The organism is Nonomuraea sp. B1E8, from assembly GCF_039871515.1.
Classification (GTDB): Bacteria; Actinomycetota; Actinomycetes; order Streptosporangiales; family Streptosporangiaceae; genus Nonomuraea.
Window position 1 is genome coordinate 168,877 of the sequence record NZ_JBDPLS010000008.1, and the last position, 111,040, is coordinate 279,916.

Here is a 111,040-nt window from a genome sequence, read left to right on the forward strand (position 1 = left end):
AGCTCAAGCGCAAGGGCGGCCGGGTCATCGGCATCGTCAACGCCGTCGGCAGCGCCATCGCGCGCGAGGTCGACGGCGGCATCTACCTGCACGCGGGCCCCGAGGTCTCGGTGGCCTCGACCAAGGCGTTCACCTCGACCACGGTGGCGTTCGCGCTGCTCGCGCTGCACCTGGGCCGGGTACGCGACCTGTCGCCTGCCGACGGCCGGCGCATCGTGGAGGGCCTGCGCCGGCTGCCCGGCCACGTCGAGGAGATCCTGGCGCAGGGCGACAAGATCGCCGAGCTGGCGCAGAAGTACGCCGACCACGCCGGCATGATGTTCGTCGGCCGGGTGCGCGGCTACCCGGTGGCCCGCGAGGGGGCGCAGAAGCTCAAGGAGATCTCCTACGTCCACGCGGAGGCCTATCCGGCCAGCGAGCTCAAGCACGGCCCGCTCGCCCTGATCGGCCCCGAGATGCCGACGGTCGCGATCGTCCCCGACGACGAGCTGCTCGACAAGAACCTCACCACGCTCGGCGAGATCCGCGCCCGCGGCGGGCGGGTGCTCATGGTCGGCCACCGCGAGCCCGGCCCGAAGCTGGCCGATGACGTCATCGTGATCCCGAAGAACGAGATCGAGCTCGATCCGATCCTGCTCACGATCCCGTTGCAGCTGCTCGCGTACCATGCCGCCGTGGCGCTCGGCCGCGACGTGGACAAGCCGCGCAATCTCGCCAAGAGCGTTACCGTCGAATAATTGAGCCGCAAATCAGCGACATTCCCCTCAGGGTAGTGTTATCCGGCTCCAAACGACATAAATTCGATACTGTGCGGCAGTTCGACCAGCAGCGGCCCCATCCCGCACGCATGTACGACTACATGCTCGGCGGGAAGGACAACTTCGCGGTCGACCGCCTGGCCCTCGACCAGCTCGCCGAGCTGGTCCCGGAGGCGGTCCCGCTGGCCCGCGCGAACCGGGCCTTCCTTCAGCGTGCCGTGCGCTACGTGGCCGCCGCGGGGGTCCGCCAGTTCCTCGACCTGGGCAGCGGGCTGCCGACCCAGGGCAGCGCGCACGAGGTCGCGCCCGAGGCCCGGGTCGTCTACGTCGATCATGATCCGGTCGTCGCCGCGCACTCCAGGGCCCTGCTCGATGACTCGGGCAGGGCCGTCTTCGTGGAGGCCGACCTGCTCGACGCCGGCGAGGTGCTGGCGCGGGCGGGCGCCCTGCTCGACCTGGCCGAGCCGGTCGGGGTGCTGCTGGTGTCGATCCTGCACTTCATCCCCGACACGGCCGGCCCGCAGAACGCGGTGGCGGCGCTGCGCGAGCGGGTGGCGCCCGGCAGCCACCTGGTGATCTCCCACGCGACGACGAGGGCCCGGACGGAGGACGGCGATCGCGCCAGGTTCCCCTCCCAGGGCTCGTCCGCCACGGGCGCCGACCGTCCGCCGTCCGAGATCCGCGCGTTCTTCGGCGACTTCCCGCTGGAGCCGCCGGGGCTCGTGCAGGCCACCGACTGGCGTCCCGACCGCCCCAAACTGGTGGGCGACTGGTCGCTGCCGTCGTCGCTGATGGCGGGGGTCGGCAGGAAACCCGGCTGACAGCGGTCCGGGAAGGCCTCCCGGGTCACGGCGGGCTTGGCGCCGCCCCGGCCGTACCTCGTACGAGAGCGCAGCGCGCCGATGCGACCCCGGTGTGTGACGCTTCGCGACAGGTCAATAACCTGGAGTGACGGGGGAGTTCGGGGAGGGGCGCATGCGGCGACGGCGGTTCTTGGCCCTGGGGCTGGGCGTGGCCGCGTGCGCGGCCGGCTGCGGCGCGCAGCGGTTCACCGGAGGCGCGTCCGTGCTGCGCACCCGGTTCTCGATCAATCCGGGCGGGCGCCGGTGGGCCCGCGCGGGGCACGTGTTCGCCGGCGTGGCCCGCGCCGCCGGGTACGAGACGGGCGAGGGCCCGCAGGTCACGGTGACCGGCCTGCCGGCGCTGGCCGCCGCCGAGCTCAACCAGGGGCAGAGCCTGCTCGACGCCGCCACCCCGCTGGCCAGGCTGGCCGGCGAGGTCGAGGTCGTCGTCGTGCCCGAGAACTCCCGGTTCAAGGACTTCGGCGACTTCGGCGCCGCCCTGCGCACCAGGCCCGGGCAGACGCTGCTGGCCGGCGGTCCGCAGGGCGATCCCGACCACCTGCTGTTCGGCCTGATCGCCAAGGGGCTCGGCGCCGACACCCGGCAGGTCGACTACACCGGCTACCCCACCCGCCACGAGGTCGTCGCCGCGTTGTCGTCCGGCAAGGCGGTCGCCGCCGCGGGCCGGGTCGCGGAGTGGCGCACGATCATCGGGCGCGGCCGGATCAGGGCGCTCGCGGTGTCCTCGGCCGAGCGGGTGCCGGAGCTTGACGTGCCGACGCTGCTGGAATCCGGCGTACGGGTGGATTTCGTGGACTGGATCGCGGCCTTCGGCGCTCACGACATGCCGGAGGAGAGCCGCGAGTCGGCCGTCGGCATGTGCGACGAGGTGACCCGCTCGCCCGGCTGGGAGGCGGCCTGCCGGGCAGCCGGGTGGGTCTCGATGCCGCTCACCGGCGACGACTTCGAGTTGTGGCTCGCATCCGAGGCCCGGCGCACGCGCGAGGTGCTGCGGGACCTCGGGATGGTCGACACGACCAAATCCACAATATGCAGGGGTGGTTGCGGGATCCGCCACTAGATGTAGGATCCTGGTCGTCGCTGGTTCGCCTCTCAGGAGGCGGAGCAAAAGGGAACCCGGTGCGATTCCGGGGCTGCCCCGCAGCGGTGAGCGGGAACGACCGCCGTCACATGCACTGGAGCGATCCGGGAAGCGACGGCCAGTAGGCGCCATGAGCACGCCCGCGAGCCCGAAGACCTGCCTGCGACGTGCCGGGCCATGCGCCCGGCGAGCAGTGTCCATGGCCTCGAGGGAGGGCCGGGGGCTGGTGCGGCCGTGGGTCCATGCCGCCGTGCTCTCGCGTGCCCTCACGGGGATGAGCTCGCGAGGAGAGAGCACGTGACGCAGATCGTCGATGTCGACCGCCGCCTGGCCATCGAGGAGGCCGCCGCCCGGGTGATCACCGATCCGGCCGGCTCCCGGATCGCCGCCGGCCTGCTGGCCGAGGAGATCGCCGACGAGGCGGCCGGGCACGGGGTACGCTCGTTCTCCGAGTCGGTCGCGGCCACCCACGCGGCGGGGCTGGTCCAGGACGGGCTGGCGGAGTTCGTCGCCGCGCACGCCGCCGAGCTGGACGCGCTGATCTGCGCGGAGGCGGACGACCGGTTCGAGTATTTCGGGTTGCGCACGGTCTATGACCGCTACCTGCTACGCCACCCCGAGAGCCGTAAGGTGCTGGAGCGGCCGCAACACTTCTTCCTCCGCGTGGCCTGCGGGCTGGCGGAGTCGGTCGCCGAGGCGGCCGAGCTCTACGCGCTGATGTCCAGCCTGTCCTACCTGCCGAGCTCGCCCACCCTGTTCAACGCGGGCGCGCGCCGGCCGCAGCTGTCGTCGTGCTTCCTGCTCGACTCGCCGCGCGACGAACTCGAGGGCATCTACGACCGGTACGGGCAGGTCGCCCGGCTCTCCAAGTACGCCGGGGGCATCGGCATCTCCTGGACCCGCGTGCGCTCGCGCGGCTCCCTCATCAGGGGCACGAACGGCCACTCCAACGGCATCGTGCCCTGGCTGCGCACGCTCGACGCGTCGGTGGCGGCGGTCAACCAGGGCGGCCGGCGCAAGGGCGCGGCCTGCGTCTACCTGGAGACCTGGCATGCCGACATCGAGGAGTTCCTGGAGCTGCGCGACAACACCGGCGAGGACGCCCGCCGCACCCACAACCTCAACCTGGCCAACTGGGTGCCCGACGAGTTCATGCGCCGTGTGGAGGCCGACGAGCCCTGGTCGTTGTTCGACCCCAAGGACACGCCCGACCTCACGGACCTGTACGGGGAGGAGTTCACCGCCGCCTACCGCGCGTACGAGGCGGCCGGGCGCCACGTCCGTCAGGTCCCCGCCAGGACCCTGTACGGCCGGATGATGCGCACCCTCGCCCAGACCGGCAACGGCTGGATGACCTTCAAGGACGCCGCCAACCGCACCTCCAACCAGACCGGACGCCCCGGCAACGTCATCCACCTGTCCAACCTCTGCACCGAGATCCTCGAGGTCACCAGCGACGGGGAGACGGCCGTGTGCAACCTCGGCTCGGTCAACCTGGCCGCCTGCCTCGCGGGCGGCGACGTCGACTGGGAGCGGCTGCGCCGGACCGTACGCACGGCCGTGCGTTTCCTCGACCGCACCATCGACCTCGGCTTCTACCCGACGCCCGAGGCCGAGGCGGCCAACAGGCGGTGGCGGCCGATCGGGCTCGGCGTCATGGGCCTGGCCGACGTGTTCTTCGCGCTGCGGCTGCCGTTCGACTCGCCGGCGGCGCTGGAGTTGTCCACGCGGATCGCCGAGGAGATCGCGCTGGCCGCCTACGACACCTCGGCCGACCTGGCCGCCGAGCGCGGAAGGCACCCGTCGTACGCCGACACCCGGGCCGCCGGGGGAGTGCTGCATCCCGATCACTACGTGGCGAGCACGCCGCGCTGGGACGCCCTGCGCGACAAGATCGCGACGACCGGCCTGCGCAACTCCCTCATGATCGCCATCGCGCCGACCGCCACGATCGCCTCCATCGCCGGCTGCTACGAGTGCATCGAGCCGCAGGTGTCCAACGTGTTCAAGCGCGAGACGCTCTCGGGCGAGTTCCTGCAGGTCAACCGCTATCTGGTGGCCGACCTGCAGGCGCGCGGACTGTGGACGCAGCGGATGCGCGACGACATCAAGCGGGCCGACGGCTCGATCCAGTCGATCCCCGGCATCCCCGACGATCTCAAGGCCCTCTACCGCACGGCCTGGGAACTGCCGCAGAAGGCGCTGATCGACCTGGCCGCCGCGCGCCAGCCGTACATCGACCAGTCGCAGTCGCTCAACCTTTTCATGGCCGGTCCGACGATCGGCAAGTTGTCCTCGATGTACGCCTACGCCTGGAAACGGGGCCTGAAGACGACGTACTACCTGCGTTCGCGCCCCGCCACCCGCATCGCCCAGACGACGGTCCCCGCGGGGGGCGAGCCCTCCGCGACCCCCCAGGAATCGCGGAGCGACTTTGCCGCGCTGTCCGCCTCCGCGACGGCTGACGCCGCCGCGTGCTCGCTCGAGAACCCGGAAACCTGCGAAGCCTGCCAGTAAGGAGCCCGTCGTGCTGCTCGACCCCGGAATGGACCTGACCCTGCGCCCGATGCGCTACCCCGACTTCTACGAGCGTTACCGCGCGGCCATCCGCAACACGTGGACGGTCGAGGAGGTGGACCTGCACACCGACCTGGCCGACCTGGCGAAGATGACGCCGCAGGAACGGCACCTGATCAACCGCCTGGTCGCCTTCTTCGCGACCGGCGACTCCATCGTGGCCAACAATCTCGTGCTCAACCTCTACCAGCACGTCAACGCCCCCGAGGCGCGCCTGTACCTCAGCAGGCAACTGTTCGAGGAGGCCGTGCACGTGCAGTTCTACCTGACCCTGCTGGACACCTACCTGCCCGACCCCGACGAGCGGGTGAAGGCCTTCGCCGCGATCGAGCACATCCCGTCGATCCGGGACAAGGCGGAGTTCTGCTTCAAGTGGATCGACTCGATCAACGGCCTCCAACGGCTGGAGACGGCGGCCGAGCGCCGCCAGTTCCTGCTCAACCTCATCTGCTTCGCCGCCTGCATCGAGGGCCTGTTCTTCTACGGGGCCTTCGCGTACGTGTACTGGTTCCGCTCCCGCGGCCTGCTCAACGGCCTGGCCACCGGGACGAACTGGGTGTTCAGGGATGAGTCCATGCACATGGAGTTCGCGTTCAGCGTGGTCGACACGGTCAGGGCCGAGGAGCCCTCGTTGTTCGACGACGAGCTGGGCGAGCAGGTCACCGCCATGCTGGAGGAGGCGGTGGCCGCCGAGCTGGCCTTCGCGGAGGACTTGTGCGGGGACGGCATGATGGGCATGGGGGTGACGCAGATGCGCCACTACCTGGAATATGTCGCCGACCGGCGGCTGGTCCGGCTGGGACTGCCGAGAAGGTACGGTTCGGCCAACCCGTTCGGGTTCATGGAGTTGCAGGACGTGCAGGAGCTGGCCAACTTCTTCGAGCGGCGGGTCTCCGCTTACCAAGTGGCGGTTGAGGGCAATGTGAGTTTTGACGAGTCTTTCTAGTACATAGGGGGTAGTGAGTGCAGTCTCCGGCGGGCTGGCCCATCCTCGCCATCGCGGTGATCGGCTCGGTTCTCCTGGTGGAAGTGGTCCGGCGGGTGCTGAACCGGGTGGGGCGCAAGTGGGCGCTCGCCCGGCACCTCGTGGAGCACTGCACCTGGCCCGCGTTCGCGGTGGCCGTCGTGGTGGCGTGCAACCTGGTGTTCGGGCCGGGCATGCTCGGCCCGGCGCCTGGCGAGCGCGCCCTGGCCGCATCGGTCGAGCACGCGCTCGGCCTGGTCACGATCGCCGCGGTCACCTGGCTGATCGTGCAGGCCACGTACGCGCTGACGGACGTCGCGCTCGACCGGCTGGTCCAGGTCGAGGGGGAGCGCAACCGCCGGGCGCGGCGGATCATGACGCAGATCGCGCTGGTCCGCCGCATCGCCTCGGCCGCCTTCATCGTGATCGCGCTCGGCGCCATGCTCTTCTCCTTTCCCCAGATGCGGGCGCTCGGCGCGGGGCTGCTCGCCTCGGCGGGCATCGCCGGCGCCGTCGTCGGCATCGCCGCACAGCCGACCATCGGCAACGCGCTGGCCGGGCTCCAGCTCGCCTTCAGCGACGCGCTCCGCCTGGAGGACGTGGTCGTGGTCGAGAAGGAGTGGGGCAGGATCGAGGAGCTCACGCTCACGTACGTCGTGGTGCGGCTGTGGGACGAGCGGCGGCTGGTCCTGCCGGTGTCGTACTTCACCCAGAACCCGTTCGAGAACTGGACCAGGCATGGCAGCCGGGTGCTCGCCGTGGTCTTCCTGCGGGTGGACTGGTCGGTGCCGGTGCCCAAACTGCGGGAGGCACTGTACGCGTTCCTGCAGGACAACCCGCTGTGGGACCAGAAGGACTGGACCCTCCAGGTCACCGACGTGCTGCCGAACGGGCTGGTCGAGGTGCGCGCCCTGATGAGCGCCGCCGACTCGGCGTCGGCCTGGGACCTCAAGTGCGACGTGCGCGAATTCCTCGTCGAGCACGTACGCGAGAACTACCCGGACGCGCTGCCCCGTTTCCGCGTCGACACTCCGGAGACGCGCGCCGGAATGAGCTGGACCGACGACCGCGACCGGCGATAAACAGGTGGCATTCGCGCCGATCACGGGTTTACCGTAAGGATGTCAACGACGGCCGACGACCGGCAGAAAGGGCGGCGACATGCGCGAACTGGGCACCATCCGACCGTCGGCGGCCCGTCCTGAGCTGCGGCGGAGGCTTTCCGGATAATCTTTTCCCGGGATTTCCAGAAAGCCGTCTCGAGGATGTCGAGGCGGCTTTTTCATGCGCGACCGAGTGTGGGGCAGTTTGGCCGTCCGCCTGCTTTGGGAGCAGGAGTGACGCAGGTTCGAATCCTGCCACTCGGACGGCGGCCCTGAAAGAACAGGGCCGCGGGCCACGGCCTGACCGGAGGGATTGGCGACCCCCGGCCGGACCACGCCCTCACCCCGGGCCGGCCCACGCCAGCCGGGCCCGGGGTCCAAGCCGTTACGCATCGTCCGGTCGCTGCCGCACCTTGGCGTAGTGCCGGGCGGCTCGCGCACGGTTGCCGCAGCCAGGTGAGCACCACTCGCGTCGTGGCGTGTCGTGGACGAAGTGCAGCACACAGCCCGGGCCGCGGCAGGCACGTAGCTGGTGACGCAGTGGCCCGGCGAACAGGTCGGCAGCGTCTTCGGCCAGTGCGGCGAGCGCGGCGGCGACACGGCGACCCGAGCTGCGCACCGTCGTGTGCGGCTCGGGGGCGGTGCGCAACTCCCGCCAGCGCGGGGTCTGACGCGTGTGGCGGTTGAGGGTGGCGACCGCGTCCGGATCGAGCGCACGGTCGTTCACGGTCGCGGTGACGAGGGTCAGGATGGCGTCCCGGAGTTCCCTGGCGAGGTGCAGGTCGTGGTCGGTCACGCCGTGAATGTCGGCGTCGTCGAGCTGGACCGTGAGGCGCGGACGCATGTCGCGCAGCCATGCGCTCAGGTGCTCGACGCTCTGCAGACCGTCCTTGGGCCGACCTCTCACCGCGTATGCGGTGTTGCCGAGTTCGATGGGCGGCGGTTCGCCGAGGAGGGGAGCACCGCCACCCGCAAGGTGTGCCATAGCCATGCTTCTAACGCTATCTCCAGGTTGACACCGTTAAAAACGTCTGCCATCTTCTAATGGCACAGCGCGCAGGAAACCGTTAGAAACACGCCTTCCGTTGTCGGCACCCGATCGCGTTCACACTGGAGATCCCACATGAGTACACCGGCCCTGAAGACCGGGCATATCGGCCTGAACGTCACCGATCTGGCACGTTCCACCGCCTTCTACCGCCAGGTCTTCGATTTCGAGATCCTGGGCGAGCAGGCCGACGGCGACCGCAGCTTCGCCTTCCTCGGCCGCGACGGTGCCCTCCTGGTCACGTTGTGGCAGCAGAGCGGCGGCACGTTCGCCACCGACCGGCCCGGACTGCACCACCTGTCGTTCCAGGTGCCCGACATCGAGGCGGTCCGCCACGCCGAGGCGACCCTGCGCGAACTCGGTGTCCGGCCGCTCCACGACGGGATCGTCCCGCACGGCGAGGGCGTGTCCTCCGGAGGCGTCTTCTTCACCGACCCGGACGGCATCCGCCTGGAGATCTACGCGCCGACCGGCGCCGACACCGCACCGGCGCCCACGCAGGGCGCCCCGACCTGCGGATTCTTCTGACAGACCCGCCCATGCCCGGGCCGCAAACCGCGGTCCGGGCCGAGCGCCGAAGGGAATCGTTCATGCTTCACCCAGGCGAACATGAAGTACAGCGCCGTGCCGGTCTGACCGTCGACGGCTGGGGGTCGGCCGGAGTAGGGGCGGCCATCCCGCCCGTGGCGGCAGAGTTCGTCGGCCGGCAGCGTCTGGGGGTGATCGCAGCCGCCGATGACACCGGCGCGGCGTGGGTCAGCGTGCTCACCGGCCCGCCTGGCTTCATCACCGCCCCCGACGACCGCACCATCGTCGCGGACCGGCTGCCCGGCGCCGGCGATCCGCTCGCGGGCCGTTTCGAGAACGAGCGGCAGGTGGGCATGCTGTTGATCGAGCCGGCCAGCCGGAAACGGATGCGGGTCAACGGCCGGGCCCGCAGGCATGAGAGCCGGCTCCTGGTACGCACCGAACAGGTGTATTCCAACTGTCCGAAATACATCCAGACCCGCGCCTACGTTGACGACTCGCCTTCAGCGCCGCGGACGACACGCATGGGCACCGAGCTGACCGCCGAACAACAGCAGTGGATCCGCGCCGCCGACACCTTCTTCATCGGCACGTACGCGGCGGGTATGGGTGCTGATGTGTCACACCGAGGTGGCAACCCCGGCTTCGTCGCAGTGACCGGCGGCCGCCGGCTCGCCTGGCCTGACTACGACGGCAACTCGATGTACATGACGTTGGGCAACCTCGAGCTCGAACCGCGCTGCGGGCTGCTCTTCCTGGACTGGGAGAACGGCCACACCCTGCACCTGACCGGACGCGCCCGGGTCGACTGGGACCGGGCCCGGTCGGCCGCGGTTCCCGGCGCGCACCGCCTCATCGACTTCGACGTCGAAAGAGTCGTCCAGATCACCGGTGGCGGCCTCCCGCGGTGGTCCTTCGGCAGGTACTCGCGTTTCAATCCGACCTGAACACCCGACAGATGAAAGAGAACCATGCGCGTCCGTGTCGACATGACCCTGTGCCAGACCCACGCCCAGTGCGTGTTCGCCGCCCCGGCGGTGTTCGCCCTCAACGACGATGACGAGCTGGTGTACGACGCCACGCCTGCCGACGCGCTGTGGCCTGCCATCGAGGAGGCCGCTCGTGCCTGCCCCGTGCAGGCCATCTTCCTGGACGGGGACTGACCGATGCGCCGCATCGCGATCCGGCCACCTCGCCGAACACCCTGGCTTGAACCCGCTCCGCGGTCATTTGCGCCCCTTCGCCCTCTTTCTAGCAGAGCGGGCTACGCCATCATCGGGGCGCGCGGTCGGCCGCCGTGATGGCCCGCAGCATGTACGGGTGCAGCAGCTTCGCCCGCTGCCGCGGGATGCCGCCGGCCAGGGCCGCCTCGGCCAGCGCGTCTCTCAGCCATTCCACGTCCACGGGCCGGCCGTCGTCCCGCCTGAGCAGCGGCTCCCCGGCGGTCCGGCCCGACGAGAGCGCCTCCAGCAGCGGCCGCGCCGGCGGCGGCACGGGGAAGGCCACGATGTCGCCGCGGCTGTCGTGCACGGTGACGATGGCGAGCTCGCCGCCGGCCACTAGGTGCAGGTCCTGGGGGGTCAGCTCGGCCAGGGCGCCGGCGGCGGCGCCGGTGGCGTCCAGCAGCGCGACGGCCGCGGCCTCGGCCTGCCGGCCGTCGGCGGCCAGCCGGGCGACGCCCCGGCGCAGCAGCCGGCGGTCCTCCCGGGTGAGCACACCGGTGCCGGAGCCGGCGACGCGGTCGTGGCGTACCGCGCCGGAACGCCAGGCGAAGGCGTAGAAGGAGGACAGCACGCCGCGTCTCCTGCTCACCGTCGCGTTCGCCAGGGGCTTGCCGGGCACGCGTACACCGATGGTGAGGGCGCCGGCGCGCGCCGCGTCACAGTAGGTTTCGAGGTGGGCTCCGGTGACCGCGAGCAGCTCGACGGACGGCTCGGCCTCGCGCAGCCAGCGCAGGAACGCGGCCAGGACCCGCAGGCGGACCTGCCTGGTGGCCGCGGACGGCCTTTCCCGCAGCCAGGCCGCGGCCGTGCGCCAGGTCAGCGGGTCGAGGGAGTCGAGCAGGTCGACGTCGTCGCCGGGCACCTCGCCCGCGTCCTGGGGGCCGCGGCGCGGGCGCAGCCCGGCGATCTGCCCGATGCTGGCCGCGGCCGCGCTCGCGCCCGGGCCTCCGTCGCCGGAACCTAAGGCCCTGCCGGCCGGTGGGGTGCTCTGTGCTCGACCGGCGGTCCCTGAGCCAGGCAGATCAGTCATGATCTTGATCATCTCACGGAGCTCGCCTCGCTCGCGTCCTCCTTCAGGACCTGTTTGCGAAGAACGCCGCCATCGTACGGGAGTCACCCCGGGCGAGACACGAGGATTGAACAAGCTGTTCGTCGCTGCTCAAGCGCGACGGGCCAGAGGCCGCGGGCGCCGGGCGGGCGGAGTTGTCCCGGATGTTGCGCGCCGTCCGCGATGCCCTCGCCTGACCGTTCGCTCAGGGGGCGTAGCCGAGCACGTGGTCGCGCAGCAGGCGGCCGATGTCCGGATCGCCGCGGTCGAAGGCCTCGACGAGGGGCTCGTGGTCGGCGGCGTTCTCGTGCGGCCGCATCCTGAACAGCCGGATCGACACGTGCGTCCACACCTCGATGCCCAGCGACTCCCACACCGAGACCAGCACCGCGTTGCCGGACGCGGCCACGATCTCGCGGTGGAAGCCGACGAGGTGGCGCACCTGGCCGTCGAGCGAGCCGGCGGCGGCCGCCTCGTGCATGCGGGCGACGTGCGCCCGCAGCGCGGGGACGGACGGGCTGCCCAGGCGGGTGGCGGTCTCCTCGAGGGCCGCCCGCACCTGGTAGACCTCGCGCAGGTCGGCCGGGGTGAAGCCGCGGACCCGCGCGCCCTTGTTGGGGGAGGACTCGACCAGCCTGAGGGCTTCGAGCTCGCGCAGCGCCTCGCGTACGGGCGCCTGGCTGACCTGGAGCTCGGCGGCCAGCCGGCGCTCCACGATGCGGTCACCGGGCCCCCAGCGGCCGCTGATCATGCCCTCGACCAGCACGTCGCGGATCTCGTCACGCAGCGGCGGCCGCGCCACAGGCTCCACGGAGAAGTCCTTTCGTCATATGATCGATCATAGGGTGTTTAATGGAAGCATGCAGAGAGATCTGGATCCTCAGGAGACCGCCGAATGGCTCGAGTCGCTCGAGGCGGTCCGGCGGGAGGCCGGTCCCGATCGGGCCGACTACCTGCTGCGCAGGCTGGCCACGAGCACGCGCTACCTCAACACGGTGCCCACGGCGGAGGAACCCGCCTACCCGGGCGACCTCGCGCTGGAGGAACGCGTCGCGGCCTACGACCGGTGGAACGCCGCGGCCATGGTCACCCGGGGCGCCAAGCTGGGGCTCGGCGGTCACCTGGCCACCTACGCCTCGGCCGCCTGGCTCTATGAGGTGGGGTTCAACCACTTCTTCCACGCCGGCCACGACCAGGTCTATTTCCAGGGGCACGCCTCTCCGGGCGTCTACGCCCGCGCCTTCCTGGAGGGACGGCTGAGCGAGGAGCAGCTCGACCTGTTCCGCCGCGAGCCCGAGGGAGGCCTGCCGTCCTACCCGCACCCGAGGGCCATGCCCGGCTTCTGGCAGTTTCCCACCGTGTCGATGGGGCTCGGCCCGCTCAACGCGATCTACCAGGCCAGGTTCAACCGCTACCTGCACAACCGCGGCATCAAGGACACCTCGCGCAGCCATGTCTGGGCCTTCCTCGGCGACGGGGAGATGGACGAGCCCGAGTCCACCGCCGCCCTCACGCTGGCGGCACGCGAGGGCCTCGGCAACCTCACCTTCGTGATCAACTGTAACCTCCAGCGGCTCGACGGCCCCGTCCGCGGCAACACCCGTGTCGTTCAGGAGCTGGAGAGCGTCTTCAGAGGCGCCGGCTGGCACGTCGTCAAGGCGCTGTGGGGCCACGAGTGGGACGACCTGCTCGGCTCCGACGAGCTGGTGGCCAGGCTCGGCGAGGTGCCCGACGGCCAGTTCCAGACGTACGCCGCCTCGTCCGGCGCCTACATCAGGGAGCACCTGTTCCACGGCCTGGACGTGCCCCACTCCGATGAGGACCTGCGGCGCGTCGTCGGCGGGTCGCGGGCCGGCCACGAGCCGCGCAAGGTGTACGCGGCCTACCGCAGGGCGCTGGAGCACACCGACGCGCCCACCGTCGTCCTCGTCCAGACGGTCAAGGGCTGGACGCTCGGCGCCGGGATCGAGGCGCGCAACGCCAACCACCAGATGAAGAAGCTCACGCAGGACGAGTTCCGCGTCATGGGCGAGCGGCTCGGCCTGCCCGTCCCCGCCGGGGCGCTCGACGGCGAGCTGCCGCCCTACCTGCACCCCGGCCCCGACTCGCCCGAGGCACGCTACGTCGCCGAGCGGCGATCCGCCCTGGGCGGGCCGGTACCCCGGCGCGCGGTCTCCCACCGCCTCCTGCCGCAGCCCAGCGCGCGGCCCTTCCGCGCCCTGGCCAAGGGCTCGGCGCAGCCGGTGGCCACCACGATGGCGTTCGTCCGGCTGGTCAAGGACCTGATGAAGGAGCCGGAGACCGGCCGGCGCTGGGTGCCGATCGTGCCCGACGAGGCCAGGACGTTCGGCATGGAGTCGCTCTTCCCCACCGCCAAGATCTACTCGCCCCACGGCCAGCGTTACGACGCCGTCGACAGGGAGCTGCTGCTGTCGTACAAGGAGGCGGCCGACGGGCAGATCCTCATCGAGGGCATCACCGAGGCGGGGTCGATGGCGTCGTTCACCGCCGCGGCCTCCAGCTACGCCACCCACGGCGAGCCGATGATCCCCTTCTACATCTTCTACTCGATGTTCGGCTGGCAGCGGACCGGCGACCAGATGTGGGCCCTGGCCGACCAGCTCGGCCGCGGATTCCTCATCGGCGCGACCGCCGGGCGCACCACGATGACGGGGGAGGGGCTGCAGCACGCCGACGGGCACTCGCAGCTGCTCGCCTCGACCAACCCCGCGTGCCTGGCCTACGACCCCGCCTTCGCGTACGAGGTGGGGGTGATCGTTCGTGACGGCCTGAAACGCATGTACGGCCCCGCGGCCGAGGACGTGTTCTACTACCTGACCCTCTACAACGAGCCGAAGCCGCAGCCCGCGATGCCCGAGGGGGTCGAGGAGGGCATCGTCAGGGGCATCTACCGCTACTCCGCCGGAGGCGGGGCCGCCCACCTGCTGGCCAGCGGCACCGCGATCCACTGGGCGCTGGAGGCGCAGCGGCTGCTGCGGGAGGAGTACGGCGTCGGCGTCGACGTGTGGTCGGTGACCTCGTGGAGCGAGCTGCGCAGGGAGGCCATGACCGCGACGGGCGTGCCCTACCTGCGCCAGGCCATGGCGGAGACGAGCGGGCCGGTGATCGCGGTCAGCGACTGGATGCGGGCGGTGCCCGACCAGATCCGGCCCTGGATCGACCGGCCGTGGACGTCGCTCGGCACCGACGGGTTCGGGCTTTCCGGCCCGCGCGAGGACGTACGCCGCCACTTCGGGGTGGACCCGCGCTCGATCGCGGACGCGGTGCTCAAGGCGGTCGAGGAGTAGGGCTGCCCGCCTGGTCCGGCCGGGCCGTCCGATATATTGCGAAATGCCGTGATCACCAGGGTCGAGGAGGAGACATCCATGGACGCCGATCAGTTCTTCGACCGGCACCTCGACCGCGTCCCGATCCTCGGCATCTTCCGCAACCTCGACCCTGACGCGACCGTGGCGATGTGCGAGCGAGCCTGGGAGTTCGGGGTCGAGCTCATCGAGGTGCCCGTGCAGACGTCCAGCGCGCTGCCGTCACTCCGGGCGGCCGTCGAGGCCGCGAAGGAGCGCGGGAAGAGCGTCGGTGCGGGAACGGTGACCACGGCCGCCCAGCTGCTCACGGTGCACGACCTGGGGGCGGCGTTCACGGTCGCGCCCGGGCTGCACCCAGAGGTCGTCGCAGAATCGCGCCGCCTCGGGCTGCCGCACCTGCCGGGCGTGGCCACCGCCACGGAGATCGCCGCCGCCCTCGCGCACGGCTGCACCTGGCTCAAGGCGTTCCCCGCCAAGCAGCTCGGGGCCGGCTGGATCACCGCCCAGCTGGCGCCGTTCCCTTCCGTCCGGTTCGTCGCCACCGGAGGAATCGACGCCACCAACGCGGCCGGCTTCCTGGCGGCGGGGTGCCGCGCCGTGGCCGTGGGGTCGGCGCTCAACGATGACGAGGCGCTGGCCGAGCTGCGCGCGAGCATTCCGGCGTGACGCCACTCCTGCACTGAATCCGCAAAGGGCGCGGGCGCGAAGCCGGCGCCCCTTCGATTGGAACGCTCCAAAGCTTGAGCCTCTTGCGCCTGACGAACCGTATGGCGTACGGTACGCCGTACGACAACTCTGGAGGAATCCTTGACCGACATCCGGCCCTTCCGCCTCGAAACCGCCCAGGCCGACCTCGACGACCTGGGCGCGCGGCTCGATCGGGTGCGCTGGCCGGACGAGGTGCCCGGCCACGGCTGGCGCCACGGCGTGCCGCTCGCCCACCTCAAGCGCCTGGTCGAGCACTGGCGCACCGGCTACGACTGGGAGGCGGCGCGGGCCGAGCTCAACCGGCATGACCAGTTCGTCACCGAGATCGACGGGCAGCGCGTGCACTTCCTGCACGTCCGCTCCGCGGACCCCGGCGCGCTGCCGCTGCTGATCACCCACGGCTGGCCCAGCTCCCCGGCCGAATACCTCGACGTGATCGAGCCGCTCAGCCGCGACTTCCACCTGGTCATCCCGTCCCTGCCGGGCTACGGCCTGTCGGGGCCCACGCGCGAGACCGGATGGGGCTCCACCCGCATCGCCCGCGCCTGGCTGGAGCTCATGACCCGGCTCGGCTACGAGCGCTTCGGCGTGCAGGGCGGCGACTGGGGCACGTGGATCTCGCGCGAGGTCGGCGTCCTCGCCCCTGACCGGGTCGCCGGGATGCACGGCAACGGCATCATCTGCTTCCCTATCGGCGCGCCCGGCGAGTTCGACGGGCTGAGCGAGGTCGAGCAGGAGCGTCTGGCCTTCCGCGAGAGCTACATGACCGAGCAGTACGCCTACAAGCTCATCCAGTCGGCCCGCCCGCAGACCTTCGCCTACGGCATGGCCGACTCGCCGGTGGCGCTGCTGGCCTGGTTCGCCGGCGTCTACCACGAGTGGAGCGACACGGACATCGACACCGACCGGCTGCTCACCACGGTCATGCTCTACTGGCTGACCAACACCGCCGGCTCGGCCGCCCGGTCCTTCGTCGAGACGCCCGACACCGAGACGGACACCGGCGTCGAGTGGGAGCTCAAGCCCGCGACCGTGCCCACCTCGATCTCGGTCTTCCCGAAGGACATCCTGCGGCCCATCCGGCGCTTCGCCGAGCGCGACAACAACATCGTCGGCTGGGTGGAGCACGAGCGGGGCGGCACGTTCGCCGCCCTGGAGCAGCCGGAGACGTTCGTCGCCGACGTGCGCGCGTTCTTCGCGGCCCTGCGCTGAGCGGGCGCTCCCGCCCGGCCCGGCCGCCCGTCATGACCGCCGGGCGGGCTGGCTCCTCCTTGGCGTACTGGGCGGCCTGGAGGCGGTACATCGCGGCGTACGTCCCGCCCGCGCGCCAAGCCGCCGGATACCGTGGGCTCGTCCGGCAGCTCGGCTACCTGCCGGACGAGCAGGTCGACGGCCTGGCGGCCCGGCTCGGCGACGGTGTGCCGTCATGTCCCGACACGGTAGGGAACCGGACAAGAGTCAGGATTGGACGTTCTCGCACCCTGGCTGTCAGAAAAGGCTCTCCCGCTGGGGCAGGTCGATCACCCCGGTGAGCGCGAGCAGCCCCAGCAGCACCAGCGCGGCGAGGACGGCCCATGTGACGGGATGGCCGAGGTTGAGCGTCCAGGTCGCGCCGATCCTCGCGGGCACGAGCAGGGCCGCGTCGTGCCGGTTGAGGTAGACGGTGCCGCCGACGAACCAGTGGCGGTCGTCGTCACGCTGCGTCGCCCCGGTGTCCTCGGCGTCCTCTCCCGGCAGGGCCGGCAGCCGGTGCCCGCCGTGGCCGACGCGGATCTCCCGGACGACCCAGGCCACGAGCAGCGCGACGAGCGGGACGTACGCCGCGATCCGCCAGGCGGGTGACGGCGGGACCAGCTGCCACAACTGCAGGGACACGACCAGCAGCCCGAGGTTGAGGCAGGCCGCCCCGGCGAGCGTCAGCCGGGCCACGCCGCGCAGGTAGACGCGGTACCTCCGGGCCGAGCCCGCGGGACGGGCGGCGTCGAGGTCCGGCCGCGCGCGCAGGACGAGCAGCGTCACCACGGGGAGGAGCAGGGTGATCCCGGCCTGGATGAGCACCGGCTCGAACGCGGCCCACGGGGTGACGGCCCGCGCCGGGGCGGCCGGGTCGACGCCGTACCCCTGGAACGGCGGCAGGGCGCCCAGCGAGCCGTACCGCCACCAGCCGGCACCCGCGGTGACCAGCGTGATCACGAGCGCCGGCAGCGCCCACGCCCAGGGCACGCGCACCGGGTCGGTGCGGAACGTGGTGTCCACGGTGACGCGCGGGCGCAGGCCCTCCTGCCAGCCTCCGTCGCGCTTGGCCGCGCGGACCCTGCGGCCGGCTCGCACGTAGAGGGCCAGGTCCGCGACGCCGAGCACGGCGCCGACGCCGCTGATGAAGCCGGCGCCCCGGCCGGCCGCCACGAGCGGCACGCCGACCGCGGCGGCGCACAGGGCGGCGAGGAGCACCAGCCTGGTGTAGGCGCGGCGTTGCCCGATCACCTCGGCGTGGGCGACGTACGCGTGCGGCACCAGCACTCCGAACGGCGTCGTCGGCCTGGTCAGCGCCGGCATGGCCAGCGACACCGCGGTCACCAGGGCGATCGTGGCCAGCACGGCGGCGATGGGCAGCGTCATGAGGTCGTCTTCTCCTCGGCTCGGAATTTCGACAGCAGGGCCTGGCAGCGGCGCACGACCTCGTCGCGGTCGAGACCGTGCACGGTGGCCTCGGCCAGCAGCACGAGGGCCCGCTCTTCCCAGTCCGCCGCGAAGCCGGGCTCCGGCGGGCCTGAGGAGGGATCGCGCCTGACGACCGCGCCGCTCTTGCGGTTGACACGGATGACGCCCTCGCGCTTGAGCAGGTCGTACGCCTTGTTGACGGTGTGGAAGTTGATCCCGAAGTCGGCCGCGAGCTGGCGGGTGGAAGGCAGCGGGTCGCCCTCCACGGCCTCGCCTCTGGCGATCGCCTCCACGATCCGGTCCCGGATCTGCTGGTAGATCGGAACCTCGCTGTCGAGATCTAGGTGCAGGTTCACGTCCCATAGCTTATCTGATATACAACTAATAGAACAGATGGAACTAACCAACGATGGGAGCCCCGGCCATGTTCACCCTCGACATCACCCCGACCACGCTCACCGTGCGCTACGAGCGCTGGACGCGGTTCTTCGTCCGCAGGGCGCGCACCGACATCCCGCTGGCGGCCATCCGCGAGGTCGTGCCCGTGGCCCGCCCCCTGTCCCAGGCCAGGGGCCTGCGCGCCGGCGTCGTCGTCAGCGGCGTGCTCAAGGCCGGCACGTGGACGGACTTCGACGGCGTCAGGCGGCTGGTGTGCGCCCGGGGCGGCGAGCCCGGACTGCGCATCGTGCTCGCCCGGCGCGTCGACGGCGTCGACGAGCTGGTGCTCAGCCTGGCCGGCGCCGAGGACGTCCGGCGCCGGCTGTCCGGAGCCGCCGCGTGACCGCCGTCGAGGTGCGCGGGCTCGGCAAGGCGTACGGCCCCGTGACCGCCGTCACCGACCTGAGCTTCGACGTGCCGCCGGGCAAGGTCACGGCCTTCCTCGGTCCCAACGGGGCGGGCAAGACCACCACCATGCGCATGGTGCTGGGCCTGGTCGCCCCCGACACCGGCAGCGCCACCATCGGCGGGATGCGCTACGCCCGCCTGCGCCGCCCGGCCGCGACCGTCGGCGCCGTGCTGGACACCTCCGGGTTCCACCCCGACCACACCGCCCGCGCCCACCTGCGGGTGTACGCGCGGATGGGCGGCTTCTCCCGCCGCCGCGCGGAGGAGGTCATGGACCTGACCGGCGTGACCCCGTTCGCCGGGCGCCTCACCCGCGCCCTGTCCACCGGGATGCGCCAGCGCCTCCACCTGGCGACCGCGCTGCTCGGAGACCCGTGCGTGCTGCTGCTCGACGAGCCCGCCAACGGCCTCGACCCCGAGGGGAACGCCTGGCTGCGTGGCTTCCTGCGGGAGCTGGCCGCGCAGGGCCGCGCCGTCCTGGTCTCCAGCCACGTGCTGAGCGAGGTGGAGCAGCTCGCCGACCGGGTCGTGGTGATCCGCGAGGGCCGGCTCGCCGTCGCGGGCCCGGTGGCCGACCTGTACGGCGATCCCGGCGTGCTCATCCGCTCGCCCGGCGCCGCCACCCTGCACACGCTCCTGCCCGGCCTGGGGGAGGGGGTAACCGTCGAGCGCCCGGCCGAGGACGCCCTGCTCGTCCACGGGCTGCCCGCCGATCGCATCGCCGCTGAGGCGAGCGCGCACGGCATCCCCCTGCACGAGATCACCCCCGTCCGCCCCACACTCGAACAGACGTTCCTCAACCTCACCGGAGGGCCCGCATGACCGGCTTCGTCCTGGCGGAGTGGCGCCGCCTGACCAGCGCCAGCCTCTGGCGGTGGGGGCTGCTCGCGGCGATCTGCAGCGGCGCGTTCGCCGCGCTGCTCGCCCTCATCGGGCCGGAGAACTTCGACCCGCCGATGCCCGGCCTGCACACGGCGGAGGGCACGCGCGTGGTGCTCGGCCTCCTCGGGCTGCTCGCGTTCGTGCCCGCGCTGCTGGGCACGTCGGCCGTGGCCGCCGAATACCGCCACGGCACCATCACGACCACGGTGCTGTACGCGCCCCGGCGATGGACCGCGCTGGTCGCCAAGATCGTCACGTACACGGCGGCCGGCCTGGCCTACGGGGCGGTCACCGCCGCCGTGGCCGCCGCGGGGCTCTTCACGGCCGCCGCCGCCAAGGGCGTCGCCCTGGGGCTGCCCGCAGGCGAGGTGCTCGGGCTGCTGGCCAGGATCGCGGTGACCATGGGCGCCTACACGCTGCTCGGCGTGGGCTTCGGCGCCCTGCTCCGCAACCAGGTGGCCGCGCTCGTGGTGCTCGGCTCGTACTTCTACGTCGTCGAGACCGCGCTGATGCTCGTCCCCGGGGTCAACACGCTCTACCCCTACCTGCCAGGCGGGGCCACCGCCGCCCTGACCGGCTTCACCTACCTGGCCGACGCCGTCGCCGCCCAGACCGGCGGGGCGGCGGGCGCCCTGCTGCCCGCCTCGCTGGGCGGCGCCGTCCTCGTGGGCTACGCCGCGCTGGCCGCGCTCGCCGCCGTCGCGGCCCCGTTGCGCAGGGACATCACGTGAAAAAGGGGGCGCGGGGCGCAGGGGCGCTCCGGCATAATCCTCCGGATGCATCGACACCTGCTCAGCCACCTCGCCCATCGTGAGCATCCCGTCGCCGCCCCCATCAGCGACGACGCCCTCGAACGCCTGCTCCGGCGGGCGCGGCTGCCCGCCGACGCGCGCGTCCTCGACCTCGGCTGCGGCGAGGCCGAATGGATCATCAGAGCTCTGGAGCTCCACCCGAAGGCGACGGCCGACGGGGTGGACGTCTCCGAGACCGCGCTCGCCGCGGCCGCCCAGCGCGCCGCGGCCCGCGGCGTGTCCGACCGGCTCCGCCTGCACCACACCACCGCCGACGGATTCACCGCCCCCGAGCCGTACGACCTCGTCCTGTGCGTCGGCGCCACCCACGCCTTCGGCGGCCTGACGGAGTCGCTGCAGGCGATGCGCCGCCACCTGCGTCCCGCCGGGCGGGCTCTCATCGGGGAGGGCTTCTGGGAGACGACGCCCTCGCCGGAGACCCTGGCCCTGCTGGACGCGGGCCTCGACGAGTACGCCGACCTCGCGGGCACGGTGGAGCGGGCCGAGCGCGCCGGCTACGCCACCGTCCACGCCCACACCAGCACGCGCGCGGAGTGGGACGAGTACGAATGGTCCTGGACCGGCTCGCTGACCGACTGGGCGCTCGACCACCCCGGCCCCGACGGGGACGCCGCCCTGGCGGCGGCCCGCGACCATCGCGCCACGTGGTTGCGCGGCTACCGCGACGTCCTCGGATTCGTCACCTTCCTGCTCCGGCCGGTGCGAGAGCAGTGAGTGTCACGTGCACAGTCCCGGCGGGGGCACGTGAGTCCCACGTGCGTCGCCATCACCGGGCCGGCTCGCCCGGGAAGGCCATGAGCATCACGAGCCGCTTCGGAAGAGGGTCATGAACATCACGCACGCCGTCGCCTGGCCGAGCAGGCCTCGCCGGCGCTGGAGGGCACGCCGGTCGGGGTGACGCTGCTCTGCCCCGCACTCGTACGGACGGCCATGTCGCCCCAAGGCGAGGACCCGGCGGTCATCGCGGACGCGGCGCTCGCGGCGGTCCGGGACGGCCGTTTCGTCGTGACACCGGACGGGTGGCGCGCGGCCGTCTCCCATCGCGCCCACCGCCTGGCCTCGGGCGCCCGCCCCGGATCCCCTTCGCCCGCGTGGCGGGCCACGGCGCCCGCTTCGTCCGCTCGGCCGGCGGTCGTCCGCCGCCATGCGGGTGGGCCCCGATCGTGCTGTCGGGTGGCTGACCCGTCACATCTTGACGCGATCCCGGAACTCGTAGAGACTAATCCTACTTGTACAGTAGGAATGATAGGGAAAGAGGGGATCGTGCGAGCGCTGATCCTGCTCGGGCTGGTCGGCTTCGCGGCCCAGCTCGTCGACGGCAGCCTGGGCATGGCCTACGGTGTCACCTCGACCACGCTGCTGCTCGCCATCGGCACGAACGCGGCCGCAGCCTCCGCCACCGTGCACCTGGCCGAGATCGGCACCACGCTCGTCTCGGGCCTGTCCCACTGGCGCTTCGGCAACGTCGACTGGAAGGTCGTCGCCAAGATCGGTGTCCCAGGAGCCATCGGCGCCTTCGCCGGGGCGACGTTCCTGTCCAGCCTGTCGACCGAGGTCGCCGCGCCGGTCATGTCGATCATTCTGCTGGTGCTGGGCGCCTACATCCTGGTCCGCTTCACCGCGCTGGGGCTGCCGCGCGGCAACCTGGGCAAGCCGCTGCGCAAGAGGTTCCTGGCGCCGCTCGGGCTGCTGGCCGGCTTCGTCGACTCCACCGGCGGTGGCGGCTGGGGGCCGGTCGGCACCCCGGCGATCCTGGCCAGCGGGCGCCTGGCCCCTCGTAAAGTGATCGGCTCCATCGACACCAGCGAGTTCCTGGTCGCCATCGCCGCCAGCGTCGGCTTCTTCGTCGGCCTCGGCTCGGAGAACATCACCTTCTCCTGGGTGGTGGTGCTGCTGATCGGCGGCGTCATCGCCGCGCCCATCGCCGCCTGGCTGGTCCGCCACATCCCGCCCCGCATCCTCGGCTCCTCCGTCGGCGGGATCATCGTCCTGACGAACGCCCGTACCCTGCTGCGCAGCGACTGGATCGGCGCCTCCGGCTCCGTGCAGACGGTCGCGTACGTGACCATCGCCGTCATCTGGGCGGCGGCGATCGCCTACTCGGTCCGCGAATACCGTCGCGACAAGGCCAACGAGTCGGTCGAGGCGATCGAGAGCGGGCTGCGGCGCAAGGCGGGGGACACGGAGGAGGAGACGGCCTCCGCCTGAGGCCCCATAGCCGGCGCCCACCGCCCCGAGCGGCCCGCCGCCGTCCGCCCCAGGGGACCACGCGTGTCACCTGAGGGCGGTCTCCACATCGCCGGTGGGAGGAGCGCCGGTGAAGGAGACGCGACGGTACCACTCGTTCGCCAGCATCAGGGCGCGGGCCGGCTCGGGCAGCGCGGTCAGCATGGTCATCGACGCGCCGCGCCCGACCTCCGACTCGTGCGCGTGCATCGCGGCCCACTTGCGCTCGCTCCACCGCGAGACGTCGAGGTGGGCGGTGATCTGGTCGTCGGGGACGCCGGGCAGCGCCTGCCCCGGGTCGGGATCCGCGCCGAAGACCGCCCGCCAGTGCGACAACACCACGGCTCGCGGGATGGTCGCCAGGTAGAGCGCGCGCGGCCGCCAGGGCTCGCCCGCGTCGCGGTGGAGCTGGTCGTAGCCGGCCGCCTCGACCGCGGCCATGGTGACGCGGTGGGCGTGCACATGATCGGGATGGCCGTAGACGCCGTAGCCGTCGTAGGTGAGCACGACGTCGGGGCGCAGGCGCCTGATGTGCTCGACCAGCCGCCCCACCGTCTCGTCGAGCGGCACGTCCACGAAGCGCGGCGCCCCGGGTGCGGACTCGGGCTTGCGCGCGTCGGCGTAGCCGAGCAGCAGCGGCTCGCCGGCGCCGAGGATGGCGAGGGAGCGCTCCAGCTCGCCGGCCCGCCGGGTGCCCTTCGCCCAGGTGCACGTCACGACCGCGGTGACGGCGCCCTCGTCGGCGTACTTGGCCAGGGTGCCGCCCGTCCAGATCGCCTCGTCGTCCGGGTGCGCGTGCACGCACAACACGCGGAACTCCGCCACGTCCCCCTCCTTACGTGATCAAGGACGGCCATGGTAGCTGAAGCGTGTGACGTACCGCCCCAGGGGCTTGAACCCTGCCAATCCGGCTTAAAAGGCCGGTGCCCGACCAGCCGGGCGCGAGCGGCGAGGACAGAATGGGCCCTCGATGAGCTGCCAGAGCACAATTCGAACGTGCACCTACCCGGTTCAGCGTGATCTGGCGTGGAACCCCGGGCGTTTACGTTCACTCACGGCCGAGAAGCTGACAGCCGGGCGTCCTACCCGATCTGGCATGGAAAAGGAGAGGGGTGGACCGACAGGGACTCGAACCCTGAACCTCTGCTTGCAAGGCAGACGTGATGCCTTTTCACCATCAGCCCATGTCGTACGGAAAGAAAAAGCCACCTGAACGTTCAGGCGGCTCGTGAGCGATTCTTTTCGGCAATCACCCAGAAGCACGCCGGACCACGGCCTGACCGGGCCTGGCGGTGCGCCCGTTCAGCGGCGGTTGCGCGACCCATGGCTCCTCCTCCGGCGATGTCGTGGCCCGCTGATCGGCGGTTTTCCGCCTCTCACGTGAAACCACGATAAAGGGCGGAGCCCGGCGCGTGCCACGCATTATCCGCGGCTCCTTGTGCACCCGCGCGAAAGCCGGCAAGGTGGCGGCGCGGACCCCGAGAGCCATCACTGAGGGTCGGTGCCGCGCAGGAGCAGTACGGCGATGTCGTCCGTACGGTGGTCGGCGGCGGCCGTCTCGATGAGGGCCGACGCGAGGTCGCACAGCGGAGTGCCCGGTGAGGGGGCGAAGCGGCGGGCCAGCCCGGTGATGGCGTCGCCCAGGTCGAGCCCGGGCTCCTCGATGAGGCCGTCGGTGTAGAGGGTCAGGACCGAGCCGGGGTCGAGGACCAGGTCGGTGGCGGCGTACTTGGCGTCGGGGTCGACGCCGAGCAGCGGCCCGGGGGAGACGTCGATGACCTGCGTGGCGGCGCCGGCGCGGCTGAGCAGCGGCGGGAAGTGCCCGGCGCTGCTCAGGCACGCGGTGCGCTCCGCCAGGTCGATGCTGAGATAGAGGCAGCTGGTGAACCGGTCGGGGGACAGCTCGGCGAGCAGCCGGTTGGTGTGGGCGAGCACCTCGCCGGGAGGCGCCCCGGCGGTGGCATGGGCGTGGATGGCGGTGCGCACCTGGCCCATGAGGGCGGCGGCGTTCATGTCGTGCCCCTGGACGTCGCCGATGACGGCCGCCGCCATGGTGGGGCTCAGGCGGATGAGGTCGTAGAAGTCGCCGCCGATGTCCATGCCGGGCAGGGCGGGCACGTACCGGGCGGCCACCTCCAGGCCGGGGATCTCGGGCAGCTGGTGCGGCAGCAGGCTCGCCTGCAGGCACTGGGCGAGCTGGTGCTTGTTGTCGTAGAGCCGGGCGCGCTCGAACGCCTGCGCGATCAACCCGCCGAGCGCCGTGAGCGTGGCCCGCTCCTCGCCGCTGAAGTGGTGCGGGCGGGCGTAGGCGAGCACGCACGTGCCGAAGGGCCGGCCCGAGGTGGCGAGCGGCAGGAACGCCCAGGCGTTCATGTCGTCGGCGCGGATGGAGTCGGGACGTTGCCGGCGGAGCTCGTCCCACGTGGCGAAGAACGCGGGTTCGCTGGCTTCGTAGTGGTCCGGCGGGCCGTTCTGGTGGATGACGGGGCGGCTGTCGTACTGCTCGACGGCGCCCTGGCTGTAGCCGCGCGACGCGGCCACGCGCATCCGGTTGTCCTGCCAGGTGAGGATGGCCAGAGCCTGGGCGCCGTAGACGGGGATGACGTGGTCGGCGACGAGGTCGAGCACCTCCTGCGCGGTGACCGCACGGGCCAGCGCGGTCGCCAGGTGCAGCATCTCGTGCAGCGCCATCACGCGCGGCTCCCGGGCGGCGTCCACCCCGGGGCCCGCGGCAGGCTCGACTACCGGGCCGGCTGCGGGGCTCACGGCCGGGCGCGCCACCGGTCCGGCGACGAGGCCCGGCTCGACGCCGCGGGCGGCCCCGGCGGGCGCGACGCGTACGGTGATGCCCGTCAGGCCCGGATAGAGGCGGAAGGTGAGCTGGCGCGCGCCGGGGCCGCGGGCGGTGAAGTGGGTGGCCTGCCGGCTGACGACCGCGGCCCGGTAGCGATCCTCGTACGCGGGGTCGTTCAGCCACGGGAGCGACTTCCACAGCGGCCGCCCGAGCAGTTCCGACGGGCTCCGGGCGAGCAGCTCGGCGGCCGGAGCGCTGACGAGGCTCACCCGTCCCTCCGTGTCGAGGCAGCAGTACCCCTCCGGCAGGCGGTTGAGGCAGTCCAGCGCGAGCCGGTGGGCGCGCAGGCCCGTGCCGGTCTCTGGACGCGGGTCCAGGAGCCGTGGCTGGGGTCGCGGGGTGACGGGGTGGCCCTGTTCGGCGGCCCGCCGGAGCAGGGCCCCGATCTCGTCGCAGGCGTGGTCGATGACGTCGCGCTGGCGCGGGGTGAGCCCGGAGGCGAGTCCCGACGGCCACAGCAGCACAAGACCGCCCCACACGGCGCCGCCCGAGCAGACGGGGGCGGTCACGGCCGCGAAGTGGTACGGCAGGGCCAGCGCCGCGGCCGGGAACGCGCGGGCCAGCTCCTCCCTGCCGGCGACCCAGATGAGCCGCCGATCGCGTATGGACACGGCGATCGGCATGGAACAGTCGGTCTTGACCCTGACCCTCGCCCACGCCCTGGCGATCGAGCCGGGTATGCCCACCGCCGACTCCATCTCGAGGACGTGGCCGCCCTCGTCCAGCACGTACGCCATGCCGATGTGCGCTCCCGCGGCGCTGACGGTCTCGATCAGCAGGTCATCGAGGCGGGACGACGCGCTCGTCCCGCCTGGGCCCGTGAGGTGCTCGCCGTGCATGGCCTCACCACGCCTCGCTCATGAGCGAGTGGAGCAGCAATCGGACAAAGTGCCACATACGGGCAGAATACACTTTTGCATGTGAGGGGATGGTGACGATCCGGCATATGACCGGCGTGCCCCGCTAGGAGGACGGCAACTCCAGCGGAGGCCGGGCCCGCCACTGCACGACCAGGGGCTCCAGCATGGCGGCCAGGTTCGGCATCCGTCCGGCCAGAGCCAGGGCCGCCACCACCTGGAGCAGCCGGGCGCCCTCCATGAACTCCAGCAGCGACCGGTTCACCGGCCCGCCGCCCGCCCGCTCGTACGCCTCGACCGCGCGCGGCCCCGCACCGGCCAGATCCCATTCGACCGGCCCCAGCGTGACGTCCTCGAAATCGCTGAACAGGTGTCCCCCGGCCGTCAGCAGCACGTTGTACGGCGGCGAGTCACCGTGCACGGCCTGCAGGCGGGCACCGGGAAACGAACCGGGCAGGTCACGGGCCAGGGCCTCGACCACGGCGTTCTCCCGATCGGCCCGGTCCAGGTCCGCTGCGGTCAGGATGCCGGGCCTCTCGCGCAGCTCGGCCAGCGACAGGGCCGTCCCCGGCACCAGCGGCGCCAGCACCGGCAGCTCGCCGGGGTAGCCGGCCATGAGCCGGTGCAGCTCGGCCACCCACCCGGTCTGCTCTGCGAACCTGTCCTCCAGCCCGTCCGGGGAAGCGGCGGCGATGGGGTCGCGCTCGTCCACGTACTGCCAGAAGGTCAAGGACATCCCGCCGCACTCCACCGGCTCGCGCGGCACCAGAGGGCTCGGCGGCACCACGGGCGCGCCCTGGTCCGCCAGCCAGCCCACCACGGCCAGCTCCCGCCGCTGGCGGCCGGCCTGCTCGGCGGCGGGCGCCAGGGCCAGGGCCGGCACGCGGACCACCACCGGGTCGGGCGCGAGGTGCACCAGCACGTTGAACACGTCGTGCAGCACGCGCGGCTCCAGCGCGCGCAGCCCCAGCCGCCGCCCGGCCGAGACCGCCACCCGCATCGCCTGCTCGGCCCGCTCGCTCAGGGCCTCTCCGGAATCAGCCATGCGGGTGATCATGTCTACAACCTGGCCGGCCGTCAATCCGGCCGGCGCAGGGCACGGTCGAGCAGCTGGTGCATGTGAGCGCGGAAGCGCCGCAGCAACTCGGGATCGCTCATGGCGATCCGGTGGCCGGTCCCGTCGAGGATCCCGCTCAGCGTGCAACCGTGGATGCACCACACGATCGTGTACGTGAGCATCCACGGGTCGGCCCCGGCCGGCTCCGCGAGCGTGGCGAAGCCGTCGGCGAACTGCTGGGTCAGCGGCTGCAGGTCGTGCGCTTCCAGGTGGTCGATGTCGCTGGCGTCGGACATCCAGCGGTGCGCCCACAGGGCGGGGATCTCGGGATGTTCGGCGCAGAGGTCGATGTACGCGTCGACGAAGCGGTGCAGCGCCTCGAGCCTCCGTTCCGGCGGGCCGGTCTGCGCGTCGCGGGCCGGCGGCTCGACCCCGGCGGCGAGCACCCGCAGGACATGCTCCATGACCTCCAGGTAGAGCCCTCTCTTGGTGGGGAAGTAGCGGGTCGCCGTGGCCACGTCCACCCCGGCGGTCTCTGCCACCAGCCCCATCGACGTCGCGTCGTAGCTGAGGGCGGCGAACAGCCGGATCGCCGCCCTCAGGATCGCCTCCCGTTCGCCGGTCTCTGGAGTGTCCATGGACGCGACCCTAGGCGCGGTGCGCCGACCGGCACATCACTTGATCCGCAAGCCAGGGTAAAAGTCGCTTACCGATCATGCTTTCGCCCGGCGGGCCCGGATCCGATAGAAATGTTCGGTGTCGTTGAGAAACATTTCTCCCGGGCGCTGGGTCAGCACGTGGACGGCCATGCCGCAGCTCACCGAGCCCGCCAACATGCCGCCCCCGCCGTACACGAAGGACGGACTGGTGCTGGCCGGGAGCACCCTGAGGCAGAGCGTACGGGTGTCGGTGGGCGGGTCGCGGCTGCGGGTGCGCTTCTCCAACGCGTTCGGCGGGGCGCCGCTGCCCATCACCGCCGCCTCTGTGGCGCTGCCCGAAGGCGGGCGGGCCGGGGTGAGCACGATCCTGCCGGGGACCGCGCGGCCGGTGACGTTCTCCGGCAGGCCCTTCGCGGTCGTGCCGGTCGGGGCGCAGGTCGTGTCCGACCCGCTGGATCTCGCGCCTGCGCCCGGCTCGGTCCTCACCGTGACCCTCCACCTGGCCGACGGGCAGGCCTCCGAGGACGTCACCTCGCACCCGGGCTCCAGGACCACCTCCTACCTGGCGACGGGCGACCACGTCACCGCCGCCGACCTGCCGGACGCGACCCCCGTCGACCACTGGTACTTCCTCAGCGCCCTGGAGGTGTGGTCCGAGCCGGGCACGGCCGCGCTCGTCCTGCTGGGAGACTCGCTGACCGACGGCAGGGGCTCCACCACCAACCACAACGACCGCTGGCCCGACCGGCTCTTCGACCGGCTGGGCGCCGCCGCGGGCGTCGCCGTCGCCAACCAGGCCGCGGGCGGCAACCGCCTGCTGGACGACGGCCTGGGCCCGGGCGGCCTGGCCCGGCTCGACCGCGACGTGCTCGCCCAGAGCGGCGTCCGGTGGTTGATCGTGCTGGCGGGCGTCAACGACATCGGCACCGCGCCGGCCACCCGCCCGGCGCAGAAGCGGGTCGCCGAGGACCTGATCGCCGCCTACGAGCAGATCATCGTCCGGGCGCACGCGCACGACATCCTCGTGTACGGCGGCACGCTCACGCCCTTCGGCGGCAACCTCCCGTACGACGACGCCCCGGGCCACCGTGAGGCGGCCAGGCAGACGGTCAACGACTGGATCCGGACCGGCGGGAGGTTCGACGCCGTGATCGACTTCGACCGGGCGGCCCGCGACCCGGCCGCGCCCCGCCGGCTCCTGGCCGAGCTCGACCTGGGCGACCACCTGCACCTCAACCCCGCCGGCCACCGGGCGCTGGCCGGCGCGGTGCCCGCCGGCCTGCTCACCGGCTAGATCTGGACGAACTCGAGGTCGAGGAGATGGGCCAGGGATCTGAGCTCGCCGGCGCGGTGGCCGGTGCCGAGGGCCCAGTGGTGTGACATGCCGGTGGCGCTCCACTCGTCGGTCCACTCGCCGGGGTCGCGGCCGAAGTCGACGCGGGAGGTGGTGTTGCCGATCTGCAGGTGGGGCCCGTCGACCGTCTCGCCCTCGGACGCGAGGAAGGCGAAGCGCCCGTCGCGGCGCTGGATGATCCCGAACGCGGTGACCGGTCCGTGCTTGACGTCGAACTCGACCGAGACGCCCCAGCCGCGCTTGCCGTGGTAGACGCCGAGGCCGCGCAGCAGCGGCTTCCTGGCGCTGATGGCGAGGTGGGCGGGCCCGTCGTGACCCATCTCGACGTGACCGCGGTGGAAGTCGAGCGCCTGGAGCTCGGTGAAGGAGCCGCCCGCGCCGAGCCGGTCCATGACGAGCATGGCCAGGCTGGTGCGCAGCTCGTACTCGCCGGCGGCGGGGACGCCGCGGGCGGTGAGCAGGGAGGCGCCGAGGATCATGCCGGCGCCGAGGCGCTCGTGCGTCTCACCGTCCAGGCCGCGGTGGTAGTAGGCCAGGCTGTCCAGCTCGAAGTCGGCCACGAGCCGGTCGAGTCCGACCGAGACGCGGCAGGCCCAGTCGAGGTCGGTCTCGTTGACGGAGTCGGCGAAGTCGAAGATCTTCTCGGTCTCCGCGCGCTTGGCCGCGGCCTCGGCGTCGGTGACCTTCTCCACGCGCACCCGCAGGTCGTCGAACTCGAGCACCTCGACGTGCCCGCCGAAGTTCGCGCTCACCAGGGTCAGGTCGGTGGAAACGTCCAGCATACCGGGATAGAGGTGGCCCATCAGGCCGTGCCGCCCGTGCCGCAGCGCGGCCCTCGCGGCGGCCGCCCGCACCCACCCGCCGATGCGCTTCCAGGCCCGCTCGTCCTCCAGGTAGCCGGACACCGAGCGGAACGGGATGCCGCACCGCTGGAAGGCGTTGGCCATCTCGGGCAGCGGGCAGGCGCCGCAGTAGGCCAGCCACTGGCCGGTGTCGAAGGTCGCGTGGTCCATCGACTCGGTCGGCTGCAGGTTGATCAGCAGCACGGGCGCGCCGCTGCGCTGCGCGATCGGCACCAGCATCGTGGCCGTCATGTACGTGGTCAGGAAGCCGACGATGAGGTCGCAGTCGGCGGCCCGCAACCTCTCGGCCGCGACCGCCCCCTCCTGCGCGTCGGAGATGAACCCGACGTCGACGATCTCCGCGTCCAGCTCCCTCATGCGCTCCGAGACCCGCGCCGCCGACTGCTGGAGCTGGGGGAGGAGGTCGGGGAACTGGGGCCAGTACGCCCCCAGCCCTCCGGCCACGAGCCCTACGCGTACCTGCCTGGTGCTGGCCATGGTGCTGCCCTCCGGCGCGGCTTCACCGCGCAAAACGTTTTACCTGGATCGGCCTCACCGGGACGGTATTGTGGCGGCAGCAGATGGTCAAGGGGCCTGCGGGCGGTCTTGACACGTTTTAATCTCCCCGGCCCCGGTCACCGGCCGCTCCACTTGATCTCGTACGGCTTGAGCGTGAACCGCGTGCCGGCGACGGTCGTCGTCACCTGGCCGTCGGAGGTGTTGACCAGCAGCAGCTGCTCCGGCTGGGCCAGCACCCTGACCTTGGCATCGGAGGAGGCGACCGCCTCCAGCTCGACCCGGGCGTCGGGCCGCGCCGCCTTCACCGCGTCGTACACCTTGTTGTACAGCTCGGTGTACCCCTTGTAGTCGGCGGGCTTGGCGTGGTCCTTCCAGAAACCCTTGAACTCGTTCCACACCATGAAGTACTTGACGTCTTCGTACCGTGTGGCGACGGCTGCCGACAGCTTGGCGAAGTCGTCGAAGTGCTCGGGGTAGGGGGCGTCCTCCAGGTGCTCGGCCCAGCCCTCCTCCGACGTCGGGCCCTCGGGGCCGCCCTTCATCCAGTCGGGGGCGCAGCAGAGCGTGATGACCGGCGTGGCGCCCGACTGCCTCATGAGGTTCATCCGGCTGTCGAGGTCTTCCCAGATGTACTGCCCGGGGCGCGGCTCGGGGTTGAAGGCCCCGAAGCCCATGATGTGCTGGTTCTGCAGCATCGGGGTCTCGGCGAACCGGCCGGCCACCCGCTGCTCGAACTCCCGGGTGACGTTGTTGGCGCTGACGCCGGTGTGCGTGAACCCCCAGCGCGGCCAGCCGTCCTCCACCTGCGGCGGCTTCCCCGCCACGCCGCTCGCGCTCGGCGACGCCTGGGGCGCGGCGGCGGTCTTCTGCACGGTGGGAGGCCGCTGCTGCGGGGACTGGCCCAGCAACGAGCAGCTCGTGACGGCCAGCGTCACGGCCATGGCGCTCGCCGCCGAGGCGGCCGCCCGCCCGAGCCGTCGCCTCATCCCTCGCCGGTCACCCGAAGTCACCCGACCCTCACCGATCCTCCCGTCGACATGCCGCCAGTAGCGTTCCACGGGCTGAGGAGGCGGGCCGCATCGAGCGCCTGGTTCACAGTCAATCGTTATCGTTCGGCGTCCTTCGGCGACGCGGGTCTCACGAGCCGCGGCGGTGCAGCAGCAACATCGCGGCGTCGTCGAGCAGCGGCCCGCCCACGTGCTCCACGAGGTCGGCCCGCAGCGCGTCCAGCGCGGCCTGCGGGTCGGAGAGCGTCAGGATGCCTGCGCGGTCGGTGAGCGGGTAGAACTCGCCCGCCGTGTCCCTGGCCTCGATGACGCCGTCGGTGACGAACAGGATGCGGTCGCCCTCGCCGAACGGGATGCGCTGGGGCTTGACCGCCGCGGCGTCGAGGGCGCCGAGGCCCAGCGGCAGCCCCTGCTCGGGCGGGTCCATCGTGGCGCACGTGCCGTCGGGCCTGATCAGCAGTGGCGGCGGATGGCCGAAGTGCACCAGCGTCATCTCGCCCGCGTGCACCTCGGCGACGGTCGCCGTGACGAACTGCTCGTCGTCGAGGTGCCGGGTCAGGCTGACCTCCAACCGCTCGCCGATGTCGGTCAGCTCGGCCTCGTCATAGGCGGCCTCGCGGAAGGCGCCGAGCACCCAGGCGGCCGTCTCGACCGCGGCCAGGCCCTTGCCCTGGACGTCGCCGATCAGCAGGCGGACGCCGTGCGGCGTCGTGACGACCTCGTACAGGTCGCCGCCGATCTGGGCCTCGGCCGCCGCCGAGGTGTAGGAGAGCGCCACCTGCAGATCTCCCGCCCGCCGCGGCACCGGCCGCAGCAGCACCCGCTGGGCGACCTCGGCGATCTGCTTGACGCTGGCCAGTTCGCGCTCGCGCTCCAGCCGCAGGTGGGCGGCCAGCATGCTGGCCGCGGTCACGCCCGCGATGCTGACGACCGTGAGGTTGTTCTGCCAGTGGAGCACCAGGTCGCTGTAGGACGCCAGGGACAGGCAGATGGCCAGCGCCACCGCGCCCACCGCGGAGGTCCGCCGCACCCCTCCCGACAGCGAGGCGAAGGCAGGACCCAGCGTGAGCAGCGGCAGGAACACCAGTGTCGGCCCCGCCAGCACGTCGAGGACGGCGACGCAGAACATGACGGCGAAGGGCAACCACCGCAGAGCCCGCAGGGATCTCATCTGCCCCCTCGCGTCGCCATGTGCGCGTCTCGCACGGCCCACTGTCAGCCCACCGATCCCGGTCAACGAAAAATGAAACATCAATGATTGGCCATATACAAGCATGGCTCAACGCATGTCGGTTGCGGGCCGCGCGGGACGGCCTCGTACGGGCGAGGCTCCACGAAGAGGCGACGAAACAGACATGAAGGACGCTTCCGGCACCTGCTGGACCAGCGGAACTCCGGCCGGGTACAGATCGTTGGGTCAGCGGCACACAACCGATCTTGCAACAGGGAGAACAGAGTCGTGGTCTTCAAACGGATGCTGGGTGCTTTCGGCGTCGGCGCGCCCTCGGTGGACACCGTCCTGTCCACCGCCCGGACCCGGCCGGGCGGCACGCTGGAAGGGGAGGTACGGCTCAAAGGCGGCGACTTCGACGCCGAGATCGAGCACATCACGCTCGGGCTGGTGGCCCGGGTCGAGATCGAGCACGGCGAGGGCGAGCAGGCAGGGCTCGGCGAGTTCTCCCGCACCGAGGTCTCCGGTCCCTTCACGCTGGCCAAGGGGGAGGAGCGGATCCTCGGTTTCGCGTTCCCCGTGCCGTGGGAGACGCCGATCAGCGAGATCGGCGGGCGGCCGCTGACCGGCATGGCCGTGGGAGTGCGCACCGAGCTGGCCATCGCCAAGGCCGTCGACAAGGGCGACCTCGACATGGTGGCGGTCGAGCCGCTGCCCTCGCAGCTGCGCATCCTGGAGGCGTTCCTGCAGCTCGGATTCGGCTTCAAGTCGGCCGATCTGGAGGCGGGGCAGCTCTACGGGGTGCGGCAGGAGCTGCCGTTCTACCAGGAGATCGAGTTCTACGCGTCCGGCCCCTACTCCGGGGTGGTCCGCGAGGTCGAGGTGACCTTCGTGGCCGACCCGGCCGGGCTGCAGGTCGTGCTCGAGGCCGACAAGCGCGCAGGCCACTACTCCTCCAGCGACGCCATCGGCCGTTTCCACGTCAGCCACGACGACGCCCTCGTCACCGACTGGGCGGGCGAGCTGGGCCGCTGGCTCGACGGCCTGTCGCAGTACGCCGGGCACGGCGGTCACCACGAGCACTACGGCCACCACGAGGGGCACCACGGCGGGCACCACGGCGGGCCCGGCCTGGGCATGGTCGCCGCGGCCGGCGCGGCGGGAGTCGTCGGCGGTCTCGTGGCGGGCGAGGTCGTGGAGGAGGTCGTCGAGGAGTTCTTCGAGGGCGACGAGGAGGAGGGCGGCGAGTGGTGACCCGCCGCTGAACACACGCCGCCGCCTGGCCGGTCAAGGGGTCGACGGGCAGGCGGCGGGCGCGGCGGCAACGTGTGAGCCGAAGTGGCCTCAACACCGCCGCGTACGACCCGGACGCCGTGACCCGCGCGCTCGCCGGCGTGCGTGGAAGGTCGCGCGCCCTCGGCCGAGCCGTGCTCGTGCCCGCCGTGGTCGCGGCGATGGGCTGCTGGAAGGGGTGGTCGCCCGTGGGCCGCCCGCCTCCTGCGCGTGCGCTGACCTGCCGGTTCAACGTGTAACCGGACTGTAAGTCAGGAGAAAGCGACAGGAATAGGTTGATGTGCACCTGATCGAGTTCCCCGACTTCAAGGAGTCCGACGTAACCAGCACCGCTGTGTGGAGCGAACTGCGCATGACCTCCACGCCCCAGCTGTCCATCTCGATCTCACCGCACCTCACCGCCCTGGCGATGATCTCCGACGCGCTCGCCGGACGCCGCCGCGGGCTGCCGGAGCTCTGGCGCAAGACGATCAGCTCGCGCGTCCGGCCGCAGGGGCACCAGGCCGTGCGGCCGCTCGCCGCCCCCGGCTACTCGGTGGTCCCCGACAGCCTCGTGCCCCGTACGCCCACCGGCGGCGACGTCTCGGTGCAGGACCAGATCGACGCCCTGCGCGACCTCCCGCGCGACGCCCTGATCAAGGACCTGGAGCAGGCCTTCGGCGACAGGCCGCTGCCGGCCCACTGGCGTCCCGCGGCCGAGCGGCCGGACCGCTGGCTGCACGGCTACGCCGGCGCCCTCGCCGACGTCTGGGACACCACGGAACCGCTGTGGCGCCGCGCCCGCCCCCTGCTGGACAGGGAGATCCGGCGGGTCGGCGTCGCCTCCGTCCGCGGCGGCCCGGAACTGCTGCTCGGCGCGCTCAACCACCGCATCACGTACGGCGAGCGCGGGCTGCTCATCGCCGACGTCGAGTCCAGCGCGTACGAACTGGGCGACAGGAAGATCGTCCTGGTGCCCATGCTGGCCGGCAAGGACGCGGTCATCGTCAGCCTGGACAACGAGGACGCGGTGTGGATCGCCTACCCGGTGCCCGGAGCGGACCGGCTCTGGCACCGGCCCGCGGGGACGGCGCACGGCGAGTTGTCGGCGCTGATGGGGCCCGTCCGCGCGGACCTGCTCTGCGCGATCGGACAGCCCATGACCATGAGCATGCTGGCCGGCGACATGCAGGTGGCGCCCAGCAGCATCACGTACCACTGCGACCGGCTCATCGCCGCCCGGCTCATCAGCAGGGAGCGGCGCGGCCGCGAGGTGTGGATCGCCCGCACCCCGCGCGCCGAGGAACTGCTGGACATCTTCCGCCGCTGAGGGAAAGGGCGCGCCGGAGCCCGGCGCGCCCTTTCCTCATGCCGAGCGTCGGCCCGCCTGCGGAGCTCCGGAGCGGTTAGAAGGTCACCAGCGGATCCCCGATGAAGTCGGAGATGAAGTTGACGAAGAAGAACCCGAAGAACAGGAAGTTCAGCACGAGGATGACGTAGTGCCACGGCCGTGGGCGGGCCGGGCGCGGGAGCTTGCTGTTCAGATACATCAGCAGGAACGGATAGAGCAGCGCGCCCAGGTTCGACATGTTGGCCGACCACTCCACCAGGGCCACCGGCAGCGACTGGAAGATGATGATCGAGATGACGATCAGGAGCACGATCATGAACGGGTAGTAGAAGCGCCGCGGGTCACCCTGGATGAGGGCGCGCAGGCGCGGGCTCGTGGCGTTGGCCGCGTCCGTCGTGACCCGGACCATCGCCTCGAAGATCCCGAGCTGCGTCGAGAACAGCACCAGCACGCCCAGCAGGAGCCCGATGAAGAAGACCGCCTGCCCGTACTCCGCGCCCAGCACGGAGGCCACGAACGTCGGTACGTTCTCCCGCGTCGGCTTCTCGCCCGACATCGTGACGGCGTGCGACATGAGGATCGTGGGCAGCAGCATGCCGAGGATGGCGCCGACGAAGAACACGCCCCACATGTCGACCATCAGCAGCCGGTACCACCTGCGCCACAGTCCCCGGTTGCGTTCGTCGTCGGGGAACGTGACGCCGCTGGCCAGGATCTCGCGCCGCTCGCCGCGCAGGCCGGCGATGAAGCCGACCCGGTGGCCCATACCGTAGCCCTTGTCGCGGTAGTGGCCCATGACGTACCAGTTGAGGCCCGAGGCCAGCGCGGTGAACCCCGCCAGGCCGCCGAGCTGCGTGGCGGTGATCCCCTCGGGCGGCGCGGCCGGGGTGATGAAACCGAGAATGCCGTCCCACCACTGGCTGAACGGCACCACGAGCAGGTCCACGGCCAGCAGGGCGAGCAGGACGGCGCCGACCATCACCCAGTTCGCCAGCTCCAGCACGCGGCTGATCCGGCGGGCCAGCGCGGTGATGACGAACACCAGCACCAGCAGGGCGACGGCCCACCAGCGCGGCTCCAGCTCCCCGGCGGGCGGCGGCGTACCGTGGATCAGCGCGTACACACCGTCCCCCGCCGACGAGGCCCAGCCTCCCGCGATGAACGCGAAGATCACGATCACGACCGAGAGCGGCACCCAGAGCGGCCACCCCGGCGGCACCCGCCCCCAGCCGACGACCGGCGTCTCACCCGTCGCGAGGATGTACCGGGAACATTCGACGTTGTAGAACGTCTGCAGCAGCGCCGAGACCAGGATCACCCAGCCGACGCCGATGAAGCCGTACTGGCCCACGCTCAGGGGGCCGAGCAGCCACTCGCCGCTGCCGATCGAGATGCCGAGAGCGATCAGGCTCGGGCCGACGGCGTACTTGAAGAGTTCCTTGGGGCCGATCGTGGAGACCTTGAAGACCTCCTCGGGCGTGGGCAGGTCGGTGACTTCGAGATCCGGGCGGCTGACTCCGAGTGGGTGCGACATCTCACTGCCTCCTGCGTTCACAGTGATCCCGAACCACGGCGGCAGCAAGACCCAATCATGCGTACGGAACGCGCTCGCGACGAGCGTCCCGGCGCGCGCTGGACGATCGCGCGGCGGGCCGGGACAGGGCACTCCGGCGAGCAGCGGGGCTGCCGGGTAAGCGTCGATCTTGTCCCGAGACATCCGGCAAAGCGGTGAGACGTTCCTCGCGTGGCGTTACACCACGTTACGAGAGTGGCTACATAGAGTGATTAACGCTTGTCACTTCGTGATAACAGGGGGAGAACGTGAGAAGTAAGCTCATAGCCACAGGTGGCGCTCTGGCCACCGCCGCCGCGCTAGTCGCCATAGCCGCTCCTGCCCACGCCGATGAGGTCACCTGCGGCCTGAGCGTGTCCGACGCCACCCACACACTCCGCATCGACCGCTGGGGTGTCCACGCGTTCCGTCACGACCAGGAGGCCTGCTCCGACCGCCACGAGCACACCGACCGCCACCACAAGCGGAAGGCATTCCGTTACGGCGACATGACGGCTCAGACCGCGGAGAACCAGGAAGTCGCGGACGCTCAGGAGGTCGAGAAGGCGGAGAAGGCCGAAGCCGCCAAGGACGTCCGCGAGTCGGAGAAGTCGTACGAGACCTGGGAGTCGGAGGAGGCGGAGATCTCGGAGGAGGCCGCTGAGGAGGCCTGGGAGTCGGAGGAGGCCGGCGAGTCCGAGGAGGCCTGGGAGTCGGAGGAAGCCGCCGAGACTGAGGAGGCTTGGCACTCTGAGGAGGCCGGGCAGGCCCATGAGGGTTGGCAGTCGGAGGAGGCCGCCGAGTCGGAGGAGGCCTGGCAGGCGGAGAAGGCCTGGGAGTCGGAGGACGCCGCTGAGTCGGAGGAGGGGTGGCACTCGGAGGAGGCCGCCGAGTCCGAGGAAGCCTGGCACTCCGAGGACGCCGCTGAGTCGGAGGAGGGGTGGCACTCCGAGGACGCCGCCGAGTCCGAAGAGGCCTGGCACTCCGAGGACGCCCAGCGCGCAGAGGAGCACGACACCACCGACCTGGAGGCCATGGAGGACGACAGGTACGCCAGGGACTGGAAGCGCGGGCACGACGGTGACCGCCACCACCATGGCTTCCGCCCGCACCACCACTGGGGCTGGCCGCACCACGGCTACCGCCCCTGGGGGAACCCGTACGCCTGGCCTGGCATCTGGCACGGCCAGTACTGAGCGGACGGCTCGGCTGAGCCGGCGCTGACAAGGGTCGGTCCGATCCTGTCCGGGCCGATTCGTGCGGTCCCGGGACACCGCCACGTGGCCCGGGACCCTTCCCCCAGAAGTCCCGGGCTCCCCTGCCTGTTGACGACCTTGTGACACTGCCGCCCCGGCGCTCCGGCGCCGGCCCGGTCCCCCCTCCGGGCGACGCCGCCGGCGACGCGGGACCCCGTGATCCCGGCCGCCTGGATACCGCCCACCGCGACCGCGCCGCGATCCGCCCGCCTACCGGTCGACGATCTCGTTCTTGCCGATGACCACGACCCCGCCCCGCGTCAGCGCGAACCGGGTGCGGTCGTACTCGAGGTCGAAGCCGATCCGCGCGCCATCGGGAATGACGACGTTCTTGTCGATGATCGCCTTGCGCACCACCGCGCCCCTGCCGATCTTGACGTTCTCCATCAGCACGGAGTCCTCCACCCGTGAATGCGAGTGGAGCACCACCTTGGGCGACAGGACCGACCGGATCGCCGTCCCGCCGGAGACGATCACGCCGGGCGACACCAGCGAGTCGATCGCACGCCCCACCCGGTCGCCGTCGTTGTGCACGAACTTGGCGGGCGGCAGCGGGTCGTGCCCGGTGAAGATCGGCCACTTGTCGTTGTACAGGTTGAACACCGGGTGGGCCGAGATGAGGTCCATGTGGGCGTCGTAGTAGGCGTCGAGCGTCCCCACGTCGCGCCAGTAGCCCCGGTCGCGCTCGCTGGAGCCGGGGACGATGTTGTGGGCGAAGTCGTACACGTCGGCCCCGCCCGACTTGACCAGCATGGGGATGATGTTTCCGCCCAGGTCGTGCTTGCTCGTGGGGTCGAGCGCGTCCTCGCGCAAGGCGTCGATCATCGACTGCGTCTTGAACACGTAGTTGCCCATCGACGCGAACACCTCGTCGGGCGAGTCGGCCAGCCCCACCGCGTCCTTCGGCTTCTCCCTGAAGGCGACGATCCGGCGCCCCTCGGGGTCGGTCTCGATCACGCCGAACTGGTCGGCCAGCGACAGCGGCTGCCGGATCGCCGCGACGGTGACGTCGGCGCCGGAGTCTTCGTGCTGCTCGACCATCTGCTGCGGATCCATCCGGTAGATGTGGTCGGCCCCGAACACGATCACGTGCTCGGGCATCTCGTCGTAGATCAGGTTGAGGTTCTGGAAGAGCGCGTCCGCCGACCCGGAGAACCAGCGCGGGCCGAGCCGCTGCTGCGCGGGCACGGGGGTGACGTAGTTGCCCAGCATCGCCGTCAGCCGCCAGGTGCGCGACACGTGCCGGTCGAGGCTGTGGTTCTTGTACTGCGTGAGCACGACGATCTTCAGGAAGCCGCCGTTGGCCAGGTTGGACAGCACGAAGTCGATGAGCCGGTACATCCCCCCGAACGGCACGGCCGGTTTGGCCCGATCCGCCGTGAGCGGCATGAGCCTCTTTCCCTCTCCACCTGCCAGCACGACCGCAAGCACCTTCCGGGACCTCATGTTCTGGACGCTACCCTCAAATGGCCGATCTATCGACGAAAGCCCGCACGGCGGCATTCGCGCGTGTCCGGATTTGCGGATCAATGTGCCCACCGGAGTTTCCCGGGCAGGGCTTCTGCGACGTGTCGCGGGCCGGCAGGACCGGCCCACGGCGCGACACCCGCCCCCTTGTGATGGTCCGCCGGATGCGGCCGCCATAAGGTCGTGTCATGCGCGTTGATCTGCTCAGCCGTGAATATCCGCCGGAGGTTTACGGCGGAGCCGGGGTGCACGTGGAATACCTGGCCAGGGAGCTGCGAAAACTGGCCGACGTGCGGGTGCGCTGCTTCGGGGCCGCGCGCTTCGAGGCCGGCGTCTCGGCCTACCGGGTGCCGGGCGGGCTCGAGAGCGCCAACGCCGCGCTCCAGGTGCTCGGCGTCGACCTGGAGATGGCCGCCGCCTGCGAGGGCGCGGACGTCGTTCACTCGCACACCTGGTACGCCAACTTCGCCGGGCATGTCGCCAAGATGTTGCACGGCATCCCCCACGTGGTCACCACGCACAGCCTGGAGCCGCTGCGGCCATGGAAGGCCGAGCAACTCGGCGGCGGCTACACGATCTCGTCGTGGGCCGAGCGCACCGCCCTGGCCGCCGCCGACGCGGTGATCGCGGTGTCGGAGGGCATGCGACGCGACGTCCTGACCGCCTACCCCGAGATCCCGCCCGGCAGGGTCACCGTCGTGCACAACGGCATCGACACCGCGGAATACGCGCCCGACCACGGCCTTGACGTGCTGAAGAAACACGGCGTCGACCCGGGCAGGCCCTACGTCGTGTTCGTCGGCCGCATCACCCGCCAGAAGGGCCTGGTCCACCTCCTGCACGCGGCGCGCTCCTTCGACCGCGACGCCCAGCTCGTGCTCTGCGCGGGGGCGCCCGACACGCCGGAGATCGCCGCCGAGGTGACCGCGCTGGTGCGCGGCCTCGACCGCGACGGCGTGTTCTGGATCCAGGAGATGTTGCCCAAGCCGGAGGTGATCCAGCTGCTGACGCACGCGACGGTGTTCGTGTGCCCGTCGGTCTACGAGCCGATGGGGATCGTCAACCTGGAGGCGATGGCCTGCGAGACGGCCGTGGTCGCGACGGCGACGGGCGGCATCCCCGAGGTGGTGGCCGACGGCGAGACGGGCTTGCTGGTGCCCATCTCACAGAGCGGCGACGGGACGCCGCACGACCCCGAGCGCTTCGCCGCCGACCTGGCCGAACGCGTCAACGCCCTGCTCGGCGACCCGGCCCGCGCCCGGGCGATGGGCCAGGCAGGCCGCGCCCGCGCGGTCGGCCACTTCTCCTGGTCGCGCATCGCCCACCGCACGCGCGATCTCTACGCCGCGCTGCTCTGAAGGTCCAACCCCTCGATCCGGTACGGCGGAGCCGGCGGCACGCCACCCGCCGTACCACGCTGGGGGCCTCCAGGGAGACGGCCTCTGACCCGCACAGGGCCGGGCGCCGTAACGGCGCCCGGTGGGCCGTTTCCGTGGTGCATCGTGGGCCGTGACGGCGACGCCCGATCACCGGCCGTCCCGGTCATGGCTCCGCGCCTCGCGGGTCAGGTGATGCGTTCGAGGACGACCACCGGGATCTCGCGGTCGGTCTGGCGCTGGTAGTTGTCGTAGTCCGGCCAGGTGGCCGTCATCAGCCGCCAGAGCTCCGGCTTCTCCTCAGGGATCGCCGTGCGTGCCCGGGCCTTGAACCGCTGGTCCTTCACCTGCACGTCGACGTCCGGGTTGGCGAGCAGGTTCTTGTACCACTCCGGATGGTCGGGGTCGCCGCCCTTGGAGGCCACGATCACGTGGTCGTCGCCGTGCCGCTGGTAGATGAGCGGCGTCGTGTACGGCCGGCCCGACTTGCGGCCCTTGGTGGTGAGGAGGAGCACCGTGGTGTTGTTCCAGTCGTGTCCTTCGGCGCCGTCGGTTTCCTGATAACGCTGGACATGTTCCTTGCCGTAGAGCATGGACCCTGTCTACCCGCGACCGGCGTGACCTCACCGTTACGTGTCCAGGTCTGTACGAGAAGTTGGACGGCCCTGGCACATCCCTCAACCGGGCCCAGGCCGGCGGCGCGCCCGACCTCGCCCGCACGCTCGACGAGGAGGCCCCTCCCGTTGCCGTCGAAGGCGGGCCCGTCGCGCCGGCGTTCGACCTGCCGATGCCCGGCGTCTCCCCGATCGAGCCGACACCGTGATCAGCATGTCTGTACGCGGGCGCACGCTGGTGAGAGCCTTTGGCCATGACCGATCCGGCCGAGGCACTGGCCGCCCGCATCGAACGCTTCGAGCAGGCCGCCGATCCCGAGCTGATCTGGGATCCCGCGGCGCTGGCCGAGGCCGAGGAGGCGATGCGCGCGTGCGCGGGCGACCGCTCCGACGCCTCCGCATGGCGCCTGATCGGCATGCTGCACCTCGCCCGCCACCGGCTCGACCAGCGCATCACGCAGGACGCCGCGGTGGCGGGCGCGTTCTTCGCCGCCGTGGCGCTGCTCGACCCGGGGCGGCTGCCCGAGCGGCTGCGCGGCTCCAGCATGCCTTCCGGCGACTCGGCCGTCGGCTGGGCCGGTCTGGTCGAGGAGATCTTCCGGCTGGTGGATCCGGGTGCGTACCCGCACGTCGGGCTGCTGATCGAGGCCCTGGTCCGGCACGCGATGGCGCGTCCGGGGGCGGAGGAGGTCGCCGAGCGGCTGGGCGAGCTGCTGCTGCAGGAGTCCGTACGCCCGCCCGATCCGGCACGCTCGCCTGATCCCGCCGGTTCGCCCGGCCCGGCGCGAGCCGGTGATCCCGCCGGTTCGCCTGGCCCTGTGCGGTCGCCCGGCACCGGCGGAGCGGACGAACCGGTCGGATCATCCGGATCCGTCGGATCGTCCGAGCCCGCCGGGCCCGAGCCCGAGCGCGGCCGCTCCGCCGGATCCGCCGGCCCGGGCGGGCGCATGCGTGCGACCGGCCCCGCGTGGGCGCCCGGCGCGCTGTCCGCGCTGGCTGGCGGCCTGGTGCGGCTGCACGAGGAGACGGGCGCGCCCGAGGCCGCCGACGACGCCGTTCACCTGCTGTTCCGGGCGGCCCTTGCCGACCCCGCCGCCCACACGGGTGAGCTGGCGGACGCGCTCAGCCGCGCCGCGCCCGGCGACGAGGAACTGGTCAGGGCCTACCTGAGGGCGGCGCAGACCCCTCCGGGCAGCCAGGACAGGTCGCGGGCGCTGCGCACGCTCGTCGACCTCACCCGTGAACGGGCCGACCGGTCGCTGGCGGACGGCGACCTGCTGGCGTTCATCAGGGTGGGGCAGTGCGCGCTGGACTTCTGGCACGAGCCGTGGGCCACGTCCGGGGTGGTGGCTCCCTACGCGACCGGGCTGGCCGAGTGGTACGTGGTCACGGGGGACGAGCGGTCGCTCGAAGCCGGCATGGAGATGCTGGAGGCGATCCGCGTGACGCCCGGGGAGACGATCCAATGGCTCGGCGCCGACCCCGTCGCGCGGCTCATCCTGCTGGGCGAGCGCTGCCGGAGCCGCTACGCCGTCACCGGCGACCTCGCCGACCTGGACGCCGCCGTCGACGCCGCACGCGAGGGGGCCGCGCTCGCGCCCACCGGTCACCCCGAGCGTGCCCGCCTGCTCGCCGGCCTGGCGAACGCGCTGCTCGAACGAGCCGTCGCCTCCGGCGGTGATCCGGCCGAGCCGGTCGCGGCCGCCCACGCGGCGCTCGCCGCCCAGGACCGGCACGACGCGGCCAGGGCCGAGATGTTGCTGCTGCTCGGCCGGGCGCTCCAGCTGCGTCTCACCACGGGAAGCGCCGGCGAGGCCGTCGCCGCGCTGCGCGAGGCCCTGGCGTCCGGTGACCGGCCGGCGCTGCGGGCGGAGGCGTACAGGCTGACCTCCGAGGTGCTGCGGTGGCGTGCCACGCGGGCGGGACGGCCGCAGGACCTGGACGACGCCGTGGACTCGGCCCGCCAGGCGGCCGAACTCGCCCTCAAGATCGCCCGCGACCCGGCACCCGCCCAGCAGGCGCTGGGTGAGGCCCTGCTGGCCCGCTTCTCCGCGCGCGGCGACACCGACGACCTGAGCGAAGCCCTGATCCTGGCCACACCGATCATCCCCGCCTCAGACGCCGGCGGCGGCGGCTCCGGGCTGCTGCCGCGGCTGGGGGACCTGCTGGACGACCTGATCGAGCAGCCGGAACCGGCGCAGGTGGACGAGCGGCTCGCGCGGGCCGCGACCGAGCTGGCCCTGCGCTCGCCGGACGAGGAGACGGCGGGCAAACTGCTGCGGCTCGCCGAACGGCGGACGCGAGCGCCGGGGGAGCGTGGCGAGTACCTGCTCCAGGTGGCGTCGCGGTTCGCCGAGCTGGGCCGCCCGCACCTCGCCGGTGACGTGCTGGGCCGGGCCTCCACGGCGTTCGGGGAGGCGGGGTCGCGCTCGCGGATGGCGTACGCGCTGTCCAGGCAGGGAGCGGGGGAGGAGGAGGCCGGCCGGCTCGACCGGGCGCTGGAGGCGTACGAACGGTCGGCCGCGCTCTACCGCGAGCTGGGCGAGCCGGGCTCCGAGGCGCTCCAGCTCGGCAGGAAGGCCGCCGTTCACCTGCGGTCCGGCGATCCCGCCGCAGCCGTCGAGGAGCACCTGCGCGCCATCGCCCTGTGCGAGGACGCCGGGCTGGCCGCCGAGGAGGCCTCCCACCAGGAGCGCGCGGCCGGCGCCCACCTGGCCGCCGGCGACCCGGCCGCGGCCGTGGCCCGCACGGCCAGGGCCCGCGAGCTGTACGCGGAGCTGGGCGAGACCGAACGTGCGGCCATGGCCCTGGTGCCCGCCGCCAGGGCGGCCGTCGACCAGGGCGACCTCACGGCGGCCGGCGAGCGCATCACCGCCTGCGCCATCGAGCTGGAGGCGGCGGGAGCGTGGGAGGAAGCCTGCAGGACGCTCGACGCGCACGCCGTCATGCTGGCCGGGCGCGGCCACCGGGCACAGGCGGCCGCCTGCGAGACCCGGCTGGTGGAGATCGTACGGCGGAGGGGAAGGCGCCGGGAGCCCGCCGACGAGTGGTACCGCATCGCCCAGCGCCGCCGTGAGCGCGGTGACACGGCCGGCGCGCGGTTCGCGTTCGAACTGGCCGAGCGCGAGTACGAGGCCGCCGGCCACGACGACGGGGCCGGCTCCGTCCGGTACAACCTGGGCGCGCTCGCGTACGCGGAGGGCGAGGCGCAGCGGGCGCTGGATTACTTCGGTGCCGCTGCGGAGGCGTTGGCCCGGCTGCGCGCTCCCGCCAAGGAGTCGACGGCGCTCACCATGCGGGCCGCCTGCCTGACCGTGCTCGACCGTGCCGAGGACGCCTCGGCGGACCTCGACCGGGCCTTGGAACTGGCCGCCGTCGCGGGCGATCGCGAGGCGCTCCTGACCGCCGCCCTGGGCAGGGCCGCTCTGGACGTGCGGCTCGGGGAGCTGCGGGAGGCGGGGGAACGCCTGCGCTCCGCGCTCGGGCCGGCCGCGGGCGACCCGGTCAAGGAGGCCGTCGTACGCGATCGGCTGGCGGCGCTGGCCGCGCGCACCGGTGATGTGCCCGCGCAGGTGACGGCGCTGGAGCAGGCCATGGCGGGTTACCGCGAAGGCGGCCAGGACCGGCTGGCGGCCCTCGCCTCCGCCAGGCTCGGTCTCGCGCTGGAGCGGCAGGGCGAGTTCCGCCGCGCCAGGGCCGCGCTGGAGGCCGGCCTGGCCGGGCTGGAGACGGCCGGGGACGTGGCGGGGGTGCCGTTCGAGGTGATCGCGCCCATGGCGGGGGAACTGGACGTCGAGGTCCTGTCCCGGCTCGCCGCCATCCAGCTGACCCTCGGCGACGTGACCCGCGGCCGTGCCACCCTCGGCCAGGCGCTCACCACCGTGCGGGCGGGCGGCGGCCGGGACGTCAGGGCGGAGCGGCTGGAGCTCTGGCTGCGGATCGAGGAGGCGGAGGCCGCAGGCGACCTGCTGACGGCCCGCACCCTCGCCGAAGAGGCGCTCACCGCTCCGGAGGAGCCCGTCGAGGGCGCGGAGGAACGCTCGTACCTTCTGGCCAAGCTCTCCACCCTCTGCCGCGCCCTGGGAGACCCGGCCGCCGCCTACGACCATGCGGCGCGCGGTCACCGGCTACGCGACGGCCACCGGATCGAGCACCTGCGGAACCTGGGGGCGGCGGCCAGGGACCTCGGACGGACGGACGAGGCGGTCCGGCACCTCGCCGAAGCCGTCAGCCTGGCCAGGGCAACCGGCTCGGCCCTCCCGGCCCAGCTGGTCCAGGCCCTTGACCTGCTCGGCCGCACGCTCACCGCCCAGGCCCGCTGGCAGGACGCCGCGAACGCCTTCGACGAGGGACTCGCCCTGGTCGACGCCCCCGTCTGGCGCGCCCTGAGAGCCCCGCTCCTCGCCGGACGGGCCGCCCTCCACCTCAGGCTGGACGAGCTGGACGCGGCGGCGTCCCGCTACCAGCAGTCCCTGTCCATCAGCGAGGAACTGGGCGTCCGGACCGGGCTCGCGGACGCCTACGCGGACCTGGCCCTGGTCCGCACGCTGCGCGGGGAGCTGGACGAGGCCAAGCCGCTCGCCGAACGGTGCCTGTCCCTCGAACGTGCTCATGGCAGGAGTCACGGCGTGGTGCTGGCCCTGATCGCCCTCGCCCGCCTGGAAGACCCGGCCCGGGCGTCGCTGCTCCTGGAGGAGGCGCTGGCCCTGGCCGAGGAGCTCGGCTACCGCCCCGGTACGGCCCTCGCGATGAGCCGCCTGGGCGCCCACGACGTCACGACCTCCTCGTACGCCCGCGCCCGCCCGCGGCTGTCCACGGCCATCGACCTGCTGACCGAACTCGGGCACGACCTGGAGTTGGGCGTCGCCTGCCACCATCGTTCCCTGGCCGCGGAGGCACTCGGCGACCTTCCCGCCGCTCTGGCCGACGCGGAACGCGCCTTCGAGCTCGGCCACCTGCCCGCTCGTGACCGGGCCTTCGACCTCGCCGTACGTCTTCGCCGCGGCCTGACCGCCTGGACCATCCTCGAACGTGCCAAACTCACGACGCTGGCCGCTCACCTCGACCCCCCGACCCCGCCGCGCCCGCCCGAAGACAGCGGCGACGAGGCCGAGAGGCGAGGGCTCGACGCCGTGCGTACGCTCATGACGGCCGCCCGTAACACCCGAGACCCGGAGCAGGCGGCGGAGCTGATCCGGCGCGCCCGCGAGGCCAGGGCCGGCGTGGAGTCGTTGTGGCGGCGCATGGAACCTCCGGCCCCGAACCACGTGGCGCTGCGGCGGGGCGCGCCGCCCGGCCAGGCCCAGCTGGACGCCCTTGTCGCGCCCGAGCCTGCCCCGCGCTCTCCGGCCGGCACCGGCGCCGCCTCCCGGGGTGCCGTCGGACTGCTCGGGTTCTCCGTGGGGGACGGCGCCGTCACGGTGCTCGCCCATCGCACGGGCTGGGCCGAGCCGCGGGTGTTCCCCACCGCCGCGGGCCGGGATGTCCTGAGCGGCTTCCTCGCCGCCGCGCGCGAGCGGCCGGGTCTGCTGGACGTCGAGGCCCGGCGGCGGCGCGCGGACCTCTGGAGGCGGCTGGCCGATCTGCTGCTGCGGGAGGCGCTCCAAGCCTTCGGCGACGACCTCGACCTCGTGCACCTGCTCCCGCACGCCGAACTGCACGGCATCCCGCTCCACGCGCTCGCCCCGGACGGCCGCACGCTGATCGAACGCTTTCCCGTCGCCTACGCCCCGTCCGCCGCCGTCCTGGCCCGCCTGGCGCGGCGAGCCCGGGTGGGCGGTGCGCGTGCGCTGGTGCTGGGCTTCCCGCAGGGGGACGGCGCGAAGGCTCCCATGGAGGCCGAGGCGGAGGAGGTCGCCGCCCTGCTCGGCACCCGGCCCCGCACCGGCCCGTCCGCCACCGCGGCGCTTCTGCCCGGTACGTGGGACGTGCTGCACCTGGCGTGCCCCGGGGTCTTCGGTCAGGGCGGCGACCCTTTCGGCTCCGGCGTCCGGCTCGCCGACGGCCTGCTCACGGCCAGGCGGCTGATGAGCATGAACGTCGACGCCGGCCTCGTGGTCCTCACCACCCACGAACAGACCCGAGAGGGCACCCGTGCGCAGGTCCGCGGGGGTGTCCGTGCGGAGGACGACGAGGGTGTCCACGTGCCGGTCCGCGTGGACGCCCGTGCGGAGGTTCGCGGGGGTGCCCGGGTGGCCGTTCCTGGTGCGGAGGATGTGGCCGCGCTGGGGCACGCGTTCCTGCACGCGGGGGCCAGGTCGGCGCTGCTGGCGCTCTGGCCGGTGGCGCCCGAGATCACCCTGGCTCTCCTGCGCGACTTCTACGCCAGGCGGCGCGACGGTGAGGGCGAGGCGCGGGCCCTGCGCTCGGCCGTGCTGGGGTTGCGCGAGCTCTACGGCTCGGCCGAGCCCGAGCTCTGGGCGCCGTACGTGCTGGTCGGCCTGCCCGGCTGAGCATCCGTCCACTTCGGGCCGCGCAGAGGTCGGCCAGCCCCGCCACACCCGGCCGGTGGCGCTGCGTGGTGTGGCCGCAGGCGAGGGCGGGAGCGGCTAGAGGTAGGGGCGGGCCGCGCTCACCAGCTCGGCAGCGGCGTCGCGGGTGTCGATGGAGAGGGCGGTGTCGGGCGTGCGCTCCCGGACGTCCTGGTCGCGGATCGCGAACACGGCGGGGGCGACGCCCACGTCGCCGTAGCGCCCGGTCACGGCGTCGCCGATCGCCTGGCGCACGTCGCGGACCACGCTGCGCGCGGTGTGGCCGGGGCCAGAGGCGGCGAGATGGCCCAGCATCCCGGCGAAGCGCAGCTCCGTCTCGGCCGCGGGACGCTGCCCTGGCAGCACGGGCCGGTCGAGCCAGAACACCTTGCCCGCCAGGAACGCCGCGTAGCCCGCGCCGTCGCGGCCGAGCACGCGCGCCGTCTCTGCGAGCAGCTCCCCGAACTCGGCCAGCTCCGCCCCCGGCGGCAGGTCCGTGGTGACGAACAGGGGCACGATCAGCGCGTCGAGCATGGCAGTTTCCCTCCGTGAGGAGGCTCATCGTAGGACGCCCTACCGACAATCGCGGATCACGCCACTCCGCCTGCCCGGCGGGCGATGCAACGGGGCCCTGACGATGCGCAACCTGCGCCCGGTGGCGGCCAACTTTCTGGCCGCGGGCGCGCAGCGGCTGGTCCTCGCCGGCGTCATCGAGAGCCGCGCCGAGCGCGCCTCCTACGCGGAGGTGCTGGGCGTCCCGCTCACGGTCTGCCGGCTCCTCGCCGCTCTCCCCGAAGTACGCGAGCGGCTGAGGACACGCCACACGAACGATCCCCAGTCACTTGACTGGCACCTCGAAAGGGCCGGGGAATTGGCATCGATCCTGGACGCGGCCCAGGTGGAGGACTACACCGTGGACGCCGGCGCGGGCTCTCCCACGCAGGTCGCCGCCCTGGTCGTCAAGGGGTGGGGCGTCTAGCGCTCGGTCCACTCGTCCTCGAGCGCCGAGTGCACGATGGAGTCGCGCCAGCCGTGCGGCGTGTGCAGGTGGTGGCGGATGCGGCCCTCCTCGACCATGCCCGCCGTCAGCATCGCGAGCTGCGCCGGCAGGTTGGCGGGGGAGCGGGCACCCCAGAGGCGGTGCAGCCCGAGCTGCTTGAAGCCGAACTTCAGCAGCAGGCGCACGAGGTCGGTGCCGATGCCCCGGCCCCACTGGCCGGGATGGAGGCCGAAGCCGATCTCCGCGCTGTGCGGGTGGTCGGCCTCGATGCGCAGGCGGGCCACCCCGATCACGTCGCGGCGCTCGGCGTCGATCACGGCCAGCACGTAGAGGCGGCGCGGCTCGGCGCGGGCGGACTCCACGGCCTGCCGGACCAGCGCGGTCACCTCGTGCAGGTCGCGTGGAGTGAAGGGCATGTGCTCGGTCGCGGCGGGGTCGCCGTAGACGGCGTGCAGGGCGGCGACGTCGGCCTCCGTGACGTCACGGAGGCCCAACCGCTCACCCTCGCACAGGACACGCCGCATGCGCAGACGGTAACGGAAGTCCCGTGATCTCTACAAGTCGGTGTCAAGTGGCGAGTTGACTTCCGTAAGCTCGCGCGACAAGTTCCGCGATGGCGCTGTGGGAGCCGAGCGGCTCCGCGTGCCCGGCGTTGATCGCCGAGGCCGCCTGCTCGACGATGCCCCGCGGGGCCTCGTGCCCGATGATGCAGGGCGCGAGGGCGAGGCGCTCCGCGCCGGCCTCGCGCAGTTGCCGGGCCGCGAGGACGACGCCGGGCTCGCTGTCCATCGAGGCGGCGAGGACGGGCAGCGTGAGCCTGGAGGCCAGGAGCACCGCGGTGGCCTGCACGGCCTGCACGGCCCGCTGGCCGCCCGCCGTGCCGAGGATGACGGCGTCGGTGGGGCTGGAGACGTTCAGCAGGCGCACGCGGTCGGCCCTGGCCAGGCCGCGCTCGGCGAGGCGGATGTGCAGCGCCTCGGCCAGCAGCGGGTGCGGCCCGAGCGCCTCGGTCACGGCGGCCCCCGAGCCGCTGGCCGCGACGGCCTTGCCGATCTCCGCCATGACGACGGGGTCTTCCCAGGTGAGCAGCGGCACGACGACGGCGTCACGGCCGGAGGGCAGCGAGTCGGCAAGGTCGGTGACGCTCTTCAGCCGCACCTCGATCTGCGGGTGGTCGACGCGTACGACCGCTGCGATCTCCTCGGCCACTCCGGAGGTGTCGCCTGGGGTGGCGAGCACGAGCAGAGGGGCGTCCGGCGGCAAGGACGTGGGCACGGGACGGCGATGGCGACCGCCTCCCGGCCGGGGGGAACGTTCACGTACAGGCAGGCTCACAGGCGCGCAGTTTATGCGTATTCCGGGCCGCCTGTTCCGGGAATCGATGGCGATTCCGTCACAACCTGCCATGCCTGGCCACGAGATGGACCGCTCCGCTCGCTCAGAGTGATCGAGATGGGTTTGTGATGGCCGGACAGATTGACTTGCCCGTACGGAACGGAAACTCTTGAGCCACTAGAAACGCGTTCTAGAGCGACAGTCCCAGGTCCGTCCCCGGAGGATGGGAATGAAGCCGTTCTATGTCCGCGAACTGAGCGTTTATCCCGTCGGCCGCCGCAGGATCTTCCTGCTCGCGATAGCCGTGCTGGCCAGCCTCGTGGTCAATTTCGAGACCACGATCGCCACTGTTCTGCCCCTCCTCATGGACGACCTGGGCATGTCGCTCACCGTCTACGGCCAGATCGCCGCACTGTCGGTGCTGGTGGGCGGCATCTCGGCGGGTTTCGGCGGCATCCTGTCCGACCGGTGGGGCCGCGTCAGGATCCTCGTGCCGACCCTGACCGTCACGGCCGCCTGCAACTTCCTGCTCGCCACCGTCGACACCGTGGCAGGGCTGTTCTGGATCCGGTGCCTCATGCTGTTCATCGAAGGCGCCGGCATCACGATCACCGCGTCGCTGGTGCGGGACTTCTCGCCGCGGATGGGGCGGGCGCAGGCGTTCGCGTTCTGGACGTGGGGGCCGGTCGGGGCCTCGTTCCTGGCCGCGCTCATCGCGGGCTTCACGCTGCCGCTGTTCGGCAACGCGTGGCAGTCGCAGGCGATCATCATGGGCGTCGTGTCGCTGGCGATGTGCGCGATCATCGCCTGGAAGATCGCCGAGCCGTCGGCCGCGCTGCGGGCGCAGGTGCTGGAGGACGAGCAGGCCGTACGGGTGGGGGAGATCATCGCTCACGGCAAGGTCAGGGAGCTGTTCAGGCACCCGCACCTGTGGGCGCACGTGCTCGGCAACACCGGCTGGCAGGTGCTCTACTGGACGTTCGCCATCTTCGGCCAGACGATCCTGTCGGGCGCGTTCGGCATGGACCCGGCCGTGGCCAACCGGGTCGTCGCGCTGAGCATCGTGCTCAACGCCCTGGCCGTGGTCGTCGTCGGCCGCATGTCCGACCGGCTGCGGCTGCGCAAGCCGTTCATCGCCGTGGGGACGGTGCTGACGACCGGTGCGATGGCGTACTTCATCACCCTGATCGGCCCCGGGGTCCCCACCGCGCACGTGACCATCGTGTACGCGCTGATCCTGCTGTTCATGGGCATCGCGTACGTGCCGTGGATGGCCAACTTCTCCGAGAACGCCGAGGACGTCGAATCCCGGCTGCAGGGCTCGGCGCTGGGCATCTGGGGCATGGTCGTCCGCGTCATGATCGTGGTGCTGCTGGTCGTCTCCCCGATCGTCGTCGAGGCCGGCGGCTGGCAGACGTGGCTGACCGTGGCGCTCGCCGGCCAGGTCGTGTTCCTGGTCTCCATGGCGGCCTTCAAGGGCCGCTGGCGGACGGCCGCCCCGGGGATCGCGGCCTAGCGTGCCGGCACGACGACCGCCTGGGCCTCCGTTCGCGCGGGCGGCGTTGGCAGCCGCCGCCCGCGGCTTCCGCGGCATTCGTGCGGATCTCAGGCGAACGGACCCACCTGCCCCGGCAGCGAGGGCTTGGCGGGGACGCCGGGGTCGGCGGCGAGGTCGAGGTCGCGCGTCTCGGGGGCGATGGCCAGGCCCACGGTCGTGACCGCCAGGGCGGCGACCACGTAGACCGACACCGCCAGCGTGGTCTGGAACGTGTGGAAGAGCTGGAGAGCGATGACCGGGGCCAGCGAGCCGCCGACGATGCCGGCCACCTGGTAGCCCATGGACGCGCCGCTGTAGCGCAGGCGCGTGCTGAACAACTCGGCGATGAACGCCGCCTGCGGGCCGTACATCGCGGCGTGGGTGACCAGCGCCACGATGGCGGCCAGCGCGATCAGCGGGAAGGATCTGGTGTCGAGCAGCGGGAAGAACACGAACACCCACACCGCGGCGGCCACCACGCCCGCCAGGTAGACGGGCCGCCGGCCGTACCGGTCGGACAGCGCGCCGGCCACGGGGATCAGGGCGAGCTGCAGCGCCGACGCGATCAGCACCGCGTTCAGCGCGTACGAGCGCGGCAGGGCCAGCTCCCCGGTGATGTAGACGATGATGTACGCCGTGAAGGTGTAGAAGGCGACGTCGACCCCGATCCGCGCGGTGAAGGCCGACAGCAGGGCGCGCGGGTGCGTGCGCAGCACCTCGAGCAGCGGCATCTTCGCCTTGACGCCGTGCTGCTCGACCTCGGCGAACAACGGCGACTCCGCGACCTTGAGCCGCACCCACAGCCCCACGAAGACCAGCGCGCCGGACAGCAGGAACGGCACCCGCCAGCCCCACGACAGGAACGCCGCGTCGGACATCGTGAAGGACATGACCGTGAGCAGGCCGGTCGCCAGCACGTAGCCCGCGGGCACGCCCACCTGCGGCCAGCTGGCGTTGAAGCCGCGCCGCCGGCCGTCGCCGTGCTCGAGCGACATGATGACCGCGCCGCCCCACTCGCCGCCGAGCCCCAGGCCCTGCACGAATCGGAGCAGCGCCAGCAGGACCGGCGCGATCACGCCGACGCTGGCGTAACCGGGCAGCACGCCGATGAGGAACGTCGAGACGCCCATCACCAGCAGCGTGACCACGAGGACGGTCTTGCGGCCCGCGCGGTCGCCGAAGTGGCCGAACACGATGCCGCCCAGCGGGCGGGCCACGAACGCCACGGCGTTGGTCGTCAGCGATGCCAGGGTGGCGTTGAACGGGTCGAGGTCGGGGAAGAACAGCTGGGGGAAGACGAGGGTCGCCGCGGTGGTGTAGAGGAAGAAGTCGTACCACTCCAGCGACGTGCCGATCAGGCTGGCGAGGATCACCCGCCGGGTCTGTTGCGTGGAGCCTGACATCGAATGCTCCTAGAGTTGATGGGGGATAGGTTCAACGTAAGGATCGTTGAACAATTCGACAAGAGGTTTGCTCCATGATTCCCTGTCAATCGTGGACAACGTGGTTGCTGATCTCTCCCAGGACCGGCCCCGCCTGGGACGCAGCAGCACGGCGGAACGGGTGGCCGACATCCTGCGCGACCGCATCAGCGAAGGCTTCTTCCCTCCAGGTCAGCGGTTGTCGGAGGAGTCCATCTCCGAGGCGCTCGGCGTCTCGCGCAACACGCTGCGCGAGGCGTTCCGGCTGCTCGGCCACGAGCGGCTGCTCGACCACCGGCTCAACCGCGGCGTGTTCGTCCGCCTGCCGTCCGCCGCCGACGTCTCCGACCTCTACCGCGTGCGCCGCGTGCTCGAGGGCGCCGCGGTGCGGCGTACCCCCGGCGAGACGGAGCTCGCGACGATCGGCGAGGCCGTCCGTGACGCCGAGCGGGCCGCCGCGAAGGACGACTGGCAGGCCGTCGGCACCGCCAACATCCGCTTCCACCAGGCCCTCGTCTCGCTCATCGGCAGCCCGAGGATCGACGAGGCCATGCGCCAGCTGCTGGCCGAGCTGCGCCTCGTCTTCCACGTGATGGAGAACCCGCGGGCCTTCCACGAGCCGTTCGTCGACCGCAACCGCACGCTGCTCGAGCTCATCCGGTCGGGCGGGCCCGATGAGGCCGCCGCCTACCTCGACGACTACCTCGACCACGCCGAGCGGCTGCTCATCCACGCCTTCGAACCGAGCCGCTAGCGTGGGCGCATGGACCGGATCTTCACCCTCGACGAGGCCCGTGCGCTGATCCCCGCCGTGATCGAGGACGCCCGCGTCGTGATCTCCGCCCGCGCCGACCTGGCCGAGATCGATTTCGACCGGCGTACGAAGGGGCGCTCCGAGCTCGGCGGCCTGCCCGAGCTGAAAGGGCTGCAGGCCCGCGTCGAGGAGATCCTGAGCGGATGGAGCGAGCAGGGGATCGAGGTCAAGGGCATCGCGCCCGTGCTCGTCGACTTCCCCTCGGAGCTCGACGGCCTGTCCGTACGGCTCTGCTGGATCGAGGGCGAACGCGAGCTCGCCTGGTATCACCGCACCGAGCTGGGCTTCGCCGGCCGCCGCCCGCTCTGATCAGCGATCCGCGCACAGGGCCCGCCGCACCCGGGCGATGCCGGCCACGGCGGGCATACGCTGCCGGGGTGGAGGTTCACTCGACCAAGGCGATGGCCGCGCGAGCCGTCGACCTGTGCGTGGAGCTGCTGCACGAGCAGCCGTCGATCGAGTCGGTGTCGCGGATCCTGCGCGACCACGGGGAGAGCGGAGACCTCGATCTCGGCACGAACGACCTGACGGCGATGCGGGAGGCGGCGGCGCGGCTGCGCGAGGTGCTGGCCGCGCAGACGGCCGGCGAGGCGGCGGCCCTGCTCAACCGGCTGCTCGCCCGCGGAGCCCAGACGCCCAGGCTCACCAGCCACGGGGGTTCGACGACCTGGCACCTGCACGTCGACAGCGGTGACGACGCGCCGTGGGGGGAGTGGTTCCTGGCGTCCTCGGCGATGGCGCTGGCGGTGCTGCTCGCCGACCACCAGAGGGTTCCCGGCGGGCTGTGCGCCGCACGGAGCTGCGGGCGGCCGTTCCTCGACCTCGGGGGCGGCAGCCCGCGACGCTACTGCAGCGCCCGCTGCGCCACCCGCGAACGCGTCGCCGCCCACCGCTCCCGCTCCGGCACCCGCGCCCCCGGTTGATCCCCGGCGCTCGCCCGGTCACCGCCGCGGGATGAGCACCACCACGGCCACCGCCTGCAGCGCCGCTCCGGCCAGCAGGGCCGCGCCCGGCGAGTACGACGCCAGCGGGCCCGCCGTCGCGGAACCGAGCGCGTACGAGGTGATCTTCAGGCTGGCGGCCGTGGTGAACACCTGGCTCCGCAGGCGGGCGGGCGCCTCGCGGTGGCGTACGGAGAACAGCGCGGTGAGCTGCGGCCCCTCACCCGCTCCCGCGACGGCGGCGGCGATCACGGCGATCCAGTACGACTCCGCCACGGCCGCCAGCACCATCCCTGCCCCGAGCACCGCCGTCCCCCAGACCAGCACCCCATCCCACCACCGCACCTCACGGGCGGCCCGCGCTTCGCTTTCCGCGCCCGCCGGGTGGCGGGCGGTTCGTGCTTCGTTTCCCGCGCGGGCCGGAGCGCGGGTGGCCAGGAGCGCGTTCATCGCCAGCCCGCACGCCGCGGTGACGGTCAGCAGCAGCGCGCCGTGGCCGCTCTCTCCGGTGAGCCGGACACCCAGCACGGGTGCCGCCACGACCAGCATGGCCAGACCGGCACACGAGATCACGGACCCGGCCGTCGCCCTGCGCAGTGACGGATTCCTGGTGATGGCGGCGAACCCGGCGACCAGCTCCGCCCGTACGGACCGCGCCGGATGCCGCCCCGGCCGTCGATCGGGCGGCGTCCTGCCGGACGGAGCTCCCCCGGAGGGCGTCCGGCCAGGGGACGTCCAGCTGGCGGAGCTCCCCGCGGAGGATGTCTCCAGACGTGGGGGCAGGGTCCAGGCGACGGGCAGGGCGGCGAGCACGAGCGCGGCGCAAACAGGCACCGCCATGGTGCCGGCGCCCGCGGCCGCGAGCACGCCCACCACGGCGGGACCGGCGAGTCCGGCCACGTTGTAGGTCATGGCGTCGAGCGCGGTGGCACGGCCCAGCCGTTCGGGCCCGGCCACCAGCGGCAACTGCGCGGTCCAGCCGCCGGCGAGCGCGGGACCCAGCAGGCCGGTCGCGACGGCCACCCCGATGAGCGCCGCCTCCGGCACCCGGCCCAGCCCCGAGAGGACCAGCAGGAGCCCGGCCGCGTACCCCGACAGGCAGCAGGCGAGCAGCCTGCCGGGCCGCCGCGCCCGGTCGAGCAGCACGCCGAGCAGCGGCCCGCCCACGGCGGCCGAGACGGTGAGCCCGGCCAGCAACCACGACGCCGGCAGGGGAGATCCGGTGACGGCGAGTCCGGTGACGAGCAGCGCGGGCCCGGACATCTCATCCCCGGTGCGGGCGGCGACGGCACCGCCCATGTAACGGGATAACATCATGGAGACGTTACATGGGGATGATGGCCGTCGTGAGCGAGGGGTTGCCGGGGAGGCGCCGGAAACGTTCCAGGGTGCTGGAGACCGCTTCGCGATCGAGGACGGCCCGGCCTGGACGGACTGCGTGCCGCGCGGACCGGGCACATCATCGAGCCGCTCTGCGCCGCCGCGTGATCGAATGTGTGTTTGAACGATGACGTACACTCGTCCTCATGACAGCCGCGTTCCAAGCATCTCTGCTCGGCCTCGACGAGGAGCTCGCGGTCGGGCCGCTCGGCGACACGGTGCGCAGGACCCACCTCGCCCACGGCGCCTGGATCGACCTCAGGCCAGGCTGGCTGGCCGGAGCCGACGAGCTCTACGAACGGCTGGCCGAGACGGTGCCGTGGCACGCGGAGCGGCGGCACATGTACGACCGGGTCGTCGACGTGCCCCGGCTGCTGAAGTTCTACGACGAGCACGAGACCCTGCCCGACCCGGCACTCGACGAGGCCAGGCGGGCGCTCAACGCTCACTACGGAGAGGAGCTGGGCGAGCCGTTCCTTACGGCCGGGCTCTGCTTCTACCGCGACGGCCGTGACAGCGTGGCCTGGCACGGCGACACGATCGGCAGGGGCGGCACCGAGGACACCATGGTGGCGATCCTCTCGGTCGGCGACCCCCGCTCGCTGCTGCTGCGGCCGCGCGGCGGCGGTTCCTCGATCCGCCACGACCTCGGCCACGGCGATCTGATCGTGATGGGCGGGAGTTGCCAGCGCACCTGGGAGCACGCGATCCCGAAGACCAGCCGCCCGGCGGGGCCGCGCATCAGCATCCAGTTCCGCCCGCGCGGCGTGCGCTGACCCGTCCTCGACGTCTGCGAACCAGCCCAGAGGATCACTGCTGCCCCTCGCCGAGGAACGCGCCGATCAGCGGGTTGACCCGGTCAGGGGCCTGGCGGCCGGACCAGTGGCCGGCGCCTGAACATGGCGCTCGGCAACGGCTCCGCGGGCGCCCCCGCCGTCACTCCGCGCCCTTTCCCGCGGCGCCTGCCCTGGCTGGAACGGCTGGAATGGCGGGCGGTGGCGGGAGTGAGGCTCAGGCGGACACGCGCGACCCGCCCCAGGACAGGAGGGCCTCGGCGGTGCTGAACCGGCGGCTGGAGACGGACTCGCCGAGCAGCACGCCGACCAGCCGCCGCCCCTCCGACTCGCCCGCGAAGGCGAGGCTGTAGCCCGCCGCCCGGGTGAACCCGGTCTTCAGCCCGATCGCGCCCGGCGTCCCGAGCAGCCTGTTGGTGTTGCGCCAGCTGTAGGAGCGGTGGTCGTCGGTGGCGGCGAGCGTGTGCCGCCGCGTACCGGCGACCTCCTCGATCAGCGGCACCTGGAGCGCCTTGACCGCCAGCAGGGCCTGGTCCTCGGCCGTGGAGTAGCCGTCGCCGCGCGGGGTGGGCAGGCCGTCGGCGTTGACGTACTCGGTGTCCGACATGCCCAGCTCGCGGGCGGTCGCGTTCATCTTGGCGACGAAGCCCTTGACGCCGGGGCCGTACGTGCGGGCCAGCGCGTGGGCGGCGTCGGCGCCGGAGGGGAGCATGAGGGCGTACATCAGCTCGCCGACGGTGAGCCGGTCGCCGGGGCGCAGGCCGGCGGTCGTGCCGCCGCCCTCCTCCGCGTACGCGACGTCTTCGGCCTTGATCCGGACGACGTCGGTGGGTTCGGCCGACTTCAGTACGACATATGCGGTCATGGTTTTGGTCAGGCTGGCGACCGGCATACGCTCACGGGCGTCCTTGCTGAAAAGCACGTCCCCGGACTCGGCGTCGATCAGTTGGGCCGCGCGTCCGTACACCGCCGGGGTGTCTCTTTCCGCGGCCGTCATGACGGGCGCGGCGACCGGCGCCTGGGCGGCGGCAGGCGCGGCTACGCCGGTGACCAGGGCGGCGGCGCCTGCCAAGGCGACAAGTGGGGCTTTGCTGATACGCATGACGACAGGGTGCCGCGCCTTTTGGGGTGCTGTTGACGAAAAGAACAAAAATCCATGACCGGCTGTCAGAAACCCCGAAATCTCCGGGTCTTTCGTGAGGTAAATCTTTTGCCGAATACGCTCACCGGTCGTGCCAGAAGGTGCCGGTCACGCGTTCGCCGTGGGCCAGCTCCGCGAACAGGTCCTCCCAGAGCGGCATCACCTGCTCCGGCGCGTAGGCCCGTGCCGTCTCGGCCGCGGCCTGGCCCATGCGCACCCGCAGGTCCCGGTCGGAGATGACCCGCGTCAGGGCGTCGGCCAGCGCGTTCACGTCCCGCGGCGGCACGAGCACGCCGTCCACCCCGTCGGTCACCACGTCCCTCGGGCCGGTCGGGCAGTCGAACGCGACCACGGGCAGCGCGTGCGCCATGGCCTCGATCATCACCATGGGGAGGCCCTCGAACCGGGAGCTCAGCGCGTACACGGAGGCGTTCGTCAGCTCCCGGTCCAGCCGGTCGGTACGCCCTGCCAGCGTCACGTGGTCGCCCAGGTCCAGGCGCCGCACGAGCCCGTCGAGCTCCGCCTTCCTGGCGCCCGTGCCGAAGACGCGCAGCCGCCATTCCGGGTGGTGGGCCACGACCTGCGCGAAGGCCTCGATGAGCAGGTCGAAACCCTTCTGCGCGGTCAGCCGCCCGGCCGCGACCACTACGGGGTTCACCTGCCGGGACGGCTCCTGCTCCGCCCGGTGGGCCGCGTTGGGGATCTGCACGATCGGGGCCCCTGGGAGCAGGCGCTCGTATTCATGCCGGTTCGTGCGGGTCAGAACGGTGATCGCGTCGAGGCGGCCGTAGTGACGGGCGATCTGCCTGCGGATGGTGTCGGGATAGGCCGACAGGTTCATGTGCTCCTGCGCGACCGTGAGGACACCCCTGGGCGCGCGGCGGGCCGCGATCAGGTTGAGCGCGGGACGCGTGGTCACGAGGACGCCGTCGCGCAGCGCGGCCACGTAGTCCATCGCGGTGCGCTCCACCCGTTCGGTGAAGTACGCGCTCGCGAACTCCCCGCGCGGCACGACCTTCCCCCGCACCCGGCGCCACGCCCTGCGCCCGAGCGAGTCAGGACGCGGGCCGCCGCGCTGGTCCACGAGCGTCACGATCGGGATGCGCGGGTCCAGCCTGACGTGGGGTCTCTCGCGGCGCCGCACGAGGCTGACCAGTTCGACGTCGTGGCCCGCGGCGGCCATCGCGTTCGCCTGGTTGACGACCGTGCGGATGGTGCCGCCGGCGCCGTAGGCGTGCAGCATGAAGTAGCGGATCCTCATGGCGCCTGCTCCCGGGTCCGGGTGCGGACCCCCTCCGGGGCGGGCGGCACGCGGGCGCCGGGCGCGCGGGAGGGACCGGACCTGGCCAGCGTCGTGCTCGGTGTTCGCTGCCGGTACATGCCGGTGGAGGGTAACGGCCGTACCTGGCAGTTCCCTGGCAACGGCGGCACGCAGGGCGGGCGCGCGTGCCCGCGCATGATGATCAAGACTCGCTAGGGTGGCCACGAGCGGTGCCCGGCGAGGTCGAGAGGGATGAGCATGGACGAGGGACGACCGGCGGACGACGTGATCCTGGGCATGATCGCCGATCGCCTCAGCACGGCCATGGGCAGGCCGTGGCAGGTAGAGGAAGGCATGGCCAAGGGGCCGGGCACGCTCGCCGTCGTGCTGGGCGACGACCACTCCGGCGACCCCGGCCACCTCGACCTCGACTTCGTGCTCAACGTCGACCGCCCCGAGGACACCACGATCAGCGACTGCGTGGCCGGGTACGGCGGCACCACCGGAGAGGCCCTCGACCGGGCCGTCCAGGTGTGGCTCGGCACGACCGGCAGCGCCCTGATCGAGCTCCTCGTCCAGGACGGCTCGCACGCCGCCCACTTCGGCCCCGACGACCCCGACGGCTTCTCGGGCTGGCACGCCATCCACGGCGGCATCACCGGCTGGGGCACCGGCGACGACCACGAGGCCGTCCAGCGGTGGGCCGTCCAGCACGTGGTCCTGCCGCACCTGGCTCCCGCGCTGAAGGGCACGTTCGAGCGCGAACGCCTCATCGGCGTCAAGGCGTTCTTCGGCGGGGGCGAGGGCGCCGAGACGGCCGAGATCCGCGTCAACGGCGCCTACCACGAGGCGGGCTCGCGGGCTCTGGCCGAGCTGGACTGGCCGCGGCCCGAGCAGGGCATCTCGTACGCCCGCACCTTCGTCCTGCTGGTGCACGACGAAGCCGGCTGACCTTTCAGCCGCCATCGGCGGCGTTCGCATGGCCCCATGACCGACTCCCGCGCGCTCGCCACCCTCCGCCTGTTAGCGTTACCGCCAGGGGGGTGAGCTGCCGTGAAATCCAGGAATGGCAGGCCGGCGGTGCTCATGGACGTGGCGGTGCTGGCCGGTGTCTCGGCCATGACCGTCTCGCGCGTGCTCAACGATCCCGGCCGGGTGCGCGCCGAGACCCGGGCCCGGGTGCTGGCCGCGGTCAGGGAGCTCGACTACCGGCCCAACCAGGCGGCCCGCCAGCTGGTCACCGGCCGCTCCGGCGTGCTCGGCGTGGTCAGCATCGACACCACCCTCTACGGCCCCGCCACCACCCTCTACTACATCGAGCAGGCCGCGAGAAACGCCGGCTACAACGTCAGCATCGCCAGCCTCAGCTCGCTCAACCGCAGGTCGATGGAGGAGGGCGTGCAGCGGCTGCGCGCCCAGGCCGTCGACGGCGTGATCATCGTCGCGCCGCACGAGTCGGCCACCGAGGGGCTGCGCCACCTGCCGCCCGAGATGCCGGCGGTGGCGGTCGACGCCGGCGACGACCTCCCCGTGCCCGTGGCCAAGGTCGACCAGCGGGCCGGAGCCGTGCGCGTGACCAGGCACCTGCTCAGCCTCGGCCACCCCACGGTGTGGCACGTGGCGGGGCCGGCCGACTGGCTCGACGCCGAGGGCCGCATCGAGGGCTGGCGCGGCGTGCTGGAGGAGGCCGGCCGGCCGGTGCCCGGCGTGCTGCGCGGCGACTGGAGCTCGCGCTCCGGCTACCGGCTCGGCCGCGGTCTGGCGCAGGAGCCCGAGCTCACCGCCGTGTTCGTGGCCAACGACCAGATGGCGCTCGGCGTGCTGAGGGCGTTGCGTGAGGCCGGGCGGCGCGTGCCCGAGGACGTCAGCGTGGCCGGCTTCGACGACATCCCCGAGTCCGCCTACTACTGGCCGCCGCTGACCACCGTGCGGCAGGACTTCGGAGAGGTCGGCCGGCTCGCCTTCCACATGCTGCTCGACCGGATGGCGGGCGCCGACCCCGACGGGCGGCGCCTGGTCGAGCCGGAGCTCGTCGTCAGGGAGAGCACCGGCGCCGCCCCGGGGTGAGTCTCACGCCAGCCTGATCACGTTCCACGACACCGGCGGCAGCAGGACGCGCGCCGGGTCGTGCTCGACGTCGGGGTTCGGCCTGGGCGCGATCCGGTCGGGGGCATCGGCCGTGTTGCGGGCGTAGACGTCGGTGTCCGTCAGGGTGGTGGCCTCGACGATCCGCGCGCCGCCGAGCGCCCGCGTGTCGATCCGCAGCGACAGCGGCGCGTCCGTCGAGCGGTTGACCGCGAACAGCGTCGTGCCCTCCTCCGCGTGCGTGGCGACCGCGTGCAGCAGCGGCACCTCTCCGTACTCCTTCGTCTCGTACGACGGCGAGACCGGCTCCACCCGCAGCACGTCGCCCGCCGCGTGCCTGGACGCCTGCGCGAACGGATGGAACGTCGTCTGCCGCCAGGCCCGCCCGCCGGGTTCCGTCATGATCGGCGCGATCACGTTCACCAGCTGGGCCAGCGACGCGGCGGTCACCCGGTCGCTGTTGCGCAGCAGCGTGATCAGCAGCCCGCCGAACGCCACCGCGTCGGCCAGGTGGTAGTGGTCCTCCAGCAGCGGCGGCGCGACCGGCCAGTCGGTGGGCGGCTCGGCGCCCTGGAAGCGCGACAGGTACCAGACGTTCCATTCGTCGAAGGAGATGTCGATGCGCTTGCGCGACTTGAGCCGCGCCCCGACGTGGTCGGCGGTGGCCACGACCGAGGAGATGAAGTACTCCATGTCGGTCGAGCAGGCCAGGAAGCTGCCGAGGTCGCCGTCCTTCTCCTCGTAGTAGGCGTGGCAGGAGATGTAGTCGACCACGTCGTACGTCTCCTCCAGCACCGTGGCCTCCCACGCGCCGAAGGTCGGCATGCCGGAGCCCGAGCTGCCGCAGGCCACCAGCTCCAGGTTCCTGTCCATCGTGCGCATGGCGCGGGCGGTCTCGGCGGCCAGCCGGCCGTATTCGCGGGCCGTCTTGTGGCCGGTCTGCCAGGGGCCGTCCATCTCGTTGCCGAGGCACCACATCCTGATGCCGTGCGGCTCCTTCGAGCCGTTGGCGACGCGCAGGTCCGACAGCGTGGTGCCGGACGGGTGGTTGCAGTATTCGAGCAGGTCGAGGGCCTCGGCGATGCCGCGGGTGCCGAGGTTGAGCGCCATCATGGGCTCCACGCCGGCCTTGCGGCACCAGCGGACGAACTCGTCGACGCCGACCTCGTTGGTCTCGGTGCTGTGCCAGGCCAGGTCGAGCCGGCGCGGGCGCTCGGCGACCGGGCCGATGCCGTCCTCCCACCGGTAGCCGGAGACGAAGTTGCCGCCGGGGTAGCGGACGGTGGACACGCCCAGCTCCCTGGTCAGGTCGAGCACGTCGCGGCGGAAGCCGTCGCCGTCGGCCGAGGGGTGGTCCGGCTCGTGGATGCCGGTGTAGACACATCGCCCGAGGTGTTCGACGAACGTGCCGAAGGTGCGCCGGCGTACCGGAGCCACCTTGAACGCGGGATCGAGCGTGAGTTCTGCCTGGTGCACGGAGGGGACTCCTGGTGTTGCGCGGGCGTGACGTCGCTCCAGATTGTTAGCGTTATCAGCGGTGAGGTCAAGGGGTCCGCGCTCGCCCCCGGGATGTCGGGCAAGCGTTTTCCGCGGGGGCCTTGACAGGCCGGGTGTTACCGCTAACGCTCGGGTGACTCCAACGCGACACGGGGTCGGCGCTGCGACACGACCCGAACGCCATGACCCTGCCGGTGGGCCTGGCCAGCGTCGTGCAGGGCACGTTCGCGGTACGCGCAGATCATGGCCTCGGCGGTGCTGGCCGGGCTGCCGCTGCTGGTCGTGTTCGTGCTGTTCCAGCGGCAGATCGTACGCGGCGTCGCCCGCAGCGGCCTGGCGGGCCAGTGGCGGGCGGGGCCGGGTCTACTCCGAGCCTGAGCACTCGCGTACCTGGTCCGGGAAACATCGCGACGCAGTCGGCGACCTCCCGGGCCTCGCGGTCCTGCACCGTGGAGACCACATGCAGGGCGAGCGCGAGCGGCAGCGCCGCCAGGCCGGCCGCGAACCCGCCCGCGGTCACCGCCTGACGCATGACACGCCGCCGCGCCCCGTGGCCGCCAGGGCCGGGGCGCGACGGTCGTGGCGACCACGGGTCGTGGGGGGCACGTGACTTTCGGCCGGTCGCGTGCGCCCACGGGGACCTTAACGGATGGAGCGCGCGAAATATAGGTCTTGCCGTAATGGGGATTTAAGCCCTAGCGTCTTGATAATCCATACGACGTCCTGATTATTAAGACGAGGGCCTATGAGCGACCTGTCGCCCGCCATCGAACCCCGTGATCCCGCCTTCCTCATGCGCCCCGAGCGGCTGGCGTCCCTGCAGCCGTCCCGCTTCAGCGCCAGCCGGTCGCTCGTGGCGACCATGCTGCGAAAGGGATGGACGGTCGATGCGGAGCGGCTGGAGCTGGACGACCGCGGCGACGGAACGGCCGTCTACCGGGTCGAGACGCACGCGGGCGTGCTGTCGTTCGTGGCCTTCAGCACCGAACCGCGCTTCGTGGACCGCACCCCGCGGATCATCGGCCGGAGCTGGGACATGGTCGGCGCGCTGCTCGAAGGCGAGGCCGACGCGGGGCGGATCGAGCAGACGCGGACGGAGCTGCCCAAACTGTACGCGGGCCGCGCCGCGCCGGGGACGCTCGTGTGGTGCCGGTCCAACCGGAGCCTGCGGGCGTTCGAGCACGCGGTGGGAGCGCTGGCCGACGGGCGGCAGCCCAGCCTCGACCGGCTGCGCCACGTCGGCTACCTCATGCGCAACACCGGGCTGGACGCCAACGGCACGTTCGGCACCCGCACCTACCTGTCCTACGGGCCTGACCATCCGCTGATGGCGCCGTATCACGCGCAGATGCTCACCGCCTACCTGATGCGCGAGTTCAGCTTCGACCTGTGCGATCACCTGGCCCGCACCGCCCGCCCCGGCGCCGCGCGGCTCGCCCCCGCGCTGCGGCGCCATCTCGGCCTGGGCAACGGGTCGGCGCTGGGCCTGGTGCTGTTCGTCGCCAACCATCCGCGTATGGTCGACCGCTGGCTGCGCGTGCGCGAGGACGCCCTGGCGCGGGCCAGACGGCTCGGCTTCCCGGCCGGCGACCCGGCGTACGCCCGGCTCGTCAGCCTGCTCGACGGCGCGATCGTCCACCGCGAGCAGGACCCCGTGCGCTACGGCGTCTTCCCCGCCGGGCCCCGGCTGGCCGCCGAGCTGCGCCAGGTGCGGGAGCGCGCGGCCGAGCTGCGCGACGAGGGCCCGCGCGGGGCGCACCCGTTCGAGACGCTGCGGCGGGCGGTCGAGGGCACGGTGACCCCCGAGACCGAGGAGATCCTGAACGCGCTGCTCATGGAGCTCCTGCCGGACGAGGTGGACGAGGGGTTCGACCGGCTCATCGTGGACGAGCGGCTCATCGGCGACCCGGGCATGACGGTGCGGGAGTTCGGCGCGATGTTGCGCGGACCGTACGCGTGGGCGCACGACCTGCCCCTCGCCGACGAGGCGCGCCGGGCCAGGGTCTGGTACAAGTCGCGGGCCGCGGAGGAGCCGCGTTCCGGGCCGCGCGAGCAGTTTCCCGGTGGTTTCGACCTGTCGGTGGACGTGCCCGGCGACGTGCGCAGGCTGTCGCGGCTGATGGCCCGCTACGACCCGCGCACCCGGGTCGGCCGGGTGCTCTTCGAGCATCCGGAGGAGCGGGCGGCGGTCGAACGGCTCCAGGCGCTGCGCGACCTGCCGTACGCGCTGCCCCGGATGGACATGCTGGATCTGGACTTCCTGCCGGTACACGTCATCCGGCTGGCCAACGCCGCCTTCTACGGTCTCGACCGGACGAAGGACTTCCTGGGCCGCACCCTGCGCGGCCTGATCTTCCAGGGCGCTCCCGCACGCGCCGACCTGGCCGGTGGGGACCCAGGCCCGTGGTGGCAGCCCCGCGAACCCGACACCGAGGACATGACCCTTGACTGAGAACAACGCGCCGCGAACCCAGCCGCTGAGCACCGCGCTCAAATGCCTCAAGATGCTCGAAGTGGTGGCCGGTGCCGAGCGCTCGGTACGCGTCACCGAGCTGGCCCGAGAGCTCGGCCTGACCCGCGCCGCCGTGCACCAGCAGCTCGTCACCCTGGTCGCGGCCGGGTGGATGGAGCAGGCCGGTGACGGCACCTACCGGCTGACGTTGCGGCCGGCCCGCGTCGGGCAGGCGGCGCTGCGCCAGGCCGGGCTGGGCGAACGTGTGCTGCCGGTGATGGAACGCCTGGTGGACGTCGTACGCGAGGCCGTCTCCCTGGCCATACTCGAACGCGGCACCGCCACGATCATCCAGCGCATCGAACCAGGCCGCCCGCTCCAGGTGGACCTGCGGGCCGAGGCCAGCATGCCGATCAGCCGCAGCGCGTCAGGGCAGGTGCTGCTGGCCTACGCGACCGAGCGCCAGCTCGCCGAGCTGCGGGAGCTCGGCGTCGAGCTGCCCGGCGAGGACGAGCTGGCGCGGGTGCGCGAGCGCGGCTACGCGACCTCCGAGGGCCGCTGGCTCGAAGGCGTGCTCGGCATCGCCGCCCCCGTGTTCGACGTCGAGCGGCGGTGCGTAGGGGCGCTGAGCGTCGCGGGGCCGAGCAGCCGGTTCGACCACGAGAAGGGCATCCGCGCGCTGGGCGACGCCGTCGCCGAGATCAACGAGGTGCTGTCGGGCGGCCCGGCCGGCACCCGAGGGGAGCGGCCGTGAAGGCGCGTGCCGCCGGCGGGCGAAGGGAGCGAGTGTGACCGCGAACCGGCTCACCGTCAGCCTGCGGGAGACGCGGGTCATGACCGAGCGTCTCCTGCTGCTGCTGGGCGTGCCGAAGGGGGCCGTGCCCGCCGTGCGCGAGATGATCGTCGACGCGGAGGCCCTCGGCCTCGGCGGTCTGGCCTTCCTCGACTCCGCCCAAGCCGCCGCGACATCCTGGCGCGCCCCCGCCCTGACCGCCGCGTCCGGCGGGCGGGTCACGGTCGAGGCCCACGGCATGCCCGCGCCGTACGCCGCCCCCGCCCTGCTCGACCTCGGGGTGGCGCTGCAGCGCGAACACGGTCGCGCGGAGATCGAGGTCGGTGGCGTGCGCTCGGCCCATCTCCTCCTCGTCCTCCCGCACGCCGCCCTGCCCTACGGCGCCGGCGTCGACGTCACCTGCGGCGACGGCGCGCCGCGGCTGACGGTGGGCGAGCGCGCCCCGGCGGCGGACCCCGTGCCCCGGCATCTCGCGCGGGCCGTGCGGCGCGGGCTGGAGGTGGACGCCGCGCTGTGGTGGCGGCTCTATCACCGCTCCAACGACGCCCTCACCGAGGACACGCCCGTCTCGCGGCGGCACGCGGGCGCCACCCTCGACCCGGATGACCAGAACGCCGACGTCGACTACGTGGGAGCCAACCCGTGATCTTTGTTGATGGCTTGGAGTGCAGCACCTTCGACCGGGAGGTCTTCGAGGAACTGCGGGGCGGCGACCTCGGCTGCGTCACCGTCACGTGCGGGTTCTGGGAGGACGCGATCGAGTCGATGGACTCCCTGGTGGCCTGGCGCGACCTCGTGCGGGCCAACGCGGACCTGGTCGCGGTCGCCACGACGGCCGCCGAGATCGAGGAGATCCAGGCGGGCGGCCGGACCGCGCTGCTGCTCGGCTTCCAGAACAGCTCGTTCCTGTCAGGACGCATCGGCTACGTCGAGCTCTTCGCCGACCTCGGCGTACGCGTGGCGCAGCTCACGTACAACATCCAGAACGACGTCGGCGCGAGCTGCTACGACCCCGTGGACGGGGGGCTGACGAGGTTCGGCCGCGAGGTGGTCGAGGAGATGAACCGCGCGGGCATGGTCGTCGACCTGTCCCACGTCGGCGAGCGCACCAGCCTGGAGGCGATCGAGCACTCCGCCGAGCCGGTGGCCGTGACGCACGCGAACCCCGCGTCGCTGGTGCCGCACCCCCGCAACAAGTCCGACGGGCTGCTGCGGGCGCTGGCAGAGAAGGGCGGCGTGCTCGGCGTGTCCGGCTACCGCAACATCAGCGGCGCGTACGCCGCGAGCGCCGACACCTGGGCCGAGCTGGTGGCCAGGACCGCGGACCTGGTGGGCGTCGATCACGTCGGCGTCGGCTCCGACCTCGGCCGCAAGGTGGTGTACGCCGACCTGCAGTGGATGCGCCAGGGCAGGTGGACGAGGACGACACAGTACGGCGCCGGTTCGGCGGCCAACCCGGGCAAGCAGCCCCCGCTGCCCTGGTTCCCCGACACCCGGTCGTTCCCCGCGCTCGCCGAGGCGCTGGCACGGCGCGGGTTCGACGCAGCGGACGTGGCGGCGGTCATGGGAGGCAACTGGATGCGCCTCTACCACGAGGTGCTGCCGAACCGATCGACGAAGGAGTGAGCCCATGGCGACCTTGACCGGCAGGCAGGCGCCGCCCCGACCTGCGGCCATCGAGCTGCGTGGCGTCTCCAAGACGTTCACGCGCCGGAGCGCCGCGGTCCGCGCGCTGGATCCCAGCGACCTGGACATCGAGCCGGGGGAGTTCGTCTCCCTGATCGGCCCGAGCGGCTGTGGCAAGTCGACCCTGCTCAAGCTGATGGCGGGGCTGTTGGAGCCGACCGAGGGGTCGATATCCGTGGACGGCGTCCCGGTGACCGAGCCGCTGCCACAGGTCGGCGTGGCGTTCCAGAAACCGACGCTGCTGCGCTGGCGTACCGTGCTGGACAACGTGTGCCTGCCGCTCGACATCGCCGGCGAGGGCGGGGCCGACGGCCGGCACCGGGCCAGGGCGCTGCTGGAGATGATCGGGCTGGCCGGGTTCGAGAAGCACTATCCCCGGGAGTTGTCCGGCGGCATGGAGCAGCGGGTGGCCATCGCCCGCTCGCTGGTGGGCAGGCCGTCGCTGCTGCTGATGGACGAGCCGTTCGGCGCGCTCGACGAGTTCACCCGCGAGGACCTCAACGACGAGTTGCTCGGCGTGTGGCAGAGCGAGCCGAAGACGGTCGTGTTCGTCACCCACAGCATCTCCGAGGCGGTGTTCCTGTCGGACCGGATCGTGGTGATGAGCGCCAGGCCGGGCCGGGTCCACGCCGACATCCCCGTGCGGCTGTCGCGGCCGCGCGACAGAGGGCTGCGCGACCAGCCGGAGTTCTACGAGGCCATCCGGCACGTACGCGCCGCCCTTGACGAGGCGAAAGGCGGCGGCCGATGACGGCCCAGCTCGACACCGAACCCCGCCTGACCAAGCCTGGGCAGAGCGGCGGCGCATCGCGCGACGGCGCCATGTCCGCGATCCTCGCGGTAGCGATCTTCGTCGGCATCGTGGGCGCCTGGCAGGCGGTGGCCGCCGCGAAGCTGGTGTCGCCGCTGATCCTGGCCCCGCCCGGCGAGGTGGTCGCGGTCCTGTTCCGGCTGGCGGGCGACGGGACGTTGTGGCCCAACCTGCTGGCGACCGTGAACGAGACCCTGCTCGGCTTCGTGCTGGCGGTGGTGGCGGCCGTGCTCGTCGGGTCGGTGTTCGCGTTCTTCCCTATCCTCCGCAACGCCGTCTATCCGTACATTCTGATCTCGCAGACGTTTCCCAAGGTCGCCATCGCGCCGCTCATCGTGGCGGCGCTCGGGTACGGCCTGGCGCCCAAGGTCGTACTCGCGGCCCTGCTGGCGTTCTTCCCCGTGCTGGCCAACACGATCGCCGGGCTGACCGAGGTGAGCGAGGACGAGGTCAGCCTGTTCCGCGCGATGCGGGCGAGCCGCTGGCAGGAGCTGCGCTACCTGCGCGTGCCCAACGCGCTCGCGTTCATCTTCCCCGCACTGAACAGCGCCGCCGTGCTGGCCCTCATCGGAGCGATCGTCGGCGAGTTCGTGGCCGCGCGCGAGGGCGTCGGATACGCCATCGCGCAGTACACGGTCACCGGCGAGGTCGCGGCCACGTACGCGATGCTGATCGCCCTGTCGGCCTTCGGGCTCGTGGTGTACGGGGTGCTGTCTCTCGCCGAGCGCCTGGTACGCAGAGTCAAGTGATCATCAACCCCTGGAGTCTGAGATGAACAGATTCGGACTACGGCTGCTGGGCGTCATCGCGCTCGGAGCGGGCCTCGTGGCCTGCGGCGGCGGCGCCGGCGACGGCGAGCTCGTGTTCACCGTGCCGGACAAGGCGCTGACCGCGACCACCGCGTCCTACACGTCGGTCCCGATCCAGATGGGCTACTTCAAGGCCGAGGGCGTGGGCGTGACGATCCAGCCCGTGGACAGCGCCCCGTCGGCCGTGCAGTCCGTCGCCACGGGCAAGGCCTTCATGACGTACGCGTCCCTGAACGCCGCCATCACCGCGTACCAGAAGGATCCGAGCATCGCCGTGATCGGCGTGACCACCGGCAGCATCTTCCGCGTGGTGGTGCCGCAGCGGAGCCCGATCAAGACCGCCGCCGACCTGAAGGGCAAGACCATCGGCGCGAACTCGCTGGCCGGGGTGTCGGCGCTGTTCGCCAAGGGGGTCATCAAGGAGGCCGGGGGAGACCCCGCCAAGGACGCCACGTTCCTGCCGGTCGGGCTGGGCGCCCAGGCGGCCGACGCGCTGCGCGGCAAGCAGGTGGACGCCTACGCGGGCTGGGACGGCCCGAACGTGGTCATCGGCGACCTGCTCGGCACCGGCATGCGCGACATCCCCACGCCGCTGAACGACATGACCGGCACCTCCGCCCTGATCGTGCGCAAGGACTCCATCGAGAACGAGCCCAAGAAGGTGACCGGGATGGCGCGCGCCTTCGTCAAGGCCATGGTCTTCTCGCGGGAGAACCCCGAGGCGGCGATCAAGCTGCACTGGAAGCAGTTCCCCCAGTCCAGGTCCGCCTCCGACGTGCCGGAGGACAAGGCGCTGGCCCAGGCGGTGCGCATCCTGAAGCTTCGCATGGACATCACCGCCGGCCGCGGAGAGTCCGGCACGTACGGGGTGATCGACGACGCCGCCCTGCAGAAGACGGTCGCCACCTTCGCCCGGCACGGCATGATCACCTCGCCGCTCGACGTGAAGTCCAGCGGGCTGTTCGACTTCTCGCTGGCCGACCAGTACAACTCCTTCGACGAGAAGGCCGTCGAGGCGGAGGCGCGGAAGTGGAGAGCGTGATTCCCGCCGCCGCCCGCGCTGACGGGGTGACGCCATGACGAACGGGGCCGCACAGGTCGCCGCGGCGCTCGACGTCCTCGGTGTCCGGCACGTCTTCGCCATCGCCAGCATCCACAACCTGCCCATCCTGCACGCGCTGCGTGAAAGGGGCGGCATCGAGATCGTCGGCATGCGGCACGAGCAGGCCGCCGTCCACGCCGCCGACGGCTACGCCAGGGCCACGGGGCGGCTCGGCGTCGCCCTGGTGAGCACCGGCCCCGGCACCGCGAACGCCATGGGGGGCCTGTACGAGGCGTCGTTCGCCTCCTCACGGGTACTGCTGATCACCGGCCAGGTCGAAAGCGCCCATCTGGGACGCGGGCGCGGCTACATCCACGAGGCCGAGGGCCAGACGGACATGCTGCGCTCGGTGTGCCGTACCGTCTCGCTGATCCGCCACCCGGCCGACATCGGCGCGGAGGTCGTCCGGCTGGCGCGCGACGTGCTCACGGGGCGGCCCAGACCGGCTGCCCTGGAGATCCCGATCGACCTGCAGCGCATGCCCGCCGACGCGCCGCCGCCGGCTGTCACGTCGCCGCCCCGCGACGCCGTGGACGACAAGGCCGCCGAGGAGGCGGCGCGGCTGCTCGCCACCGCGCGGCGCCCCCTCATCTGGGCCGGTGGCGGCGTCGTCGGCTCCGGCGCGTCCGTGGCCGAGCTCGCCGAGGCGGCCGGGACGCCCGTAGTCACCTCGCGGGAGGGACGCGGTGCGCTGCCCGAGGACCACCCGCTGTGCCTGGGAGCCTTCCCCACCGTGGAGCCGCTGCGGTCGTACGTCGAGTCGGCCGATCTCGTCCTGGCCGTGGGCACGCGTTTCCAGATGCACCCGACGGACGCCTGGCGGTTGCGGCTGCCGGACAACCTCGTCCACCTCGACGTCGACCCCTCGGTGATCGGGCGTAACTACCCGGCCCGGCTGGCGCTCGTCGGCGACGCCCGGCGCGGCCTGGAGCAGGTGGCGGAACGGCTGCGCGACCACGCGGCGGCGATCCCCGACCGGTCGGGCTACCTGGCCGAGGGACGGGCGGCGTGGGCGGCGGCCAGGAAGCGGATCAGCGCCGAGATGGGGCCCGACCACGAGGCCATCTGCGCCTCGATCCGCCGTCACCTGCCCCGCCACGGCGTCGTGGTCCGTGACGCGACCGTCCCCGCGTACGTGTGGGGCGACCGAGTCCTGCCGATCCTGGCGCCGCGCACCTCGATCCGCCCCGCCGCGGCCGGCATAGGCCCGGGACTGCCCCTCGCCATCGGCGCCGCCACCGGCTCGGGCGCGCCGACGGTGCTGGTGCAGGGGGACGGCGGCTTCATGCTGAGCGCCGGCGAACTGGCCGCCGCCGCGCAGGCCGGAGCGCACGTGATCGTGTGCCTGTTCAACGACCGGGGCTACGGCGTGCTCCGCGAGATCATCCGCGGCACGGGGGAGGGCACGGCCGAGGACGTGGACCTGGCCACGCCGGACTTCGCGGCGCTCGGGGCGTCGTTCGGGATCGAGACGCGCCGGATCACGGACGCGGCCGGATTCGACACGGAGTTCGCCGCCGCCGTGAGCCGTCCAGGGCCCACGCTCCTGGACATCGATCTGACCGCCCTGGTTCCCATCCGCAGGTGAGCGGGCGGCGTCACGGCTCGACCGCGCGGGGTAGCGCTGCCCGGTGTCAGAACCCGTGACCGGGGAATGACATTCGCATGACAGGCGCCGTACCTGAAGCCGGCCACATTCCCCTCAAACGGGCTATCGGCCCCAAGCTTCTCATCCTGTTCATCATCGGTGACATCCTGGGCACGGGCGTCTACGCCCTGACCGGTGCCGTGGCCGGCCAGGTCGGTGGCGCCCTCTGGATGCCCTTCCTGTTCGGCTTCGTCATCGCGTTGCTCACCGCGATGTCCTATGTCGAACTGGTCACGAAATACCCCAGGGCGGCAGGGGCCGCGCTCTACACGCAGAAGGCCTTCAAGAAGCCCTTCTTCACGTTCATGGTCGCGTTCACAGTGATGTGCTCCGGCCTCACCTCGGCCAGCGCCGCCGCCCGCGCGATCGGCGGCGACTACCTGGAGGCGTTCTTCACGCTGCCGAGCGTGGTGGTCGGCATCATCTTCATCGTCGCCGTCGCGGCGCTGAACTACCGGGGCGTCTCCGAGTCGGTGAAGACCAACATCGTGTTCACGCTGATCGAGCTCACCGGCCTGGTGGTGATCATCCTGATCGGCGTCTACGCCGTGTTCACGGGGGCGGGCGAGCCCTCCAGGCTGGTCGAGATCGACGCCGAGCAGGCAGGTGGCCTGATGTACGCCCTGCTCGGCAGCACCGCGCTGGCCTTCTTCGCGTTCGTCGGGTTCGAGGACTCGGTGAACATGGCCGAGGAGACGCAGGACCCCTCACGGAGCTTCCCCCGGGCGATCTTCCTCGGGGTGGCGATCACCAGTGTCGTCTACATCCTCGTGGCCCTCACCTCATCGCTGCTCGTCGCGCCCGGGGTCCTGGAGGAGTCGTCCGGCCCGCTGCTCGAGGTGGTCAAGGCCGGCGGGCTCGCCTTCCCGCCGCAGCTCTTCGCCGCGATCGCCATCTTCGCCGTCGCCAACTCGGCTCTGATCAACATGATGATGGCCTCCCGGCTCGTGTACGGCCTGGCCAACGAGCGCGTGGTGCCCCGCCGCCTCGGCTGGGTCGATCCGCGCCGCCGTACTCCGGTGATCGGCATCATCTTCACCACCGCGCTGGCCATCGCGCTCATCTCGACGGGAGAGATCGCGGGGCTCGGCGACACGACCGCGTTCCTGCTGCTGTGCGTTTTCACGGTCGTCAACGTGGCCGTGCTCGTGCTGCGCAAGGACCGGGTGGAGCACGCGCACTATCGCACGCCCACGGTCTTTCCCGTGATCGGCGCCGTGCTGGCGTTCGTCCTGGCGAGCCCGCTGACCGGCCGGCCCGCCGAGGTGTACGTCCGGGCCGGGCTGCTCCTGGCCGTCGGGCTGGTCCTGTGGGGGATCAACTGGCTGGTGGTGCGCCGCCAGAGCGCCTCATAGGCGCACGAGCGGTGGCGCGGCTCAGCGGACAAGAGCACGGCACGCAGAGCGAAACCCCGGCTTCGACGAGAAGCCGGGGTTTCGCTTGAGCTGGTGGACGATACTGGGATTGAACCAGTGACCTCTTCCGTGTCAGGGAAGCGCTCTCCCGCTGAGCTAATCGTCCATGGAGGTGGCGACGGGATTTGAACCCGTGTGGACGGCTTTGCAGGCCGCTGCCTCGCCTCTCGGCCACGCCACCGAGCCCGAACTCCGAGCGGAAGACGGGATTCGAACCCGCGACCCTCACCTTGGCAAGGTGATGCTCTACCACTGAGCCACTTCCGCGTTGCTCCGTTAACTCTAGCGGGTTTTTCGACCGGATGCTTCCGGTCCTTCGTCGCGGAGCAGCCGGACCATGCCGCGTTCGGTCGCGGGCAGGCTGAGGAAGATCTCCAGGATCCTCGTCAGGCGGTGCACCTCGATGCGGTGGAACGAGGGGCCGTCGGAGCGGGCCAGCACCAGGGACAGCGCCAGAGGCGGCAGCGGGGCATGGATGACGTGCAGGCCGTCGTCGAGGGTCAGGGCGACCGGGCGGGCCGGGACGTCGGCCGGGATGGCGGGCGGCCGCTGCGGGGCGCGCCAGCTCGCGTAGACCACCCGCTGCTCGGCCGTCATCGTGGCGGCCCAGTCGGCGCTGAACAACACGGGGAGCGAGTCGACGAGCGTGGTCAGCGCCCGGTCGCCCGCCGTGCTGATGAACTTGAGGATCTCCAGCTCCGGGTAGGTGCCCGGGGCCTCCCGGGTGGTCCAGACGCCCTCGACCGTCACGCCTTCGACGCCTTCGAGGCTCTTGACCAGCGCCTGCCTGGACGTGCCCGCCGGGTTGAAGATCGTGATGTCGTCGACGGCCTGGCCGGCGCCCCGATCGAGCACGGTCACCTGGGTGATGTCGGCCCCCGCCGCCCCCAGGACCCTCGTCACCTGGGCCAGAGAGCCAGGCCGGTCGGGCAGCACCAGGCGCACTCGAAGAAGCATCCGTGTCCCCTCGCATGAAGATGCCGGTGCACAGTTTACCGGTGAAGGGTGCGGCGGTCCCGGCTTTCGACGCCGCGCTGGTGGCCGGCGGGCGATGACGTGACCGGCATGGCCGGCTGGTCCGACCGGAAACGCTGAGGAAACAGCCCGCTTCATAGAAAGTCCTGACGCATCACAGCAGGACGTTCGGACAGGCACAGTCAGCTCCTGGCTGACATGTCCATGGACGGAAGGACATTCATGCGAATGCTCACGGGAATAGCCACCGGCGTCATCACCGCGGCCATGCTCACGCTGGGCTCCGCCGGCGCCGCGGCGGCCACCCCTGACGGCACGGCGGTCACCGACGAAGCGGTGGTCACTCCCGACGTGGGGACCAAGGACGTCGAAAGGAAGAAGTTCGACTGCAAGACGCCCAAGGGGAAGAAGCTCAGCGTCTCCTGGGGAACCGACGGCAACATCTCGACGACCATCTACTTCAACAACCACTGCAACCAGAAGCGCACCATCCAGACGTGGGTCGACGGCGCCGGTCTCCCAGAGCCGGTGAAGAGCAAGTGCTTCACCGTGAATCCGAAGACGAAGGGGGACAAGAAGATCCAAACGCTGGGCCGCAACGTCGTCAAGGTGACGTCCCCGAAGAAGTGCTGACGCGGCGCCGGACGAGCTGAGGCCGCGGCACTCGTCCACCGCGGGGGCCGCCGCGGTGGACGAACCCATGGGCGAATACCGCTCGCGGCCCGACCTGCGCTACAACTGGGACGGTGAAGATGGGGCCGATCGAGGTGTGGCCGCCGGTGGTGCTCGCGCCCATGGCGGGCATCACCAACGCGCCGTTCCGGGTGTTGTGCCGGGAGCAGGGCGCGGGATTGTTCGTGTCAGAGATGATCACGACGCGGGCGCTGGTCGAGCGCAATCCCAAGACGTTCAGGATGATCCGGTTCGCGGAGTCCGAGCGGCCCAGGAGCATCCAGCTGTACGGCGTCGACCCCGCCATCGTGGGCCGGGCGGTCCGGATGGTCGCCGAGGAAGACCTCGCCGACCACGTCGATCTCAACTTCGGCTGCCCGGTGCCCAAGGTGACCCGGCGCGGGGGCGGGTCGGCGTTGCCGTACAAACGGCATCTGCTGCGGCGGATCCTGCGCGAGGCGGTCGCGAACGCCGGGCCGCTGCCCGTGACGATGAAGATGCGCAAGGGCATCGACGACGATCACCTGACCTATCTGGACGCCGGGCGCATCGCGGTCGAGGAGGGGGTCGCGGCGATCGCCCTGCACGCCCGCACGGCCCGCCAGCACTACGGAGGCGTGGCCGACTGGGCGGCCATCGCGCGGCTCAAGGAGGCCGTGCCGGAGATCCCCGTCCTGGGCAACGGCGACATCTGGTCGGCCGACGACGCGCTGCGGATGGTGGCGCGCACGGGCTGCGACGGCGTGGTGGTCGGGCGCGGGTGCCTCGGCCGGCCGTGGTTGTTCAAAGACCTGGAGAACGCGTTCAACGGCAGCCCCGAGCGGGCCAGGCCGGTGCTCGGCGAGGTGGCCGAGACGATGGCCAGGCACGCCGAGGGGCTGACCGGGTGCTTCGACATCGAGCGCTATGCGGTGGCCGACTTCCGCAAGCACGTCGGGTGGTATCTGAAGGGGTTCACGGTCGGGAGCGAGCTGCGGCGTGAGCTGGCCACGGCCGAATCGCTCGACGGGCTGCGCGAAGGGCTGGCCAAGCTGGATCACGACCAGCCGTGGCCGCCCAACACCGACACCCCGCGCGGCAAGTCGGGTGAGCGGTCCAAGGTGCTGCTGCCGGACGGGTGGCTGGACGATCCGTGGGACTGCGTGGTGCCGGAGGCGGCCGAGTCGGACGTCTCCGGCGGCTGACGCGCTCAGTGCGGGCCGGTGACCTCGGTGCCGCAGGGGCCGCCGCCCACGGCCGGCTCCAGCCGGACACGCTCGCCCGACATCGTGAGCGTCGGGTAGAACTCCGCGATGCGCTCGGCCGAGCGGCCCGTGTAGTGGCAGATGAAGCTGCGCCTGAACCGGTCGCTCGTGGTGTTGGGCTCCGAGCCGTGCACCAGGCTGCCGTTGAAGAACAGCACGTCGCCGGGGTCCATGTCGACGGGCACCCGTTCGAGGCCGGGTGGCGGCGGCACGTACTCCCTGGTGAACGACGTGCCCTGGTCGGCCTCCTCCGGGCAGAACAGGTCCATCAGGTGCGTCCCAGGCACCACCTCCAGGCCGCCGTTCGCCCGGTCCACCCGGTCGAGCGCCACCCAGGCGGCCACGCAGGTGCCCGGCTCGACGCGGAGGTAGAAGTTGTCCTGATGCAGGGCCTGCCCCCTGGCGCCCGGCGGCTTGAAGTAGAACATGCTCTGGGCTGCTATCGGCTCCTCGCCGAGGAGGTCGCGGAGTATCGCGGCGATGCGCGCGTCGAGCAGGAAGCGCAGGGCCACGTCGTTCACCTGGTGCGGGTGCATGATGCGCGGATACTCGCGCAGGATGTCGTACGGCCGGCCGGGCTCCTGCGGCTGCGGGGCGAAGTGCCCGGGGATCGGCCCCCTGGCGTGCAGCGCCATGAACTCCTCGCGCAGCTCGGCCACCTCCTCCTGCGACAGGAGGGCGGGCGCCAGCATGAATCCCCGGTCGTGGAAGTCGTTGAGCCTCATGGGTCTCACGCTAGAGAGCACGTTCGTGCGACGGTATGCCTGTGACCGCTGAGGACCTGTCTGTTCCTGCTGCCGAGCTGTTGATCGTGGGCCACGACGACAAGGCGCCCGGCTACGCGACGCGCCGCCCGGCAGGGTCGCCCAGCTGGCTGCTGTTGTGGACCGAGGCGGGGGAGGGGCTCGTCGAGCAGGGCGGCACGTCGTTCGCGGTGAGGGCGGGGGATCTGGCCGTGCTGGGCTCGGGGGTGGCGCAGCACTACCGGGTGCGGGCGGGCGCGGAGCGATGGCGGTTCTGGTGGGTGCACTTCCAGCCGCGGCCGGGCTGGGCGGCGTGGCTGGCGCCGTACGCCGAGGGCGACGGCTGCCACCTGGTCGCCGGGGTGCCGCCGGCCGTGCACGAGCGCCTCGATCTGGCGTTCCAGCGGGCGCTCCAGGACGCGCGCTGGGCGCCCGGGCTCGCGCGCGTGGCGCCGGTCGAGGCGCGGGTTCCGGCGCTCGCCGTGGGCGGGCCGGCGCGGGAACTGGTGCTCGGCGCCGTCGAGGAGGTGCTGGTGCTGGCCACCGCGTCCGCGCGCCCTGAGACCACGCGGACGGGCGAGGAGGGCGACGAACGTGTACGCCGGGCCCTGGCGATCATCGCGGCCGAGCCCGGCGCCCCGCATTCGGTGGCCTCGCTGGCCCGCGCCGTGGCGCTCTCGCCCTCCCGCTTCGCCCACCTGTTCGCCGAGGAGACCGGTCAGACCCCCATGCGGGTGGTACGCCGGGCGCGGGCCGGCCACGCCGCGAGCCTGCTGGAGGTGACCGACCTGGACGTCGGCCAGGTGGCGGTGGCTTGCGGTTTCGTCAGCCCTTTCCACTTCAGCAGGGCCTTCAGCAAGGAGTACGGGATGCCGCCCCGCGACTATCGCGCCCGCCTGCGCGGCGTCAGCGGCTGACCGGGTGTGCTCGGGCAGGTAGAGCTGCCGGTCCAGCAGCGACCATCGGCGGCTCATCCGGGACAGGGCCGGCCAGGCGGCCGTCTACCACCAGGGCTTCGAACTGGAGGGCCGGCCGCTGCGTCGCCGTCGCACCGGCGGGTCCTGGACGGCGGCCGGAAGGGCTGAGGGGCGCCTATCACGCGCTGCTGAGCCGCCAGGACACTCCTGAGCTGCGCCGATTCGCCCGGGACTACGCCGAGCAGTGGCTCGCCAGGTCCCGCTACCGGCTGCGCAGGGCCTGCCCGCTGCCCCGCCGCTGGGAACCGGAGCACGGCCTGCGCGGCTGGCTCGACGAGGTGCACGGGTCACTTCCTGTTCCAGACATACTGGGACGAGCTGGGCAACGGTGAGATCTCCCTGAACCACCCGGCGATCTACCGTTGCCTGCTCCGCGACATGGGGATCGACCTGCCGCAGACCTCCTCGCGGCAGTACGCGGAATGGCCGGGATTCAGGGAGGAGTCGTTCGCCAAGCCGGTCTTCTGGCTGGCGATCTCCCGGTTTCCCCGCACGTACATGCCGGAGATCCTCGGGCTCAACCTGGCCATGGAGCTGTCCGGAGTGGGGGGCGGCTACCGCCGGGCCGGGGCCGCGCTCGAGTTCTACGGCTACAGCACCCTGTTCGTGGATCTGCACAACACCATCGACAACGTCGCGACCGGCCACTCGGCCTGGGCGGCCGACGCGATCGACACCTACCTGGCCGACCTGCCGCAGGTTCTCGGGCCGGAGGGGGTGGCCGCCGCCTGGGAGCGGATCAGGGCCGGCTACAGGTCGCTCAACCGTCTCGGCAACCTCGCAGCCGGTCTCTACGCGGCGCCGCGCACGCGCGTCCCCGCGAACCCGGCCCGTGCACGCGTCCTGACGAGGAGCTGATCCCCATGCCTGATCTCGTGCTCGGAATCTCGGCCTTCTACCACGACAGCGCCGCCGTGCTCGTGGACGGCGGCAGGTCCCTTCCTGCTGGAGAAGGCCGCTCAGCCCGCCTGGTCGGAGCAGGGCGACTTCCGTGACGAGATCCCGCTCGACTGAGCCGGCCGGTGAGACAACGACGAGGAGGAGGGGGCATGCTGGTGAGAGTCCGCGGTTTCGCGACGAGCCTGCTGTTGGCCGTGGCGTGGGTGGCCGTGTTCGTCCCGGTGGGGGTGATCGTCAGGGTGGTACGCGACCCGCTGCGCCGCCGTAAGTCATCCAAGCTGCCCAGCTACTTCACCCCGTTGCGGGTGTCGCGTCGGCCGTACGACCGCCCCCGCACTCGTCGGCCGCTGACCCGGAAGCCATGTACGCCCAGCTGAAGAAGGAGCATGCACGCGGCAAGGCGGTCCTCGTGGGTCACGACCGGGGTGCACCCGTTGCCTGGACCGCGGCTATGCTGCGCTCGGACAAGGTCCGCGCGGCGGCCGAAGGCCCTCGGCTACGGACGTCGGCGGGCGAAGGCGGGAGCATGCTCCGGCCGGGGCCCGAAGCCCACCAGCCGGGCCGGTAGTGCGCGGAACCCTGGTACCACCCGGCTGAGGTAGAGCAGCGCTTTGGGGGGACCCGCGAACTTGCCCTCGAACGCCGACTCGAAGACGGCCCGCTGGATCACCCGCTGGAACGCCTGCATGATCGCGGTGGGTCGCTGCCTGCGCCGCTGCACGGCGGCCAGGCCGGCGCGGGTGACGGTGTGCCGCCGCAGCGGCCGGGCCAGGACGGCGGCCGCGGCAACCGCGTCCTGGACGGCGAGGTTGATGCCCACGCCGCCGGCCGGCGACATGGCGTGCGCGGCGTCGCCGATGAGCAGCAGGCCGTCGGTGTACCAGCGGTCGAGGCGGTTCAGCTTCACGTCGAGCATGAACACCTGATCCAGGCTCTCCAGGTGGTCCACCCGGTCGGCGAAGTCAGGACGCAGGCGGGCGACGCGCTCGCGAAACCACTCGATTCCCTTGGCCCGCAGCCGCGCGTCCGCGCCCTTGGGGATGAAGTACGCTACCTGGTAGAAGTCCTCGCGGTTCAGCGAGAGCAGGATCTCCTTGCCCTGCGCGACCGGCAGGATGCCGGCAGGCGCGCCCCCTTCGCTCTCCCACTTGGGCAGGCGGAACCACCAGACGTCGAACGGCACGGGGAACTCCTTGGGCACCAGCCCCGCGTCCCGCCGCAGCGTGGAATGCCTGCCGTCGCATGCCACCGTCAGCTCGGCGCGGATCTCTCCCTCGGTGCCGGCCGCCGTGCGATAGCTGACGCCGACGACCTTCTCGTCCTCCCTGAGCAGTGCGGTCGCCTCGGTGTTCATGTGCAGGGCGAACCCCGGCTCGTCGCCTGCCGCCTTGGCGAGGAAGTTGAGCAGGTCCCACTGGGGCACCAGCGCGATGTAGTTGTACGGCCCGGGCAGCCGGCCGAACTCGGCGAGCGGGCTCTGGCCTCCGTCCGGGGTGGGGAACGCCACCCTGTTCAGACGGCTCTGCGGCAGGGCGCGGAAGCCCTCTCCGAGGCCGAGCTCGTCGATGATCCGGATGGTCGAGGGATGGACGGTGTCCCCCCGGAAGTCGCGCAGGAAGTCGCCATGTTTCTCCAGCACGGTGACCTGGATTCCCGCTCTGGCCAGGAGCAGGCCGAGCATGATGCCCGCCGGACCGCCTCCGGACACCAGCACACCAGTACGTTCGGTGATCACGACTCTCCTTCCCGTGCACACAATTCATCGTAGAATGAAATGGTGCGAAAGCAAGCTCTGATCGTCTGCACGATCAGGGCCCGCTGTGGCGGCCAGCCTCTGCAGCGCCTTGGGGGACGGGTCGCCGGGAAGGCCGAGCACCAGGGCGGAGAAGCCGCGCAGCGTGTCGTCCTGGGAGAGCAGCCCGAGGACGCGCCGGAGGTCGTGGTCGTTCACCTCACTCATATTGTCCTATGATCGACGCGAGGCTTTCTTGACTCTTTGTAACCGTATATGTCACGAAATGTCTCGATCTTGAGACATGGTCATGACACGACCTCAACGCTCCGAGCCGGACACTTAATCGACAGGCCTGTGCCGGGGCGCCCTTGCCAGTCCGTTCCGGCACAGGGCTTGTCGCTTCTCCAGGGATCTCAGAGCCGGTTGAGCCCGATCACGTGGAGCACGGCCCGCCCCTCCTCGTCGGAGGCGGCCAGGTCGACCTGGGCGTCGATGCCCCAGTCACCGTCGCCGGCCGGATCCCTGACCGTCTGGCGGACCTTCCACAACCCGCTCTCCTCCTCGATCCGCAGCAGCGCGGGCCCCCGGGCGTCGGCGTCGGTGAGGATCTCCTCGTGCTCGTCGTAGTACGCGTCCAGCGCCGCGCCCCAGTCGACGTCGGGGGCGAGCTCCTCCAGCTCGTCCTCCTTCTCGATGGCGCAGAGCTCGACCAGCCGGAACATGGCGTTGCGCACCAGCACCCGGAACGCCCGCGGGTTGGCGGTGACCGGGCGCACCTTGGCCTCCAGCTGGTCCTTCTGCTCCAACACCTCGGCCGGGTTGGTCAGCTTCTCCCACTCGTCGATCAGTGACGAGTCGACCTGGCGGACGAGCTCGCCGAGCCACTCGATCAGGTCGACCAGGTCGTCGGTCTTGAGATGCTCCGGGACCGTGCGCGACAACGTGCGATAGGCGTCGGCCAGGTAGCGCAGCACCGTGCCCTCGGACCGGGCCAGCTCGTAGAACTGGATGTACTCGGCGAACGTCATGGCCCGCTCGTACATGTCGCGCACCACGGACTTCGGGCTGACGGTGTAGTCGCCGACCCACGGATGCCCGCGCCGGTAGGTTTCGTACGCCCCGAGCAGCAGGTCGTCCAGCGGCATCGGATACATGACCTCGGCCAGCTGCTCCATCCGCTCCTCGTATTCGACGCCGTCGGCCTTCATCTGCGCGACGGCCTCGCCCCTGGCCTTCTTGAGCTGGGCGGACAGGATCTGGCGCGGGTCGTCGAGGATCGACTCCACGATCGACACCACGTCGAGCGCGTAGGCCGGCGACTCGCGGTCGAGCAGGTCGAACGCGGCCAGCGCGAACGTCGACAGCGCCTGGTTGAGCGCGAAGTCCTCCTGCAGCTCGATCGTGAGCCGGGCCCGCCTGCCCTGCTCGTCGGGCTCGGCGAACTGCTCCACGATGCCGCCGGCCAGCAGCGACCGGTAGATCGCGATGGCCTGGCTGATGTGCCGCCGCTGCCACCTGCGGTCCTCGTGGTTGTCGGTCAGCAGGTGCTTCATCGCCTGGAAGCAGTCGCCCGGCCGGTTGATCACCGCGAGCAGCATGGCGTTGCTGACCTTGAACCGCGAGTTGAGCGGCTCGGGCTCGGCCTCCTGGAGCTTGACGAACGTGTCCTCGCTCCAGCCCACGAAGCCCTCCGGCGGCTTCTTGCGGGCATAGCCGCGCCGCCTCTTGGGGTCGTCGCCGATCTTGGCCAGCGCCTTGGCGTTCTCGATGTCGTGCTCGGGAGCCTGGCAGGCGACGTAGCCGATCGTGTCGAAGCCCGCCCGGCCGGCCCGCCCGGCGATCTGGTGGAACTCGCGGGCGCGCAGCCGGCGCACCTTGTTGCCGTCGTACTTCGACAGCGCCGTGAACAACACCGTCCTGATCGGCACGTTGACGCCGACGCCGAGCGTGTCGGTGCCGCAGATGACCTTCAGCAGCCCCGCCTGCGCGAGCCGCTCCACCAGCCGCCGGTATTTCGGCAACATGCCGGCGTGGTGCACGCCGATGCCGTGGCGGACCAGCCGCGACAGGGCGCGCCCGAACCGGGTGGTGAACCGGAAACCGCCGATCATCGCGGCGATGGCCTCCTTCTCGGCCTTCGTCGCCATGTTGATCGACATCAGGGCCTGGGCGCGTTCCATGGCCGCGGCCTGCGTGAAGTGCACGACGTAGACCGGCGCCTGGCCGGTGCTGAGCATCTCCTCCAGCGTCTCGTGCAGCGGGGTCATCCGGTAGGAGTAGACGAGCGGCACCGGCCGCTCCGAGTGCTTGACCACGGACGTGGGCCGCCCGGTGCGCCTGGTCAGGTCGCGCTCGAACATCGACACGTCGCCGAGCGTCGCCGACATCAGGATGAACTGCACGTTGGGCAGCTCCAGCAGCGGCACCTGCCAGGCCCACCCGCGGTCGGGCTCGGCGTAGAAGTGGAACTCGTCCATGACGACCTGGCCGATGTCGGCCGCGGCCCCGTCGCGCAGCGCCACGTTGGCCAGGATCTCGGCCGTGCAGCAGATGATGGGCGCGCCCGCGTTGACGCTCGCGTCGCCGGTCATCATGCCGACGTTCTCGGTGCCGAAGATGGCGCACAGGTCGAAGAACTTCTCCGACACCAGCGCCTTGATCGGCGCGGTGTAGAACGTGCGCACGTCACGCGTCAGCGCGGCGAAGTGGGCGCCGGCGGCCACCAGCGACTTGCCCGAGCCCGTCGGCGTGGCCAGGATCAGGTTGCTGCCGGAGACGACCTCGATGAGCGCCTCCTCCTGGGCGGGATAGAGGGTGAGCCCCCGCTCGGCGTTCCAGGCGACGAAAGCGTCGAAGATGGCGTCGGGATCGGCGTCGATGTCATCTGGCAGGCGGTCAACGAGTAGGCTCACACCCTCTATCCTGCCGAAGTTTGCCCGATGGTCGAACCGGCTTCGCCCCGATCAGGTCAAACCTCCAGGTCGAGCTGGAACAGGACCGTGTCGACCCAGCGCCCGTGCTTGAAGCCCACGGCCCTCAGCCGGCCGGCCCCGGCGAAGCCGTACGCCTCGTGCAGCCGCGCCGACGACGGGTCGCCCGAGGTACGGGGCGAGGTACGCCGGTGTTTCCCCGACCTCACGCCCCGGCGCGCGGCGCCGTCATCAGCAGCCCGCCGAGCAGCGCGATCACCGCGAGGAACGGCCCGCCGCCGGGGGCGAAGCCGCCCACGGTGAGGGTCAGCACCCCCGCGCCGACCAGCGCGGTCGCCCCCAGCACGGTGCTCCAGCCCTCCTTGCCGTACGGCAGCGCGGGCGGCGTCTCGAACCGGGCGAACCCCTTCAGCAGCGGCCACAACACCAGGCACAGCAGCCCGAACCAGAGCGGCCACCCGGCGAACCAGAGCGCGCTGCCCGGCGCCGGCGTCTCGACGCCCAGCAGGACCACCACGACGCCGGCGACGGCGAACAGGGCCGGCATGTGCCACAGGTACACCGTCATGATCCGCGGCCCCGCCCAGTCCAGCAGCCGGCCCGTGCGCAGCCGCAGCAACCACGGCCGCAGCAGCACGGCCAGCCCGATCTGCCCGGCGGAGACGGCCAGCATGGCGAGGGTGGGCGGGGCCATGTTCGACATCTCGGCGCCGGGCAGCCCGATCATGCTGCCCGGGTAGGGGCCGTACGCCACCAGCAGCGCCGCCGCCCCGAAGCCCCCCGCCGCCAGCGCCCAGGCGTGGCGCAGCCGTCCCTCGGCGTAGCGGAAGCCGAGCTGGTGCACGGCCAGCCAGACGAACACGATGTTCAGGTAGCCCACGGCCTCGACCCCGGTGGAGAAGCGTGCCACGTCGGTCAGCACCGCCCCGGCCGCCAGCCCGGCCGGGACCCACAGGCCGTACCTCTGGTGCAGGCGCAGAGCGTACGGGGTGGCCGTGACGGCGATCAGGTAGACGGCCAGGAACCACAGCAGCTGCCCGGTCAGCTTCGCGCCCACGTCGAGCGGCTGCTCGGGCACGCCCAGCGTGAGCAGGATGTGCGGCAGCGGGATCCACACCGCGGCGAGCGGCAGGAGCGGCCAGGCCAGCCGGCGCAGCCGCACCGCCAGCCACCGCGGCGCGCTCTCGCCGGTCCGCCCGAAGCCGATCGCGTTCGCGGCGCCGCCCGCGAAGAACACCAGCGGCATCACCTGGCTGATCCAGGTCACCACCCACACGCCGGGCGTGGACAGCGCGTTGCCCGTGGTCAGCCGGACCCCGTCGTACGACAACACCGGGATGGTCCAGTGCTGCAGGACGATGAGCGCCATGCCGAACACGCGCAGCAGGTCGATGAACGGATCCCGCGCGGCGCGCACGGCTGCCGTGCGGCGCGGCCCTGTGGTCGTGGCCGCGGCGGTGGGGCGGTCCAGCAGGACGGTCATGGGGGCGCCTCGATTCGCAGGGGACGGATGACTCAAGGCTTCCGTCGCGGGCGCCCCCGCACATTGCCGCCGCCCACCCTGTCGAGGTCGAGATCGCACCACCGGCTCCGGTAGGGCTGGCCCTACCCCCGCACACCGGTGCACCCGCTCGTCCGGGACGACGGGACGAAATACCGTTGAGGCCATGCGCTCCCTGATGAGGCGTGTCCTTCTCGACACCCGTTACACGCTGGTGGGCTTCCCCACGACCGTCATAGGTTTCGTGCTCATGGTCGCCGGCTTCGCCGCCGGCACGGGCACCCTTGTCGTGTGGCTCGGCGTGCCGCTCCTGGCCGGCACGCTGATGATGGCGCGGGGCTTCGCCGACGCGGAGCGCGGCTGGCTGTCCGACGTGCTCAAGCGCCCTCCGGTGCGGCCCCGCTACACGCCGGCCCCGGACGGCGCGGGCTGGTTCCGCCGGCTGGTCAACCCGCTGACCAGCGGGCAGTCCTGGCTCGATCTGCTGCACGGCATCGTCAGCCTGCCCTTCGCCATCGTGGCGTTCGTGCTGACGGTCGTCTTCTGGGCGATCCCCCTGGCGGGGCTGACCTGGCCGCTGTACGGCATCATCACCATGCGGATCCCCGGCAACACGGAGCTGCCCGAGCTGCTCGGCCTCGGCGACGGCTACGCCGTCAACGCGGTCTTCCACGTAGGCATCGGCCTGGTCTTCGCGGTGCTCATGCCGTTCATGGTGCGCGTGGCCGCGCTGCTGCGGGCCGGGCTCGGCAGGGCGCTGCTGACCGGCGTGGCCGAGCTGCACGAGCGCATCGACGACCTGGCCGAAGGGCGCGCCGCGGCCGTCTCCGCCGAGGCCAACGCGCTGCGCAAGCTGGAGCGCGACATCCACGACGGCCCGCAGCAGCGGCTGGTCTCGCTGGCCATGGAGTTGTCCAGGGCGCAGCGGCAGATGGCCAAGGACCCCGAGGCGGCGCAGATCACGCTCACGTCGGCGATCGGCGCCACCCGTGAGACGCTCGACGAGCTGCGCGCGCTCTCGCGCGGCATCGCCCCGCCCGTCCTGTCGGACCGCGGTCTCGCGCCCGCGCTCGCAGCCCTGGCCGGGCGCTGCACGATCCCGGTGGACCTGGACGTGCAGACGGTCGAGCGCTATCAGGCGTCGGTCGAGAACGCCGTCTACTTCGTCTGCGCCGAGGCTCTCACGAACGTGGCCAAGCACAGCCGCGCCACCGTCTGCACGGTCCAGCTCGTCCGCATCGGTGACGGCCTGATGCTCACGATCGGGGATGATGGTGTCGGCGGCGCGAGCGTCGCCAAGGGACACGGTCTCGCCGGGCTGGCCGACCGGCTCCGCGCCGTCGACGGGGAGCTGACGATCCAGTCACCTGACGGCGGGCCGACAACGATCGTGGCGGAGGTGCCGTGCGGGTAGTCGTGGCCGATGACGCGGTCCTGATCAGGGAGGGCCTGGTCAGGCTGCTCGAAGAGTTCGGCTGCGAGGTGGTGGCGGCCGTCGGCGACGGCCCCGGCCTCGTCGAGGCCGTCGCCGGGCACAAGCCCGACGTGTCGGTGGTCGACGTGCGCATGCCGCCGTCGTTCACCGACGAGGGGCTCAGGGCGGCCGTCGAGGCGCGGCGCAGGGTGCCGGGCGCGCCCGTGCTCATCCTGTCGCAGTATGTCGAGGTCTCCTACGCCGACGACCTGCTGGCCGACGCCCGGGGCGCGGTGGGCTACCTGCTGAAGGACCGCGTCGTCGACGTCGACGAGTTTCTCGAGGGTCTGCGGCGGGTGGCCGCCGGCGGCACCGTGTTCGATCCGCAGGTGGTGTCCCAGCTGATGGTACGCAGGCGCAAGGACGATCCGCTGGCGCAGCTCACGCCGCGTGAGCGTGAGGTGCTCGGGCTGATGGCCGAGGGGAAGTCGAATCCGGCCATCGGGCGGCAGCTCGTGATCAGTGACGGGGCCGTGGAGAAGCACATCAGGAGCATCTTCAGCAAGCTCGGCCTCTACGCGGAGGACAGCGACCAGCATCGCCGGGTGCTCGCTGTGCTGACCTACCTGCGGTCCTGACCCTTATGTCGTTGTCGGTTCGCCCGCACCCTCGGCCCCGGCCCGCCGGCGAGCGGGGGCGGCTCCGCTCTCCGGTCCCTCCTCGGCCGCGCTGAGGGGTGGCTGGCCGGTCCGCGCGGCGCTGCGCGCGGACCTGGCCGCTCGGGGTCAGCCGAGCGCGTCGACCAGCTTCTTACGCTGCTGGGCGCCCAGGCCGCCGAGGCGGCGCTTCTCGTCGACGCCCGCCTCCTCCATCAGCGCGGTGGCCTTGGCCGGACCCACGCCCTTGACGGCGCGCAGCGCCTGGGACACCTTGATCTTCTTCGCGATGTCGTCGTCGCGCTCGAGCAGCTGGGCGAACGTCAGCTCACCGGCCTTGACCTTGGCCAGCAGGGCGGTGCGTGCGGCACGCGCCTCGGCCGCCTTGGCCAGAGCCGCTTGACGCTGCTCGGGGGTGAGGGTGGGAAGTGCCATCTCTGTTCTCTCCTCGGGGAGTTTACGTTCGGGTTCTGTTACCCGTGGTGCAGTGGCTAATCATGGCGGATACCAGCGGTTCGTGTTGCGGAAAGCGCCCGGCTCAACGTTCGGCCACCCCGTCGCGGCCGCTTCCGCGCACGCCGGGTGCCGCGTGACCGGGCCTTCGCCGGCTCTCATGCCGCCGACCACGCGTTCTCCCGCACCGTAGCCCTCATGGAGCGGGTGCCGCCTCAGCGGCGGCCGGACCGGGCCCCGGCCGGCCCCGCGAGCGTGGTGCCGCGAGCCGCCGGCCTCGCCGGGTCCGCGGTCGTCACGCGCGGGCCGGCGGAGGTGCCCGCCCTGCCCGGCGCGAGCGCACCTCCGCACCCTCCATACGCTGGGAAAACGCCTGACATCCCCTGTGTCTGCGAGCGCTCCTGGGATGGCCGCGCACGCCCGGAACGCCCGCGTCGCGGCCGCCTCCGTCATGGGGGCGCGAGCTCCAGGTTCACGCGTTCCGCCGCCCGGATCACGGGGGTCCGGCTCGGCGGATGCTCGCAGCCGTACCGCTCGCCGGCGGGGGCCGTACAAGATCGCAAACGTGTTCGGATGTGGGGGTGCTATGGCGGCTTGTCTCCCTGAGGGGTGGAATGCGTCACATTTCGCCTTTCGGGCGTGTCGCGACCCTGGTCAGGGTGGTTTCCCGCCACCTTTCGAGCCCTTCGGGAGTCAGGAAAGCGTCGAAGACCGACTCCATGGCGCCCAGCAGCGCCCCGCGCCAGCCCAGAGCCGACCCCTCGATCCTGGGCGGGGGGTCGCGGCGGATCGCCATGAGGCGCGGCTCGCAGGCCCGCAGCAGCGTCCCGCCCGCGCGTTCCGCCAGCTCCACGCCGTGGCCCGACAGGGTCACCACCTCCGGATCGTGGGCGTTCACCAGGGCGGCGATCCCGCGGCCGAGCGCGGCGGCGCCGGCCGCCACCGCCTCCTCGCTCGTGGCCAGCACGCGTTCGGCCTGCTCGCGTCCCCGGCCGCCGCCGTGCTCCAGGCCGACGTGGCGCAGCAGCGCGTTCGCGCCGACGTCCATGCCCCAGCAGCCGATCGCCCCGCACATGCAGGGCCGGTCGCCGCCGTCCAGCGGCATGTGCCCGAACTCGGCGCCGGTGCCGCTCGCCCCGCCCAGCGGGCGCCCCTCGACGACCAGCACGCCGCCCAGGTCGAAGTCCACATGCAGGTGCAGCCCCACCCGCACCCCTCGCAACCGGCCGCGCCGCGCCTCCGCCAGCGCCGCGAAGGCGGTGTCGTTCCCGACCATCACCTCGCCCGCGCTCGCCCGCGGGGCGTCGCCGGGGGAGCGGGACAGTCCAAGGAGAGCGGGGACGTTCACCGAGCGCCATCCGAGGTGGGCGATGTCCACCAGTCCGCCGAACCGCACCGGCCCCGCCAGGGCGACGCCGACGCCGACGACCCGGTGGCCGAGCCGGGAGGTGTGGGCGGCGACGGCCTCGCCCAGCGGAACGAGAGCGCCCTCCGGCGTGCCGTCGTGCGGGCGCAGGTCCAGGACGGTGACCCGGCCGCCCAGCTCGCACGCCGCCAGCTCCCACGCGTCCTCGCGCACGTCCGCCGCCAGCGCCAGCGGCCCGCGCGGATGAGGGCCGGGCACCTGGGTCGGCCGTCCCCGCGCGTGCTCGGGGGCCGGCTCCTCGTGCAGCAGCTCGTCCTCGGCCAGCCCGGCGACGAGCACCGAGGCCGTCCCCCTCGCCAGCCCCACGTCACGGGTCAGGCGTGATCGGGTGCTGGTGGCCCCGCAGTCGTGTACGGCGCGAAGCAGTCGCACGCGGTTGTGCGCACGAAGTTCGCCGCTCGTCGTGGCTCCATTCACGAACACAGTTTATGCTCTAGGCGTGAACAAAAGCCTCATTGAAGCCAGACGCGCTCGTGCCGGAGTTTTCGGATTTTTCATCCTCTGCGGTTTTGTGATGGGTCTCTGGGCGGCCGGGCTGCCGTCCCTGAACGACCGGCTCGACCTCGGTTTCGCCCGGCTGGGCGGCATCCTGCTGCTGATCTCCGGCGGCGCGCTGGTGTCGATGCTGGTGGCGGGATCCCTGGTGGACCGGTGGTCCAGCAGGCGGGTGTGCTGGTTCGCCGGGCCGTTCTCGGCGCTGGTCCTGCTCGGCCCGGCGCTGGCGCCCTCGTACGAGGCCCTCGTGGTGCTGGCGATCGTGTTCGGCATCGGGCTCGGGGTGACCGAGGTCTCCATGAACGCCCACTCCGTCGAAGTCGAACGCCGCTACGGCCGGCCGATCATCTCGGCCTTCCACGGCACGTGGAGCCTCGGCGGCGCCGCCGGGGGCGGGCTCACCGCGCTCGTCCTGCAGGCCGGGCTCGACGCCCAGTGGCTGCTGGTCGCGGCGGCCCTGGTCGTGCCGTTCCTGTACGTGCCCGCGGCCCGGTTGCTGCTGCCCGACCAGCCCGAGCACGCCTCGCCGGAGCCGGGGGCCCAGAAGGGCGCCGGGCTGAAGTGGGGACTCATCGCGCTGCTCGGGCTGGCGGCCTTCGCCGGGCACCTGAGCGAGGGCGCGGCCATCGACTGGGCCGCGCTGCACGCCCGTACGGTGCTGGAGACCGACCCCGCCATGGCGCCGCTGGCGTACACGGTCTTCTCCGTGGCCATGACGACCGTCCGGCTGCTGGGCGACCCGATCAGGGCCAGGCTCGGCTCCGTGCGCACCATCCAGTTCGCCGGGCTCTTCGCCACCATCGGCTACGTGCTGATCCTCCTCTCGCCCGCCGTCGGCGAGCCGCTCCAGGTGGTCTGCGCGTGGACCGGCTGGGCGCTGGCCGGGGTGGGGCTGGCCACGGTGGTGCCGGTGCTGTTCAGCGCGGTCGGAGCGGTCGGCGACCGGGTGGGGCGGGCGCTGGCCATGGTGACCGCGTTCGGCTACAGCGGACTGCTGCTGGGGCCCGCCGTGCTCGGCTACGTGGCGGAGGCGTCCTCGCTGCCGGTCGCGCTCGTCATCCCGACGGTCCTGGCCGCCGTGGTGGCGCTCACCGGCGCGCCCGCGATCCGTTCGCTGCTCAGGGTCTCCGGCGTGGAGTCCCGCGGGGAAGGGGTCGTCGCGCGCGGGCCCGAACCCGCACCCGCCCGGGACTGACCTCGCGCGGCGCCCCGTCCTCTCCGTCTCTGCCGGCCTCATCCGTCGCTCGTCCGTCGCTCGTCCGGCGTGCTGCCGGGGCGCGCCCGGGCTTGGCGCCCCGATGGTCGCGGATTTGCCAGGATGGCGGCTGACCTGGTGTTATGCGATCGTGACTTGACCTGCGGGTTGCGTGCCGGTTTCATGTGGCGCACGCGGTAAACGTTTACAGCAATCAGATCGTAAACGTTTACACCACCGGGAAGGACAACCGTGGCCGACGGACCCACGATCAACACGATCGCCGAGCGCGCCGGCGTCTCGATCGCCTCGGTCTCGCGGGTTCTCAACGGCCTGCCGACCAGGCAGGAGACCGTGCGCAAGGTGATGGCCGCCGCCGACGAGCTCGGCTACGTGCGCAACGCCGTGGCCAGATCGCTCAAGTCGCGCCGCACCCACCAGGTGGCCTTCGCCATGGCCGACGTGGGCAACCCCGCCTACCTGGCCATGCTCCGCGAGATCCAGCCGGTGCTGAAGGCGGCGGGCTACCGGCTCGTGCTGCACTCCACCGACGCCGTCGTGGCCGACGAGATCGACGTGCTGCACAGCCTCGGCGAACGTTACGTGGACGGCCTGATCATGAGCCCGCTGCGGGTCACCGAGCAGCACCTCGAGATGCTGGCCGCGGCCAGGGCACCCGTCGTGATCATCGGTTCGGTGCCCGAGGGCACGCGGGCCGACAACGTGCGCGCCGACTCCCGCACCGGCGTGCGGCTGGCGATCGACCACCTCTACGCGCTCGGCCGCCGCAGGATCGGCATGATCAACGGCCCGCTCGACACCGTGCCGGGCGCGGCCCGCGGCGCCGCGTACCGCGAGGCGCTCGCCGACCTCGGCCTGCCCTACGACGAGGACCTCGTGCGGATCGGCGACTTCTACCGCGCGGAAGGGGGCCGCGCGGTGGCGGAGCTGCTCGACAGGGTTCCCGACGTGGACGCGCTGATGTGCGCCAACGACCTGATCGCGCTCGGCGCGCTCGACGTGCTGCGCGCGGCGGGTAGGCGGGTGCCCGCCGACGTGGCGGTGGTCGGCATGGACGACACCGACCTGGCGGCGGCCTCGTGGCCGGCGCTGACCAGCGTCTCGCTCGGGTCGGCCGAGCGCGGCAAGGCCGCCGCCGAGCTGCTGCTCGACCGGCTGCAGGGCGGCGACCGCGAGCCGCGGGTGGTCACCGTGCCGCCCCGGCTCGTCATCCGCGCCAGCACGGCGGGCGCGGGCGCCGCGCACGACGACGCGGGACGTACCGAGAGGAAGGAGGGCGGCGCGTGACGGCGACCGTGACGAGACCGGCGCCGCCGCGGAGGCCGCGCGCCAAGCGCCGCCGCATGTCGCGCCAGACGCGCGAGATGTGGCTGCTGATGTTGCCCGCGCTGGTGCCGGTGCTGCTGTTCAGCGTCGGCCCGCTGCTGTACGGCATCGGCCTGGCCTTCACCGACGCCCGCAACACGCGGGTCCACGAGACGAGCTTCGTCGGCCTGGAGAACTTCACCGACCTGCTGGCCGACGGCGACTTCTGGGCGTCGTTCAGGATCGGCGCCGTCTGGGCGGTCTCCGTGACCGTGCTGCAGTTCCTGGCCGCGCTCGGCCTGGCCGTGCTGCTCAACCAGAACCTGCGTTTCCGGGGCGTGGCCCGCGTGCTCGCGGTGGTGCCGTGGGCGATGCCGCCCGTGGTCATCGGCCTGATGTGGAAGCTCGTCTACCACCCGGACGCGGGCATACTGAACGACCTGCTCGGCACGGACGTCAACTGGCTGGCCGACTTCTCGCTCGCGCTGCCCGCGATCATCGTGGTCGGCGTGTGGACCGGCATGCCGCAGACCACGGTCGTGCTCCTGGCGGGCCTGCAGAACGTGCCCAAGGAGCTCTACGAGGCCGGCGAGATGGACGGTGCGGGCCGCTGGCGGCGCTTCTGGAGCATCACGCTGCCGCAGCTGCGGCCCGTGATCGTGGCGATCACCTCGCTCGACTTCGTGTGGAACATCAACCAGTTCGGCCTGGTCTACGTGCTGACGCAGGGCGGGCCCGGCGGGCAGACGCGGCTGCCGATGTTGTTCGCCTACGAGGAGGCGTTCCGCTACCGGTTCGCGGGCTACGCCTCGATGCTCGGCCTCGCCATGGCGATCGTCGTGCTCGCGGTGCTCGGGTTGTACCTGTGGCGGCAGATGAGGGAGAACCGATGAGACGCCTACCGCAGTACGCCGCGCTGGTCGCGTACATCGTCTTCCTGGCCTTCCCGCTGCTCTGGCTGCTGTCGACGGCGCTGAAGACGCCGCAGGAGATGGCGCTGACCGAGCCGACGTGGCTCCCGCGCGAGCCGACGCTGGCCAACTTCACCGACGCGTTCGGCGAGCAGGACCTGGTGGGCGCGGCGGTGCGCAGCCTGATCGTGGCGCTGTTCAGCAGCGTGATCACGGTGCTGATCGCGCTGCCCGCCTCCTACGCCATGGCCCGCTACCGCAGCCTGCTCAACCGGGTCGCGCTCGGGTGGGTGCTGGTCAGCCAGGTGTTCCCGTTCATCCTGATCATCATCCCCCTCTTCGTGATCCTGCGCGAGATGGACCTGGTGAACACGCTGCCGGGGCTGGTGGCCGTGCACGTGACGTTCACGCTGCCGTTCGCGTTGTGGATGTTGCAGGGGTACGTGCGCGCGGTGCCGCCCGAACTGGAGGAGGCGGCGGCCGTGGACGGCGCCACCCGGCTGCGCTCGATCGCCACCGTCGTGGCGCCGCTGCTCGCGCCGGGCGTGGTGGCCACGCTGCTGTTCGCGTTCATCTCGTCGTGGAACGAGTTCATGTTCGCGCTCGTGATCCTGCAGAACCCCGATGTCATGACGCTCCCTCTGACGCTGGTGAGGTTCACCGGCCCCGAGGGGGTGGCCAGGCTCGGCCCGCTGGCCGCGGCGTCGCTCATGGCGACGATCCCGAGCCTGATCTTCTTCGCAATCATCCAGCGGCGCCTGAAGTCCGGCCTGATGGCCGGCGCCGTCAAGGGCTAGGAGGCTCATATGCGTATCAAGTCCGCTCTGGCGGTGGCGGCGATCGCCGCGCTGACCACGGCGTGCGGCGGGGGAGGAGGCGGCGAGTCCTCCTCCCCCAACGAGCCGGTGAAGATCAACTTCCTGAGCCTGGCGTGGCAGAAGGAGTCCGTGGCCGCCAACAAGCAGCTCGTGGAGGAGTGGAACAAGGCCAACCCGAACATCCAGGTCACCTACGTCCAGGGCAGCTGGGACAACGTCAACGACCAGCTCGTCACCCAGTTCGCCGGTGGCACGGCCCCCGACGTCATCCACAACGACTCGCCCGCGCTGTCCGGCTTCGCCACCGACGGCTACCTCCTCGACCTCAGCGACAAGCTGCCCGCCGAGCTCAAGAACGACATCCCCCAGGCCGCCTGGGACACCGTCACCTTCGACGGCGGCAAGGGCGAGCAGGGCGTCTACGGCGTGCCGTTCCTGCAGGAGTCGCAGGTCATCATCGCCAACAAGAAGCTGCTCGAGGCGGCCAAGGTGCGCATCCCGACGGCGGACGCCCCGTGGACGTGGGACGAGTTCTCCGCGGCCGCCAAGAAGATGACCAAGGGCGACACGTACGGCGTGGCCTGGCCGATGAAGTCGCCGGTCAACAAGACGCTCAACCTGGCGCTCAACTTCGGCGGCACGTTCTTCCAGACCGCCGGCGGCAAGACCACGGTCAAGGTCGGGCCCGAGGAGCGCGAGGTGCTGCAGCGCATCCACGACCAGCTCTACAAGGACAAGTCGGCCGATCCCGCCGCGCTCGGCCAGGGCACGGCCGACCCGCTGCCGGCCTTCTACAAGGGCAAGTTCGCGCTGCTGCCCGCCGGGGTCTACCTGCGCCAGCAGGTCGCCGAGCAGGCGCCGGACGGCTTCGAGTGGGTCACCCTGCCGGGCCCGAAGGGCACCACCACCCAGCAGGGCGCGGTCTCGCAGACGTTGTCGATCGCGCAGGAGAGCGAGCACCCCGACGAGGCCATGAAGTTCATCTCGTTCTTCCTGAACGGCCCCAACCAGGCCAAGCTCGCCAAGGGTGACTGGCTGCTGCCGACCTCCCAGAAGGCCGCCGCCGACCCGGCGATGACCAGCGAGGAGAACGGCTGGGACGTGGCCACCGCCTCCGCCAAGGACCTCGTCGTGGCGCCGTTCCTCAAGGTGAACGGGTTCGACGAGTGGAAGAGCAAGGTCGCCACGCCGGCCCTCCAGGAATACTTCGCCAACAAGATCACCATCGACGAGGTGTCCAAGAGGCTCGTCGAGGACGGCAACAAGGTGCTGGAGCGGTACCAGCGGTGACTCTTCGCGACAGGGCCCGGGGGTGCCTGCTCGGCCTGGCGGCCGGCGACGCCCTCGGCGCCCCCGCCGAGAACCTGACACCGTCGGAGATCCGGCGCCGGTGGGGACGGCTCACCGAGATCGAGGGCGGGGGCACCGACGACACCGAGTACGCGATCTTCGCCGCGTCGCTCCTCGTCCGCCACGGCCATGCGCTGACCAGCGAGGACGTCGCCGCCGCGTACAGGGAGCTGATCCTGCCCCGGATCGCCGGGCCGATGCGCGGGGCCGGGTTCTCCGAACTGGGCACCGTCGAAGCGCTGCGCCGCGGCCTGGAGCCGCCGCTGACCGGGCTCGTGCACGCGCACGGCTGGTCGGACGGGCTGGCCATGCGGGCCGCGCCGTACGGGATCTTCTGCCCGGGCGATCCGGCGGAGGCGGCCCGGCTGGTGGAGCAGGACGGGCTGGTCAGCGCGGCCGGCGAGGGCATCACGGGCGGCCGCGCGGTCGCCGGCGCGGTGGCCGCCGCGATGGGCGGCGCCGCCCCTGACGAGGTCGTGGCGGCGGCGCTGGCGGTCATCCCGCCCGACTCCTGGACCGCCAGGAACATCGTCCGGGTACGCGACGTGCTCGGCCGGACTTCGGCCGCGGTTGCGGACGCCCACGCCGACGGCCCTGCCGGCCCCGCTGCCGGCCCCGCTGCCGACTCCGCTGCCGGCCCGGGCCCCGCTGCCGCTGCCGACGCCGACTTTGATGCCGGCGCCGCGCGCAGCGCCGATGCCGGCGGGCAGGCCGTTGTCGAGGCGTTGCACGAGGCCGTGGTCGTGCGGCACTACCCCTGGACCGACGTGGCGCCGGAAGCCGTGGCGCTGGCGTTCGCGGCCTTCCTCGCGGGAGGCGGTGACGTGGAGGCGTCGGTGACGTTCGGGGTGAGCCTGGGCAGGGACGCCGACACGATCGGCGCCATCGCCGGGGCCGTGGCGGGAGCAGGTCGCGGAGAGAGCGGCGTGCCCCGGCGGTGGGCCGGAAGTATCGGGCCGGTGACGGGCAAGTGCCTGCCCGTCGTGGCAGGGAGACATGTGCTGGACGTCGCCGACGAACTGGCGGAGAGGCTGTAGATCACGATGTCGGGGGACAGGATCAGGGGCGCCTTCGCCGGGCTCGCCGTGGGCGACGCGGCCGGATGGCCCGCCGCCAGGCACCGGGCCGCGCTGCACGCGCCCTGGAGCCGGCGCCTGTACAGGGAGCTGGACGCGTTCGCGGAAGAACATCGCGTGACCACCCTGCCGGTGCCGTTCGCGCTGAACCAGCCGGTGGCGCCGCTGCGCGTCGGCCCGTCCGACGACGCCGAGTGGCTGGCGTGGACGGCGCTCACCATCGACCGGCCGCGGGCCGAGGCCTTCAGGGACCTCATCGACCCGGCCCCGGAAACGCCAGGGATACGCGCCGTCAGTGACGCGGTGTCCGGGGCGTCCGGGGGGCGCGGCGGCAGGGCGGTCAGGGCGCGGATCTCGGTGGCGAGCGCGCTCGACAACCTCGCCAAGGGGGTGGAGCCGCCCGCGTCCGGGCACGACAACCCGCACTTCTTCGACGACGCCGCCACGGTCAGGGCCGTCGCGTTCGGGGCCCTGGGGAGGGACCCCACGCGGGACGCCGAGGTGACGAACGCCGGCGACGGCGTCCTGGGCGCCAGAGCCATGGCCGCCGCCGTGGCCGAGGCCGTGGCGTCGGGCTCGGCGGTCAACGCCGTGGAGGCCGCGCTCGCCGTACTGCCCGACGGCACCGCCATCGGCCACAACGCCCGGCTCGCGGTCAGGGCCGCGCGGGCGGCGGGTGATGCGTTCGCCGCCGTCCCCGCGCTGGACGGGGCGCTGCTCGACCACGTCTACAGCTACGGTGTCGGCGCGGCGCAGACGGTGCCCGTCGCGCTGGCGCTGGCCGAGGTGTCGGGCGGGGACCTGGGCCGGGCCGTGCCCGCGGCGGCGTGCCTGGCCGCGCTCGCCGACTCGGCGCCCGCGCTGGCCGGTGCGCTCACGGGGGCCTGCGGCGGGCTCGGCGCGATCCCGGAGGGGTGGATCACGCCGGCTCGTACGCTGGCCGGTTGCTGCCTGCCTGACCTGGCGGGCCTGGATCTGATCGAACTAGCCAATGATGTCACGGAGGGAATCGCATGACGCCGCTTGAGGACAGGGCAACCGGCTGCGTGGCGGGGGCGGCGGTCGGTGACGCGCTGGGCGGCGCCACCGAGGGCTGGACCCCCGAACAGATCGTCGAGCGGTACGCGGGCCGCGTCGAGGGCATCGTGCCGCCGTTCAACGAGGACTGGCGCAACGCCCGGCCGATCGCGCCGTACCACAAGGGTGACGGCCACATCACCGACGACACGTTGATGACGCACGCCCTGATCCGGGTCTACGAGAAGGCCGGGGGGCACCTCGGGGCGTACGCGATGGCCGAGCACATGGTGCCGGAGCTGATGGGCGAGCGGCGGTGGATCCCCGAGCTGGAGGCCGAGGCGCTGCCGCTGCAGCGGATCTTCCTGGCCGAGAAGTGGATCGTGGCCAGGCTGCACTACGGGCACGTGGACCCGCGCGAGGCCGGTGTCGGAAATATCGTGAACTGCGGCGCCGCCATGTACGTCGCCCCCGTCGGCATCGTCAACGCCGCTGACCCCGACGGCGCCTACGCCGAGGCCATCGACCTGGCCGGAGCCCACCAGTCCAGTTATGGCCGCGAGGCCGCCGGGGTGATGGCCGCAGCCGTCGCCGAGGCCATGCGGCCGGGCGCCACGGCCGACTCCGTGGTCGCCACCTGCCTGCGCCTGGCCAAGGACGGCACCAGGGCCGCCATCGAGGCCGTGTGCGAGGCCGCCGCCGGGCTCGGGCACTGGGACGGGTCGTTCGAGGCGCTGCGCGCCGCCATGCGGCCGTACGACACCGTCGCCGACACCTACCGCGACCAAGGGCTGGGGGCACGGCGGCCGAGCCGGACGCACAGCATCGAGGAGCTGCCGCTCGCGCTCGGGTTCCTGGTGATCGCCAAGGGCGGCTACCGCGACACCGTGCTCGGCGGGGTCAACTACGGGCGCGACGCCGACTCGATCGCCTCCATGGGCGGGGCCATCGCGGGGGCGCTCGGAGGGTTGTCCTCCGTGCCGGCGGAGTGGGTGGAGCAGATCGGCTCCGCCAGCCGTACGGACCTGGTGGCTCCGGGGCTCGCCATCGCGGAAGTCGCCCGCCGGGTGCACGCCGCCGACCTCGCGCGGCGGCGCGACCACGAGGCCGCCTTCGCCGACCTGGACCGCCGGTGATCCGGCTCACCTGGGTCCAGCCGGAGGACCTGCTCGGCCACGAACTCCGCCAGGCAGCCGAGGACGGCCGCGCCGGCGACCGGGTCCGGGAGATCGCGGCCCGGTGGCACGCGGCCGGAGGGCACGACGCCCCGCCACGCGCGGGCGCCTCCGACCCCGGCGCCGCGCGGTTGCGAGGGCTGGCCGAGGAACTGCTGGACGAACTGGCGGCCATCCCGTCGCCGCTCGACGAGCCGTCCGACCTGGCCGCGATCATCGCCGCCTGCCCCGCCTGGCCCGCCCCCCGCGCCGGCGCGGCCGACCCCGCCCGGGTGCTGGGGGCCTGGCTCGGACGGGCGGCCGGGTGCGTCCTGGGCAAACCCGTCGAGAAGATCCCGCGCGAGGGCATCAGGCGGATCGCCGAAGCCACCGGCAACTGGCCCATCAAGGGCTGGTTCACCGCGAAAGGGCTGCCCGATGACGTCGCGCGCCGCTGGCCGTGGAACCGCCGCAGCGCCGTCAACTCCCTGGCCGAGAACATCGACGGCATCCCCGAGGACGACGACCTCAACTACCCGCTGCTGGCCCTGACCGTCCTGGAACGCCATGGCCGCGGCTTCACCACCGACGACGTGGCCAGGCTGTGGCTGGACGAGCTGCCCGCGGGCCGTACGTTCACCGCGGAGCGGGTCGCGTACCGCAACCTGCTGGACGGCGCCGAGCCGCCGCGCACGGCCACCCACCGCAACCCGTTCCGCGAGTGGATCGGAGCGCTGATCAGGGCGGACGTGTACGGCTGGGTCAACCCGGGCGATCCGGCCACGGCCGCCGAGTACGCCTGGCGCGACGCCCGGCTCACGCACACCGCGAACGGGATCTACGGGGCCATGTTCGTGGCCGCGATGTGCGCCGCCTCGCTGGTGGCCACGTCGGCGGAGGAGGTGGTGCGGGCGGGCCTGTCGGTGGTGCCCGAGGGGTCGCGGTTGCACGAGGCCGTCCGCCTGGCCGTCGCGGACGCCGCCCGCGAGGACGACTTCGAGCGGGTCGTCGACCGCCTCCACGAACGCCACGGCGCCCTGCACTGGGTGCACACGGTCAACAACGCCGCCCTCGTCGCCGCCACGCTGATCCATGGCCGGGGCGACTTCACCGCCACGATCGCGGGGGCGGTCGCCGGCGGCTGGGACACCGACTCGGCAGGGGCCACGGCCGGATCCCTCGCGGGAGCGCTGAACGGCGGCGTGCCCGGCCACTGGCGCATGCGCGACCGCCTGGCCAGCAGCCTCACCGGGTTCGACGGGGTGGGTCTGGAAGAGCTGGCCGCCCGTACCCAGGAGATGATGGCCCCATGATCTCGGTTTTCGGCAGCGCCAACATGGACCTCGTCGCGTACGTCTCAGAAGCCCCCAAACGCGGCGAGACGGTCACCGGGCACCGCTTCCGCACCATCCCCGGCGGCAAGGGCGCCAACCAGGCGATCGCCGCGGCCCGCGCGGGCGCGCAGGTGGCGTTCCTCGGGGCGGTCGGCGACGACGGTTTCGGCGCGGAGATGCGGGCCACGCTGGCGGAGGCCGGCGTCGACGTACGCGGCCTGCGCCAGGTGCCGGGGCCCAGCGGCATCGCGCACATCGTGGTCGACGACGACGGCGGCAACGCGATCGTCGTCGTGCCAGGGGCGAACGGCACGGTCACCGGACCGTCCCCCGGCGACCTGGCCGTGATCGCGGCCTCCCAGGCGCTGCTGCTCCAGCTGGAGCTGCCCATGGGCGCGGTCGTCAAGGCGGCCCAGGGGGCGAGGGCGGCGGGCGTGCCGGTGTTCCTCACGCCGGCGCCCGCGCAGCCCCTGCCAGGTGAGCTGCTCGACGCGGTCACGACGATCGTCCCGAACGAGCACGAGGCGGCTGCCATCACCGGCGTCTCCGGCGCGGACGCGGCCCTCGACGCGCTGCTCGAGCGGGTCGAGGAGGCCGTGATCACGCTGGGCTCGGAGGGCGCGATCTTCGGGTCGCGGTCGGGGGAGCGGCTGCGCGTGCCCGCGGTGCCGGTGAAGGCGGTGGACACGACGGCGGCCGGCGACACGTTCGTGGGCGCGCTGGCCGTGGCCCGCTCGGAGGGGCGCGCCATGGCCGGCGCCCTGCGATTCGCCTCGGCGGCGGCGGCGCTGTCGGTGCGGCGCGAGGGGGCCAGCACGTCGATGCCGGCCCGCCAGGAGATCGAACGCGAGGTCTCATGACGTGCCGCCTGGGCAGGTGGTGACCATGAGCGACAAATCTGAGGAAAAGCCTGACGCGGTCGGCGGGGTGGAGGGCGAGAGCGACGTCATCGCCGAACGGTCGGGTGCCGGCACCCCGAGGAGCCGCCGCCCCGTCTCCGCCGACCTCCCCGCCGAGGAGGACCAGCAGGAGGAGGACCTGCATGAGGAGGGCGCAGGAGAGGACGAGGAGAACGGGAACGACGTCGTCCGCCCGGACGCCGGCCCCACTGGCTGACCGTCACACGCGTCTCCCGTGCAGGTGGGAGAGGGCCGCCTGACGCCCCTCTCGCGACCGGTCCGGGCTGTGCGCCGGGCCGCTGTGGTTGCGACAAGTCGTCACCCGAACCAAGCCGTCCGGGACCGCACGCCGGTCAGCCGGTCAGGCGCGAAGCGGGGGGCTTTCGACTCAACTGCCGTATGACTACTATCAGGCACCGATCACCTACTTTGGCGATTTGCGTCATGAATCCACCGATCGGCCGGAGGAGAGTGTCCTGCACGTGTCCGGATGGGGCAGGGTCGGTCGTCGACGGACGGAGAACATGGAAGACCGGAGTGAGTCAGCGGGCTCGGCAGGCGCCGGTCCGCCGCGGCTGGCGGGTGTCCGCCGGCTGCCGTTGCGTACCGTGCTGCTCATTGTCGTGTTCGTGCCGAGCGTGACCTTCACTCCGCTGCTGGCCTCGGGCATGTACCAGCTGTTCAATCAGTGGCAGGCGGAGATGGTCCAGATGGATCTGGCCACCACTGTCGTCGGCAGGCCTGCGGCCGACCTGTTCTTCGGCCTCGACCAGGAGCGGCGCCTCACCGCGGAGATGCAGGCCGACCCCCGTAGGGCCTCCCGCGACAAGCTCGCCAAGCAGCGTGCCGCGACCGACCATGCCGTGCGCGCCTTCCGTCCCCTGGTGGCCCTGGACACCACCGGCGGACAGGAGGGGCTCACCGACGCCATCGCCCGGACCGAACGCGGCCTCGGCCTCCTCGACCAGCAGCGCCGGGCGGTGGACGCCGGCTGGTCCAGCGCGCGGAACGCGTTCGACTACTACAGCGGCGTCATCGAGTCGGACCTCAGCGTGTTGACCGCCCTCGGCAACACCGACGAGGGCCAGGTGAACACCCAGGCACAGACCCTGGTCGACCTTTTCTGGGTGGTCGACGCGATCGGCCGCGAAGACGCCGTTCTGGCTCGCGGCTGGAAGGCGGGACGCCTGACGAGGGACGAGTACGGCCTGGTCACCGACGCCATCGGCACCAGGAACCACCTCATGCGGTCACGAGTGGTCCCCGCTCTCACAGGCGGCGAGACCCCGTACGGAAAGCTGATGGCCGGCCAGGCATGGGGGACCATGACCGCCCTGGAAGGGCGGTTGATCGCCTCCGGGAGCAGCTCCGCGGACGACAGCGCGGAGTGGCGCTCCTCGGTGGACACGGTCACCACGCAACTGCTGCGACTCCTCAAGCTCCGGTTCGAGAACGTCGGGAAGATCGGCTACGACCACGCCGACATGATCTTCAAGGTCTTCGCCGGCATCTCCACCGTGGGCCTGCTCGCCCTGGGCCTGGTGATCTTCACCAGCTGGCGTCTCACCACCGTTCTTCGCCGGCGCATCCTTCACCTGCGCCAGGAGGCCCAGGACCTTCAGGAGAGGTTGCCCGACGTGGTCGCCAGGCTGGAGCGCGGCGAGGACGTCGAGGTCGACGCGGAAGTGCGCATGGTGAAGCCCACTCCCGACGAACTCGGCGAGCTCGGGCAGGCTCTCAACCTGGCCAGCCGCAGCGCCGTCCTCACCGCCGTGCGGCAGGCCGACCAGCACCGCGGTTTCCAGCGCATGCTCCAGCGCATCGCCCGCCGTACGCAGATCCTCATCGGCCTCCAGCTGAAGAAGCTGGACGAGCTGGAGCGCAAACACGAGGACCCGGAGGTGCTGGAGGGCCTGTTCGACCTGGACCATCTCACCGCACGGCTGCGCCGCTACGAGGAGAACCTGGTGATCCTCGGCGGCGGGCAGCCGCAGCGCCGCTGGCGCAAGCCGGTACAGCTGCTCGACGTACTGCGCGCCGCGCAGGGCGAGGTCCAGGATTACCGCCGGATCACGATCGACGTCGAGGGCGATCTCTGGATAGCCGAGCGCGCGGTGGGACCGCTGGTCCACGTCCTCGCGGAGCTCATGGAGAACGCCACCACCTTCTCGAAGCCGCTGACCCCGGTCGAGGTTCGGGCCGCACCCGTCAGCCGGGGCATCGCCGTGGAGATCGAAGACCGTGGCCTGGGCATGGAACCCGAGGAGTACGCCGCCGCCAACGCCCTGCTGCGGTCGCCGCCACAGCTCGACGTGATGACCCACGCCGACGATGTGCGTCTCGGCCTGTACGTGGTCGCCCGGCTCTCCGCGAGCCTCGGCCTCCAGGTGGAGCTGCGGTCGTCGGCCTTCGGCGGCACCCGTGTCATCGTGCTGCTCCCGGAGGCGCTGGCGGTGGAGCGCCCCCGCGCCGTGCCCGCGCCGGCCGCGCCCCCCGAGGAGGCCCCCCAGGGCGCCACCGAATCGCGGCCGCGCCCGCAGGAGGACACCGTCGGTCCTCACCCGCGTCACGACGACGGTCAGCTGCCGACTCGCTCCAGAGGACGCGCGATCGCGGCTGTGACAGCGCCCGCCGGATCGCCGCGTCGGGACGACGCACCGTCGTCGCCTGATCATCGGCCGCTGCCCCAGCGGGTGCGCCAGGCCAGCCTGGCCGCCGAGCTCAAAGTCCCGGCGAACACGGAAGAACGGCCCCACCAGGAGACCTGGGCGGTACGCGACCAGCCCAGCCGATCCAGTGCGACGATCGGTGCGTTCCAGAGACAGTCACGTAGGCGCCGGACCGGTGACGACGCCTCCCAGCCCCGGCCGAGCGGACCCCCCGAGTCCGGTTCCCCCACGACGGAAGATCGATGATGATGCAGCGAACCACCGCCACCAACGTAGACCTGGACTGGCTCCTGGACGGCCTGGTCGATCAGGTTGCAGGCACCCGGCACGCCATCGTGCTGTCCGACGACGGCCTGGTGATCAGCCGGTCCCGGACCATCGAGCGCTCCGATGCCGAACGCCTCGCCGCGATCGCCACCGGCCAGCAGAGCCTGGCCCGCGGTGTCGGGCAGCTCTTCCGCGGCGGGCCGGTCCATCAGGTCATCATCGAGATGGCCGACCTGTGGCTGTTCGTCACCGCGGCGGGCCGGCGCAGCCATCTGGCCGTGGTCGCGTCCCAGGAGGTCGACGCCGAACTGATGAGCGTCGCGATGCACACCCTGATCCAGCAGGTCGGCCAGAAGCTGGGAACCGATGCGCGCACCCCGCCGGCCGATGACGGCGGGAGACACAGGTGAAGCACTGGACGGAGGGCTTCGAGGACGACGACGCGGACGAATCCCTTGTCCGTCCCTATACGATCACCGGCGGACGCACCGCCCCTGAGCGGGACGACCTGACGCTGATCACTCTGGTGACGGCGATGCCGGAGGACTCACCGGGCACCGGATGGGGCCTGAGGAGAATGCAGCCGGAGCACCGCACCATCCTGAGTCTGTGCACGCGGCCCCTGGCGGTGGCCGAGGTCGCCTCGGCGCTGAACCTCTCGGTCTCGGTGACCAAGATCCTCATCGGCGATCTGATCGAGGCCGGTCGGATGCGGGCCCGGCCACCGCTGGCTTTCGCGCGAACAGGCGGCATTCCCGACATGGCAATCCTGGAGGCGGTGAGGGATGGGTTACGCGAACTCTGACCAGGGGGACCCTGCTCCCCAGGCTGTGAAGATCCTTATCGCCGGTGGGTTCGGCGTAGGGAAGACGACCCTGGTCGGCGCGGTGAGCGAAGTCGCCCCACTGCGTACGGAGGAGTATCTGACCCATGCGAGCGTCGGCGTCGACGATCTGGACGGGCTGGGCGGCAAGTCCACCACCACCGTCGCCCTGGACTTCGGGCGCATCACGATCAACCGTGAACTCGTGCTCTACCTGTTCGGCACCCCCGGGCAAGAACGCTTCTGGTTCATGTGGAACGACCTGGTCAACGGAGCGATGGGCGCGGTCGTCCTGGTAGACACCCGCCGGCTGGATGTGAGCTTCGCGTCCATCGACTTCTTCGAGAGCCGCAGCATCCCCTTCGTCGTCGCCGTCAACTGCTTCCACGGTGTCCGGGACCGGACCCAGGAGGAGATCCGCAGGGCGCTCGACCTCGATCCGCAGGTGCCGCTGGTGCTCTGCGACGCCCGCGACCGGAGAGCGGCGCGCGATGTGCTGCTGGCACTTGTCGACCATCTGATGGCGGGCAAGTCCCGCACCACACCGCACCCCGTGGCCTGAGCGTCAACGCTGAGCGGCGACCTTCGCCCCCAGGCGGGCGGCGCACTCGTCCCGGTAGTCGAGCGTGCGCGAGCGCAGCTGCTTGGGGTCGGCGAGCACGGCCCTGGAGACCGAGGGCACGACGGCATGGCGGACGGACGCGAACACCCTGGCGACGTGGGCGGGGGTGGCGCCCTGGACGCCCAGCCCGGGCGCGAGAACGGGGCCGTTGAGGTCGTCCAGCGCGTCGTCGAGTGCGGGCAGCGTGGCCCCCATGACCAGCCCCACCGGCCCGAACGGCGTGTGCCCCGCGTTCGCCGCCGCCGCGGCGGCGATCACCTGGCCGGCCACGTGCCGCTGCGACGCGGCGGCCTCGGGGTTGGAGGTGCGGGCCAGCACGAACACGCCCGCGTCGTTGACCATGGCCGACGTGATCGCGCCCTCGAGCGACCCGAACCCCAGGTAGGGGCTGAGCGTCACCGCGTCGGCGGCCAGTGGGCCGCCCCGGTCGAGGTACGCCTCCGCGTAGGCGGCCATCGTGCTGCCGATGTCGCCCCGCTTGACGTCGAGCAGCACCAGCGTGCCGGCCTCGCGCAGGTCGGCCATGGTGCGTTCGAGCACGGCGATGCCGCGGCTGCCCCAGCGCTCGAAGAAGGCCGACTGCGGCTTGACCACCGCGGCCACGTCGCCCACCTCGTCGACGACGGTACGGCTGAAACGCTCCAGACCGGCGGGGGAGTCGTCGAGCCCCCAGGCGTGCAGCAGCGCCGGGCTCGGGTCGAGGCCCACGCAGAGCGGTCCGCACGCGTCGAGCCTGGCTCGCAGGCGCGCACCGAACGTGTCATTCATCGGCTCCTCCTTCGCCGGAGACCCCGGGCTGCCCCCGACATGGTGCTCGCCCGGCCTCTCTCACGACCACCGCCACGACCCTCAGCGCCGGCCCCGGCGGAACGGTTCTCCGGCGACGATACGGGACAGGACTCCCGATGCTGAACAGGGTGTGCGATCCGAGTCTTCCTCGCTTGGCCTTGGGGTAGATCAGCAGACATGTACGAGATCGCCCATCGTGTGCTGGTGCTGCGTACCGATCCGCCCCGTGACGTCGTGGTCACGCTCGGCCTGCCGTACGAGGAGCCGGCGGGCGAGTGGTCGTGCCCGTACCGCATCGACGGGCTCGCCGGGTGGGAGCACGAGCGGAAGGTCACCGCGTTCGACTCGCTGGAGGCGATCGGGCTGGCGATGGTCACGGTGCGGGCGGCGCTCGCCGGGTCCCACGAGGCCAAGGGGGGCCTGCTGAGCTGGGACGACGCGCCGCCGGGCCGGCGGGCGCGGACGGTGTACGTGAGCGTGGACCAGGAACACGACATCGCCTACGTCTCCATGAAGCACGAAATGTCATCAGGTGAGGCGGTACGTCAGGTCGAGGCCGACGACGTCATCGTCGACTACGGCGAATCCGGGCAGATTCTCGGCCTGGAGATCATGAACGCGGCGGCGGCGCTCCCGCCCGAGCTGCGGCTCTGATCGGAGAGGCGCCCTCCACGAGCGCTCGCCGGCGGTCGCAGGGGCGGGGAGGGAGCACACCCGCCCGCCCTGCGGGCGAGCACGGCCGGGGATAATCGCCCGGGTGAGCACCGTGATCTCGCCGCGCATCGTGGCCACCGACCTCGACGGAACCCTCCTCACCTCCACCGGCACCATCACCCCGCGCACCAAGAAGGCGCTGCGGTCCGCACGAGCGGCCGGAGCAGAGATCGTCTTCGTCACCGCCAGGGCGCCGCGCGGCGTCCGCGAGATCGCCGAGCAGACCGGCGTCACCGGCATCGCGATCTGCAGCAACGGAGCCGTCACCTACGACGTGGCCGCCGACGAGATCATCGACAGCAGTCCGCTCCCGCCCGAGGCGGCGAGAAAGGTCGCCGCCGCGCTGGCCGAGGCCATCCCGGGCGTCGGCCTCGCCGTCGAGACCGGCAGAAGCGTGCTGACCGACGTGGCCTACACCCGGCGGGTCAGCCACGACCTCGCGTACTACCGCGAGGTGACGTCGGTCTTCGACGAGAACGAGCCCATCGTCAAGCTGCTCGCCATGTCCGCCGCGCACACCGCCGACGAGATGTTCACCGCCGTGGTGGCGGCCGTCGAGGGCCAGGCCGAGGTGACGTACTCCAGCGACGAGGGGCTGCTCGAGATCAGCGCGCCGGGGGTGACGAAGGCGGGCGCGCTCGACCGGCTCTGCGGGGAGCGAGGCGTCGGGGCCGGTGAGGTGGTGGCGTTCGGCGACATGCCCAACGATCTGGCGGTGCTCGCGTACGCGGGCGCCGGCTACGCAATGGCGAACGCGCACCATCTGGTGCTGGCGGCGATCGAGCGGCGCACGCTCTCCAACGACGAGGACGGCGTGGCCGCGGTGCTGGAGGATCTCTACGGACGACCCCGCGGGTGACGTGCCCGCCCACGCGGGTGGGCGGGCACGTACGGCCTCAGGCGTCGTCGTCGGACACGCGCGAGGCCCCGTCGCAGGAAGCGGGTGAGGTGCTGAGCACGGGTATCAGCCCGCCGCACGTGCTCACCGGAGCCGATACGGGCTCGACGATCTCGTCATTGAAGATGATCACGTCACCGATGAGCGACCGGCCCGAGGCCGCGGGCGGCTCGGCGGCCTCGGCCGGCTCGGCCGGCTCGGCCGGCTCGGCCGGTTCAGCGGGCTCGGCGGCCGTTGCGGGCACCGCGGGCTGGGCACCCGCCGCGATGGGCGGGGGCGTGACCGCGGCGTGCGCGGCGTACGGGAACAACACGCTCCCCACCGCGGCCCCGAGCCCCGCGGCGACGAAGCGTCTCGTCCCCATCAGAACCCCCACCCCCGGCACCACCGCGTCACGGCGAGGTGCGCCGGCCTGCCCAGGCGGCCTTCATGCCGGCGGGGTTGGCGCCGTCGCCGGTGTCGTGCTGAGGCCCGCCCTCCATCATCCGGTCGATCAGCGCCAGCGCCAGCGCCGAGACCACGAAGGTCAGGTGGATCAGGGTTTTCCATAGCAACTCCCTGTCGGTGATGGCCGGTCTGGCCGCGTTGATGAAGATCTGGAGGAGGTGGATGGACGAGATGCCGATGATGGCCATGGCCAGCTTGACCTTGAGCACGTTGGCGTTGACGTGCGAGAGCCACTGGGGCTGGTCAGGATGGCCCTCGATGCGCAACCGCGAGACGAACGTCTCGTAGCCGCCGATGATGACCATGATCAGCAGGTTGGAGATCATGACGACGTCCACGAGACCGAGGACGATCAGCATGACCGTGGTCTCGGGCGGCGTGCCGCCGAACCCGAGATGGATCAGATGGATCAGCTCCGCCATGAACCGCCACACGTAGACGACCTGGGCCGCGATCAACCCCACGTAAAGCGGGGCCTGAATCCACCGGCTCAGGAACATGACGTAGCCGATCCGTTCCGGCATCTTCTGTGACCCCGTAGGCGACGCGGTCACGGGCACCTGGGCGAGTCGCACTAGGACGTCAGGACGTTGACGTGCTGGACCACGGTCTCCACGTCAACGAGCGGGGAGCCGCCGCCGAGCAGATCCAGGGGGATCGGGTACGCGCCGGCCACCAGCGCGGCGGCGGCGACGGCGGTCAGGACACCGAGCTTCAACGGAACTCCTTGTCACTGCTCTTCGCCCGCGCGCAAGGCGCTGCCGGACGACGGGTCGTGGACCGGGGCGGCGGCGGACAGGGCCGGGCCTGGCCGCCGGAGGCGAGCACGGCGAGCGTGACCCGCCGAGAGGTGGACGACATCGAACCTCCTGGGTAAGGGTGTCGAACGACTGATGACACTACCCAGAGTAATGGAACAGTAACTATCGGTTAAAGATCCCTGCAAGACGTGATCGGAGGATCGGAGGTCCTGGGCGGCCATGACCTCGTCGGCGTGGTCGTGCGCCCACACGCCTCCGTTAGGCCTGGACCCGTCGGGCGCGCACGGGCAGGGCTGACGTACGACGAGAGGTGTAGCGGGGATGACGACGGCCGGCGGATGCCGCGCGCGCCGCCAGGGAGAATCCTGGAGGCCTTCATACGAGGCCGAAGGAGAAATCCAGTGGTAACCGAGGTCGCCAAGGGCAGCGGGTACATGACCGCGTTCAAGGTCGTCGCCATCCTCAACACGGCATCCGTGCTCGCTCAGGCCGTGACGGCCGGGCAGCTGATGAGCGGCGCCGGCGCCGCCCTGCACGGGCAGGGGGCGTTGGCCGTGCACGTGCTGGGGCTGGTGCAGCTCATCGTGGCCGTGCTGCTGTGGCGTCCGGGCCGCGGAGCCGGCTGGCCCGCGCTGGTCAGCCTGGCGATCCTGCTGCTCGGGTTCGTCCAGTCGATGCTGGGCGGCTCCGGGGCGGTGACGATGCACGTGCCGCTCGCTGTGGGGCTCTTCGGGCTCAGCGTGTGGCTCGTGGTCTGGTCCTGGCGCCGCTGACCCGTCGGCGGCACGGGGTCAGGAGGGGTGGCGGGCGAGGTGGTCGGCGTGGCGGACGGGCTCCGGGAGGCGGAAGCGGGCGGCGAGGCGGAGAACCTCGTCGGTGGCCGTGTCCAGGGAGATGCGATGGCCCTGGGAGACGTACACCGGTCTGACCCCTCGTTGCGTGCGCAGCGCCCGCCCGACCGTGGCGCCCTCGTACACGATCGGCGTCCACGCCCCGCGCGCCGGCCCTGGAGGCTCGTGCGTACCGATGAACGGCGTCTTGCCCACCCCCAGCGCCGGCAGTCCGGTGAGCACCCCCAGGTGGCAGGCCAGCCCGAACCCGCGCGGATGGGCCAGCCCGTACCCGTCGCAGACCAGCAGGTCAGGGGTCACGGTGAGCTGTTCGAGGGCGTCGATCAACGCGGGCAGCTCGCGGAAGGCGAACAGTCCCGGCACGTACGGGAACGCCACCCGCCCCTCGGCGACCACCTGCTCCACCGGCGCGAGCGTGCTCCCGTCGAGGACGACCACGGCCGCCGTCACCGCGTCGTCGCCGTGGTAGTGCACGTCCAGGCCCGCCACCAGCGCGAATCCGGTGGGGCCGGTCAGCTCGACGTGCCCGCGCAGCCGGTCCTGGATGGACTGCGCGTCCGCGACGCTGGAGGGCCATGGATGAAGTCGTCGTACCTGCACCTCGATCAAGGTACGCGGTCGCGGCCGTACCTGGAACCGCCCGGCGACCACTTCGACGTCGTCACCCCCACCACCTCGATCCGGCGTGCAGCGGCGGAGGCCATCACCGCGGCGCTCACCTGAGCGCGGCGAGGACGCCACCCG

General features: G+C 71.9%; 107 protein-coding genes, 6 tRNA genes, 1 pseudogene and 1 riboswitch (1 of these 115 cut by a window edge). Of the genes and pseudogenes, 71 read left to right on the top strand and 43 right to left on the bottom strand.

Translation table 11 applies throughout. The features are described from left to right. The 7 genes from glmS to ABGA98_RS26145 form a co-directional block, all read left to right on the top strand. On the top strand, positions 1 to 737 hold the 3' end of the coding sequence (gene glmS, locus ABGA98_RS26115; protein WP_347621040.1) for a glutamine--fructose-6-phosphate transaminase (isomerizing). 1,084 nt of this gene lie to the left of the window's left edge; the window shows 737 of its 1,821 coding nt (coding positions 1,085–1,821); its start codon lies off the left edge, out of view; it ends in the stop codon at positions 735 to 737. Positions 738 to 808: 71 nt separating this feature from the next. Continuing rightward, positions 809 to 1,579 (top strand): SAM-dependent methyltransferase, encoded by a 771-nt coding sequence (locus tag ABGA98_RS26120; protein ID WP_347621041.1) that lies wholly within the window; start codon positions 809 to 811, stop codon positions 1,577 to 1,579. Between the two features lie 154 nt (positions 1,580 to 1,733). Next, positions 1,734 to 2,681, top strand: a complete 948-nt coding sequence (locus ABGA98_RS26125) for a tripartite tricarboxylate transporter substrate-binding protein (protein ID WP_347621042.1) — start codon at positions 1,734 to 1,736, stop codon at positions 2,679 to 2,681. Between the two features lie 4 nt (positions 2,682 to 2,685). Continuing rightward, a riboswitch (cobalamin riboswitch) is annotated at positions 2,686 to 2,881 on the top strand. 118 nt (positions 2,882 to 2,999) lie between these two features. Beyond that, complete coding sequence (locus ABGA98_RS26130; protein WP_347621043.1) at positions 3,000 to 5,219, top strand: ribonucleoside-diphosphate reductase subunit alpha; 2,220 nt, start codon at positions 3,000 to 3,002, stop codon at positions 5,217 to 5,219. A gap of 10 nt (positions 5,220 to 5,229) precedes the next feature. Next, complete coding sequence (locus ABGA98_RS26135) at positions 5,230 to 6,225, top strand: ribonucleotide-diphosphate reductase subunit beta (protein ID WP_347621044.1); 996 nt, start codon at positions 5,230 to 5,232, stop codon at positions 6,223 to 6,225. A 17-nt stretch (positions 6,226 to 6,242) separates the two neighbouring features. Beyond that, a complete protein-coding gene (locus ABGA98_RS26140) occupies positions 6,243 to 7,325 on the top strand; it encodes a mechanosensitive ion channel family protein (RefSeq protein WP_347621045.1) in 1,083 nt (360 codons plus the stop codon). A 210-nt stretch (positions 7,326 to 7,535) separates the two neighbouring features. Further along, a tRNA-Pro gene (locus tag ABGA98_RS26145) sits at positions 7,536 to 7,610 on the top strand. 121 nt (positions 7,611 to 7,731) lie between these two features. On the opposite strand, the gene ABGA98_RS26150 is transcribed toward ABGA98_RS26145, so the two are convergent. Then, on the bottom strand, positions 7,732 to 8,337 hold the full coding sequence (locus ABGA98_RS26150; protein ID WP_347621046.1) for a CGNR zinc finger domain-containing protein: 606 nt from the start codon (positions 8,335 to 8,337) through the stop codon (positions 7,732 to 7,734). Between the two features lie 132 nt (positions 8,338 to 8,469). Here ABGA98_RS26150 and ABGA98_RS26155 point away from each other — a divergent pair, with 132 nt between their 5' ends. The 3 genes from ABGA98_RS26155 (at position 8,470) to ABGA98_RS26165 (ending at position 10,085) form a co-directional block, all read left to right on the top strand. Continuing rightward, the gene (locus tag ABGA98_RS26155) at positions 8,470 to 8,922 is read left to right on the top strand and encodes a VOC family protein (RefSeq protein WP_347621047.1); all 453 of its coding nucleotides are present in this window, start codon (positions 8,470 to 8,472) and stop codon (positions 8,920 to 8,922) included. 62 nt (positions 8,923 to 8,984) lie between these two features. Then, positions 8,985 to 9,869 (top strand): pyridoxamine 5'-phosphate oxidase family protein, encoded by an 885-nt coding sequence (locus ABGA98_RS26160; protein ID WP_347621048.1) that lies wholly within the window; start codon positions 8,985 to 8,987, stop codon positions 9,867 to 9,869. A 24-nt stretch (positions 9,870 to 9,893) separates the two neighbouring features. Further along, positions 9,894 to 10,085, top strand: coding sequence for a ferredoxin (locus ABGA98_RS26165; protein ID WP_347621049.1), 192 nt, complete (start codon positions 9,894 to 9,896; stop codon positions 10,083 to 10,085). Positions 10,086 to 10,194: 109 nt separating this feature from the next. Here the strand turns inward: ABGA98_RS26165 and ABGA98_RS26170 are convergent, their stop codons facing one another. Then, positions 10,195 to 11,175 (bottom strand): hypothetical protein, encoded by a 981-nt coding sequence (locus ABGA98_RS26170; RefSeq protein ID WP_347621050.1) that lies wholly within the window; start codon positions 11,173 to 11,175, stop codon positions 10,195 to 10,197. 223 nt (positions 11,176 to 11,398) lie between these two features. Next, positions 11,399 to 12,004, bottom strand: coding sequence for a GntR family transcriptional regulator (locus ABGA98_RS26175; protein ID WP_347621051.1), 606 nt, complete (start codon positions 12,002 to 12,004; stop codon positions 11,399 to 11,401). A 49-nt stretch (positions 12,005 to 12,053) separates the two neighbouring features. On the opposite strand from ABGA98_RS26175, the gene aceE reads away from it, so the two are divergent. The 3 genes from aceE to ABGA98_RS26190 all read left to right on the top strand — a co-directional run bounded on the left by aceE (position 12,054) and on the right by ABGA98_RS26190 (position 16,439). Beyond that, entirely contained in the window at positions 12,054 to 14,501 is a 2,448-nt protein-coding gene (aceE, locus tag ABGA98_RS26180; RefSeq protein ID WP_347621052.1) for a pyruvate dehydrogenase (acetyl-transferring), homodimeric type, read from the top strand. Between the two features lie 78 nt (positions 14,502 to 14,579). Continuing rightward, complete coding sequence (locus tag ABGA98_RS26185; protein ID WP_347621053.1) at positions 14,580 to 15,185, top strand: bifunctional 4-hydroxy-2-oxoglutarate aldolase/2-dehydro-3-deoxy-phosphogluconate aldolase; 606 nt, start codon at positions 14,580 to 14,582, stop codon at positions 15,183 to 15,185. A 141-nt stretch (positions 15,186 to 15,326) separates the two neighbouring features. Next, a complete protein-coding gene (locus tag ABGA98_RS26190) occupies positions 15,327 to 16,439 on the top strand; it encodes an epoxide hydrolase family protein (RefSeq protein ID WP_347621054.1) in 1,113 nt (370 codons plus the stop codon). 276 nt (positions 16,440 to 16,715) lie between these two features. On the opposite strand, the gene ABGA98_RS26195 is transcribed toward ABGA98_RS26190, so the two are convergent. Both ABGA98_RS26195 and ABGA98_RS26200 read right to left on the bottom strand, forming a co-directional pair. After that, complete coding sequence (locus ABGA98_RS26195; protein WP_347621055.1) at positions 16,716 to 17,846, bottom strand: hypothetical protein; 1,131 nt, start codon at positions 17,844 to 17,846, stop codon at positions 16,716 to 16,718. Then, positions 17,843 to 18,244 (bottom strand): GntR family transcriptional regulator, encoded by a 402-nt coding sequence (locus ABGA98_RS26200; protein WP_347621056.1) that lies wholly within the window; start codon positions 18,242 to 18,244, stop codon positions 17,843 to 17,845. The genes ABGA98_RS26195 and ABGA98_RS26200 overlap by 4 nt, the downstream gene beginning before the upstream one ends. A gap of 68 nt (positions 18,245 to 18,312) precedes the next feature. Between ABGA98_RS26200 and ABGA98_RS26205 the strand changes: the two genes are divergently transcribed. From ABGA98_RS26205 to ABGA98_RS26220, 4 genes are read left to right on the top strand one after another with little or no spacing between them, the layout of a single operon-like run. Next, the gene (locus ABGA98_RS26205; RefSeq protein WP_347621057.1) at positions 18,313 to 18,669 is read left to right on the top strand and encodes a hypothetical protein; all 357 of its coding nucleotides are present in this window, start codon (positions 18,313 to 18,315) and stop codon (positions 18,667 to 18,669) included. Beyond that, positions 18,666 to 19,556 carry an ATP-binding cassette domain-containing protein gene (locus ABGA98_RS26210; RefSeq protein ID WP_347621058.1) on the top strand — a complete coding sequence of 297 codons (891 nt, stop codon included), beginning with the start codon at positions 18,666 to 18,668 and terminating at the stop codon, positions 19,554 to 19,556. Before ABGA98_RS26205 ends, ABGA98_RS26210 begins: the two co-directional genes overlap by 4 nt. Beyond that, complete coding sequence (locus ABGA98_RS26215) at positions 19,553 to 20,347, top strand: ABC transporter permease (protein WP_347621059.1); 795 nt, start codon at positions 19,553 to 19,555, stop codon at positions 20,345 to 20,347. Before ABGA98_RS26210 ends, ABGA98_RS26215 begins: the two co-directional genes overlap by 4 nt. A 45-nt stretch (positions 20,348 to 20,392) precedes the next feature. Continuing rightward, entirely contained in the window at positions 20,393 to 21,142 is a 750-nt protein-coding gene (locus tag ABGA98_RS26220) for a class I SAM-dependent methyltransferase (RefSeq protein ID WP_347621060.1), read from the top strand. 119 nt (positions 21,143 to 21,261) lie between these two features. On the opposite strand, the gene ABGA98_RS26225 is transcribed toward ABGA98_RS26220, so the two are convergent. After that, on the bottom strand, positions 21,262 to 21,531 hold the full coding sequence (locus ABGA98_RS26225; protein WP_347621061.1) for a hypothetical protein: 270 nt from the start codon (positions 21,529 to 21,531) through the stop codon (positions 21,262 to 21,264). A gap of 160 nt (positions 21,532 to 21,691) precedes the next feature. Here ABGA98_RS26225 and ABGA98_RS26230 point away from each other — a divergent pair, with 160 nt between their 5' ends. Continuing rightward, positions 21,692 to 22,636 (top strand): sulfite exporter TauE/SafE family protein, encoded by a 945-nt coding sequence (locus tag ABGA98_RS26230; protein ID WP_347621062.1) that lies wholly within the window; start codon positions 21,692 to 21,694, stop codon positions 22,634 to 22,636. A 66-nt stretch (positions 22,637 to 22,702) separates the two neighbouring features. Here ABGA98_RS26230 and ABGA98_RS26235 read toward each other — a convergent pair whose 3' ends face one another. From ABGA98_RS26235 to ABGA98_RS26260, 6 genes are all read right to left on the bottom strand, one after another. Then, positions 22,703 to 23,479, bottom strand: coding sequence for a PIG-L family deacetylase (locus ABGA98_RS26235; RefSeq protein WP_347621063.1), 777 nt, complete (start codon positions 23,477 to 23,479; stop codon positions 22,703 to 22,705). A gap of 52 nt (positions 23,480 to 23,531) precedes the next feature. Next, positions 23,532 to 23,604: transfer RNA gene (locus tag ABGA98_RS26240), tRNA-Lys, on the bottom strand. A gap of 163 nt (positions 23,605 to 23,767) precedes the next feature. Continuing rightward, positions 23,768 to 23,838, bottom strand: a tRNA-Ala gene (locus ABGA98_RS26245). Between the two features lie 304 nt (positions 23,839 to 24,142). Beyond that, positions 24,143 to 26,347: a SpoIIE family protein phosphatase gene (locus ABGA98_RS26250; RefSeq protein WP_347621064.1), complete on the bottom strand. Its 2,205-nt coding sequence runs from the start codon at positions 26,345 to 26,347 to the stop codon at positions 24,143 to 24,145. Between the two features lie 124 nt (positions 26,348 to 26,471). Further along, positions 26,472 to 27,410, bottom strand: a complete 939-nt coding sequence (locus tag ABGA98_RS26255) for a phosphotransferase (RefSeq protein WP_347621065.1) — start codon at positions 27,408 to 27,410, stop codon at positions 26,472 to 26,474. A gap of 32 nt (positions 27,411 to 27,442) precedes the next feature. Further along, positions 27,443 to 28,060 carry a TetR/AcrR family transcriptional regulator gene (locus tag ABGA98_RS26260; protein ID WP_347621066.1) on the bottom strand — a complete coding sequence of 206 codons (618 nt, stop codon included), beginning with the start codon at positions 28,058 to 28,060 and terminating at the stop codon, positions 27,443 to 27,445. Between the two features lie 118 nt (positions 28,061 to 28,178). Between ABGA98_RS26260 and ABGA98_RS26265 the strand changes: the two genes are divergently transcribed. Continuing rightward, positions 28,179 to 29,375: an SGNH/GDSL hydrolase family protein gene (locus ABGA98_RS26265; RefSeq protein WP_347621067.1), complete on the top strand. Its 1,197-nt coding sequence runs from the start codon at positions 28,179 to 28,181 to the stop codon at positions 29,373 to 29,375. Here ABGA98_RS26265 and ABGA98_RS26270 read toward each other — a convergent pair. The 3 genes from ABGA98_RS26270 to ABGA98_RS26280 form a co-directional block, all read right to left on the bottom strand. Next, positions 29,372 to 30,808 (bottom strand): L-fucose/L-arabinose isomerase family protein, encoded by a 1,437-nt coding sequence (locus ABGA98_RS26270; protein WP_347621068.1) that lies wholly within the window; start codon positions 30,806 to 30,808, stop codon positions 29,372 to 29,374. The genes ABGA98_RS26265 and ABGA98_RS26270 overlap by 4 nt on opposite strands. A 104-nt stretch (positions 30,809 to 30,912) precedes the next feature. Continuing rightward, the gene (locus ABGA98_RS26275) at positions 30,913 to 31,782 is read right to left on the bottom strand and encodes a hypothetical protein (protein ID WP_347621069.1); all 870 of its coding nucleotides are present in this window, start codon (positions 31,780 to 31,782) and stop codon (positions 30,913 to 30,915) included. A gap of 151 nt (positions 31,783 to 31,933) precedes the next feature. After that, positions 31,934 to 32,974: a PP2C family protein-serine/threonine phosphatase gene (locus ABGA98_RS26280; protein ID WP_347621070.1), complete on the bottom strand. Its 1,041-nt coding sequence runs from the start codon at positions 32,972 to 32,974 to the stop codon at positions 31,934 to 31,936. A 288-nt stretch (positions 32,975 to 33,262) separates the two neighbouring features. On the opposite strand from ABGA98_RS26280, the gene ABGA98_RS26285 reads away from it, so the two are divergent. From ABGA98_RS26285 to ABGA98_RS26295, 3 genes are all read left to right on the top strand, one after another. Beyond that, positions 33,263 to 34,228, top strand: coding sequence for a sporulation protein (locus ABGA98_RS26285; RefSeq protein WP_347621071.1), 966 nt, complete (start codon positions 33,263 to 33,265; stop codon positions 34,226 to 34,228). A 74-nt stretch (positions 34,229 to 34,302) separates the two neighbouring features. Then, the gene (locus ABGA98_RS26290; RefSeq protein ID WP_347621072.1) at positions 34,303 to 34,506 is read left to right on the top strand and encodes a hypothetical protein; all 204 of its coding nucleotides are present in this window, start codon (positions 34,303 to 34,305) and stop codon (positions 34,504 to 34,506) included. A gap of 41 nt (positions 34,507 to 34,547) precedes the next feature. Then, on the top strand, positions 34,548 to 35,576 hold the full coding sequence (locus tag ABGA98_RS26295) for a hypothetical protein (protein ID WP_347621073.1): 1,029 nt from the start codon (positions 34,548 to 34,550) through the stop codon (positions 35,574 to 35,576). A gap of 76 nt (positions 35,577 to 35,652) precedes the next feature. On the opposite strand, the gene ABGA98_RS26300 is transcribed toward ABGA98_RS26295, so the two are convergent. Further along, positions 35,653 to 37,131 (bottom strand): Nramp family divalent metal transporter, encoded by a 1,479-nt coding sequence (locus tag ABGA98_RS26300; RefSeq protein ID WP_347621074.1) that lies wholly within the window; start codon positions 37,129 to 37,131, stop codon positions 35,653 to 35,655. A 287-nt stretch (positions 37,132 to 37,418) separates the two neighbouring features. Here ABGA98_RS26300 and ABGA98_RS26305 point away from each other — a divergent pair, with 287 nt between their 5' ends. Further along, positions 37,419 to 38,345 (top strand): hypothetical protein, encoded by a 927-nt coding sequence (locus ABGA98_RS26305; protein ID WP_347621075.1) that lies wholly within the window; start codon positions 37,419 to 37,421, stop codon positions 38,343 to 38,345. Positions 38,346 to 38,615: 270 nt separating this feature from the next. Here ABGA98_RS26305 and glgC read toward each other — a convergent pair whose 3' ends face one another. Continuing rightward, the gene (gene glgC, locus ABGA98_RS26310) at positions 38,616 to 39,851 is read right to left on the bottom strand and encodes a glucose-1-phosphate adenylyltransferase (RefSeq protein ID WP_347621076.1); all 1,236 of its coding nucleotides are present in this window, start codon (positions 39,849 to 39,851) and stop codon (positions 38,616 to 38,618) included. 209 nt (positions 39,852 to 40,060) lie between these two features. On the opposite strand from glgC, the gene glgA reads away from it, so the two are divergent. Then, the gene (glgA, locus tag ABGA98_RS26315; protein ID WP_347621077.1) at positions 40,061 to 41,230 is read left to right on the top strand and encodes a glycogen synthase; all 1,170 of its coding nucleotides are present in this window, start codon (positions 40,061 to 40,063) and stop codon (positions 41,228 to 41,230) included. A 206-nt stretch (positions 41,231 to 41,436) separates the two neighbouring features. Here the strand turns inward: glgA and ABGA98_RS26320 are convergent, their stop codons facing one another. Beyond that, positions 41,437 to 41,841 (bottom strand): nitroreductase family deazaflavin-dependent oxidoreductase, encoded by a 405-nt coding sequence (locus ABGA98_RS26320; RefSeq protein WP_347621078.1) that lies wholly within the window; start codon positions 41,839 to 41,841, stop codon positions 41,437 to 41,439. Between the two features lie 62 nt (positions 41,842 to 41,903). Between ABGA98_RS26320 and ABGA98_RS26325 the strand changes: the two genes are divergently transcribed. Further along, positions 41,904 to 42,071 carry a hypothetical protein gene (locus ABGA98_RS26325; RefSeq protein WP_347621079.1) on the top strand — a complete coding sequence of 56 codons (168 nt, stop codon included), beginning with the start codon at positions 41,904 to 41,906 and terminating at the stop codon, positions 42,069 to 42,071. Between the two features lie 45 nt (positions 42,072 to 42,116). Continuing rightward, positions 42,117 to 48,314 carry a CHAT domain-containing protein gene (locus ABGA98_RS26330; protein WP_347621080.1) on the top strand — a complete coding sequence of 2,066 codons (6,198 nt, stop codon included), beginning with the start codon at positions 42,117 to 42,119 and terminating at the stop codon, positions 48,312 to 48,314. A 96-nt stretch (positions 48,315 to 48,410) separates the two neighbouring features. On the opposite strand, the gene ABGA98_RS26335 is transcribed toward ABGA98_RS26330, so the two are convergent. Beyond that, positions 48,411 to 48,866, bottom strand: coding sequence for a hypothetical protein (locus tag ABGA98_RS26335; RefSeq protein ID WP_347621081.1), 456 nt, complete (start codon positions 48,864 to 48,866; stop codon positions 48,411 to 48,413). A gap of 103 nt (positions 48,867 to 48,969) precedes the next feature. On the opposite strand from ABGA98_RS26335, the gene ABGA98_RS26340 reads away from it, so the two are divergent. Further along, entirely contained in the window at positions 48,970 to 49,311 is a 342-nt protein-coding gene (locus ABGA98_RS26340) for a hypothetical protein (protein ID WP_347621082.1), read from the top strand. Here ABGA98_RS26340 and ABGA98_RS26345 read toward each other — a convergent pair. After that, positions 49,308 to 49,856 carry a GNAT family protein gene (locus ABGA98_RS26345; RefSeq protein WP_347621083.1) on the bottom strand — a complete coding sequence of 183 codons (549 nt, stop codon included), beginning with the start codon at positions 49,854 to 49,856 and terminating at the stop codon, positions 49,308 to 49,310. The genes ABGA98_RS26340 and ABGA98_RS26345 overlap by 4 nt on opposite strands. 43 nt (positions 49,857 to 49,899) lie before the next feature. Next, complete coding sequence (locus tag ABGA98_RS26350) at positions 49,900 to 50,607, bottom strand: hypothetical protein (protein ID WP_347621084.1); 708 nt, start codon at positions 50,605 to 50,607, stop codon at positions 49,900 to 49,902. A gap of 289 nt (positions 50,608 to 50,896) precedes the next feature. Here ABGA98_RS26350 and ABGA98_RS26355 point away from each other — a divergent pair, with 289 nt between their 5' ends. Continuing rightward, the gene (locus ABGA98_RS26355) at positions 50,897 to 52,183 is read left to right on the top strand and encodes an MFS transporter (RefSeq protein WP_347621085.1); all 1,287 of its coding nucleotides are present in this window, start codon (positions 50,897 to 50,899) and stop codon (positions 52,181 to 52,183) included. 89 nt (positions 52,184 to 52,272) lie between these two features. Here ABGA98_RS26355 and ABGA98_RS26360 read toward each other — a convergent pair whose 3' ends face one another. Further along, entirely contained in the window at positions 52,273 to 53,607 is a 1,335-nt protein-coding gene (locus ABGA98_RS26360; RefSeq protein WP_347621086.1) for an MFS transporter, read from the bottom strand. Between the two features lie 100 nt (positions 53,608 to 53,707). Here ABGA98_RS26360 and ABGA98_RS26365 point away from each other — a divergent pair, with 100 nt between their 5' ends. The 3 genes from ABGA98_RS26365 to ABGA98_RS26375 all read left to right on the top strand — a co-directional run bounded on the left by ABGA98_RS26365 (position 53,708) and on the right by ABGA98_RS26375 (position 55,362). After that, entirely contained in the window at positions 53,708 to 54,379 is a 672-nt protein-coding gene (locus ABGA98_RS26365; RefSeq protein WP_347621087.1) for a GntR family transcriptional regulator, read from the top strand. 9 nt (positions 54,380 to 54,388) lie between these two features. After that, positions 54,389 to 54,748 (top strand): DUF2203 domain-containing protein, encoded by a 360-nt coding sequence (locus ABGA98_RS26370; protein ID WP_347621088.1) that lies wholly within the window; start codon positions 54,389 to 54,391, stop codon positions 54,746 to 54,748. Positions 54,749 to 54,816: 68 nt separating this feature from the next. Next, positions 54,817 to 55,362, top strand: a complete 546-nt coding sequence (locus ABGA98_RS26375) for a CGNR zinc finger domain-containing protein (protein ID WP_347621089.1) — start codon at positions 54,817 to 54,819, stop codon at positions 55,360 to 55,362. An 18-nt stretch (positions 55,363 to 55,380) separates the two neighbouring features. On the opposite strand, the gene ABGA98_RS26380 is transcribed toward ABGA98_RS26375, so the two are convergent. After that, positions 55,381 to 56,694 (bottom strand): MFS transporter, encoded by a 1,314-nt coding sequence (locus ABGA98_RS26380; protein WP_347621090.1) that lies wholly within the window; start codon positions 56,692 to 56,694, stop codon positions 55,381 to 55,383. 212 nt (positions 56,695 to 56,906) lie between these two features. Between ABGA98_RS26380 and ABGA98_RS26385 the strand changes: the two genes are divergently transcribed. Then, a complete protein-coding gene (locus tag ABGA98_RS26385; protein ID WP_347621091.1) occupies positions 56,907 to 57,536 on the top strand; it encodes an alpha-ketoglutarate-dependent dioxygenase AlkB in 630 nt (209 codons plus the stop codon). Positions 57,537 to 57,771: 235 nt separating this feature from the next. Here the strand turns inward: ABGA98_RS26385 and ABGA98_RS26390 are convergent, their stop codons facing one another. Both ABGA98_RS26390 and ABGA98_RS26395 read right to left on the bottom strand, forming a co-directional pair. After that, positions 57,772 to 58,656, bottom strand: a complete 885-nt coding sequence (locus tag ABGA98_RS26390) for a D-alanyl-D-alanine carboxypeptidase family protein (RefSeq protein ID WP_347621092.1) — start codon at positions 58,654 to 58,656, stop codon at positions 57,772 to 57,774. A 121-nt stretch (positions 58,657 to 58,777) separates the two neighbouring features. Further along, positions 58,778 to 59,956 (bottom strand): glycosyltransferase family 4 protein, encoded by a 1,179-nt coding sequence (locus tag ABGA98_RS26395; RefSeq protein WP_347621093.1) that lies wholly within the window; start codon positions 59,954 to 59,956, stop codon positions 58,778 to 58,780. Positions 59,957 to 60,214: 258 nt separating this feature from the next. On the opposite strand from ABGA98_RS26395, the gene ABGA98_RS26400 reads away from it, so the two are divergent. Together ABGA98_RS26400 and ABGA98_RS26405 are read left to right on the top strand one after the other, a co-directional pair. Then, positions 60,215 to 60,907 (top strand): DUF6348 family protein, encoded by a 693-nt coding sequence (locus ABGA98_RS26400; protein WP_347621094.1) that lies wholly within the window; start codon positions 60,215 to 60,217, stop codon positions 60,905 to 60,907. A 135-nt stretch (positions 60,908 to 61,042) separates the two neighbouring features. Next, complete coding sequence (locus ABGA98_RS26405) at positions 61,043 to 62,023, top strand: LacI family DNA-binding transcriptional regulator (protein ID WP_347621297.1); 981 nt, start codon at positions 61,043 to 61,045, stop codon at positions 62,021 to 62,023. Positions 62,024 to 62,026: 3 nt separating this feature from the next. Here the strand turns inward: ABGA98_RS26405 and ABGA98_RS26410 are convergent, their stop codons facing one another. Further along, positions 62,027 to 63,517, bottom strand: a complete 1,491-nt coding sequence (locus ABGA98_RS26410) for an alpha-N-arabinofuranosidase (RefSeq protein WP_347621095.1) — start codon at positions 63,515 to 63,517, stop codon at positions 62,027 to 62,029. A gap of 191 nt (positions 63,518 to 63,708) precedes the next feature. On the opposite strand from ABGA98_RS26410, the pseudogene ABGA98_RS26415 reads away from it, so the two are divergent. The 10 genes and pseudogenes from ABGA98_RS26415 to ABGA98_RS26460 all read left to right on the top strand — a co-directional run. Further along, positions 63,709 to 63,916: pseudogene (locus ABGA98_RS26415) on the top strand (hypothetical protein); the annotation flags it as partial. A 367-nt stretch (positions 63,917 to 64,283) separates the two neighbouring features. Beyond that, positions 64,284 to 65,990 (top strand): hypothetical protein, encoded by a 1,707-nt coding sequence (locus ABGA98_RS26420; RefSeq protein ID WP_347621096.1) that lies wholly within the window; start codon positions 64,284 to 64,286, stop codon positions 65,988 to 65,990. Continuing rightward, positions 65,983 to 66,744, top strand: a complete 762-nt coding sequence (locus ABGA98_RS26425) for an IclR family transcriptional regulator (protein WP_347621097.1) — start codon at positions 65,983 to 65,985, stop codon at positions 66,742 to 66,744. Before ABGA98_RS26420 ends, ABGA98_RS26425 begins: the two co-directional genes overlap by 8 nt. Positions 66,745 to 66,778: 34 nt before the next feature. Continuing rightward, positions 66,779 to 67,429 (top strand): hypothetical protein, encoded by a 651-nt coding sequence (locus ABGA98_RS26430; RefSeq protein WP_347621098.1) that lies wholly within the window; start codon positions 66,779 to 66,781, stop codon positions 67,427 to 67,429. After that, complete coding sequence (locus tag ABGA98_RS26435; RefSeq protein WP_347621099.1) at positions 67,426 to 68,409, top strand: membrane dipeptidase; 984 nt, start codon at positions 67,426 to 67,428, stop codon at positions 68,407 to 68,409. Before ABGA98_RS26430 ends, ABGA98_RS26435 begins: the two co-directional genes overlap by 4 nt. Positions 68,410 to 68,413: 4 nt before the next feature. Continuing rightward, entirely contained in the window at positions 68,414 to 69,220 is an 807-nt protein-coding gene (locus ABGA98_RS26440) for an ABC transporter ATP-binding protein (protein ID WP_347621100.1), read from the top strand. Beyond that, positions 69,217 to 70,029, top strand: coding sequence for an ABC transporter permease (locus ABGA98_RS26445; RefSeq protein WP_347621101.1), 813 nt, complete (start codon positions 69,217 to 69,219; stop codon positions 70,027 to 70,029). The genes ABGA98_RS26440 and ABGA98_RS26445 overlap by 4 nt, the downstream gene beginning before the upstream one ends. A gap of 22 nt (positions 70,030 to 70,051) precedes the next feature. Then, positions 70,052 to 71,131 (top strand): ABC transporter substrate-binding protein, encoded by a 1,080-nt coding sequence (locus ABGA98_RS26450; RefSeq protein ID WP_347621102.1) that lies wholly within the window; start codon positions 70,052 to 70,054, stop codon positions 71,129 to 71,131. Positions 71,132 to 71,165: 34 nt separating this feature from the next. Beyond that, positions 71,166 to 72,779, top strand: coding sequence for a thiamine pyrophosphate-binding protein (locus tag ABGA98_RS26455; protein ID WP_347621103.1), 1,614 nt, complete (start codon positions 71,166 to 71,168; stop codon positions 72,777 to 72,779). A gap of 77 nt (positions 72,780 to 72,856) precedes the next feature. Next, positions 72,857 to 74,194: an APC family permease gene (locus ABGA98_RS26460; RefSeq protein WP_347621104.1), complete on the top strand. Its 1,338-nt coding sequence runs from the start codon at positions 72,857 to 72,859 to the stop codon at positions 74,192 to 74,194. Between the two features lie 91 nt (positions 74,195 to 74,285). On the opposite strand, the gene ABGA98_RS26465 is transcribed toward ABGA98_RS26460, so the two are convergent. The 4 genes from ABGA98_RS26465 to ABGA98_RS26480 form a co-directional block, all read right to left on the bottom strand. Further along, positions 74,286 to 74,360, bottom strand: a tRNA-Val gene (locus ABGA98_RS26465). A 1-nt stretch (position 74,361) separates the two neighbouring features. Beyond that, a tRNA-Cys gene (locus ABGA98_RS26470) sits at positions 74,362 to 74,435 on the bottom strand. 14 nt (positions 74,436 to 74,449) lie between these two features. Continuing rightward, positions 74,450 to 74,521 (bottom strand) — tRNA-Gly (locus tag ABGA98_RS26475). Between the two features lie 15 nt (positions 74,522 to 74,536). After that, positions 74,537 to 75,211: an ACT domain-containing protein gene (locus ABGA98_RS26480; RefSeq protein ID WP_347621105.1), complete on the bottom strand. Its 675-nt coding sequence runs from the start codon at positions 75,209 to 75,211 to the stop codon at positions 74,537 to 74,539. Positions 75,212 to 75,451: 240 nt separating this feature from the next. Here ABGA98_RS26480 and ABGA98_RS26485 point away from each other — a divergent pair, with 240 nt between their 5' ends. Beyond that, positions 75,452 to 75,862 carry a hypothetical protein gene (locus ABGA98_RS26485; RefSeq protein ID WP_347621106.1) on the top strand — a complete coding sequence of 137 codons (411 nt, stop codon included), beginning with the start codon at positions 75,452 to 75,454 and terminating at the stop codon, positions 75,860 to 75,862. Positions 75,863 to 75,981: 119 nt separating this feature from the next. Further along, a complete protein-coding gene (gene dusB / locus ABGA98_RS26490) occupies positions 75,982 to 77,085 on the top strand; it encodes a tRNA dihydrouridine synthase DusB (RefSeq protein ID WP_347621298.1) in 1,104 nt (367 codons plus the stop codon). Positions 77,086 to 77,090: 5 nt separating this feature from the next. Here dusB and ABGA98_RS26495 read toward each other — a convergent pair whose 3' ends face one another. Continuing rightward, positions 77,091 to 77,870: a phytanoyl-CoA dioxygenase family protein gene (locus ABGA98_RS26495; protein ID WP_347621107.1), complete on the bottom strand. Its 780-nt coding sequence runs from the start codon at positions 77,868 to 77,870 to the stop codon at positions 77,091 to 77,093. Positions 77,871 to 77,911: 41 nt separating this feature from the next. On the opposite strand from ABGA98_RS26495, the gene ABGA98_RS26500 reads away from it, so the two are divergent. From ABGA98_RS26500 to ABGA98_RS26515, 4 genes are all read left to right on the top strand, one after another. Beyond that, the gene (locus ABGA98_RS26500) at positions 77,912 to 78,805 is read left to right on the top strand and encodes a helix-turn-helix domain-containing protein (protein WP_347621108.1); all 894 of its coding nucleotides are present in this window, start codon (positions 77,912 to 77,914) and stop codon (positions 78,803 to 78,805) included. Between the two features lie 378 nt (positions 78,806 to 79,183). After that, complete coding sequence (locus ABGA98_RS26505; RefSeq protein ID WP_347621299.1) at positions 79,184 to 79,723, top strand: iron-containing redox enzyme family protein; 540 nt, start codon at positions 79,184 to 79,186, stop codon at positions 79,721 to 79,723. Positions 79,724 to 79,728: 5 nt separating this feature from the next. Continuing rightward, complete coding sequence (locus tag ABGA98_RS26510) at positions 79,729 to 79,860, top strand: hypothetical protein (RefSeq protein WP_347621109.1); 132 nt, start codon at positions 79,729 to 79,731, stop codon at positions 79,858 to 79,860. A gap of 54 nt (positions 79,861 to 79,914) precedes the next feature. After that, positions 79,915 to 80,142 (top strand): hypothetical protein, encoded by a 228-nt coding sequence (locus ABGA98_RS26515; protein ID WP_347621110.1) that lies wholly within the window; start codon positions 79,915 to 79,917, stop codon positions 80,140 to 80,142. Positions 80,143 to 80,261: 119 nt separating this feature from the next. On the opposite strand, the gene ABGA98_RS26520 is transcribed toward ABGA98_RS26515, so the two are convergent. From ABGA98_RS26520 to ABGA98_RS26540, 5 genes are all read right to left on the bottom strand, one after another. Continuing rightward, positions 80,262 to 81,500 carry an FAD-dependent oxidoreductase gene (locus ABGA98_RS26520; protein WP_347621111.1) on the bottom strand — a complete coding sequence of 413 codons (1,239 nt, stop codon included), beginning with the start codon at positions 81,498 to 81,500 and terminating at the stop codon, positions 80,262 to 80,264. Between the two features lie 24 nt (positions 81,501 to 81,524). After that, complete coding sequence (locus tag ABGA98_RS26525; protein WP_347621112.1) at positions 81,525 to 81,725, bottom strand: hypothetical protein; 201 nt, start codon at positions 81,723 to 81,725, stop codon at positions 81,525 to 81,527. A 188-nt stretch (positions 81,726 to 81,913) separates the two neighbouring features. Then, entirely contained in the window at positions 81,914 to 84,421 is a 2,508-nt protein-coding gene (locus tag ABGA98_RS26530) for a DUF3516 domain-containing protein (RefSeq protein WP_347621300.1), read from the bottom strand. Positions 84,422 to 84,468: 47 nt separating this feature from the next. Further along, the gene (locus ABGA98_RS26535) at positions 84,469 to 84,639 is read right to left on the bottom strand and encodes a hypothetical protein (protein ID WP_347621113.1); all 171 of its coding nucleotides are present in this window, start codon (positions 84,637 to 84,639) and stop codon (positions 84,469 to 84,471) included. Continuing rightward, on the bottom strand, positions 84,636 to 85,913 hold the full coding sequence (locus ABGA98_RS26540) for an acyltransferase (protein WP_347621114.1): 1,278 nt from the start codon (positions 85,911 to 85,913) through the stop codon (positions 84,636 to 84,638). The genes ABGA98_RS26535 and ABGA98_RS26540 overlap by 4 nt, the downstream gene beginning before the upstream one ends. Before the next feature lie 184 nt (positions 85,914 to 86,097). On the opposite strand from ABGA98_RS26540, the gene ABGA98_RS26545 reads away from it, so the two are divergent. Further along, positions 86,098 to 87,345 (top strand): sensor domain-containing protein, encoded by a 1,248-nt coding sequence (locus ABGA98_RS26545; RefSeq protein ID WP_347621115.1) that lies wholly within the window; start codon positions 86,098 to 86,100, stop codon positions 87,343 to 87,345. After that, positions 87,336 to 87,983: a response regulator transcription factor gene (locus ABGA98_RS26550; RefSeq protein WP_347621116.1), complete on the top strand. Its 648-nt coding sequence runs from the start codon at positions 87,336 to 87,338 to the stop codon at positions 87,981 to 87,983. The genes ABGA98_RS26545 and ABGA98_RS26550 overlap by 10 nt, the downstream gene beginning before the upstream one ends. 147 nt (positions 87,984 to 88,130) lie before the next feature. Here ABGA98_RS26550 and mihF read toward each other — a convergent pair whose 3' ends face one another. Together mihF and ABGA98_RS26560 are read right to left on the bottom strand one after the other, a co-directional pair. Next, positions 88,131 to 88,436, bottom strand: coding sequence for an integration host factor, actinobacterial type (mihF, locus tag ABGA98_RS26555; protein ID WP_043641121.1), 306 nt, complete (start codon positions 88,434 to 88,436; stop codon positions 88,131 to 88,133). Positions 88,437 to 89,073: 637 nt separating this feature from the next. Further along, positions 89,074 to 90,297 (bottom strand): ROK family protein, encoded by a 1,224-nt coding sequence (locus tag ABGA98_RS26560; protein ID WP_347621117.1) that lies wholly within the window; start codon positions 90,295 to 90,297, stop codon positions 89,074 to 89,076. A gap of 22 nt (positions 90,298 to 90,319) precedes the next feature. On the opposite strand from ABGA98_RS26560, the gene ABGA98_RS26565 reads away from it, so the two are divergent. The 15 genes from ABGA98_RS26565 to ABGA98_RS26635 all read left to right on the top strand — a co-directional run bounded on the left by ABGA98_RS26565 (position 90,320) and on the right by ABGA98_RS26635 (position 105,776). After that, positions 90,320 to 91,570 (top strand): MFS transporter, encoded by a 1,251-nt coding sequence (locus tag ABGA98_RS26565; RefSeq protein WP_347621118.1) that lies wholly within the window; start codon positions 90,320 to 90,322, stop codon positions 91,568 to 91,570. A 252-nt stretch (positions 91,571 to 91,822) separates the two neighbouring features. Beyond that, a complete protein-coding gene (locus tag ABGA98_RS26570) occupies positions 91,823 to 92,878 on the top strand; it encodes a LacI family DNA-binding transcriptional regulator (protein WP_347621119.1) in 1,056 nt (351 codons plus the stop codon). Further along, positions 92,875 to 93,789 carry a sugar ABC transporter permease gene (locus ABGA98_RS26575; protein WP_347621120.1) on the top strand — a complete coding sequence of 305 codons (915 nt, stop codon included), beginning with the start codon at positions 92,875 to 92,877 and terminating at the stop codon, positions 93,787 to 93,789. Before ABGA98_RS26570 ends, ABGA98_RS26575 begins: the two co-directional genes overlap by 4 nt. Continuing rightward, positions 93,786 to 94,604, top strand: a complete 819-nt coding sequence (locus ABGA98_RS26580; RefSeq protein WP_347621121.1) for a carbohydrate ABC transporter permease — start codon at positions 93,786 to 93,788, stop codon at positions 94,602 to 94,604. The genes ABGA98_RS26575 and ABGA98_RS26580 overlap by 4 nt, the downstream gene beginning before the upstream one ends. Before the next feature lie 9 nt (positions 94,605 to 94,613). Next, positions 94,614 to 95,915, top strand: a complete 1,302-nt coding sequence (locus tag ABGA98_RS26585) for a sugar ABC transporter substrate-binding protein (RefSeq protein ID WP_347621122.1) — start codon at positions 94,614 to 94,616, stop codon at positions 95,913 to 95,915. Further along, the gene (locus tag ABGA98_RS26590; RefSeq protein WP_347621123.1) at positions 95,912 to 97,012 is read left to right on the top strand and encodes an ADP-ribosylglycohydrolase family protein; all 1,101 of its coding nucleotides are present in this window, start codon (positions 95,912 to 95,914) and stop codon (positions 97,010 to 97,012) included. The genes ABGA98_RS26585 and ABGA98_RS26590 overlap by 4 nt, the downstream gene beginning before the upstream one ends. A 6-nt stretch (positions 97,013 to 97,018) precedes the next feature. Next, entirely contained in the window at positions 97,019 to 98,068 is a 1,050-nt protein-coding gene (locus ABGA98_RS26595; RefSeq protein ID WP_347621124.1) for an ADP-ribosylglycohydrolase family protein, read from the top strand. Beyond that, positions 98,065 to 99,204 (top strand): ADP-ribosylglycohydrolase family protein, encoded by a 1,140-nt coding sequence (locus ABGA98_RS26600; RefSeq protein WP_347621125.1) that lies wholly within the window; start codon positions 98,065 to 98,067, stop codon positions 99,202 to 99,204. The genes ABGA98_RS26595 and ABGA98_RS26600 overlap by 4 nt, the downstream gene beginning before the upstream one ends. Beyond that, positions 99,201 to 100,535, top strand: a complete 1,335-nt coding sequence (locus tag ABGA98_RS26605; RefSeq protein WP_347621126.1) for an ADP-ribosylglycohydrolase family protein — start codon at positions 99,201 to 99,203, stop codon at positions 100,533 to 100,535. Before ABGA98_RS26600 ends, ABGA98_RS26605 begins: the two co-directional genes overlap by 4 nt. Beyond that, a complete protein-coding gene (gene rbsK, locus ABGA98_RS26610; RefSeq protein ID WP_347621127.1) occupies positions 100,532 to 101,416 on the top strand; it encodes a ribokinase in 885 nt (294 codons plus the stop codon). The genes ABGA98_RS26605 and rbsK overlap by 4 nt, the downstream gene beginning before the upstream one ends. A gap of 25 nt (positions 101,417 to 101,441) precedes the next feature. Next, positions 101,442 to 101,672, top strand: coding sequence for a hypothetical protein (locus tag ABGA98_RS26615; RefSeq protein ID WP_347621128.1), 231 nt, complete (start codon positions 101,442 to 101,444; stop codon positions 101,670 to 101,672). A gap of 307 nt (positions 101,673 to 101,979) precedes the next feature. After that, positions 101,980 to 104,370, top strand: coding sequence for a nitrate- and nitrite sensing domain-containing protein (locus ABGA98_RS26620; RefSeq protein WP_347621129.1), 2,391 nt, complete (start codon positions 101,980 to 101,982; stop codon positions 104,368 to 104,370). After that, positions 104,370 to 104,801 carry a roadblock/LC7 domain-containing protein gene (locus ABGA98_RS26625; RefSeq protein WP_347621301.1) on the top strand — a complete coding sequence of 144 codons (432 nt, stop codon included), beginning with the start codon at positions 104,370 to 104,372 and terminating at the stop codon, positions 104,799 to 104,801. Before ABGA98_RS26620 ends, ABGA98_RS26625 begins: the two co-directional genes overlap by 1 nt. Continuing rightward, positions 104,798 to 105,196: a DUF742 domain-containing protein gene (locus ABGA98_RS26630; protein WP_347621130.1), complete on the top strand. Its 399-nt coding sequence runs from the start codon at positions 104,798 to 104,800 to the stop codon at positions 105,194 to 105,196. Before ABGA98_RS26625 ends, ABGA98_RS26630 begins: the two co-directional genes overlap by 4 nt. Then, positions 105,177 to 105,776: an ATP/GTP-binding protein gene (locus tag ABGA98_RS26635; protein ID WP_347621131.1), complete on the top strand. Its 600-nt coding sequence runs from the start codon at positions 105,177 to 105,179 to the stop codon at positions 105,774 to 105,776. The genes ABGA98_RS26630 and ABGA98_RS26635 overlap by 20 nt, the downstream gene beginning before the upstream one ends. Positions 105,777 to 105,779: 3 nt before the next feature. Here the strand turns inward: ABGA98_RS26635 and pyrF are convergent, their stop codons facing one another. Beyond that, entirely contained in the window at positions 105,780 to 106,604 is an 825-nt protein-coding gene (gene pyrF / locus ABGA98_RS26640; RefSeq protein WP_347621132.1) for an orotidine-5'-phosphate decarboxylase, read from the bottom strand. A 198-nt stretch (positions 106,605 to 106,802) separates the two neighbouring features. On the opposite strand from pyrF, the gene ABGA98_RS26645 reads away from it, so the two are divergent. Together ABGA98_RS26645 and ABGA98_RS26650 are read left to right on the top strand one after the other, a co-directional pair. Beyond that, entirely contained in the window at positions 106,803 to 107,279 is a 477-nt protein-coding gene (locus ABGA98_RS26645) for a DUF2283 domain-containing protein (RefSeq protein ID WP_347621133.1), read from the top strand. A gap of 103 nt (positions 107,280 to 107,382) precedes the next feature. Beyond that, positions 107,383 to 108,198 carry an HAD family hydrolase gene (locus tag ABGA98_RS26650; RefSeq protein ID WP_347621134.1) on the top strand — a complete coding sequence of 272 codons (816 nt, stop codon included), beginning with the start codon at positions 107,383 to 107,385 and terminating at the stop codon, positions 108,196 to 108,198. A gap of 37 nt (positions 108,199 to 108,235) precedes the next feature. On the opposite strand, the gene ABGA98_RS26655 is transcribed toward ABGA98_RS26650, so the two are convergent. From ABGA98_RS26655 to ABGA98_RS26665, 3 genes are read right to left on the bottom strand one after another with little or no spacing between them, the layout of a single operon-like run. Next, positions 108,236 to 108,601: a hypothetical protein gene (locus ABGA98_RS26655; protein WP_347621135.1), complete on the bottom strand. Its 366-nt coding sequence runs from the start codon at positions 108,599 to 108,601 to the stop codon at positions 108,236 to 108,238. Positions 108,602 to 108,629: 28 nt separating this feature from the next. Beyond that, positions 108,630 to 109,208 (bottom strand): TIGR00645 family protein, encoded by a 579-nt coding sequence (locus tag ABGA98_RS26660; protein WP_347621136.1) that lies wholly within the window; start codon positions 109,206 to 109,208, stop codon positions 108,630 to 108,632. Positions 109,209 to 109,258: 50 nt separating this feature from the next. Then, entirely contained in the window at positions 109,259 to 109,402 is a 144-nt protein-coding gene (locus tag ABGA98_RS26665; protein ID WP_347621137.1) for a hypothetical protein, read from the bottom strand. 444 nt (positions 109,403 to 109,846) lie between these two features. On the opposite strand from ABGA98_RS26665, the gene ABGA98_RS26670 reads away from it, so the two are divergent. Next, positions 109,847 to 110,218, top strand: coding sequence for a hypothetical protein (locus ABGA98_RS26670; protein WP_347621138.1), 372 nt, complete (start codon positions 109,847 to 109,849; stop codon positions 110,216 to 110,218). Between the two features lie 18 nt (positions 110,219 to 110,236). Here the strand turns inward: ABGA98_RS26670 and ABGA98_RS26675 are convergent, their stop codons facing one another. Beyond that, entirely contained in the window at positions 110,237 to 110,896 is a 660-nt protein-coding gene (locus ABGA98_RS26675; protein WP_347621139.1) for an endonuclease V, read from the bottom strand. Here ABGA98_RS26675 and ABGA98_RS26680 point away from each other — a divergent pair. Next, positions 110,876 to 111,019 carry a hypothetical protein gene (locus tag ABGA98_RS26680; protein WP_347621140.1) on the top strand — a complete coding sequence of 48 codons (144 nt, stop codon included), beginning with the start codon at positions 110,876 to 110,878 and terminating at the stop codon, positions 111,017 to 111,019. The genes ABGA98_RS26675 and ABGA98_RS26680 overlap by 21 nt on opposite strands. The last annotated feature ends 21 nt before the right edge of the window (positions 111,020 to 111,040 follow it).

What these genes read in the sequence shown, in the direction of transcription:
- ABGA98_RS26255 (WP_347621065.1), bottom strand. Translation starts at nt 27,410, where the DNA reads ATGGCTGATTCCGGAGAGGCCCTGAGCGAGCGGGCCGAGCAGGCGATG.
- ABGA98_RS26595 (WP_347621124.1), top strand. Translation starts at nt 97,019, where the DNA reads ATGTCGGGGGACAGGATCAGGGGCGCCTTCGCCGGGCTCGCCGTGGGC.
- ABGA98_RS26450 (WP_347621102.1), top strand. Translation starts at nt 70,052, where the DNA reads ATGAACAGATTCGGACTACGGCTGCTGGGCGTCATCGCGCTCGGAGCG.
- ABGA98_RS26355 (WP_347621085.1), top strand. Translation starts at nt 50,897, where the DNA reads ATGAAGCCGTTCTATGTCCGCGAACTGAGCGTTTATCCCGTCGGCCGC.
- ABGA98_RS26420 (WP_347621096.1), top strand. Translation starts at nt 64,284, where the DNA reads ATGAGCGACCTGTCGCCCGCCATCGAACCCCGTGATCCCGCCTTCCTC.
- ABGA98_RS26260 (WP_347621066.1), bottom strand. Translation starts at nt 28,060, where the DNA reads ATGGACACTCCAGAGACCGGCGAACGGGAGGCGATCCTGAGGGCGGCG.
- ABGA98_RS26395 (WP_347621093.1), bottom strand. Translation starts at nt 59,956, where the DNA reads ATGAGGATCCGCTACTTCATGCTGCACGCCTACGGCGCCGGCGGCACC.
- dusB (WP_347621298.1), top strand. Translation starts at nt 75,982, where the DNA reads ATGGGGCCGATCGAGGTGTGGCCGCCGGTGGTGCTCGCGCCCATGGCG.
- ABGA98_RS26655 (WP_347621135.1), bottom strand. Translation starts at nt 108,601, where the DNA reads ATGGGGACGAGACGCTTCGTCGCCGCGGGGCTCGGGGCCGCGGTGGGG.
- mihF (WP_043641121.1), bottom strand. Translation starts at nt 88,436, where the DNA reads ATGGCACTTCCCACCCTCACCCCCGAGCAGCGTCAAGCGGCTCTGGCC.
- ABGA98_RS26510 (WP_347621109.1), top strand. Translation starts at nt 79,729, where the DNA reads ATGCCTGATCTCGTGCTCGGAATCTCGGCCTTCTACCACGACAGCGCC.
- ABGA98_RS26390 (WP_347621092.1), bottom strand. Translation starts at nt 58,656, where the DNA reads ATGCGTATCAGCAAAGCCCCACTTGTCGCCTTGGCAGGCGCCGCCGCC.
- ABGA98_RS26645 (WP_347621133.1), top strand. Translation starts at nt 106,803, where the DNA reads ATGTACGAGATCGCCCATCGTGTGCTGGTGCTGCGTACCGATCCGCCC.
- ABGA98_RS26185 (WP_347621053.1), top strand. Translation starts at nt 14,580, where the DNA reads ATGGACGCCGATCAGTTCTTCGACCGGCACCTCGACCGCGTCCCGATC.
- ABGA98_RS26600 (WP_347621125.1), top strand. Translation starts at nt 98,065, where the DNA reads ATGACGCCGCTTGAGGACAGGGCAACCGGCTGCGTGGCGGGGGCGGCG.
- ABGA98_RS26150 (WP_347621046.1), bottom strand. Translation starts at nt 8,337, where the DNA reads ATGGCTATGGCACACCTTGCGGGTGGCGGTGCTCCCCTCCTCGGCGAA.
- ABGA98_RS26580 (WP_347621121.1), top strand. Translation starts at nt 93,786, where the DNA reads ATGAGACGCCTACCGCAGTACGCCGCGCTGGTCGCGTACATCGTCTTC.
- ABGA98_RS26660 (WP_347621136.1), bottom strand. Translation starts at nt 109,208, where the DNA reads ATGCCGGAACGGATCGGCTACGTCATGTTCCTGAGCCGGTGGATTCAG.
- ABGA98_RS26635 (WP_347621131.1), top strand. Translation starts at nt 105,177, where the DNA reads ATGGGTTACGCGAACTCTGACCAGGGGGACCCTGCTCCCCAGGCTGTG.
- ABGA98_RS26330 (WP_347621080.1), top strand. Translation starts at nt 42,117, where the DNA reads ATGACCGATCCGGCCGAGGCACTGGCCGCCCGCATCGAACGCTTCGAG.
- ABGA98_RS26385 (WP_347621091.1), top strand. Translation starts at nt 56,907, where the DNA reads ATGACAGCCGCGTTCCAAGCATCTCTGCTCGGCCTCGACGAGGAGCTC.
- ABGA98_RS26545 (WP_347621115.1), top strand. Translation starts at nt 86,098, where the DNA reads ATGCGCTCCCTGATGAGGCGTGTCCTTCTCGACACCCGTTACACGCTG.
- aceE (WP_347621052.1), top strand. Translation starts at nt 12,054, where the DNA reads ATGCAGAGAGATCTGGATCCTCAGGAGACCGCCGAATGGCTCGAGTCG.
- ABGA98_RS26165 (WP_347621049.1), top strand. Translation starts at nt 9,894, where the DNA reads ATGCGCGTCCGTGTCGACATGACCCTGTGCCAGACCCACGCCCAGTGC.
- ABGA98_RS26320 (WP_347621078.1), bottom strand. Translation starts at nt 41,841, where the DNA reads ATGCTCTACGGCAAGGAACATGTCCAGCGTTATCAGGAAACCGACGGC.
- ABGA98_RS26205 (WP_347621057.1), top strand. Translation starts at nt 18,313, where the DNA reads ATGTTCACCCTCGACATCACCCCGACCACGCTCACCGTGCGCTACGAG.
- ABGA98_RS26380 (WP_347621090.1), bottom strand. Translation starts at nt 56,694, where the DNA reads ATGTTATCCCGTTACATGGGCGGTGCCGTCGCCGCCCGCACCGGGGAT.
- rbsK (WP_347621127.1), top strand. Translation starts at nt 100,532, where the DNA reads ATGATCTCGGTTTTCGGCAGCGCCAACATGGACCTCGTCGCGTACGTC.
- ABGA98_RS26400 (WP_347621094.1), top strand. Translation starts at nt 60,215, where the DNA reads ATGGACGAGGGACGACCGGCGGACGACGTGATCCTGGGCATGATCGCC.
- glgA (WP_347621077.1), top strand. Translation starts at nt 40,061, where the DNA reads ATGCGCGTTGATCTGCTCAGCCGTGAATATCCGCCGGAGGTTTACGGC.
- ABGA98_RS26345 (WP_347621083.1), bottom strand. Translation starts at nt 49,856, where the DNA reads ATGCGGCGTGTCCTGTGCGAGGGTGAGCGGTTGGGCCTCCGTGACGTC.
- ABGA98_RS26360 (WP_347621086.1), bottom strand. Translation starts at nt 53,607, where the DNA reads ATGTCAGGCTCCACGCAACAGACCCGGCGGGTGATCCTCGCCAGCCTG.
- ABGA98_RS26405 (WP_347621297.1), top strand. Translation starts at nt 61,043, where the DNA reads ATGGACGTGGCGGTGCTGGCCGGTGTCTCGGCCATGACCGTCTCGCGC.
- ABGA98_RS26170 (WP_347621050.1), bottom strand. Translation starts at nt 11,175, where the DNA reads ATGACTGATCTGCCTGGCTCAGGGACCGCCGGTCGAGCACAGAGCACC.
- ABGA98_RS26195 (WP_347621055.1), bottom strand. Translation starts at nt 17,846, where the DNA reads ATGACGCTGCCCATCGCCGCCGTGCTGGCCACGATCGCCCTGGTGACC.
- ABGA98_RS26335 (WP_347621081.1), bottom strand. Translation starts at nt 48,866, where the DNA reads ATGCTCGACGCGCTGATCGTGCCCCTGTTCGTCACCACGGACCTGCCG.
- ABGA98_RS26480 (WP_347621105.1), bottom strand. Translation starts at nt 75,211, where the DNA reads ATGCTTCTTCGAGTGCGCCTGGTGCTGCCCGACCGGCCTGGCTCTCTG.
- ABGA98_RS26585 (WP_347621122.1), top strand. Translation starts at nt 94,614, where the DNA reads ATGCGTATCAAGTCCGCTCTGGCGGTGGCGGCGATCGCCGCGCTGACC.
- ABGA98_RS26680 (WP_347621140.1), top strand. Translation starts at nt 110,876, where the DNA reads ATGAAGTCGTCGTACCTGCACCTCGATCAAGGTACGCGGTCGCGGCCG.
- ABGA98_RS26370 (WP_347621088.1), top strand. Translation starts at nt 54,389, where the DNA reads ATGGACCGGATCTTCACCCTCGACGAGGCCCGTGCGCTGATCCCCGCC.
- ABGA98_RS26300 (WP_347621074.1), bottom strand. Translation starts at nt 37,131, where the DNA reads ATGTCGCACCCACTCGGAGTCAGCCGCCCGGATCTCGAAGTCACCGAC.
- pyrF (WP_347621132.1), bottom strand. Translation starts at nt 106,604, where the DNA reads ATGAATGACACGTTCGGTGCGCGCCTGCGAGCCAGGCTCGACGCGTGC.
- ABGA98_RS26495 (WP_347621107.1), bottom strand. Translation starts at nt 77,870, where the DNA reads ATGAGGCTCAACGACTTCCACGACCGGGGATTCATGCTGGCGCCCGCC.
- ABGA98_RS26215 (WP_347621059.1), top strand. Translation starts at nt 19,553, where the DNA reads ATGACCGGCTTCGTCCTGGCGGAGTGGCGCCGCCTGACCAGCGCCAGC.
- ABGA98_RS26340 (WP_347621082.1), top strand. Translation starts at nt 48,970, where the DNA reads ATGCGCAACCTGCGCCCGGTGGCGGCCAACTTTCTGGCCGCGGGCGCG.
- ABGA98_RS26620 (WP_347621129.1), top strand. Translation starts at nt 101,980, where the DNA reads ATGGAAGACCGGAGTGAGTCAGCGGGCTCGGCAGGCGCCGGTCCGCCG.
- ABGA98_RS26625 (WP_347621301.1), top strand. Translation starts at nt 104,370, where the DNA reads ATGATGCAGCGAACCACCGCCACCAACGTAGACCTGGACTGGCTCCTG.
- ABGA98_RS26460 (WP_347621104.1), top strand. Translation starts at nt 72,857, where the DNA reads ATGACAGGCGCCGTACCTGAAGCCGGCCACATTCCCCTCAAACGGGCT.
- ABGA98_RS26155 (WP_347621047.1), top strand. Translation starts at nt 8,470, where the DNA reads ATGAGTACACCGGCCCTGAAGACCGGGCATATCGGCCTGAACGTCACC.
- glgC (WP_347621076.1), bottom strand. Translation starts at nt 39,851, where the DNA reads ATGAGGTCCCGGAAGGTGCTTGCGGTCGTGCTGGCAGGTGGAGAGGGA.
- ABGA98_RS26615 (WP_347621128.1), top strand. Translation starts at nt 101,442, where the DNA reads ATGAGCGACAAATCTGAGGAAAAGCCTGACGCGGTCGGCGGGGTGGAG.
- ABGA98_RS26525 (WP_347621112.1), bottom strand. Translation starts at nt 81,725, where the DNA reads ATGAGTGAGGTGAACGACCACGACCTCCGGCGCGTCCTCGGGCTGCTC.
- ABGA98_RS26250 (WP_347621064.1), bottom strand. Translation starts at nt 26,347, where the DNA reads ATGCACGGCGAGCACCTCACGGGCCCAGGCGGGACGAGCGCGTCGTCC.
- ABGA98_RS26515 (WP_347621110.1), top strand. Translation starts at nt 79,915, where the DNA reads ATGCTGGTGAGAGTCCGCGGTTTCGCGACGAGCCTGCTGTTGGCCGTG.
- ABGA98_RS26440 (WP_347621100.1), top strand. Translation starts at nt 68,414, where the DNA reads ATGGCGACCTTGACCGGCAGGCAGGCGCCGCCCCGACCTGCGGCCATC.
- ABGA98_RS26220 (WP_347621060.1), top strand. Translation starts at nt 20,393, where the DNA reads ATGCATCGACACCTGCTCAGCCACCTCGCCCATCGTGAGCATCCCGTC.
- ABGA98_RS26160 (WP_347621048.1), top strand. Translation starts at nt 8,985, where the DNA reads ATGCTTCACCCAGGCGAACATGAAGTACAGCGCCGTGCCGGTCTGACC.
- ABGA98_RS26445 (WP_347621101.1), top strand. Translation starts at nt 69,217, where the DNA reads ATGACGGCCCAGCTCGACACCGAACCCCGCCTGACCAAGCCTGGGCAG.
- ABGA98_RS26540 (WP_347621114.1), bottom strand. Translation starts at nt 85,913, where the DNA reads ATGACCGTCCTGCTGGACCGCCCCACCGCCGCGGCCACGACCACAGGG.
- ABGA98_RS26455 (WP_347621103.1), top strand. Translation starts at nt 71,166, where the DNA reads ATGACGAACGGGGCCGCACAGGTCGCCGCGGCGCTCGACGTCCTCGGT.
- ABGA98_RS26485 (WP_347621106.1), top strand. Translation starts at nt 75,452, where the DNA reads ATGCGAATGCTCACGGGAATAGCCACCGGCGTCATCACCGCGGCCATG.
- ABGA98_RS26125 (WP_347621042.1), top strand. Translation starts at nt 1,734, where the DNA reads ATGCGGCGACGGCGGTTCTTGGCCCTGGGGCTGGGCGTGGCCGCGTGC.
- ABGA98_RS26280 (WP_347621070.1), bottom strand. Translation starts at nt 32,974, where the DNA reads ATGAGATCCCTGCGGGCTCTGCGGTGGTTGCCCTTCGCCGTCATGTTC.
- ABGA98_RS26275 (WP_347621069.1), bottom strand. Translation starts at nt 31,782, where the DNA reads ATGAGGCGACGGCTCGGGCGGGCGGCCGCCTCGGCGGCGAGCGCCATG.